81 protein-coding genes and 3 tRNA genes (1 of these 84 only partly in view) are annotated in these 83,267 nt (G+C 51.0%); 29 read left to right on the forward strand and 55 right to left on the reverse strand.

Annotated elements, in window-relative coordinates; genetic code table 11:
- A protein-coding gene (gene prsT / locus DACE_RS00965; RefSeq protein WP_005997593.1) for an XrtA/PEP-CTERM system TPR-repeat protein PrsT crosses the window boundary here: on the reverse strand, positions 1–1,677 show its 5' portion. It extends 978 nt beyond the left edge of the window; the window shows 1,677 of its 2,655 coding nt (coding positions 1–1,677); the start codon lies at positions 1,675–1,677; its stop codon lies off the left edge, out of view.
- A gap of 90 nt (positions 1,678–1,767) precedes the next feature.
- A complete protein-coding gene (locus DACE_RS16900) occupies positions 1,768–2,493 on the reverse strand; it encodes a PEP-CTERM/exosortase system-associated acyltransferase (RefSeq protein WP_005997594.1) in 726 nt (241 codons plus the stop codon).
- A 421-nt stretch (positions 2,494–2,914) separates the two neighbouring features.
- Between DACE_RS16900 and DACE_RS18580 the strand changes: the two genes are divergently transcribed.
- Positions 2,915–3,943, forward strand: coding sequence for a PEP-CTERM sorting domain-containing protein (locus DACE_RS18580; protein WP_005997595.1), 1,029 nt, complete (start codon positions 2,915–2,917; stop codon positions 3,941–3,943).
- Positions 3,944–4,438: 495 nt separating this feature from the next.
- Entirely contained in the window at positions 4,439–5,212 is a 774-nt protein-coding gene (gene pepA, locus DACE_RS00980; RefSeq protein WP_005997596.1) for a flocculation-associated PEP-CTERM protein PepA, read from the forward strand.
- Positions 5,213–5,300: 88 nt separating this feature from the next.
- Here pepA and DACE_RS00985 read toward each other — a convergent pair whose 3' ends face one another.
- From DACE_RS00985 to DACE_RS01030, 10 genes are all read right to left on the reverse strand, one after another.
- Positions 5,301–6,425, reverse strand: a complete 1,125-nt coding sequence (locus DACE_RS00985) for an SDR family oxidoreductase (RefSeq protein WP_005997597.1) — start codon at positions 6,423–6,425, stop codon at positions 5,301–5,303.
- Positions 6,422–8,191, reverse strand: coding sequence for an AMP-dependent synthetase/ligase (locus DACE_RS00990; protein WP_162013575.1), 1,770 nt, complete (start codon positions 8,189–8,191; stop codon positions 6,422–6,424). Before DACE_RS00990 ends, DACE_RS00985 begins: the two co-directional genes overlap by 4 nt.
- Before the next feature lie 14 nt (positions 8,192–8,205).
- Positions 8,206–9,273 carry an adenine nucleotide alpha hydrolase family protein gene (locus DACE_RS00995; RefSeq protein ID WP_005997600.1) on the reverse strand — a complete coding sequence of 356 codons (1,068 nt, stop codon included), beginning with the start codon at positions 9,271–9,273 and terminating at the stop codon, positions 8,206–8,208.
- A gap of 14 nt (positions 9,274–9,287) precedes the next feature.
- Positions 9,288–11,573, reverse strand: coding sequence for an efflux RND transporter permease subunit (locus tag DACE_RS01000; RefSeq protein ID WP_005997601.1), 2,286 nt, complete (start codon positions 11,571–11,573; stop codon positions 9,288–9,290).
- An 80-nt stretch (positions 11,574–11,653) separates the two neighbouring features.
- On the reverse strand, positions 11,654–13,567 hold the full coding sequence (locus tag DACE_RS01005; RefSeq protein WP_155808928.1) for a DUF1302 family protein: 1,914 nt from the start codon (positions 13,565–13,567) through the stop codon (positions 11,654–11,656).
- Positions 13,568–13,589: 22 nt separating this feature from the next.
- Positions 13,590–14,378, reverse strand: a complete 789-nt coding sequence (locus DACE_RS01010) for an outer membrane lipoprotein-sorting protein (protein ID WP_162013576.1) — start codon at positions 14,376–14,378, stop codon at positions 13,590–13,592.
- 149 nt (positions 14,379–14,527) lie between these two features.
- A complete protein-coding gene (locus DACE_RS01015) occupies positions 14,528–15,403 on the reverse strand; it encodes a patatin-like phospholipase family protein (protein ID WP_005997604.1) in 876 nt (291 codons plus the stop codon).
- 83 nt (positions 15,404–15,486) lie between these two features.
- Complete coding sequence (locus DACE_RS01020; protein ID WP_155808930.1) at positions 15,487–16,512, reverse strand: NAD-dependent epimerase/dehydratase family protein; 1,026 nt, start codon at positions 16,510–16,512, stop codon at positions 15,487–15,489.
- 53 nt (positions 16,513–16,565) lie between these two features.
- Positions 16,566–17,882 carry a nucleotide sugar dehydrogenase gene (locus DACE_RS01025; protein ID WP_005997606.1) on the reverse strand — a complete coding sequence of 439 codons (1,317 nt, stop codon included), beginning with the start codon at positions 17,880–17,882 and terminating at the stop codon, positions 16,566–16,568.
- A gap of 141 nt (positions 17,883–18,023) precedes the next feature.
- Positions 18,024–18,779, reverse strand: coding sequence for a tyrosine-protein phosphatase (locus DACE_RS01030; RefSeq protein WP_005997608.1), 756 nt, complete (start codon positions 18,777–18,779; stop codon positions 18,024–18,026).
- A 336-nt stretch (positions 18,780–19,115) separates the two neighbouring features.
- On the opposite strand from DACE_RS01030, the gene DACE_RS01035 reads away from it, so the two are divergent.
- Positions 19,116–19,316, forward strand: coding sequence for a GSU3473 family protein (locus tag DACE_RS01035; protein WP_005997610.1), 201 nt, complete (start codon positions 19,116–19,118; stop codon positions 19,314–19,316).
- Positions 19,317–19,451: 135 nt separating this feature from the next.
- Here the strand turns inward: DACE_RS01035 and DACE_RS01040 are convergent, their stop codons facing one another.
- From DACE_RS01040 to DACE_RS01070, 7 genes are all read right to left on the reverse strand, one after another.
- Positions 19,452–20,177, reverse strand: a complete 726-nt coding sequence (locus tag DACE_RS01040; RefSeq protein ID WP_005997611.1) for a CAAX prenyl protease-related protein — start codon at positions 20,175–20,177, stop codon at positions 19,452–19,454.
- A 123-nt stretch (positions 20,178–20,300) separates the two neighbouring features.
- Positions 20,301–20,377: transfer RNA gene (locus DACE_RS01045), tRNA-Arg, on the reverse strand.
- A 227-nt stretch (positions 20,378–20,604) separates the two neighbouring features.
- A tRNA-Ser gene (locus tag DACE_RS01050) sits at positions 20,605–20,694 on the reverse strand.
- Positions 20,695–20,912: 218 nt separating this feature from the next.
- Positions 20,913–20,998 (reverse strand) — tRNA-Ser (locus tag DACE_RS01055).
- A 9-nt stretch (positions 20,999–21,007) separates the two neighbouring features.
- Positions 21,008–22,282 carry a serine--tRNA ligase gene (gene serS, locus DACE_RS01060; RefSeq protein ID WP_005997613.1) on the reverse strand — a complete coding sequence of 425 codons (1,275 nt, stop codon included), beginning with the start codon at positions 22,280–22,282 and terminating at the stop codon, positions 21,008–21,010.
- Positions 22,283–22,344: 62 nt separating this feature from the next.
- Positions 22,345–22,950 carry an HD domain-containing protein gene (locus DACE_RS01065; protein ID WP_005997617.1) on the reverse strand — a complete coding sequence of 202 codons (606 nt, stop codon included), beginning with the start codon at positions 22,948–22,950 and terminating at the stop codon, positions 22,345–22,347.
- Between the two features lie 2 nt (positions 22,951–22,952).
- Complete coding sequence (locus DACE_RS01070; RefSeq protein WP_005997619.1) at positions 22,953–23,828, reverse strand: EamA family transporter; 876 nt, start codon at positions 23,826–23,828, stop codon at positions 22,953–22,955.
- A 143-nt stretch (positions 23,829–23,971) separates the two neighbouring features.
- On the opposite strand from DACE_RS01070, the gene DACE_RS01075 reads away from it, so the two are divergent.
- Positions 23,972–25,243, forward strand: a complete 1,272-nt coding sequence (locus DACE_RS01075) for an HDOD domain-containing protein (protein ID WP_005997621.1) — start codon at positions 23,972–23,974, stop codon at positions 25,241–25,243.
- 4 nt (positions 25,244–25,247) lie between these two features.
- Here DACE_RS01075 and DACE_RS01080 read toward each other — a convergent pair whose 3' ends face one another.
- The 8 genes from DACE_RS01080 to DACE_RS01115 all read right to left on the reverse strand — a co-directional run bounded on the left by DACE_RS01080 (position 25,248) and on the right by DACE_RS01115 (position 32,825).
- Complete coding sequence (locus DACE_RS01080) at positions 25,248–26,372, reverse strand: ribonuclease D (RefSeq protein WP_005997623.1); 1,125 nt, start codon at positions 26,370–26,372, stop codon at positions 25,248–25,250.
- Positions 26,373–26,385: 13 nt separating this feature from the next.
- Positions 26,386–27,462 (reverse strand): A/G-specific adenine glycosylase, encoded by a 1,077-nt coding sequence (gene mutY, locus DACE_RS01085; RefSeq protein WP_005997627.1) that lies wholly within the window; start codon positions 27,460–27,462, stop codon positions 26,386–26,388.
- Positions 27,462–28,511, reverse strand: coding sequence for a histidinol-phosphate transaminase (gene hisC, locus DACE_RS01090; protein ID WP_005997630.1), 1,050 nt, complete (start codon positions 28,509–28,511; stop codon positions 27,462–27,464). The genes mutY and hisC overlap by 1 nt, the downstream gene beginning before the upstream one ends.
- Entirely contained in the window at positions 28,508–29,599 is a 1,092-nt protein-coding gene (mqnC, locus tag DACE_RS01095; protein WP_005997631.1) for a cyclic dehypoxanthinyl futalosine synthase, read from the reverse strand. The genes hisC and mqnC overlap by 4 nt, the downstream gene beginning before the upstream one ends.
- Positions 29,583–30,689, reverse strand: coding sequence for an aminofutalosine synthase MqnE (mqnE, locus tag DACE_RS01100; protein ID WP_005997632.1), 1,107 nt, complete (start codon positions 30,687–30,689; stop codon positions 29,583–29,585). The genes mqnC and mqnE overlap by 17 nt, the downstream gene beginning before the upstream one ends.
- A complete protein-coding gene (locus DACE_RS01105) occupies positions 30,686–31,291 on the reverse strand; it encodes a UbiX family flavin prenyltransferase (RefSeq protein WP_005997633.1) in 606 nt (201 codons plus the stop codon). The genes mqnE and DACE_RS01105 overlap by 4 nt, the downstream gene beginning before the upstream one ends.
- Positions 31,288–32,163 (reverse strand): UbiA-like polyprenyltransferase, encoded by an 876-nt coding sequence (locus DACE_RS01110; protein ID WP_005997634.1) that lies wholly within the window; start codon positions 32,161–32,163, stop codon positions 31,288–31,290. The genes DACE_RS01105 and DACE_RS01110 overlap by 4 nt, the downstream gene beginning before the upstream one ends.
- Before the next feature lie 113 nt (positions 32,164–32,276).
- Positions 32,277–32,825 carry a DUF2726 domain-containing protein gene (locus DACE_RS01115; RefSeq protein ID WP_005997635.1) on the reverse strand — a complete coding sequence of 183 codons (549 nt, stop codon included), beginning with the start codon at positions 32,823–32,825 and terminating at the stop codon, positions 32,277–32,279.
- A gap of 202 nt (positions 32,826–33,027) precedes the next feature.
- On the opposite strand from DACE_RS01115, the gene DACE_RS01120 reads away from it, so the two are divergent.
- From DACE_RS01120 to DACE_RS01165, 10 genes are read left to right on the forward strand one after another with little or no spacing between them, the layout of a single operon-like run.
- On the forward strand, positions 33,028–33,501 hold the full coding sequence (locus DACE_RS01120) for a Na+/H+ antiporter subunit E (protein WP_005997636.1): 474 nt from the start codon (positions 33,028–33,030) through the stop codon (positions 33,499–33,501).
- 2 nt (positions 33,502–33,503) lie between these two features.
- On the forward strand, positions 33,504–33,788 hold the full coding sequence (locus DACE_RS01125) for an MrpF/PhaF family protein (protein WP_005997637.1): 285 nt from the start codon (positions 33,504–33,506) through the stop codon (positions 33,786–33,788).
- Positions 33,785–34,102: a monovalent cation/H(+) antiporter subunit G gene (mnhG, locus tag DACE_RS01130; RefSeq protein ID WP_005997639.1), complete on the forward strand. Its 318-nt coding sequence runs from the start codon at positions 33,785–33,787 to the stop codon at positions 34,100–34,102. Before DACE_RS01125 ends, mnhG begins: the two co-directional genes overlap by 4 nt.
- The gene (locus DACE_RS01135) at positions 34,102–34,662 is read left to right on the forward strand and encodes a DUF4040 domain-containing protein (protein WP_005997640.1); all 561 of its coding nucleotides are present in this window, start codon (positions 34,102–34,104) and stop codon (positions 34,660–34,662) included. Before mnhG ends, DACE_RS01135 begins: the two co-directional genes overlap by 1 nt.
- Positions 34,655–35,080: a Na(+)/H(+) antiporter subunit B gene (locus DACE_RS01140; protein ID WP_005997641.1), complete on the forward strand. Its 426-nt coding sequence runs from the start codon at positions 34,655–34,657 to the stop codon at positions 35,078–35,080. Before DACE_RS01135 ends, DACE_RS01140 begins: the two co-directional genes overlap by 8 nt.
- Positions 35,077–35,436 carry a cation:proton antiporter subunit C gene (locus tag DACE_RS01145; RefSeq protein ID WP_005997642.1) on the forward strand — a complete coding sequence of 120 codons (360 nt, stop codon included), beginning with the start codon at positions 35,077–35,079 and terminating at the stop codon, positions 35,434–35,436. The genes DACE_RS01140 and DACE_RS01145 overlap by 4 nt, the downstream gene beginning before the upstream one ends.
- Positions 35,433–36,932 carry a monovalent cation/H+ antiporter subunit D family protein gene (locus DACE_RS01150; RefSeq protein WP_005997643.1) on the forward strand — a complete coding sequence of 500 codons (1,500 nt, stop codon included), beginning with the start codon at positions 35,433–35,435 and terminating at the stop codon, positions 36,930–36,932. Before DACE_RS01145 ends, DACE_RS01150 begins: the two co-directional genes overlap by 4 nt.
- Positions 36,929–38,398, forward strand: a complete 1,470-nt coding sequence (locus tag DACE_RS01155) for a monovalent cation/H+ antiporter subunit D family protein (RefSeq protein WP_005997644.1) — start codon at positions 36,929–36,931, stop codon at positions 38,396–38,398. Before DACE_RS01150 ends, DACE_RS01155 begins: the two co-directional genes overlap by 4 nt.
- The gene (locus DACE_RS01160; RefSeq protein ID WP_005997645.1) at positions 38,395–38,598 is read left to right on the forward strand and encodes a hypothetical protein; all 204 of its coding nucleotides are present in this window, start codon (positions 38,395–38,397) and stop codon (positions 38,596–38,598) included. The genes DACE_RS01155 and DACE_RS01160 overlap by 4 nt, the downstream gene beginning before the upstream one ends.
- On the forward strand, positions 38,591–40,324 hold the full coding sequence (locus DACE_RS01165) for a proton-conducting transporter transmembrane domain-containing protein (protein ID WP_005997646.1): 1,734 nt from the start codon (positions 38,591–38,593) through the stop codon (positions 40,322–40,324). Before DACE_RS01160 ends, DACE_RS01165 begins: the two co-directional genes overlap by 8 nt.
- A gap of 77 nt (positions 40,325–40,401) precedes the next feature.
- Here the strand turns inward: DACE_RS01165 and DACE_RS01170 are convergent, their stop codons facing one another.
- The 14 genes from DACE_RS01170 to DACE_RS01235 all read right to left on the reverse strand — a co-directional run bounded on the left by DACE_RS01170 (position 40,402) and on the right by DACE_RS01235 (position 53,921).
- Positions 40,402–41,007, reverse strand: coding sequence for a nitroreductase family protein (locus tag DACE_RS01170; protein WP_005997647.1), 606 nt, complete (start codon positions 41,005–41,007; stop codon positions 40,402–40,404).
- A gap of 647 nt (positions 41,008–41,654) precedes the next feature.
- Positions 41,655–42,368 (reverse strand): 16S rRNA (uracil(1498)-N(3))-methyltransferase, encoded by a 714-nt coding sequence (locus DACE_RS01175; protein ID WP_005997648.1) that lies wholly within the window; start codon positions 42,366–42,368, stop codon positions 41,655–41,657.
- Positions 42,368–43,705, reverse strand: coding sequence for a UbiD family decarboxylase (locus DACE_RS01180; RefSeq protein WP_005997649.1), 1,338 nt, complete (start codon positions 43,703–43,705; stop codon positions 42,368–42,370). The genes DACE_RS01175 and DACE_RS01180 overlap by 1 nt, the downstream gene beginning before the upstream one ends.
- Positions 43,706–43,747: 42 nt before the next feature.
- On the reverse strand, positions 43,748–45,208 hold the full coding sequence (locus tag DACE_RS01185) for an NADH-quinone oxidoreductase subunit N (protein ID WP_005997650.1): 1,461 nt from the start codon (positions 45,206–45,208) through the stop codon (positions 43,748–43,750).
- 55 nt (positions 45,209–45,263) lie between these two features.
- Positions 45,264–46,850 (reverse strand): NADH-quinone oxidoreductase subunit M, encoded by a 1,587-nt coding sequence (locus DACE_RS01190; protein ID WP_005997651.1) that lies wholly within the window; start codon positions 46,848–46,850, stop codon positions 45,264–45,266.
- A gap of 43 nt (positions 46,851–46,893) precedes the next feature.
- Entirely contained in the window at positions 46,894–48,873 is a 1,980-nt protein-coding gene (gene nuoL / locus DACE_RS01195) for an NADH-quinone oxidoreductase subunit L (protein ID WP_005997652.1), read from the reverse strand.
- A gap of 46 nt (positions 48,874–48,919) precedes the next feature.
- Entirely contained in the window at positions 48,920–49,222 is a 303-nt protein-coding gene (gene nuoK / locus DACE_RS01200) for an NADH-quinone oxidoreductase subunit NuoK (RefSeq protein ID WP_005997654.1), read from the reverse strand.
- An 18-nt stretch (positions 49,223–49,240) separates the two neighbouring features.
- The gene (locus tag DACE_RS01205; RefSeq protein ID WP_005997655.1) at positions 49,241–49,753 is read right to left on the reverse strand and encodes an NADH-quinone oxidoreductase subunit J; all 513 of its coding nucleotides are present in this window, start codon (positions 49,751–49,753) and stop codon (positions 49,241–49,243) included.
- A 20-nt stretch (positions 49,754–49,773) separates the two neighbouring features.
- A complete protein-coding gene (locus DACE_RS01210; protein WP_005997656.1) occupies positions 49,774–50,169 on the reverse strand; it encodes a NuoI/complex I 23 kDa subunit family protein in 396 nt (131 codons plus the stop codon).
- Positions 50,170–50,199: 30 nt separating this feature from the next.
- The gene (nuoH, locus tag DACE_RS01215) at positions 50,200–51,213 is read right to left on the reverse strand and encodes an NADH-quinone oxidoreductase subunit NuoH (protein WP_005997657.1); all 1,014 of its coding nucleotides are present in this window, start codon (positions 51,211–51,213) and stop codon (positions 50,200–50,202) included.
- A gap of 90 nt (positions 51,214–51,303) precedes the next feature.
- Positions 51,304–52,482 carry an NADH dehydrogenase (quinone) subunit D gene (gene nuoD, locus DACE_RS01220; RefSeq protein ID WP_005997658.1) on the reverse strand — a complete coding sequence of 393 codons (1,179 nt, stop codon included), beginning with the start codon at positions 52,480–52,482 and terminating at the stop codon, positions 51,304–51,306.
- Positions 52,483–52,516: 34 nt separating this feature from the next.
- Positions 52,517–52,996, reverse strand: coding sequence for an NADH-quinone oxidoreductase subunit C (locus tag DACE_RS01225; RefSeq protein ID WP_005997659.1), 480 nt, complete (start codon positions 52,994–52,996; stop codon positions 52,517–52,519).
- Positions 52,997–53,034: 38 nt separating this feature from the next.
- A complete protein-coding gene (locus tag DACE_RS01230) occupies positions 53,035–53,574 on the reverse strand; it encodes an NADH-quinone oxidoreductase subunit B (protein WP_005997661.1) in 540 nt (179 codons plus the stop codon).
- Positions 53,565–53,921 (reverse strand): NADH-quinone oxidoreductase subunit A, encoded by a 357-nt coding sequence (locus tag DACE_RS01235; RefSeq protein WP_005997662.1) that lies wholly within the window; start codon positions 53,919–53,921, stop codon positions 53,565–53,567. Before DACE_RS01235 ends, DACE_RS01230 begins: the two co-directional genes overlap by 10 nt.
- Before the next feature lie 405 nt (positions 53,922–54,326).
- On the opposite strand from DACE_RS01235, the gene DACE_RS01240 reads away from it, so the two are divergent.
- Entirely contained in the window at positions 54,327–55,220 is an 894-nt protein-coding gene (locus tag DACE_RS01240) for a complex I NDUFA9 subunit family protein (protein ID WP_005997664.1), read from the forward strand.
- Between the two features lie 37 nt (positions 55,221–55,257).
- On the opposite strand, the gene DACE_RS01245 is transcribed toward DACE_RS01240, so the two are convergent.
- Complete coding sequence (locus DACE_RS01245; protein ID WP_005997667.1) at positions 55,258–55,641, reverse strand: iron-sulfur cluster assembly scaffold protein; 384 nt, start codon at positions 55,639–55,641, stop codon at positions 55,258–55,260.
- A 242-nt stretch (positions 55,642–55,883) separates the two neighbouring features.
- Between DACE_RS01245 and DACE_RS01250 the strand changes: the two genes are divergently transcribed.
- From DACE_RS01250 to DACE_RS01310, 13 genes are all read left to right on the forward strand, one after another.
- Positions 55,884–58,436, forward strand: coding sequence for a helicase C-terminal domain-containing protein (locus DACE_RS01250; RefSeq protein ID WP_005997669.1), 2,553 nt, complete (start codon positions 55,884–55,886; stop codon positions 58,434–58,436).
- A gap of 4 nt (positions 58,437–58,440) precedes the next feature.
- Positions 58,441–58,803, forward strand: a complete 363-nt coding sequence (locus DACE_RS01255) for a diacylglycerol kinase (protein ID WP_005997671.1) — start codon at positions 58,441–58,443, stop codon at positions 58,801–58,803.
- A 313-nt stretch (positions 58,804–59,116) separates the two neighbouring features.
- Positions 59,117–61,222: a carboxy terminal-processing peptidase gene (locus tag DACE_RS01260; RefSeq protein WP_005997673.1), complete on the forward strand. Its 2,106-nt coding sequence runs from the start codon at positions 59,117–59,119 to the stop codon at positions 61,220–61,222.
- Between the two features lie 33 nt (positions 61,223–61,255).
- A complete protein-coding gene (locus DACE_RS01265) occupies positions 61,256–61,978 on the forward strand; it encodes a PilZ domain-containing protein (RefSeq protein ID WP_005997674.1) in 723 nt (240 codons plus the stop codon).
- Positions 61,979–62,463: 485 nt separating this feature from the next.
- A complete protein-coding gene (locus tag DACE_RS01270) occupies positions 62,464–63,801 on the forward strand; it encodes a Na(+)-translocating NADH-quinone reductase subunit A (protein ID WP_005997680.1) in 1,338 nt (445 codons plus the stop codon).
- Positions 63,802–63,806: 5 nt separating this feature from the next.
- Entirely contained in the window at positions 63,807–64,970 is a 1,164-nt protein-coding gene (locus DACE_RS01275) for an NADH:ubiquinone reductase (Na(+)-transporting) subunit B (RefSeq protein WP_005997682.1), read from the forward strand.
- Positions 64,963–65,733, forward strand: coding sequence for a Na(+)-translocating NADH-quinone reductase subunit C (locus DACE_RS01280; RefSeq protein ID WP_005997684.1), 771 nt, complete (start codon positions 64,963–64,965; stop codon positions 65,731–65,733). The genes DACE_RS01275 and DACE_RS01280 overlap by 8 nt, the downstream gene beginning before the upstream one ends.
- Before the next feature lie 2 nt (positions 65,734–65,735).
- Positions 65,736–66,350: an NADH:ubiquinone reductase (Na(+)-transporting) subunit D gene (locus DACE_RS01285; RefSeq protein WP_005997686.1), complete on the forward strand. Its 615-nt coding sequence runs from the start codon at positions 65,736–65,738 to the stop codon at positions 66,348–66,350.
- Between the two features lie 11 nt (positions 66,351–66,361).
- Positions 66,362–66,970 carry an NADH:ubiquinone reductase (Na(+)-transporting) subunit E gene (gene nqrE / locus DACE_RS01290; RefSeq protein ID WP_005997688.1) on the forward strand — a complete coding sequence of 203 codons (609 nt, stop codon included), beginning with the start codon at positions 66,362–66,364 and terminating at the stop codon, positions 66,968–66,970.
- Between the two features lie 36 nt (positions 66,971–67,006).
- Positions 67,007–68,239 (forward strand): NADH:ubiquinone reductase (Na(+)-transporting) subunit F, encoded by a 1,233-nt coding sequence (gene nqrF / locus DACE_RS01295; RefSeq protein ID WP_005997690.1) that lies wholly within the window; start codon positions 67,007–67,009, stop codon positions 68,237–68,239.
- Positions 68,240–68,326: 87 nt separating this feature from the next.
- A complete protein-coding gene (locus DACE_RS01300) occupies positions 68,327–68,782 on the forward strand; it encodes a ferritin family protein (RefSeq protein ID WP_005997696.1) in 456 nt (151 codons plus the stop codon).
- A 77-nt stretch (positions 68,783–68,859) separates the two neighbouring features.
- The gene (locus DACE_RS01305) at positions 68,860–69,894 is read left to right on the forward strand and encodes an FAD:protein FMN transferase (protein ID WP_005997698.1); all 1,035 of its coding nucleotides are present in this window, start codon (positions 68,860–68,862) and stop codon (positions 69,892–69,894) included.
- A 13-nt stretch (positions 69,895–69,907) separates the two neighbouring features.
- Entirely contained in the window at positions 69,908–70,177 is a 270-nt protein-coding gene (locus DACE_RS01310) for a hypothetical protein (protein ID WP_005997699.1), read from the forward strand.
- 551 nt (positions 70,178–70,728) lie between these two features.
- Here the strand turns inward: DACE_RS01310 and DACE_RS01315 are convergent.
- The 13 genes from DACE_RS01315 to DACE_RS01375 all read right to left on the reverse strand — a co-directional run bounded on the left by DACE_RS01315 (position 70,729) and on the right by DACE_RS01375 (position 82,261).
- Complete coding sequence (locus DACE_RS01315; protein WP_005997700.1) at positions 70,729–72,147, reverse strand: NADH-quinone oxidoreductase subunit N; 1,419 nt, start codon at positions 72,145–72,147, stop codon at positions 70,729–70,731.
- A gap of 19 nt (positions 72,148–72,166) precedes the next feature.
- Positions 72,167–73,759 carry a complex I subunit 4 family protein gene (locus DACE_RS01320; protein WP_005997701.1) on the reverse strand — a complete coding sequence of 531 codons (1,593 nt, stop codon included), beginning with the start codon at positions 73,757–73,759 and terminating at the stop codon, positions 72,167–72,169.
- A gap of 51 nt (positions 73,760–73,810) precedes the next feature.
- The gene (locus tag DACE_RS01325) at positions 73,811–75,577 is read right to left on the reverse strand and encodes a Na(+)/H(+) antiporter subunit D (RefSeq protein ID WP_005997702.1); all 1,767 of its coding nucleotides are present in this window, start codon (positions 75,575–75,577) and stop codon (positions 73,811–73,813) included.
- Positions 75,567–75,773, reverse strand: a complete 207-nt coding sequence (locus DACE_RS01330; protein WP_155808934.1) for a hypothetical protein — start codon at positions 75,771–75,773, stop codon at positions 75,567–75,569. Before DACE_RS01330 ends, DACE_RS01325 begins: the two co-directional genes overlap by 11 nt.
- A gap of 38 nt (positions 75,774–75,811) precedes the next feature.
- Entirely contained in the window at positions 75,812–77,305 is a 1,494-nt protein-coding gene (locus DACE_RS01335) for a monovalent cation/H+ antiporter subunit D family protein (RefSeq protein WP_040365820.1), read from the reverse strand.
- A gap of 85 nt (positions 77,306–77,390) precedes the next feature.
- A complete protein-coding gene (gene nuoK, locus DACE_RS01340) occupies positions 77,391–77,708 on the reverse strand; it encodes an NADH-quinone oxidoreductase subunit NuoK (RefSeq protein WP_005997706.1) in 318 nt (105 codons plus the stop codon).
- On the reverse strand, positions 77,705–78,229 hold the full coding sequence (locus DACE_RS01345; protein WP_005997708.1) for an NADH-quinone oxidoreductase subunit J family protein: 525 nt from the start codon (positions 78,227–78,229) through the stop codon (positions 77,705–77,707). The genes nuoK (DACE_RS01340) and DACE_RS01345 overlap by 4 nt, the downstream gene beginning before the upstream one ends.
- On the reverse strand, positions 78,226–78,666 hold the full coding sequence (locus DACE_RS01350; RefSeq protein ID WP_005997710.1) for a NuoI/complex I 23 kDa subunit family protein: 441 nt from the start codon (positions 78,664–78,666) through the stop codon (positions 78,226–78,228). Before DACE_RS01350 ends, DACE_RS01345 begins: the two co-directional genes overlap by 4 nt.
- A complete protein-coding gene (gene nuoH / locus DACE_RS01355) occupies positions 78,663–79,652 on the reverse strand; it encodes an NADH-quinone oxidoreductase subunit NuoH (protein ID WP_005997712.1) in 990 nt (329 codons plus the stop codon). Before nuoH (DACE_RS01355) ends, DACE_RS01350 begins: the two co-directional genes overlap by 4 nt.
- A 5-nt stretch (positions 79,653–79,657) precedes the next feature.
- Positions 79,658–80,782, reverse strand: coding sequence for an NADH-quinone oxidoreductase subunit D (locus DACE_RS01360; protein ID WP_005997714.1), 1,125 nt, complete (start codon positions 80,780–80,782; stop codon positions 79,658–79,660).
- A 5-nt stretch (positions 80,783–80,787) separates the two neighbouring features.
- Complete coding sequence (locus DACE_RS01365; RefSeq protein WP_005997716.1) at positions 80,788–81,303, reverse strand: NADH-quinone oxidoreductase subunit C; 516 nt, start codon at positions 81,301–81,303, stop codon at positions 80,788–80,790.
- A gap of 2 nt (positions 81,304–81,305) precedes the next feature.
- Positions 81,306–81,788, reverse strand: coding sequence for an NADH-quinone oxidoreductase subunit B (locus DACE_RS01370; protein WP_050769952.1), 483 nt, complete (start codon positions 81,786–81,788; stop codon positions 81,306–81,308).
- Positions 81,789–81,871: 83 nt separating this feature from the next.
- Positions 81,872–82,261 (reverse strand): NADH-quinone oxidoreductase subunit A, encoded by a 390-nt coding sequence (locus DACE_RS01375; protein ID WP_005997719.1) that lies wholly within the window; start codon positions 82,259–82,261, stop codon positions 81,872–81,874.
- A gap of 411 nt (positions 82,262–82,672) precedes the next feature.
- On the opposite strand from DACE_RS01375, the gene DACE_RS01380 reads away from it, so the two are divergent.
- The coding region (locus DACE_RS01380; protein WP_155808936.1) for an aminotransferase class I/II-fold pyridoxal phosphate-dependent enzyme at positions 82,673–83,267 on the forward strand (595 nt) is incomplete at its 3' end.

Genomic DNA, 83,267 nt, shown 5'->3' on the forward strand with positions numbered 1-83,267 from the left:
ACGCTCATAACCAGCTTCTGCAGCCGCATTGTTGCCACCAACCTCCTCTAGTGATGCCATGGAAATCAACGCTCTGAGGTTATCTGGAGCAACCTCCAAAACAGCACGATATTCCTCCAAAGCCTCTTCTCGCTGTTGATGGATCAAATAATAATTTGCCAGATTAAAATAGGGTGCCAGGTAGTTGGGCTTTATGGCTTTCGCTTTCTTCAACGCAGCAAGCCCTTCTTCATCTTGTTTCTGTGCCAGATAAGCCGCCGCCATATAGTTATACAGCAGTGCATCTTGCTCTGAGCTACCCACACTCTCTTGAAGAAGATCTATAACACCCTGATAATTCTCCTGTTTCAAGTAAAGTGAAGCCAAAAGAAATCGTGTTTTCAACGATTCTGGAGCAACTTCCAGCGCTTTCTCCAGCTCAAATTCGGCCTTTTGTGAATTCTGTTGAGAAAGATTCAGTAACCCTTTTTTCAAATGAGGATCGGCAAGCAACGGATCAAGGGCGATCGCTCGATCAAAGTGTCTTGTTGCCAGATCAAAATCGCCCTTACTCAGATAAGCTGTTCCGAGCACATTATGAACAATAGCCAAGTCATCATGCTCCTGTAAAACCTGCGTCACTTGGTAGATGCAGTCATCAATGCGCTTTTGTTGCAAAAGCGTCATGCCGAGCATAACGCGTGCCTGAACATGGTTTGGCTGAAGGTCCAGAGCCTGCTGAAACTGATTGAGTGCCAACTCATAGTGCTTCAGACGAAATTCAGTCAGACCAAGGAAGTAATAACCGGCCAAGTCGGCCATCCCTTTGAGAGACTCCCTTAAGGCCACTGCTGCTGCTTTGTAGTCCCCCTGAACATAGAGAATCATTCCATTCAAACGTTTTCCTGCTGGATGTTTGGGGAAATTCTGTTTCAACGCATCGGCATAACGTTGCGCCCCAACAATATCGCCCATATCCAAAGACAACATGCCCGCCCAATAACGAGCTATGATGTTTCCCGGATCAATGGCAATGACCTGCTGATACGCATTAAGGGTTTCGTCCATACGCCCCTGACGCGCTTTCAGGCTGGCCAACATGAAATAAAATTTTTCCTGTTGAGGGAATTTCTTCAGCGCTGACTGCAGCAACACCTCGGCATCTTTGCGGCGTTCTTGCATCAGAAGCAAACGAATCTGGGCCAGGAAGGCATCTTCGTTATGCCCATCAAGTTCTATGGCTTCAGTAAAAAGAGATTCCGCAATCGCCAGATTCCCCTGAAATTGCGCAACAAGCCCTAAATATTCCTGCGAGCGTGAGTTCTTCTCATGTGATTCCAAGAACAAGCCGACATATTTTTCAGCTTCACCTCCCTGATTTAGCACCAGATAGGCCAAGGAAAGATCCAAAAGAACGTCACCATTTTGTGGAGCCTGCAAATGGGCTTTCTGTAATTCCTTTTCAGCTTGACCAGGCTTATTCGCCTTCAAATAGGCCAACCCTAACTGATGACGCGCTTCAATATAATTGGGATCCTGGTCAAGGGCATTCTTGAAAAAAACCACCGCACCTAATGGGTTCCCTTGCTGCAGGGCTTCCTTACCGTCCTTGACCAGGCCTTCTTTGGTTTGCCCCTGACACGCGACCAGCAGACCAAGAAAAGTGACCCCAATAATTGTGTTTCGTAAAAATTTCATAGACCATCCCTAAACTTAAAATGTCCTTTAAATTTTTTTCGACGAGCTAAAGACGCTCAAAACATGCCACACTTACGCTTCAACCACAGATTATGCCTCCCAGCCGTTCGGCAACTCCAAAAGCTGCGGATTAGACAATGAGACACTCTGTTCGTTCTTTTCGATTTCCGCCAGATACGGAATCCGGCGGCCATGGTAGTCCGTTTCTTCTCCCACCTGAGTCCAGACAACACCCCACTGCCGCAATAAGGCGTACACCCCTTCGGTCATCACGGCGTACCAATGCGTCAACCCCAGTTTCAAGCTGTGGTGGTAAAGACATTGGTACAAACCGACTATGAGGTATTCCTCCAAGGAATGCTTGATCCTTTCCACCTGATCAAACCCTTTTAAGTCGATATTCTGGAGCTCCCCTAACACGCGGCTGATTTCTGTACGTCGAAAATGTTTGCTGACAGCAAGACGGGATATTTCACCAATTTTTGTTGGCGCCCCCGCATACTTTTTTTTCTCATCCAGCACGCAGTGGCGTTCGATAGGCAGGCCTATGGAAGAATCAAGAATGAGTCGTACCGTGCCAATAATCTTTTCGCTTTTTGTCGAAACAACACAAAAATGATTCGAGTATCTGTCATAGATATCCATCTCCAAACCGCCCGGATGGTCTTCCAGACACTCAAAACCACGTTCTACACAATAGACCTGATATCTCAGGCGATAAATTTCCTCCATGAGGAAATGATCAACATCGACATATTTAAAACGAAAATTTTCCGCGACAACATTCGGTACACTCTGGGAAAAAACACAAGTCACAGCGGGTCACCTCAAAATAACTCCATTAAGTCAGATCAAGCTTTCGCACTGACTCATCGCTAAAGACGCAGTAATTGTGACCCTTTGATCTTTCCCAGAATGTTCCACAAACTTTGCATACGCCACTCAGTTAACTCTATTTTATGAAGCAATTATTAGCACATTATTTAAGAATCGCAATAAGCAATATAGTGCGAGCCTGTTAAAAATCCCAACACCTAGAAAAAAGTCGTTCCAAACACTTACAGCATTCGAGCCGCTTTACCTGTCGCTTTTCTTTACACTTTTCCTGCCAGCAAAATACCGTTTTTATAACCTGCTGATTTTATAGGACTGTTTAATATTGGTATGATTTATGTAAATTCAATAGACAAAACCTATTCATTCCTCTTGCCCTACATAGATTTGACGGAGGCCGGTTATGAAAAATACATCGTACGTTCTCAATTTCTTTTTCGCCCTTGCTCTTTTGATGCCAATGAGCGCAAATGCGTTAGCCTATCTTCCAAACCCGACTGAGGTGTATGACGGCTACATCCCAGCAGCCATAATGTATGACGAGTTCTACTCGTACAATTTATGGTTACTGGATGAGCTGGCCAACAATGGCCCCGTAGACCTTGAGGGATCTGAATCTTTTACAGCGAACGCCGGTGTTGGTGGTCAGGACATCGTTCTTTACACCCAAGCGGGTGGAACGAGTAACCTTGGGATAGGCCCTGACGGCACGATGAACTTTGAGGATCCGGTAAATACTAATACTGGTGTTAGCGACGGTCCTAAACTGGATGGCTACTGGGGACAAAATGATCAAAACAATGACGGAACGCCAGATGATGTCAACGGCCCTGCCACGGTCGGACAAGTCCTGGATTATCTGCATGCCTATAATCCTGACAACGACACCCCAGTCTTCCTTTTTGATGTCAACCAGACCAATATTCATTGGCTGTGGGCGGCCGGACAGGTTAAGCTTCTCGACGACGTAACCGGCACATTGGTCGAATCATGGTCGTTCGATATCATTCCGGATGGGAATTACAATCCCGTGCCTACAGATCCGATGCCTTACGCCACCTATTACGACCCGAGCGGAAGCCAAGATGAAGACGGCAACGACGTTGATACCGGGTCCTATGTGTATGTCCCGGGAGAATTGGAGATTACCGGCGCCTCAGGAACCTCTTATGATGTGGACTATAACGGCTCAGGCTTTTCCGATTACGCTCTGTACTCGCCAACCATGGATCTGAGCTTATACGACCCCAACGACCTGTTTGTCGTCGAATTTCATTTCGATGGATTAAATAACGGCGGCGAAGAGTTTTTCTTGACCGGCTATACCGTTCCTGGAGACGTTCCTCCTGAGCCGATTCCAGAGCCATCAAGCCTGATTCTTTTGGGTGGTGGGCTTCTTGGCCTAGGCGCATACTTAAGGCGTCGCAAGTAGAACAAAACTATTCACAAGGTAAACCGATTCGATACAAAGAGGTGCTCTTCAGAGCACCTCTTTTTTTGATCTTGAATAAAGCAGTGTCGAAAAGATTTACACTCCTGAACATGAGGTGTTCAGGCAAAGGGTACCATCAATCCCTTGCATACATCCCTATTGAGCAGAAAGCAAACGCTCTAAAAGACTTGTATTTTAGCCATCAAACAAGACTTAGCTAAAAAAACCGCCCCATGTTAGAACCTTCAGGAAGGCACCTTGCCGGGCATTAAAGCCAGCGAATTGCACTATTGCTCACCAACAACTCCCTTGAAAACCTGCATTTAGTGTCGGACATCATTACACAACGTCCACAGAACATAATAAGTCAAATGATATCGGCAACTTATACACATGGCACCGGTATTGCATTCCATATAAGACAAATACGATTTAAAGATATTCCGTTAGCAAATGACGCGTTACCTCACTTAAAGGCAGCAAAGGAGACAGACCATGAAAAAAAGATTACTGCTAGCAGTGTTTATCACATTGTTCTCACTCTCTTCGGCCCAAGCGTATTACATCAGCTTCGACCAGACCGGTAGCGGAAACGATGCAAATTTGGTTGATATGGATATCTGGTCTCTGACAGGTTGGTCCGAGTTCAATAGTGATGCTGGTGAAGTCGGTGATATCTTCACCTATCAGGATATTTTGACGGGAGCATTTACAGAAGATTTCACACTTGAGATTGACCAAGGACAGGATAGTGCGCTCCCCAGTGCAACGGGCACTTTCGATTTCACAACCCTTTACGCAGATGTTCATCTTGAAGGTACGTACTACAATGACCAGAACATTCAATTTTCACTTGGAACCATCCAGATCTATTCTGACATTTCAGGGGTCATCGGGGACTATGATGGAGCAGATATCGACGTTGCAACCCTTTCGCTCACAAGTGCTCTGACATCATCTTTGTCTGGCTCACTTCTGGCCGAGAACGATCTGGCAATGCTGGTTGATTTAGCCTTCAAATTTGACACCGTAAATGATCTATTTTGGGGCAGCGACGAAGAGTATTTAGCTGACAAAGGGTGGCTGCTGTCAATGGTCGCCGGTCGCATTGACCAGAATAACCTGTGGGTAGTGGGTGATGACTATCTGGTTGAATGGAACTCTCCTGACTTCGAAGCCAAATTTGATGTGGTCCCGGAACCCGGCACCTATCTGCTGCTCGGCATCGGCATTGCCGGCTTGGCTCTGAGCCGTCGCCGCAAGTCGTAAAGCGCAAAAACTCAGAACAAATAAAATTCTGACACAAACAAGGGGAGGCTACTGCAGTAGCCTCCCCTTGTTTTGTGAAATGAAAGATTCAGGCCCGTTTGTTCTTTTGATAATACTCCAGAACAACAGGCAGATAATCTAGTGGCGCCGGTTTATAGATAGATTCACCCGCCAGCAAACGACTCGTTTGCTGATCTTCAAACACCTGGGGATCTCTGAGATACTCGAGAAAGTGTGGCAAGGTTTTGAGCACTTTGGCTTCACGTTGCGGCACAAACAGGCTCGCTATCTTGATCAGCACATTGAACACCGGCACAGGAAGATGAAGGTTGCGGTGGCCAAATAAACGACGCCCCTGAGAAAAATAGCGGTAATTGAAAAGATCGCGCTCCAGATCAACCACCTTCAATGCCAGCGAAGTTCCGGAGCATTCGTGGAGGATTAGTCCAGCCAGAGCCGTTTGTCCCGCAGACCAGGCGATGACTGCTGCCACATAATCGGACGGCACAATATCAAGAACGGCATCAGCCAAATCAGGCAACAGACCAAACGTTCGCTTCCCAGAAAGAAACTCGCACAGGTGGTAGAACACCTGAAAGTTGATATTTTTGCCGCTGTGTGAATCACCCACCACCATGCTGGGTCGATGGATTGTGATCGGTAGATTCAGCATTTGTGAAGCAAGATAATCCTCAGTTTCCGCTTTGGCTTGTTCATAGGTATTGTGAAAGGTGCGCTTCTCTTCGACAAAACATTCGGTCAAGGGACGATGGAGCTTACCAATGACACCTACAGTACTGATGTAATCAATCTTCTTCAATCCGCCAGCCGCGTGCATTTTTTGGCCCAGCGCGACGATCTCCTGCGCCGGGAACAGCGCCGCCTGACGCGCTTCACGGACAGAGAGATTCATCCGCACCACTCCCCCACAATGAATAATGGAGCGGCACTGCTGCGCAACCTCGCTATAACTGTTTTCAGCCATGCCGAGCCGGGCTTGCGTCATGTCCCCACGGCAGGGGATAAGCCGCTGCGCATCCTCTGGCAGTGTGATCTGCCAGTAATCAATAAGCTCGGCTAAGCGCTGCTGGAGATGAACATCGTTTTCAGCACGTAACAACAGATAGATATTGCCGTCGTAATGCTGCAACAAAATAGGCACCAGAGCAGAACCAACCACACCAGAAGCACCTGTTACAAAGAAACCGTTCATAACCGGACAATACCTCCTTGCGAGTCTTCGAGAATATAGATGTCCTCAACAGGGAGATCCTTCGCGCTAATGCGCTGATAAACATCATCAATGAGCTGGGCATATTTTTCAGAAATCACCTTGCGCCTCAGTTTCAAATTTGCGGTCAGCTCCCCCCCGGCAAGAGTGAAAGAGTGGGGCAACAGAACAGCGGCAGCAGGCCTCAAACCACTGGGGAACATCTCTTTGGCTAAGGCATTGATCTTGGCACGCACCACGTGAGATTCGACCTCGGCAAGGCCCTTTCCACTCTCCTGCGCCAGTGTCGCCAGAATGATTGGGACTTTTCTCCCCTCCCCAATGACCAGCACATGCTCAAACGCATCCAATTGCAGCAAAGCAGCCTCAAGCGCCATCGGGCTAACCCTTTTACCGGTAGAGGTTTTAAAAAAATCACTCTTGCGCCCCTGCAACGTGACAAAGCCTTCGGCATCAAGACTTCCTTCATCACCTGTTTTCAAAAAGCCATCCAGCGTTAATTTGTCCTGTGCATCACCGGTCAAATAACCCTCAAATACGCCAGGACCTTTGACAAAAATTTCACCATCCTCAGCCACGTGCACGGTGTTTTCCTGCAGAACCTTACCAACGGTTCCAAAACGGTAGCCATCTAATGAATTACAGGCGATGGGAATGATATTTTCACTGATCCCATAGGCCTCAAGAACCAGAACACCCAACGACTGATACCAGCGCAATAACCACAGCGGCATGGGAGCGGATCCACTGATAACATAAAGAAGACGAGTCCCGAAAATGCGTTGCCGAACCCGTTTCAACACCAGGAGGTCAGCAAGTTTTTGTTTCCAGCTCCCAGGACCAGAACTTGTTTCCTGAACGGCATTGGCTCTGCGCAGATAAAGGCAAACGGCAAACAACTTTCTCACCGGCCAGGGTTGCCGGTTCATCGTCTGCATCACGCCTTCGTGAACTTTCTCGTAAAAACGGGGCACACCAATCAGTACATCAGGATTAATTTCCGGGAGCTGTTGAACAATCTCCATCGGATTGGCAACATAAAACAGTTTCGCCCCCACGGAAATCCCGGCAAAATTCAACATGCGCTGAAACAGGTTGGACAAGGGCAACCAACAGGGCAAATGAGCATCGGATGCCACATCGTGATAACGGGACAAAATGGCGCGACAGGCTTGGATTACCTGAGTATGGCTATAAACAATCCCCTTTGAGGTTCCGGTTGTACCGGAGGTAAAAATAATCGTGGCGGGGCTATCTTTCGCAACCTTTGCCAGTGGGATATCTCCTTGCGCGCTCCTCTCCTGACCAGAAATACGCAACCCGTCAGCGTAACAATATTCACCCTGCAAAATGAAGAACAGAGCGCCATCATGGGCTGCCATTTTTTCCTCCAGCGCATCACTGTCCACGAAAACACCACGGATTTTGGCCTGGCCAATGATGTGTACCACATTCTCGGCAGTATCATGAGGATCGAGACCGACAACAACACCGCCGAGCTTGAGAATCGCATAGTGGCACAGATCCCAGAGCAAGCTGGTCTTGGCCATTATGCCAATCCGGTCACCGGGACGGCACCCGGCCTGATGCAAATAAGCCATCATTTTATCAAGCAAATCGTTGAACTCGTCCCAAGTCAATCCCCGCCATTGCCGCTCCTCTTTAAAAAACAGGCAGCGCTCAGCTCCAGAGCACTCCACACGCCTGGAGAGAAGGCCACATACGGTCTCAACCTGATCAATCAACATGTTGCAGTCCGTGGTTACCATTCGGGATCATACGCTCCTTTAGGCAAAGTGATTTTCAAATCCTCTTCCGTCAGATCCAGCCATTTCATACAGCGGCTCACCTCACGCCCCAACAAAATTTTCTTGTCGATCATGGTATTAACGATCGGTCGCATGATCTGCCAATACACACGGCTGGCTTTGCCTTCACGAATCAAGGCTGAAAACTCGGGCTGATAGGGGTTATAGCCAAAGTGTTTGAGGTCAGAATACATACACAGCCAATTGATCGGATAGTTGGTCAAAATCGGGTTGGTATGACGTGTGCTGGGCACCAGTTTTAAACGCACTACTTCAGACATGATTTTATCCTGACTGTACGGCCAGGCGTGAAAGGGAGCCAGGTAGCGCGGGAACTGCGTCCCTTGCGGGTAATCGTGCGGATTGAAAAAATAGCGCAATTCGTCCTGACTAAAGACTCCTGAAGACTTCAACGCCGGTGGCGTCCAGTCGGTTTCTTGGATCAACTTCGGCGCAAACTCGTACAACATCCGTTCCGGTTCGGGCTGTCCCGGAGAGTAGCCGGCAAGCACCAGGGGAATATTTTTCTCTTTGGCCAAACGGATCGCATCACCTTCAAACAGGGGGGCATAAACATAGGAGATGGTATAGACGGCACCACGCTGTTCCTGGTGCTGAAACAGATAGTTAAAAAGCTTTTTATACAGAGCCGGAGACGGGCTGTAGGAGATGTGATCAACATCGAGTTTTTTCAGCGTCGTGCGAATATTTTTCCACGCCAGATCGGGTATATTGGCGTTGGTCGTATAGGCCAGCACATTGAGCTTGTACTCGACCTTCAGCTTATAGAGCAGATAGACGCTGTCCTTGCCGCCGCTAAAGGGAACCAGACAATCATATTCACCGACACCACGACACTCCTGCAAGGCTTTTTCCAGGTCTTCTTCAAACTTCTGGCGCTCCTGCTCTTTGCTCTCAACCACTTTCTTGTCGTAGTCTTTGCAAAAATTACACACGCCATCACTGGCGATAGTGGTGCCTTCAACACTCTCTGGCAATAAACAGTTTTTACAGGATTTCATCACGCGCCCCCTCATTATAATGTTGATTCAAATTTTAAGAAAATCGCCGGCAAAACAATCAGGTCAGCCACCACGGCAAAAAGCATGATCAAGGAGCAGAGAAAGCCGAATTGAATGGTTGGAACGAAACTGGCAAACAGCAGAATGGCAAAAGCCCCGGCCATGATCAACGAGGTGATAATAATGGGATGCCCTTTATCAACAAGAGTCTGTTCAACCGCTGCGGCAACCGTTCCTCCACTCTGCCTGAGATGTTGATAATTGCAGATAAAATGGATGGTATCATCAACGGCGATGCCGATTGCGACTGCAGCAATAATTGCCGTGGCACTGTTCAAAGGAATGCCCAAAACTCCCATCACCGCGAAGTTGAGTAAAATCGGAATCAGATTAGGAATCAGAGCAATCACCCCCAGCCTGATCGAGCGAAAGATAAATACTGTCGTCAGCAGAATCAGCACCAAGGCCAAAGCCAGACTTTGCACCTGGCTGTTAACGATCAAATGGATCAATTTGTTGACCATCAGGGTTTTTCCAGTGATTCGGACGGTCAACCCCTCCGGTTCAGCGACCTGTTGCAGGTAGACATTGAGGTGGTGCAAATACTCGGCGACAACACTGGAACGATGTTCGGTAATCCGTGCGGAGACCCTTGTCCAACGACGCTCGCCATCCATGAACCTTTCCAGCTCATCCCCGTCATACAACAACAGGTATTGGGCAGCCATCGCCCGACTCTGCGGCAAAGAAAAAAAGCGCGGATCATCATTATGGAACGCCTTGTTCATTTCACGGAAGAAATCATTCGCTGACGAGACCTGACTGACAATCGGCTGCCGCTCGAGATACTGCTCAATACCCTCAACAATGGCAAGAGTCTGTGGTTCCAGCAATTGGTCCGCATCCGGTGTCATGAGGGAAATTTCTATCGTCTCGACACCACCAAGTTGCTGATCCACAAACCGCGACGCCTGAGATACGGCACTGTTGGCTTTAAAATAGCTCAACAGATTCGTTTCCACCTCAATCGACAAAGCGGCCCAGATCGACAACACAATCAGCACGACGCTACTCCAGACAACCACACTGTGATGCGCAACCAACTGACTGGAAAGTCGTTTCAGCGAACGGCGTAACACAACTTTTTTCTCTTTTGCAGGACCTTTCAACCCGGTTTTATGGCGCAAAAAACAGATCCCCACTGGAATCAGCGTCATCGTCAACAGAAACTCGGCCATCATTCCACCAGCTGCGGCCAAACCGAAGTGTCGAATCGGCGGAACCTGACTAACCGCGAGGGAGGCAAACCCAATGGCGGTGGTAAAACTGGTGAGAAAACAGGGAACCGCCAAATGCACCAGAGTGCGACGTATGGTATCGGTGACTGCTGCGTCATGGCGATTCTGTTTCAAAAATACGGTAAAAACATGAATGCTGTCGGACACGGCCAGAGCCATAATCAGAGGCGGAAGAATCGAGGTGATCGGACTCATGGCCCCGCCGATCAAATTCAAAAACGCCAGAGCCCAAACAAGACACACCCCGACATTGGCAATGGACAAGACAATCGCCCAGACATTGCGCAGAGCAAACGCAACCAGAATCACCAGCAAGGCAAATGTCATCGGCATGAACACCAACATGTCGCGATTCATAAAGCGACTCATATTGACATCGGTATTGATCCAACCGGCAACATGCCAGGCAAATCCCTGGTATGGCGACGCACTTGAAGCAAAGAGTGCTTCGACTTTGTCGACCAGCCGTTCATCAAAACGCGGATCATCGCTCCGGATGGGGCGAATCAACAACAGGGTGGCTGTTGAGGTTGAATTGACCAGGCGACCGCCAATCAGGCTGCTGTCCAGAGCCTGCTCCCGCACCTGATTCTCTTGGCTCGGGTTTGCAGGTAAAACATTATAGAGCGGCTCAACCATAAAATCGTAGTCGGAACCGACAAACCTCTCAACATTGCTCAGACTGACAACATCATCAACTTCCGGCAGAGACTCCAGGCGCACGGTCTGTTCATCAAGGTAAGACAGAATGGAGGAATCAAAAATATCGTCAGTCGAAAATGCCACGACCAGAAACTGGTCTTCACCGAACTGCTCTTTGTACTGCTCATAGAAACGCAGATCAGGATCATCTTCAACAATCAGCGACTCGACGGAAGTTTCAGAAGGCAAAGTCGCATAATAATAACCAAAAATTCCGGTCAGGAAGATAAGGACAAGCAGATAGAGCCCGGGCGATTTGAAAATGGCCTGACAATTTTTATCGACAAAATTACGGATCATTATCGCCACCATTTAAGGGTGTAGGCTGTGAAATCGAAAAGCCAACGGGCCATTTACATTGAGGATTGTGCTAACTCCCTCTAAAACACAATGTTGAGTTTGGCATAAACCTGATCCGCCTGATCATAGGAGCCCAACCACGTCTCTCCATCGCCGCTGAAAATATTCACGCCGAGTTCACACTCGGTATTGGGAAAATATTTCAAAGTCAGATTGGGCTGCACATAACTGCTGCCATCGCTGAGTGTATAGTTGAACCGAGTCGCGATATCAAGATTGCCGCGCCACAACGATTTGCGCAATTCTCCCAGCAGGGCAACCGTATCCTCGTCAAAATAAAGCAGCTCTTTATCGTAGTGGAAAATGTGCAGCCAAGAAGTCTGCACATTGAAATACCACTCCGTTTCTGATGTATAATCAATACCAGTCACCAGTTGCCCTACCTCATGACGACTTGAAATCAATTCAGAGGTGAGAAACGCCACCTTGTCAATGTAGGCAACTTCACCACGGAAGCCGATCAGGTCAAAAGTTGTCTCCCACTCCGCGCCAACGACCTTCTGCCGCCTGAAACGTGCTTCAACCGCTTCATCTGTCAAAACGGCGCTACCCAGCAATGTGATCGGATCCGTTTCCGGATCACCGTCATAACGGATATTCTTGACAGGAAAGCTGACAATAGTCGGCAAAGTCTCCCAACCATAGCGATAACTCAGAGCATAATCCGCTTGATCAGTCTGCCAGCTCATGCGAAAGGCACCGGACATATTCTCAAGAGAATCCGAGGGTTTTTCTTCATGGACACGCAAATCTCCAGCATAGGCCCTAGCCGCAGAAGAGAGTGCGGGATGAGTCAGAATCGATTGCCGCAGATTGCGGTAAAGAGCCCAGTTGGAATCAAAATAATCAATCTCAGATTCTTCAAACCAGGGGCTGACAATCGCTTCAAAAGAAACAACCTTGCCATAGGTCCGTAGGCGAACCAGCCACGATGGCTCTTTGCGGTCTTCGAGATCAATGGTGACAAACTGACGCAAATCTTCGGGATTGATGCAATCCAACGGTGAGAGCTGGTCACTCTTCCCCCAGCGAACCCGTTGTTTGCCCACAGAAAGATCCCACTGCGGTCGATTCAAAGAGAGATACGCTTCGTAGAGCGTAACATCGGTATCCTCATCAGCGGCTTCAGCATCGTAGTAGAGTCGGTCCACTTCTACCGTCACACGACCGTGTAGAGGCTGTTGTGAAAACGCCTTCTCCAGATCTGCGCCAAAACGCGCCTGGAAACGGTAAAAATCATCATCTTCAGCACCTTGGCTGTCCACATCATACGCTGTATAGCCCTGCAATTCTCCCCAGGTGGAAACCGCCAAAAAAGGCCCTTGTGACGCGGCAACATCCTCAATCGGTTCAACAGAAAAAAACGGGTCCGAAACACTCGGTTGTTGCACAACGCTCGCGGCGGACTCCTTATCCGTTGAAGCGGGTAACGCATCAAGAACAACAGAGGCATCAGGCACCTCTGGAACAAGCCCGTCCGAGCTCTGATGGGAAAACTGCAGAACAATCATCGGGCTGTTTGGCGTCGAGAGCACTTGGCAACTCAATGGTTGTTGCAGATCGAAAACAATGCGCAATGTTTTGCCATGAACGCCAAGACGAATGTTTTCCAGACGTTCATCCCCAACATGTCGTTGCCATGGCAGCATTTTATCCGGCTGCGTTGACTGAAGGTCAAGATAGCACCGCGGCGACAGGTGGTCTGTCGCCGGCAGATCATGACGGACGAAATGGACCGGTGCGTCAAGCTCGAGCGTGACTACAGTGGCGTGTGCAGAGGAGTCGTAATGGATGGTTTTCAATTGGGCGGCATGTAACGGAGCAACATCAATAACGAAAAACAACGCCACCGCTGCGAACAGTTGCAACAAACGACCGACAAAAAACGTCGAGCCCGTCGTCTCACTCAACCGCTGTCGTGTCAAATATCTCACATCCATCCCCCAAGCCCACCACTTAACGTTCCATAGCGCGTGTCGTGAACTGATGATCCGGCAAACCGCAGTTATAACGAACGGTTTGTGTTTTCAGCCGCGTTTTATGCTCATCGTCATGGTCTTCCATCAGCACGTCCATTTCCGTCGCTATTCCGTCGACGATCTTGAATGTCTGTACTGTATATGTTTTGAACGGTTGTGACTTTTTGTTCCAAAAAATGGTTTTCAACGGCAAGAAAGTCTCCCTGTCGATCCAAGAGGCAATCTTGCGGTATTGCGTTTCCGTGTCGGGCTTCGGGGTACTGATCAGTTGATAACAATTGCGTCCGGCAATCATTTGCTCCGCGTCCAGCCGATAGGTCCACTCATCCAAAGGATGACGCTGCATGTCTTCGTAGGTGAAATCCGAGTTCACGAAACTGCGTCCTTGCTGAGCCGCAACAATCCGACGAGTTCGTTTGAGCGCCGGCAAATAAAGATGCTGACGCGTGGAATGATCCTGCACATCTTCAATCACCAGAAAAGCGGTCCCTTTGATATCGGCTGGAGAGAGAAAGCGAATCATCACCTTACGCTCATCAGGTGTGTCTTTTCGCCGCGTTGTCATCTGGCGGGTGCGCACATGGCCGCTTTTACTGATCAGCTCCATGGTGCCAACCATCTCCATATCCTCACCAACATCGCGATGATAAACCCGCTCCGCCACCTGTTTTGCTGTCAGAGAAGTCGCATTATCCGTAGCGCCACAATCCGTGGCAAGCACGCCGAAAAGACCCAGACAAATCGCAACAGATTTCACACGGGTCATTTGTTTTCCGAACAACGTGATGTTCATCAAAAGTTTATCTCCCTGACACGTCCAAAAACGCCATCCAAAACCATTAGAAAAAACTTGTTTAATGATCTTAAAACCATAGCGAGAAAAGGTTCAAAGTAAAGCTCTAAGGGGCAAAATTCTTACGGCAGCACCGTTGATTCAGACGCGTGAGAATCCTGACTTTGCTGTTTTAACCGCCCCAGTTTGAGAGGAAGATAGTCCAGCGTTGTCTGATAGCCTAATTGGTAGAGTCGGTCCTTCGCCGGGCGAGAAAGTGAGAATTCCAGGGGGGAAAATTCCTCAGTTTTGATCAACAGGGTTTTTGACCAATACAGATCCGCCACATATTCGCGCGACAATGAGGTCAAAAACGTCCGAATCAGCATCAGGATATATTCCGGCAGAGGGAAAAAACGGTTGCGGAAGGTTTCGCGGTGGCTGCGCGAGGAACGCAGACGAAAAAACACCAGAGGCTTGCCATGGCCACCCCAATCCTGGCGCAGCGCATCTTCAGCCAGAATGCTGCCATCGACCAGGAGTTTTTCACCAAAGGGCTTGTAGGTGAAAAAGAGCGGAATGCCTATCGAACAACGCACAGCGGCAGCAACTTTGAAATCTGGAGTGGTTTCACGATCAAAAACCACCGGCTGCTGTGAAAAAACATCTGTAGCCACAACATGCAGATCAATCGGCAAGTCACGGAACGTCGCCCCCTGCAGTTGTTCATCCATCCACTGCTCAAAACGCTCACCGGATGACAATCCGCCCCTGCGAATCAGACTGGGCAATGAAAAACCACGGAACTGGGCAAAATCAACCTCAAGAGCCAACTGTTGCAAACGATCGACGGGCAGACCGGCGCAGTACAGAGCCGCCACCACACTCCCTCCTGACGTTGCGACCATGCGACTGATACGAATCGGTAACTGCTCCAGAGCGCGCAGTACTCCAACATAGGCAGGCAGCCGCGTGCCACCTCCGGCAAAGACGGGAATAATTTCGTCCGGGGTAAACATCAGTCGTACTCCCTGGCCAGGGTAAAGACCAAATGCGCCCTCATGCCCATTCAGGTAAGTCGGTCGTTAGAGGTCAAGAACCATTAAAGTCCAAATTTTTCCACATACCATGCAACAGTTTCTTCGATCCCGGCAGCCACCCGATATTGAGGAGCGTAATTCAAAAGCCGTTGTGCCTTGGCCACATCTGCCTGGGAGTGGCGAATATCTCCGGCGCGAAAATCACGATAAACCGGCTCATGCGCATAAGCGACACCATGATGCTGCATTGCCACCTGCATCGCACGAAACAGCTCATTGAGGGTAATGCGATCTCCCAGAGCAACATTATAGACCTGATCTTTTGCCTCCGGCACGGCGTGCGCGGCCAGCAGATTGGCCTGAATGACATTGTCAATAAAACAAAAATCCCGACTTGTTTCACCATCGCCATTGATGTAAACAGGCTCATTTGCCAGCATCGCTGCAGCCCATTTCGGGATGACGGCAGCGTAAGCCCCTGTCGGATCCTGACGCGGACCAAATACATTGAAGTATCTCAATCCCACACAGTTGAAGTCATAGGTCTTGGCAAACACTCCGGCATAGACCTCGTTAACATACTTTGTCACGGCATAGGGCGATAGCGGCGTTCCGATCACTTCTTCCACCTTTGGTAGCGCACTGTGATCGCCATACACTGCACTGGAAGACGCATAGGTGAAACTTGCAACATCTGCCTGACGTGCGGCCAGAATCATGTTGAGAAAGCCATCGATGTTACTTTGGTTGGTAGCAAGCGGATCATTAATGGATCGCGGAACAGACCCCAGAGCCGCCTGATGAAGTACGTAATCAACCCCCGAACACAACCGTTGACAAACCTCAGGCTCGCGAATATCCCCTTCCACAAAGGTAAAACATTGCCATTGTTCACGAGAAACACGCTGTTGCACTTCGTCCAGATTATGTGGGTAGCCGGTAGAAAAATTATCAAGACCAACCACACTCTGGTCCAACGTCAACAGCGTCTCAACCAGATTGGACCCGATAAAACCGGCACAGCCCGTCACAAACCACACCTTCGGAGTCTGTTTAAGTTCAGCTTTTAATGCATCATAATCCATCACAACAAGTCACCTTTACAGCCCAAAGAGCTCACGCCAAATATTCGCCATTGTGATTATAATGCCCAGTAGATAAAACCTTCAGCTTCAGCCTGCTGGGGAGAAATACACCCCTTAACATCAATCAACACCGCTTGGCTGTTGCCGTTGCTGCACATTCTTTTCATCTCATCAAAGGAGATCGACTTATAAATTTCATGGGCAACTGCCCACACAATCGCATCGACCGGACCGACCTTTTCCAGCGAGGTCAGCTCAATGCCGTATTCGTGCAACGTCTCCTGCGGATCAGCCACGGGATCATTGACAATAACATCGATGTCGTAGTCTTCAAGTTCGCGGACAACATCAATTACCCGGGTATTGCGAATATCAGGGACATTTTCCTTAAACGTTAATCCCAACACCAGAACCCGGGCTCCTTTGATGGTTTTACCGGCACGAATCATTTTTTTCACAGTGTTTTCAGCCACATATTTCCCCATACCGTCATTGATCCGCCGACCGGCGAGAATCACCTGGGGGTTATAACCAATCTCTTCGGCTTTATGGGTCAGATAGTAGGGATCGACACCAATGCAATGACCACCAACCAGCCCCGGAGTGAACGGCAGGAAGTTCCATTTCGTCCCTGCGGCCGCAAGAACATCACGCGTTGGAATATTTAATTTTCCAAAAATAATCGACAATTCATTCATCAACGCAATGTTGAGATCACGCTGGGTATTTTCAATAACCTTGGCTGCTTCCGCGACCTGGATCGAGCTGGCGCGATGGACACCAACAGTAATAACCATTTCATACACACCTGCGACGGTATCGAGAGTCGCTTCATCCTGTCCGGAAACAACCTTGATAATTTTGTCGACGGTGTGAACTTTATCGCCCGGATTGATCCGCTCCGGTGAATAGCCCACGGTGAAATCCCGGCCACACTGCAAACCGGAATAATCCTCCAGCAACGGCACACAGATCTCTTCCGTCACCCCGGGATAGACCGTCGATTCATAAACAACAATGGAGCCCGACTGTAGATATCTCCCCGCAGTGATCGATGCTGAACGCACCGGCGTCAGATCCGGATTATTATTCGCATCAATAGGGGTCGGCACCGTAACAATAATAAACGCAGCCTCACTCAATTGAGCAGCATCGGCGGTATAGGTAATTTTTGTCGCTGCCAGATCTTTAGAACTCACCTCCCCGGTAGCATCATACCCCTGTTTAAGGTCTTCAATTTTCTTTTGATCAATATCAAAGCCGATCACGTCACAGCAAGTGCCAAAAGCAACGGCCAGAGGCAACCCTACATATCCCAGCCCGACAACAGCAACCTTGCTTTTCCCGCTACGAATATCCTCAATTGTTACCATCTGTTTCATCCTTTTCTACGACATAAAGTAAGCACATGTAATGCCAAAGAGGCTCATTTCTGTTGAAATCGTTCTCCATCCCAACTGGATCAAAAACCGATCCAGCAACCACCGTGCAAGCATTCTCAACCAAACATGCGATTAAACAATCCCTTTCAATCCTACATCAGCTCCACACGAGAATTTCCGATCTCGCTGACACCCCAGTTCAACCAGCCAGTAATTATCCCGGAGAATTCTTTCTGCCTGACGTGGATTATGTCCATCACTACCGATACAGGCATACATCCCATGTTGCTGCAACAGCATTGCCAGTCGTCTGGCATTGGCGCCATAAACACCGTTAAAGCTACCGAGATCCGCCTGCAGTAAACAGCCCTGATCCACCACATCACGCAAAGCAACAGGCAACAGATCCGCAGGATGACGAGTCAACCAACGTTGAACAAAGTCAACCACAGTCAGCTGAAGTTTGCCGGCAAAAAACCGTTCAGGATGCGCCAGAACCGGCTTCAGACCTCTTTTTTTTATCTCGCACACAGCTTGCGGCAGCATGCGGACATCCCCTGATGAAGGCAGTTCAAATAACAACAGATTTGTTTTGCCCAGTGGCATTGGATGCTCAAGACGACCAAGAAAAAAATCATCCAGATAATATTCCATACCTGTTTCCAGCTGCAGAGCAATCCCCTCACGATCAAGCTGCTGCTGCAACGCCGCAACTGCAGCACTAACCTGTTCACCGGAAAAATCATACAAGCCAGTAATACAATGCGGAGTGCAAAAGACCCGCGAAAAACCTGCTGTCACCAGTTGTCGTGCCATCGCTATGGACTCTTTTTCAGTGCGACAACCATCATCAAGCCCCGGAAGAATATGACAATGACAATCGATCATAGGCACTCATTTTTTGTAAAGACGCACATCAAATATTTTTACAACCCATTGATTTGTTTTGAGTGAAGGAAGGGCAAAAGAATTAGCACTCCGTACGTTAAAAATTCCGACAAAAACTGTCGAAATTCTTAACAACAATAAAAGTCTCCCTATGAATGAAGGGCTCCCGGTAGACAACCCTCATAAATACTGCGACTTAGCAAGAGTAGTCCAAACTGGGCGGCCCAGCAATGCCCGGCACAACTTTTGCTTATATTATTTATTACATTCTAATTTTACGCACCTATTATCTATAACGCAAATTTTAGCATTTGTTAATGCCTAAAGGAGATTCACATGATGATCTATGTTCAGTACTTCGGAGGGCAATATGATTACGTCAAGCCGGACATGCTTGACAACAAACTGATGTCAGGAGAGATTCGGAAGTTCTTGCGTGCTAACGGCTGGGCTGTTGTTGGCCAGGACCCGATCCGAAAGCCCGATTCCGACGAACACCACTACTTTGGCAAAGAGCGCCGCAGGAGCTTTCATTGATCTACAGAACCAAAAGTTAAATACACTGAAAGAAACGTGCTCAAAAACCATCGAGGACTCCAGATCCCCCGACAAAAGCCGGGGGATTATTTTTAGAGTAATCGGTGGTCGCTACAGCCTATGAAACATCATACGTTACCAGAACTGCCACTGCTCTGTTCTTAACACATAAAGCCCCAAAGCCAGATTTGCAACGAAATGACTGAGGATACACTGAGCAATGCTGCGAGTTCGATACAGAAGAAAATTAAACAACGCGCCTGCGGCCATACCTGCAAGAAACAGGTGATGCTCCAACCCGAATAAAACGGTCGTTACCAGAAAGGAAAAGACACTGAACCGACCAATAGCCACCTGCATAAAATTTCCATCAATGGCATAGCGGATCAAAAATGAGCGCCAGAAAATCTCCTCCATCACCGGCACCACCAAAACAGCACCAAAAAGACGCGCAATCACCATCATCTCACGCATGCCCTCTTCCGCAAAAAAATTAGGGTTAAATCCCTGCGACTCCCCCAATGTTGCGAAGTCCCAGGTCATATGGATCCACAACCAGAAAATCCCTCCACCAATAGCGATACTCAACACGGTATGCCGCCATTGAAGGAGGTCGGAAAACCGCACCTCGCGATAGTGGCGCCAACAAACCACCAACACAGCAGCGACCAACCCCACTTTAACCGGATAAAGGTAGAGAAAACTCGCTTCTGAAAAATCGCCAGACTGGCCGACGAGGTAACGCAGCCCATCTTCAATTCCGATAAACGCCATATACAAAGCAAAAGGTAAAACACGAGTCCATAAATTTTTCTGCAAAATCCCCCCCAAGCCATCGTTGAAATTAATAAAAGACAACATAACGAAAGAAGGCTCTTCAAACCAGCAATTTAATTTGGCAAAAACCCAACAAGGGTTTCTGTGAAAAATTGAAAAAAAAAGACCCAGCTCACATTGATGTGAACTGGGTCTCTATTTTTTAAATGGCGCGCCAGGGAAGATTCGAACTCCCGACCTTCTGATCCGTAGTCAGACGCTCTATCCAGCTGAGCTACTGGCGCAACGGGTGATGGTTATCTCGCATTTGAGCGAGGTTGTCAACACTCTTTTTTGCTTTGCTGAAAATAAATGGCGAAGAGGGAGGAATTCGCCCACTTCGTCGCCAACATCACGTTGACTCCTGCGTCGGCTCACCTACACTCGCTGCCGCGGACATCCTGTCCGCTCTTCCGACATTAAGTCGGCGCTCACTCCGCTTCGAATCCCAACGAAGTTTGCTTTTAATAAATGGCGGAGAGGGAGGGATTCGAACCCTCGATACAGTTGCCCGTATAACACCTTAGCAGGGTGCCGCCTTCAGCCTCTCGGCCACCTCTCCGTTGTGCTTATGCGCTGTACTCCCTGCTGAATTATGATCAGCAGAAGCTTTAACTAAATGGCGGAGGAGGTAGGATTTGCCCACTTCGTCGCCAACATTATGTTGGCTCCTGCGTCAGCTCCCCTGCGCTCTCTGCCGCGGACATCCTGTCCGCTCTTCCGACATTAAGTCGGCGTTCGCTCCGCTTCAAATCCTATCCAGCGGATGCTTTAACTAAATGGCGGAGGAGGTAGGATTTGAACCCACGGTACTTTCGTACAACGGTTTTCAAGACCGCCGCCTTAAGCCACTCGGCCACTCCTCCGTACTTAACTTATTTTCCCGTGATCCGCTCCAGGCCACCCATGTAGGGGCGTAATACTTCCGGAACGATCACGCTGCCGTCCTGTTGCTGGTAGTTCTCAAGAATCGCCAGCAGGGTGCGACCAACGGCCAGTCCTGAACCGTTGAGGGTATGTACGAACTCCGGCTTGGCACCTTCTTCACGGCGATAACGGATCGCGGCGCGACGGGCCTGAAAATCCCGAAAGTTCGAACACGATGAAATCTCGCGGTACACGGATTGTCCCGGCAACCACACTTCAATATCAAAGGTGCGTGCTGCAGAGAAGCCGATGTCTCCGGTACACAGATCAACAACGCGATAAGGCAACTCAAGAAGCTGGAGAACCTTTTCGGCGTTAGCCAGCAATTTGTCCAGTTCAGCATCCGAGTTCTCGGGAGCAACGAACTTGACCAGCTCAACCTTGTTGAACTGATGCTGGCGGATCAACCCACGGGTATCACGACCATGTGATCCGGCTTCCTTGCGGAAGCAAGGAGTGTACGCGGTATAACACAATGGCAGCTGTTCTGCACCTAAAATTTCATCTCGATGAATATTGGTTACAGGAACTTCCGCAGTGGGGATCAGAAAGTAATCCGGTCCTTCAACGTGGAACAGGTCTTCCTCAAACTTGGGCAGTTGGCCCGTCCCCGTCATGGAGTCTCTGTTTACCATAAAGGGCGGAAGCATTTCAACATATTTGTGCTGCTCGGTATGCAGGTCGAGCATGAAGTTAATCAGAGCGCGTTCAAGACGGGCACCCGCGCCTTTATACAAGGCAAATCGGGCACCTGTGAGCTTTCCCGCCCGTTCGAAATCGAGGATATCCAGATCTTCACCGATGTCCCAATGGGCCTTGGCTTCAAAAGCAAATTCACGCGGCGTTCCCCAACGACGGATCTCGATATTATCGTCTTCACTGGTGCCGACAGGAATGCTCTCATCGGGCAGATTGGGAATGGTCATCAAGATGGCCGACAGCTTATCGGAGATCTCGCGTAATTCCTCATCCATCCGCTTGATCTGGGCCGACACCTCTTTCATGCGAGCGATTTCACCCTGGACCTGGCTCTTATCCTTGGTCTGGCCAATCACTGCCGAGACCCGGTTCTTTTCAGCCTTGAGGCTTTCCACTTCGCCAAGCAGCTCACGCCGCTGTGTGTCGAGTTGACGAAACTCATCTAGGCGGATTTCCGAACCACGGGTGGCCAGACGTTGTTCAACCTGTTCGAGATTTTCACGGATAAACTTAATATCCAGCATGACCTGCTCTCCTTATCGCTTGCCCGGCAGGACAGCGCTTGTCGTCAAAAAACCCACATTTCCTAACACTTCTGTCCGCTATCGTCAACTCCCTTTGCATTTTTTCCATGCACCCACCAGTCACTGTTGTCATCAAACCACCAACGGCTGGAATCCGTCGTCCAGATGGCTTCCGCCAATTCACGGGCTACATCGGTCTGCAAACGACGTACGGCAAAGGGATACCACTCGTCCGCATAACGGTTACCGAGGTCCTTGTATTCTTTGAGCGCCAGAATCATTTCCAGCTGATCGGCATCATGAGCCAAACAGGCTTCCGGGGTTTCCTTGTCGACAAATTCACCGAGGGTCTGCTTATACTGTTCACCAAACGGCAGCGTGGCAGCCAGATCGTCAATGGCTTTTTGTTCATCGGCCTGGACATACTTCTTATTGACGTAGTTCAAGTCGCCAATGCGCGCTTCCGGAACATCGTGAAACAGACACAGCATCACCACCCGCCCACAGTCGACCCCTTCGGACAATTGCGCCAGGGTATAACCGATCATCGCCGTACGAAAGGAATGCTCAGCGACCGATTGCGCCCCGGAACCGAGAAATTGAAAGCCACTGCGAGGTGTGCGCTTGAGCATCCCCACTTCAAACAGAAAATTGGCCAGATTTTTCATCCTTACCCTCCAAGATGAATCGTGAGAACACCAAGTAAAATCAGACAGGCTGCGGTCACACGCATACGACCATACGATTCGCGCAGAAACAGCAATCCGATCAACACACCAAACAGCACATTCACCTGACGCACGGGCACTGCATAGCTGACCGGAGCCAGGCTCAAACCGTAGCGAAAAGTGAGAAACGACCCTAGCATAATCGGCCCTGAAGATAAAATGAGCCGTTTATGCTGACGCCACTCCGGTAAAATGCGGCCACGGTAACGGTTCCGGCACAGGTTCAGTGACATGATCACCACCATCATCATCACCAGGATATAGGTGAAAAAGAAAGGGGAGTAATCCATGACACCGCTTTTGTCGGCAATCGAGCCGATCGAGTAGATAAATCCGGCCGCCAACGCCGCACGCACGGACGGGTTGGACAGATTACGCAGCGGGCGCAGAATTGAGTGCAGCGAGAAATCCGGCAACTGAACACAGTAGGCGCCGGCAACCACACACAACACTCCAATGACACCACCCACCGTGAGCTGCTCATGCAGAAAGAAGACCCCCCACAGCGGCACATAGATCATGGAGGTTTGTGCCAACGGGTAGGTGAGAGACAGATCACCCTGACGATAGGCAATACCGTTAAACAGATGATACAGAACAAAGCATGTGGCGCCGATAATCGCCCACAACCACGTCAGTGCATGAGGAACCGGAAACGGCTCTGGAAGGAACACCATCACCACATTCATCAAAAAACCGGAAGCGACAAACATCCACCAGATAAAGACGGTCTTGTCACCACTCTGCTTGACCTGGAGATTCCATAACGCATGCATTAAAGCTGAAAAAACGATAAAAAATAGCGCGATGGTTTCCATATGCTAACCTTATTGCATCCACCTAACGGAAAACAGGTTTTAATAGCTGACAAGTGACAACGGCAAGTGTTAAAAAACGTAACCGCTAACAAATAAGCCAAATGTAATATAAGTATGCGAATAGATAAAAAGGAGACGCCATCATGAGTGCGCTCAACGGTAGCCTCAGCACGACCTCGCTGCCTGAAATCCTCCGCCAGTGCTCCGTGCAGCAGAAAACCGGCACGCTGAACCTGACTCAGGCGGGAGTCGATAAAAAATTGTATTTCAACAAGGGCCAGCTGATTTATATCACGTCCAACAAACCGGGAGAACGGGTTGGCGAATACCTGATTCAACGCGGCGACCTGACCCGCTCCTGGGCCGGATTCCTGCTCAAAGACAGTAAACGCAACGGAGTGGCATTCACCCGCAGCCTGCTGCAAAAAAACATCTTCGACAAAGATAAACTGCAAAAAGCCCTGTCCGACCTGGCCAACCTGGCTCTGGCCGATGTCATGAACTGGACGGTCGGCAATTATGAATTCACCAACCTTCTTCCCAAGCAAGCCCTTGAAGGCCCTATTCAGATCAGTGAAGCCGATGCCCTGACTCAAATTCTGCAAAGTGGCAGACAGGAGGGGGGGACTGCCAGCACAGATGACATCCTGCGCGACCTGGCCCGGACCATTGTTGCTGATGATTTCACCCTGCCCTTACTGGCAACAACGGCCTCAAAATTGGAAAAATGCTGGGAAGACGATGAAAAAAGCAGCGATGAGATCCTCGACCTGGTTCATAAAGATCAGGTCCTCAGTATCAATCTGTTGAGAGTAGTCAATGCCTCAGTGGCCCATCCACCCAAACAGTGCGTCACGGTAAAACAGGCCATGGAACTCTACCCCCATGAACGTCTGATAGGCATTGTCCTGGCCCAAGCCGCCAATGCCCACTCGCCCAAACAACCGGACACCGTTTCATTGCTGTTGCAGCACGCCTTGAGCTGTGCCTGCCTGGCGGAACAGATCGCCGCCCAACTGGGAGAGGATATCGAAGAAGCCTACACCTGCGGCTTGCTCCATAACATCGGGAAAATCCTGTTACTACAGATCCTTCCCGAAAACAACATCCCAGAATCACAACTGCCGAAACTGGTGCAGGATTTTCACCAGAATTCAGGAGCTCTGCTGTCACGGCGCTGGAACCTGTCGCCCAAACTCCACGACTGTATTAAAAACTACTCGGCTCCGGAAAAAGCCAAGGAGTCACAGATCCACGTTGAAATCGTCTGCCTGAGTCACAATCTGCTGCAGAATGAAGGCGACCTGGACAGTTACCAGAAGCAGTGCCCAACCATCGATTTCGATAGACTCGACATGGACAGTTTACATGACAGCCTGGAACTGATTGACGAACTGGCGACTTCGACCTATTAAGCAATTACACGTGCAAGCTGGCAATCAACTCCGGTCCGAGCACTTTGCGTTGCCACTCTTTCATGCCATCAATCGCCATCAGGTCCTGAGCGTTGCGAGGCTGGCTACGCGCCACCGCCTCGAGCAATGCATTATTGATCACAATTCCCGGATCCATCTCCAACTGTTTGGCTTTGTCGCTCCGCCAGCTTTTCAGACGGTTAAAACGCTCTTCAGCGGCAACATCACGCACTCGACGTTCGCGACGCGGGAAGTGGGGCAACTGGTCTTTGTCCACCGCCTGTCCCGTTTCGATCTGTTTGAGGACCGCTCGGCCATAACGATCAGCCAGACGCGCCGGAAATTCTTCGAGATCTTTCAACGCCTCCATGGTGGTCGGCATGTGGCGCGCGGCACTGAGCAACGGCTTGTTACCCACGACTTTATACGCGGGGCAATCGCGCCGCTGCGCCTCTTTCTCACGCCACTCCAGCAGGCATTCGAGAATTGCCAGGGCTCGCGGTGGCATGGTCCCAGCGCCCTTGATGCGCAGAAAAGCCGGGCCATCATGCACTCTGAATTTCGCCTGCTCCAACAGGCGAAATTCCTCTTCCACCCACCAGAGACGATCTTTTTCCTTTAGTGCCGGTTCAAGTATCGCCACAAGTTTTTCCAGATGACGGGTATCTTCAGCTGCGTAGTGGCACATCTCCGGGGACAAGGGTCGCTTCGACCAATCAGCCCGTTGAAAACGCTTGTCGAGAGTCACATCAAAGTACTTGCCGAGCACATCCGCCAGACCAACCTTTTCCTCGCCAAGAAACTGGCTGGCAATCATGGTGTCAAACAGGCCTCTGATTTCAATATCAAAATCGCGCGCCAGACAACGGATATCGTAATCTGCGGCATGAAATATCTTGCGGATGGAAGAGTCAGCCAGCACCGGCTTGAGCGGCGCAAGATCACCTGCTGCGAGAGGATCGAGCAAGACCGTGGTGTCGTGATAAGTAAACTGCAGCAGACACACTTTTTCCTGATAGGAATGCATCGAATCCGCTTCCAGATCAACGGCAAAGACCGCGCAGGTTTCAAGGTCTTTTGCCAAAGCGACAACAGCATCATCCGTGGTCAGGATCGGTGGTAACGTCATTCAGTTAAACTCCTTATTTCTCACGCTGTTTCAGCAGCGTTTCGACAATTTTTTTGTGGCTGCCATGCAGCGGCCAGTCTGTCAGCTCGGCTTCTGTCAGCCAGCGACAGGAAGAAAAAGACTCCGCCAGCGGAACATCCGCTTGCAGATAAAACGTGGTCACATCGACACGAAAGTGGCTGTAGACATGACGAACAACCCCCAGCGTCTGCAACGGTTGATCTTCGTTTCCAATCAAGATTCGGGCCTGATTCACCAGTTGCTGCGCAGATTGCGGCTGTTTAAAACTCTGTGACGGAAACTCCCACAAACCGGCCAGCATACCGGTCAGAGGCCGTTGTCTGACGGCAAAACGACCGTTGTGCTCCACCAGGACAGCCACTTCCTGACGCAACGGCACTGTTTTACGTTGCCGTTTACGCGGCAACTGGTCTTGAATCCCCTGTTGATAGCCCTGACACAAAGAGATCATGGGACACGCCACACAATTCGGCTGGCGCGGTGTGCACAATGTGGCGCCAAAATCCATGATCGCCTGCGCATAATCGTGACAGTGCTGTTGTGGTGTCAACTGAGCGGCCCACTGCCACAACTGCTTTTCCGCAGCGCTACTACGTGGATCATCTTGCCAGGCAAACAAGCGACACAACCCCCGCCGGACATTGCCGTCAAGGATCACACCGTACCGATCAAAGGCGATAGCACGAATCGCCCCCGCAGTTGAACGTCCCACACCCGGCAGAGTCATCAGCGCATCAACGCTGTGCGGAAACTGACCCTGAAACGCTTCACACACCTTTTGTGCTGCCGCATGAAGATTGCGCGCCCGTGAATAATAACCGAGACCGGCCCACAGTTCGATCACCGCATCAAGCGGTGCGCTGGCCAGACTTTCGACATCGGGAAATTGGTCAACGAAACGTTCAAAATAGGGGATGACCGCCTGCACCCCGGTCTGCTGAAGCATCACTTCAGACAGCCAGATCCGATACGGATCACGGCTCAGGCGCCATGGCAACTCTCGGCCGCAACGGTCGTACCACGCCAGCAATCGCTGCTGAAACACTGCCGCATTGACGGGATCAGTCATCAGCCCTGCTGCAAAACCTTGAGTGTGGCTTCCATTTCTTCACGAGTGCCGATGGAGATGCGCAGACCATGCTTGAGCAATGGATCACTGAAATGACGCACCAGAATCTTGTGGCTCTTGAGCAGTTCATAGACTCGCTCGCCATCACCATCGCCCGGGCTGGCAAAGACAAAATTACCCTGTGAGGGGATGATGCTAAAACCAATCTTTTCCAATTCTGCCGCAAACCAGTCACGGGTTTCACAAATCTGGGCCACCCTTTTTTTCAGATAGTCCTGATCCAGCAATGCGGCTTCGGCAGCCACCAGAGCCAGACGGTCCAGGTGGTAGTGATCGCGGATCTTATCCAACGCTGCCACCACCTCGGGTCGCGCCACGGCCAAACCAAGACGCATACCGGCCAGGGCATAGCTCTTGGACAGGGTACGTGTCACCACCACGTTATCGTACTTTTTCACCAGCGGCATGGCCGTCTGATCGGAAAAATCGGTGTAGGCTTCATCCACCACCAGCATACCGTCACACCGTTGCGCCAGATCTTCGATCTCTTCCAGGCTGAAGGTGAAACCCAGCGGTGCGTTAGGGCAGGTGAGAAAAAAGATTTTGCCGCTATATCGCGCCGGGAAGTCCACCAGTTTGTGATGGGCATCAAGAGCAAACGTTTTTACTTTGGCGCCCTGGATATCGATCAGGGTGCCGTAATACGAATAGGACGGATGGACAAACGCCACCTCGTCACCCTCGTCGGCAAAGGCGCGTATCAGGTTGTTGAGCAGTTCGTCGGAACCATTGGCCATGATCAGCCAGTCGGCGTCGAAACCGTACAGATCCGCAGCAATCTGCCGCGCTCGACGACTGCCGGCATCGGGATATTGACGCAGACTGGCACCATCTTCGCCCAACTCGGCGCGAATCGCTTCAGCCACCTTCGGCGAAGGTGGGTAGGGATTTTCGTTGGTGTTCAACTTGATCCACTGGTCGGCATCCGCCGGTTGAAACCCCGGCACATAACCGGCCATATCGGCAATCGCTTTTCGTAACACAATCATGCCTCATCCTTTTTCAAAGGGCCTTCGTACACTTCCAGCACATCGTAGCCGGTGGTCCGGCGCACCGGAGTGAACCCGGCCTGACGGGCCAGTTCAACCAGCTCCTGTTGCGTCATGCGAAACGACACACCCGCAGCAGCAACGACATTCTCTTCGAGCATGGTGCCCCCGAGATCGTTGGCACCAAAGCGCAGTGCGACCTGAGCCATGTGTGCGCCTTGAGTCACCCAGCTGGCCTGAATATTATCGATGTTATCGAGCACCAAACGCGACAGTGCCAAGATCTTCAGATAGTCCTGACCGGTGGCGGTTTCACCGCCCAACTCGGTGTTGGTGGGTTGAAACGACCAACTGATAAATGCGCTGAAGCCACCATGTTTTTCCTGAATCTCGCGCACCCGAAACAGATGCTCAACCCGCTGCTCTTCCGTATCGCAGGAACCGAACATCATGGTTGCCGTGGTCTTCATCCCCAGCTCATGGGCGACTTCCATCACCTCGGCCCACTGCCGCCAGCCAATCTTGTTGGGCGAAATCGCTTTGCGTACCTCATCGACCAAGACCTCGGCGCCGCCGCCGGGGATCGATTTCAATCCAGCCTGCTGCAAACGCTGCAGACACTCGCGCAAGGTCAAGCCCGACAAATGGGCGATCTGGGTGATCTCCGCCGGAGACAGCGAATGGATCTGCACCATGGGAAAACGTTCGGTGAGCTGACGGAACAACTCCTCAAACCAGTCGATGGTCAGGCTGGGATGGACACCGCCCTGCATGAGCAACTGAGTGCCGCCATGATCAACCAACTCTTGAACCTTAGCGAAAATCTCATCGTAACTAAGCAGATACGCCTGATCATCGTCTTCATCGCAATAAAACGCGCAAAAGCGGCATTTACAACAACACACATTGCTGTAATTGACATTACGATCGACCACGAAACTGACCTGGCCGTCGGGATGGCGTCGTTTGCGCACCTCGTCGGCCAACCGGCCGAGGGTAAGTAGATCGACCTCACGCAGCAGAAACAGCGCCTCGTCACGCGTCAGGGCCTGGCCCTGGTCGATTCTTTGTTCAATCGTCGGCAACATCGTCATACACCCGCACCTGCTGATAGAGGGTATCGCGCTCCACGGGCAATTTGCCGGCGCCACGGATCTGACGCAGCAGTTCGGCTTTGCTCAGTTCCTGGGGAGAATCTGCGCCAGCATCGTGTCCGATCTTCTCCTCAATCACGGTACCGTCGAGATCGTTAACGCCAAAAGCCAACGCCACCTGGGCGATCTTCAGACCGAGCATGACCCAGTAGGCTTTGATATGTTGAAAGTTATCCAGATAGATGCGGCTAATGGCCAGGGTTTTCAGGCAATCAATCCCGTCCGGCCCCTTGGCATTGGGAATACGCGTGTTGTCCGGCTGGAATGCCAGCGGAATAAACGACTGGAAACCACCGGTTCGATCCTGAAGTTCACGCAATTTTGCCATGTGGTCGACGCGATCAGCATACCCTTCGACATGGCCAAACAGCATGGTGGCGTTGCTTTTCAAGCCACCTTCATGAATCTTTTGCGTCACTTCCAGCCAACGCTCCCCGGAGATTTTTTCCGGACAGATTTGTTGACGCACCTCGGCACCGAGAATTTCGGCACCACCGCCCGGAGTAGAATCAAGCCCGAGACGTTTCATCTCGGAAATAACGGTTTCCACCGGCAACTTGGAGATCTTGGAAAAATAATCGACCTCGACAGCCGTAAACGCCTTGATCTTCAGATTGGGGTTATTGGCCTTGATCGTGGTGATCATGCGCAGATAAAATTCAAATGGCAGTTCTGGATGCAGCCCGCCCACCATATGTAATTCGGTAGCACCGGCAGCACTGGCTTCAGCAGCTTTTTCAAGAATTTCACTGAGATGATAGGCATAGCCGCCCGGCTGGCCCGGCTCATGACAAAACGCACAAAAGCGGCACTGATTTACACAAAAGTTGGTGTAGTTCAGATGGCGATTGACATTGAAAAACACCCGGTTGCCGTTCTTCTTTTCGTTAATTTCAGCGGCAAGCTGGCCAATACCGAACAGATCGTCACTGTTGAACAGATCTAGGGCATCCTGATCACTGATCCGTTCGCCGCGCGCCACTTTGTCGCACACTCGAACGACACATTCACTTGATTCCATCATGAGTCTTCTCCCCAGCGGGTAAACAGGGCATGGGAGATTCCAAGACTGTCGAGCACTTTGCCGACAACGAAATCCACCAGATCGTCCATGCTCTGCGGCTGGCTGTAAAAGGCCGGCATGGCAGGCAGAATCACTGCCCCGGCTTGAGATAAGGTTAACAGGTTCTGCAGGTGCAGGGTATTTAACGGAGTTTCGCGCGGCACCATAATCAAAGGACGACGCTCTTTGAGCACCACATCAGCCACCCGTTCAATCAGGTTGCTGCTCAGCGCACAGGCAATACGCCCGACACTGCCCATGGATGCCGGAATCACCACCATGGCATCCGCTGCAGCCGACCCACTGGCCACCGGTGCGGTAAAATCCTGCTCCGCGTAACAATGCAGTAACGCGGGATCGGCATGGAAATAGCGGCGGGCCTGCTGTTCCAGTTCAGCCCCATCGTCAGACCAGTCCAACTGTTGTTCCAAGGCCAGCACCTGTCTGCCAGCACCGGACACCAGCAGCGACACCCGGCAGCGCTGTTTAAGCAGCTCATCCACCAGACGCAGTCCATACACAGCCCCCGAGGCCCCGGTAATGGCGACAGCAACGTGTTTCATAAAATCACCACATCAAGCAGTACGAAGACAAACAGCGTGACACTAATGTAGCCGTTCATGGTAAAAAAGGCCGCGTCCATCTTACTCAGATCCCCCGGTTTGACTAGAGTGTGCTCATAGAGCAACATAGCCGCCACCACGGCGACACCGAGCAGGTAGATCCATCCCAGACCACTGCCGGGAAACGCTAGCAACAGAAGCACAATCATGCCGATGTGAAATCCACGCACCAGTTTGAACGAGCCCTCTTCGCCAAGTTTTACCGGAATGGAATGTAAGCCCTGCTCGCGATCAAACTCCACATCCTGCAGAGCGTAGAACACATCGAATCCGGCCACCCACAGCAGAACAGCCAGTCCTATCATAACAATCGACCAACTGATATCACCGCGCAGGGCAATCCAGGCTCCAACCGGCGCCGCCCCCAGGCACAAACCAAGAATGACATGCGCATAGGCGGTAAACCGTTTGGCAAAAGAATAGAGCACCAGAAAAAACAGGGCGACAAATGACAGGTAAAAGCACAGCGGGTTGAGCATCCAAGCCGACAGGACCAGCAGGCCATAGGCGGCAAGGACCAACAGCCAGGCTTCCCAGCGCGATACCTTACCCGCCGGGATGTGACGATCGGCTGTGCGCGGATTGAGTCCATCAATGTGAGCATCGAGCAAACGGTTGAGGCCCATGGCTCCGGAACGCGCTCCGATCATAGCCATACAGATCCAGAACACCTGACCGATCCCCGGCAACGCGCCATTGGCCTGTGCAGCCATCACCACACCGATCAGGGCAAATGGGAAGGCAAAAATCGTGTGGGAAAATTTGATCATCTCCAGTAAGGAGCGGACTTTTTGCGAGACGACCGACGCCATGATCGTTCTCCTTTCCGTTGTTACAGTGCAAAACCGTGACACTGTACACCCGAAAACAAGGGTGGATCAAGGGCTTTAGCTCGCGGGCAGGGGAAGGGTGTGGGTACGCCGTGTCAGAATGAGGAAAATACCGAGCGCTGTGCGCCCTGAGATGGGGTATTAAGTGGAGAACTCAGACGCAACTCCAAGTCGGGAAATCGGGAGAGTAACAAGGGACGCAACTGGCCGTGATCACAATCGGCTTCGGTCACCACCACCACTGGAATCTTCACCCCTGGAATCAGATCATCTACGGCAATTGCCGGAGTTTCGTGAGCCGGGCAATAATCAATCACGGCCAGCAACGAGAAGGTTTCCCGATCACAAATCACACAGGTAAATTCGCGATCATTCAATTGCGCTTGTTTTTCCGGCTCCCCCCAATCACTACTGCAACCAATGCGCAACAGATCCTTCAAGCTGACATGCCAGAACAGCCGACAGCTCGAATCAAGCATCTGCTCCAATTGAAGCAACAGGGTCTGGTCCGCCATTGGCACGAGAATTTTTTTCACCTGCGGTATCGTTTCACCACTCACCTCGGCCCGTAAAACCCGCCGCAGATACATGGTCAACAGGGCCGCAAGAAGCAATAACACCGATGGGATAAGCAGAACGTCCAAGGAACCCTCGAAAAGCACTAGCACATAAATAATCTATCAATAGCAAAAACTAATGTTACGCTAGCATGATCATACTCGATAATCAATATTTATAATCTTTGCTCATTTAATCAGGTTTGTGAAGGTTAGAAAAACGACCCTTCCCTTTAAAAAAAACAGTGTTATATTATTTAGATGGCACCATACAGGGGGGAGCACCATCATGATTAAACATCTCATTTACTTGGCGTCGACTCTGGGGCTGTTCTGGCTGATGCTTTCCGGCCACTATACCGGCTTCATGTTCGGCTGCGCAGCAGCATCTCTGGCATTGACGCTGTTTGTCGCCTGGCGCATGGATGTGGTGGACGATGAAGCGGAACCGATCCACCTGACGGGCCAAATTTTTCTCTATTGGTTGTGGCTGGCTTGGGAAGTGGCAAAAGCCAACCTGGACGTATGTCGGCGCATCTGGTCGCCACGCCTTGATATTAGTCCAACCATGGTCTGTCTGACAGCCAACCAGAAAACACCGCTCGGGGTCATGCTGTACGCCAACTCCATCACAGTCACACCCGGCACAGTGTGTGTCAATGTGGAGGGGGATAAGCTCGAAGTTCATGCCTTGACCTGGAGCGCTGCCGAGGATTTGCTCGAAGGCGAAATGGACCGCCGCGTCTGCCAACTGGAGATTTAAGCATGTATGCCGCCACCTGCGTTGCTATCCTGATCGTCATGGGACTGGCCCTGATCCGTGCCATAGTCGGACCAACCGCGTTTGATCGCCTGCTGGCTGTCAACATGTTCGGCACCAAGACGGTATTATTTATCGCTGCTTTCGGTTTTCTCACCGAGCGCCCCGATTTTCTCGACATTGCCCTGGTCTATGCCCTGGTCAACTTCCTCGGCACCATTGCCGTATTGCGTTTCTTTGAACGCAAACAGCGCGACGCCGCCCAGACAAACGCACAGGAGCCCTCATGACGGTTTTTCTTGATAGTCTCTCCATAATCTGTCTGGCTCTGGGTTGCTTTCTCGGCATCACCGGCGGCATCGGCATCTACCGTTTACCCGATTTTTTCACCCGTTTGCATGCCAGTAGTGTCACGGATTCAGCATGTGCTTTTCTTATTCTGTTCGGGCTGGCATTGCAGGCCGGCTGGTCACTGATCACCGTCAAACTGGGTTTGGTGTTCTTTTTTCTGGTGTTGAGCAGTCCGACAGCCAGCCATGCTCTGGCAAAAACCGCACTGAACAACAACCAGCAGCCGCTGCTGGGTCGGAAGGATAAACGCTGATGGATATTTTTATCGATATTATCCTGCTGACGTTTCTCTCCATTGCCGCCTTGGCCATTGCCCGGATCCGCAAACTGTTTTGCGCCATTATGCTGTTCGGCATCTTCAGCCTGGTCAGCGCCTGTCTGTTTGTCACCATGGATGCAGTAGATGTAGCCTTTACTGAGGCAGCGGTCGGCACCGGCATCTCGACCATCCTGATGCTGGCCACCATGGCGTTAACCAGTACTGAAGAGAAACGCCCCCCCTACCAACCCCTCATCGCGTTACTCGTCGTAGTGGTCACCGGCTCGGTACTGGTGTACGGCACGATGGACTTGCCCGACTACGGTGATCCCATGGCACCAATCCACCAACACGTGGCGCCACGTTACATTCAGCAGTCCCCTGCAGAAGTGGGACCGCCCAATATGGTCACCTCAGTGCTGGCCAGCTATCGTGGTTTTGACACCCTGGGTGAAACTGCGGTTATTTTTACCGCAGGCATCAGCATCTACGCCCTGCTCGGCATGCGCCGCCGTGAAGACACTGATTACCATCAGGAGGATGACAATGTCTGACCATCTGATTTTGCGCATCATTGCCAAGATGTTCATTCCATTCATTCTGCTGTTTGCACTTTATGTCCAATTCCATGGTGACTACGGTCCGGGCGGCGGCTTTCAGGCTGGGGTGATTTTCGCCAGTGCCCTGATCCTTTACACGTTGATTTTCGGCTTGAAAACGGCCATGCGTGTGGTCAGCCCTACCGCTTTACGTATCCTCGCGGCCAGCGGTGTCTTACTCTATGGCGGCACCGGCGTGGCGTGTATGGTGCGCGGCGGCAATTTCCTTAATTACTCGATGCTGTCCGACACACCTCTGGCCGGACAGCACCTGGGCATCTTCCTGATTGAGCTGGGAGTCGGAACCACGGTGTTTGCCGTGATGGTGATGTTATTTTATGCCTTCAGCGGCAGAAAGGGGCCGGAAGTATGAACCTGATCGGCCATTACAACTACCTGGTGTCGATCTTTCTGATGATGGTCGGCTTTTTTGTCGTCATCTGTCGCGGCAACCTGATCAAAAAGCTCATCGGTCTCAACATCTTCTCCACCTCGGTGTTCATCCTCTACATCACTATGGGCAAGGTGGCCGGCGGCAGCGCCCCCATCGTTATCGATGGCCCCGGTCCGCACATCTACTCCAATCCGCTGCCCCATGTGCTGATCCTGACTGCCATCGTCGTCGGTGTGGCTACCACGGCTGTGGGCCTAGCGCTGACCGTGCGCATCAAGGAACGCTACGGTACCATTGAGGAGGATGAAATCCGCCTGAAGGATGAATCCCTATGAGTATGTCATGGACCCATCACCTTCCCGTTCTTCAGGTGATCCTGCCACTGCTGGGTGCGCCGCTGTGCATGCTGACCCGTTCCAGCCGTCTCAACTGGCTGATTACCGTGGTCATTTCGTGGTCGGCACTTATCATCAGCATACTATTGGCGCGCCAGGTGTGGGTGCACGGCCCCATCACCTACAACATGGGTGGCTGGTGTGCACCCTGGGGTATCACCTACCACATCGATGCGCTTAATGCCTTTGTACTGCTGATTGTCACATCCATCGCGGCTCTGGTCGCTCCCTATGCGCGTAAAAGCGTGCAAAAGGAGGTCGAAGCACATCGTCAGGCGGTGTTTTATGCCTTGCTGCTGCTGTGCCAGGCCGGGCTGCTCGGCATTGTCATCACCGGCGACGCCTTTAATATGTATGTATTTCTCGAGCTGTCATCGCTCTCATCCTATGCTCTAATCGGCATCGGCAGGAGGCGGCGCGGACTGACCGCCGCATTTCAATACCTGATCATGGGCACCATCGGGGCAACTTTTATCCTGATCGGCATCGGCCTCTTGTACAATCTGACCGGCACTTTGAACATTCTCGACCTGGCTGAACAGCTCAATCGACACAACCTGATCACCACCGGCAATCGCACTCTGATCACGGCTTTCGCCTTTCTCACCGTCGGTTTGAGTCTCAAGCTGGCCCTGTTCCCGCTGCACCTGTGGCTGCCGAACGCTTACAGCTATGCACCGTCGGTGGTCACGATTTTCCTGGCGGCCACGGCCACCAAAGTGGCGGTGTACATGCTGCTGCGTTTCTGCTTCACCATCCTCGGTCACGGTGCACTGTTCCAAATGACATTGGGTAAGATCGTCCTGCTGCCGTCGTTGTGCGCTATTTTCATCGGCTCCATCGTCGCCATCTTCCAGTACGATATTAAGCGAATGCTGGCCTACTCAAGTATTGCCCAGATCGGCTACATGACCCTCGGTATCACCATGGCGACACCATTGGGCCTCACAGCCGGTATTGTCCACCTGTTCAACCACGCCCTGATGAAAGGGCTGCTATTCATGACCATGGGCGCGGTGATCTATCGGGTTGATTCTGTCTACCTGAGCGACTTTCGCGGACTGGGAAAACGAATGCCGTGGACCATGGCTGCGTTTGTCGTCGGCGGACTCAGCCTGATGGGGGTTCCGCTGACTGCCGGTTTTATCAGCAAATGGTACCTGGTGCAATCCGCGCTGGAGTGCGGCTGGTGGCCGGTAGCAGGACTGATTCTCATCGGCTCGCTACTGGCCGTGATCTACGTGTGGCGGGTCGTGGAAACCGCCTACTTCAATCCCGACCACGAGCTGGAGCAGCGCAGCCATGAAGCGCCGTTATCACTACTGATTCCCATGTGGATTTTGGTACTGGCTAATATCTACTTCGGCATCAACAGTGACCTGCCGCTGAGCATGGCGAGCCGGGCCGCCCATCTTCTCCTGGGGGTAGCGGTATGACAATAGCCACCCTGATGCAGTTATGCCTGATCATTCCAGCCGCTGGTGCGCTATTTATTGTCCTCAGCCACCGCCTGCGCGACCTACGCGAAGGGGTAACTCTGTTCAGTGCCGCGGCCCTGTTCGCTGTGGTTTTTCAGCTGTTCCGTCGTCCTGATGCTCTGGATGCCTCACCCGTCATTCTGGCCACACCGTTGCCGGGTCTGGAACTGGCTCTGGACCTCGAGCCATTGGGTTTGCTGTTTGCCGGTATCGCCAGCCTGTTGTGGATGATCACATCGCTGTACACCATCGGCTACATGCGTGGCAACCGCGAACAGCAGCAAACCATTCTTTATGCCTGCTTCGCTCTGGCTCTGGCCAGTACCATGGGCATTGCCCTGGCTGGCAACCTGCTGACGCTATTTGTGTTTTACGAAATGCTTACCCTTTCGACCTACCCACTGGTCACCCACAAACGTGATCACGATGCCTTGACCGGCGGCCGTTTTTATCTCGGGATTCTGGTCGGCAGCTCCATTGGCCTGCTGCTCCCCGCCATTATCTGGACCTGGCACCTGACCGGGACGACCGCATTTCAATTTGGCGGCATTCTGCCAACAGACACCTCGAAAACCGTGGTCACAGCCCTGCTGCTGCTTTACGCCTTCGGCATCGGCAAGGCGGCGCTGATGCCCCTGCATCGCTGGCTACCCGAAGCCATGGTCGCGCCGACACCGGTCAGCGCCCTGCTGCATGCCGTGGCCGTGGTCAAAGCCGGGGTGTTCTGTATTGTCAAGGTAGTGCTTTACGTGTTTGGCACCGAAATACTCATCGGCAGCGACGGCCTGTTTATCCTCCAGGTGATTGCGGCGTTTACGTTGCTGTGCGCTTCGCTCATTGCCTTGCAGCAGGACAACTTGAAACGACGCCTGGCTTATTCCACCATCAGCCAGCTGTCCTACATCACGCTGGCTACGGCGATCCTGGCACCACTGTCCATCACCGGAGCGGTGGTCCACATTGCCGCCCATGCCGTCGGGAAGATCACCCTGTTTTTTGCTGCCGGTGCCATCTATACAGCGGCCCATAAAACCCGGGTCAGTGAACTGAATGGCATCGGTAAACGCATGCCATGGACCATGGGCGCGTTTGCCGTCGCCACATTATCAATGATCGGACTGCCACCGGCCGCAGGATTTCTCTCCAAGTGGTTTATGTTGCAAGGGGCGTTTCAATCCGGCCAGCTCTGGGTTATTGCCGTGTTGCTCCTCAGCACCTTGCTTAACGCTGGATATTTTATCCCCATTGTCTATGCCGCTTTTTTCAAACCGGAAGACCATGTCCCTGATCATGCCCACGGTGAAGCCCCGCTGAGCATGGTTGTTGCTTTGTCGGCAACCGCAGGCCTGACTCTGGTGCTGTTTTTCTGGCCGGATCTGATTGTTACCATCGCCTCACGTCTGGGGCAGGGAGGTGTATTATGAAACGGATCATGACGCCTTTGCTGCTCACCGCTCTCGCCATTGTTGTGGTGATCGACCCGTGGCTCCATCATCATACGCCGTTGTCAACTCAGCCTGTCGGCCTGTTTGTCCTGATCAGCCTTGGTGGCTGTCTGCTGTGTGTTGCCATTGCTTTGGTTCTGGCTCCACTGCTTTCACGTCGGGAGGATTATTATGACTGATCTGCTCCTGCCCCCCGGCGTGTTGCTGCTGTGTGTTGTTCCGGCGCTGGCCTTGTTACCACGAATCCTGTGCCGCTGGATTCTCGCATTAAGTCCACCGCTGGTACTGCTTTATCTGTGGATGTTGCCCGAAAACGCTGCGTTGTCCGTCCATCTGGCCGGATTTGACCTGCACCTGGTGCAGCTCAGCGCTATGGGCCGCCTGTTTGCCAGTGCGTTTCTGCTCGCGACCTGGGCTGGGAGTCTGTTTGCATTTCCGGCCCAGCGCCGCGAGTGGTGTGCCGCCTATCTCTACGCCGGCAGTGCGGTGGCCATCAGCCACTGCGGTGATTGGATCAGTCTGTTTTTGTTCTGGGAAGTGATGGCCGTTGCTTCAACGGTTCTGGTGTGGACGGGTGGGTTCAAACAGAGCGCGGCTTCCGGTATGCGCTATCTGCTGGTTCATTTGACCGGAGGCGTTCTGCTGATGAGCGGAATTGCAGCCCACCTGCTGGCACAGGACTCTACCCTGATAACACCTCTGACCGATGGCACCGTTGGATCGGTGCTGATACTCGCCGGTTTCCTCGTCAATGCCGGAGCCCCGCCACTGTCGTTCTGGGTGGCTGATGCCTATCCGCAGTCGAGTCCCAGCGCCATGGTGTTTTTGTCGGCACTGACGACCAAGACAGCGGTCTTTGTGCTGGCCAGTTGCTTCGCCGGGTGGTCGATATTAATCCCCATTGGTGGCTACATGGCTATTTACGGCATCATCTATGCCTTACGTGAAAACGATGTCCGACGTATCCTTGCCTACAGCATCGTCAACCAGGTTGGTTTTATGGTGGTGGCCATTGGCATTGGCGGCGAAACTGCCATCAACGGTGTCACTCTCCATGCTCTGGCCCACATTTTTTACAAAACAGTTCTGGTTATTGCGGCGGGTGTCATATTACGGGAGACCGGTGCACGCCATGCCACTCAACTGGGTGGACTGGCGCGCCGCTATCCGCTGGTGACGGCTTGTACCCTGATCGGCGCTGCCGCAAGCATGGGCGTGCCGCTCACCTCCAGCTTCATCAGCAAGGGGGTGATTCTCCAGGCCGCCGTGGAACACCACGTACTGTGGATATGGGTGCTATTGCTCGCTTGTTCAGCTGCAGTGGCCTTTAATGCCGGTATCCGTTTCCCCTGGCTGGTTTTTTTCCGTACACAACAGAAGCCTTTGCCGGAAAAACCGCTACAGCTTTGCCCTTCCTCTTTATCGGCGATTCTGCTGCCAACGCTGCTGTGTCTGGCGATCGGCATGTTCCCCCAAAAGCTTTTCGCCTTGCTGCCGTTTTCAGCGGTCTATCACCCCTATACCGTTCTCCACATGGCCGAGCAATTTCAGATTCTGGTGCCGGCCATCGCTCTGTTCTGGTGGTTACGACCGTTAATGGTTCCACGACCGTTGACCCAGCTCGATCTCGACTGGCTTTTGCGACGCTTGTTGTTTTTTGCCTGGGAGGAGGGCGTTCTGCGGTTGCTCTATCTCAGTGTTAATGTACGAGATGTGTTGCTGACATCGTCGGTGCGTGGTTTCAAGTTTCTGTTCCGCCACTACGGCCCTCGCGGCATCCTGGCTCGCTCCTGGCCGACCGGCAGCATCGCCCTGTGGGTTGCGCTGATTCTCGCCAGCTATGTGGTTCTGTACAGCCTGCAAAGTCGCTCATTGTGGCAATTCATCCACTCAAGCTTCAGTTGATTTTTTATCCGCGCGCATAAAAAAGGGCAGGCTGCTTAAAGCAACCTGCCCTTGAATGTTGTCGCAATCGCCAACGATCAGTATTTGAGAATAATACTGTCCAGGCTCCGCTTAGGCAGATGGTAATTGCCCTGGTCATCGTGCCAGCCATAGGCATCGGCCCCAGGCTCCTGATGTTCGAGAACAATCTCCTCGCCCGGCTTACCGATGGCAATAACCAGCAGAATCTCATAACGGGTCGGCAAATCGAGCGCTTCACGCAACTTACGCCGCTGGACCTTGGCAGCAATGCACCCGCCCAACCCTTTATTCGTGTCGCCAAGCAAGATCGACTGAGCGGCAATGCCCTGATCGGCAACATAACTGCTGCACACGGTTTTATCACCAAGTACGATGATATAGCCAGTCGGCTTGACCCCTTTGATCGGGCCGCCCCAACCACGCAGGTACCCCTGCCAGGACAACGTTTCGAAAATCTTTTCATTGCGCTCTTCTTCACAGGCGATCAGATAGCGCAACGGCTGAAGATTCAAGTTGCTGGTTGATGGTGCCAGACGGGCGTAATCCACCAGCTCGCGCAACATCTCTTCGGTGACTTTCTCTGACTCGACAAAATAGTGATAGTTTCGTGTCTTTTCGATCAACCCTCTGAAATCACAGTTGTTCAAAGTGCAATCGCTCATAATGTGTTCCTTTTCTGCCAGCGTGAACCGTCTCCTTCCCCCACATGGATGGAAAACGATTCGACCCATACCAAACCACGATACGAGATATTTTTTCTTTGGTGATTCTTTCGCTGGCAACCTGAATCCAGCCCAAATAAAACACCTCGTTCTAATTACCCACGTAAATAAAATACCGTTTGTTTTTTATTGTTGCAAGTCTTTTTTCCACATTTCGCATTGCTTTACCGTTAATCTCATAGCCGTCCCTCATCATCATCCATTGCATATTCTGAAAATATGAGCCCAATTAACCCTTTAAATACAGCATACTACCTACAGAAAGACAACTGGATACCGTATACGTTTTCAGGATGCTAGTACGTGTCTTTCTTAATAGATTAAAGCGGACTTTTTGAATGTCAATGGCGGGAGGCAATTTACTGAGAAAGGAACATTTGTCTTTCAGAGCCTTTATAACAGTGTTTACAGCTCTTGTTTAGACATCACACTAACAGGCAGTTGAAAAACAGCCTGCGGAGCCCATGGACGGGCGACCAACATCAAGGACTCTTTTTCAGGTCCTTGATGTTGGTCGAAAGATGGAAATCGCATTTTCGGCATGCGCCGTTAAAAAGCCCCCCGAATAGGACTTTTTCTACACCCAGCTAAAACGGACTTAGCCGAGCCACAGCACTGGTCATAGCAGCTTCAACTTTAAGGATACGCGAGCCCAACACAAGTGGGACCATCCCCTGATCCAGCAGCAGGTTAACTTCATAGGGAATAAAGCCACCTTCAGGACCAATCGCCAGCACATACCTGTCTGAGACAGGCGCTGTGTGCGGCGCTTCGACATGAGGATGGGCGACAACACCTTGCTTTCCCACCAGTTGCCCAGGCAGGACATCTTCAGCATAGGGTTTAAACAATGGATAACAATCCACCTGCGGAAGTACCGTATCACAGCACTGCTCCAGCCCTTCAACCAGAAACTCGCGAATTCTCTCCGACACAAGCAACGGAGTCTGCCAAAAGCTCTTTTCTACCCGCCAGGAGTTAATCAGTGTAATTCGCTTAATCCCTAATGTGGTCGCCGTGATCAGCGTTCGTTTCAAGACTTTTGGCCGTGGCAGCGCCAAGACCAGCTCGACACAACTGGGCGAAGGAGCGGGCTGGTCACAGCACACCTTCATCACCAGCTTTTGGTCGGTTAATTCAGTAATGGTGCCGGTACCAAGCTGCCCGTTCAATTGCCCGACCCGCAACCGGTCACCAACAGATGCCCGGTGAACCTGATCAACATGACAACGACGGCGCCCTGTCAGGCAAACCATATCGGGCTTGAAATAATCATCTTCAAACAACAGAATCAGGTTCATTACAGTCCTCTATGCATATCGAGATTCCATCGCTTCAAACGCTGCTCAACCCGACGCCGAACCTGGCTGTCCGATTCGAGCCTCTGCCGACTGCCGATCTGTGTTGCATCAACAACGAGCGTCTCTTTATGATAATAAACCACTTCTCTCCAAGGCACGTTGAAGCACTGCCATACAATCTGCTCAGGACAGCTCAAATCGGCGCTCTGATCCACCAGAACTACCATGGATGCACCCTTCATCAATTGATGGCCAAATAGGACGTCTCGGCCATTCTCGTTGCAATAATCTTTTATCTGAACAATCAGCGCATTGTGATATTCCGCTGTCTCAATCCATTTCACATCCGTCACCCATTCAAAGTCACGGGTCATCCGCCACTTGACATAGGGAAGCCGCGCACGTGCCAGGCAATAACTCTCAGCCGGAGGAGGACCAACCACGGTCACCGGACAGATCGCATCTTCACGCCCCCATATCTGGTCAACCGTCATAACCGGACACAAGACTGGCGTGGTGTAGGTCCCGCGGAAATTTCCATGAGGCCCATCCATTTTTGGATCATCGCGACCAACAACCCCCTCCAGCACCACCTCACAGTGGCTGGGCATCGGCAATCCATGCTCAGGACTGGCACAACAGGAGATCGCTTCGCCCTGCATCCAACCAGCAAAACCGATGGGATCGACATCTGTGTCAAGAGGCAACAACGCACTCAACAGCACTGCGGGGTCAATACCCATAACCACGACCATCGGCATCTCCTGTCCCGCCTGTTGATAGTCCCGATAAATCTGTTGAGTTCGCGACCCTGGAAGACAATGCACAGTTAATTGCCGTGGCCCCTGAAACTGTAGACGATACACTCCGCAGTGAATTGTCCCTTCCAATGCGCGAACAATGGCAACCGACAACGAAAGGTACGGACCTGCATCACCCGGCCAATAGCGCAACAAGGGCAGATCGTAGAGTGTCTCAACCTTTTTGAGATCAGAACACAACTGATCCTGCAGCAGGTACGCATAGTCGGATTGTGTGTTGAGCCATGCCGCCAGAGACAACGTGCCGGGAACAGCATCGGGGATAGCCGCCAACGCGTCGCAAAAACCATCCCGTGCCCCAGAAAAAACATCGTCTGATCCGCATGGAAAGAACAGGTTGGCGACAACAGAAAACCTTGAGCTGTCCAATTTCTGCAAGTGAATGGCAAAGGGGAAGGATTGGTGACTGAGCTGTCGGACAATTTCCGCAGCTTCAAGGTGACAATCTACCTGTTGATCAATGGTGTGCAGTTGATGGCGGCTTTTAAGCCAGGCAAGGTGTTGTCGAAAGTTCATAAAAAAAACCCCGGTTAAAGAACCGGGGCTTTTTGTTCATCATTACAGGATCGCCTGTCGCGCCAACGACATGATACCGCTGGGTACGATTCCCATGTAGAGAACCGCAATGACCGACAAGACAATGCAGATGGTCGCCCCGGGCTTAAGCTGAATCCAGGCGAAATCTTCCTCCGGATCCTTGAAGTACATGAATACCATAACCCGCAGGTAGTAGTATAGGGATACTGCCGAGTTAAGAACACCCAGTACCGCGAGCCAGACATACCCAGCATTCAAAGCACCGGCAAAGATATAGAACTTGCCACTGAAACCGGCAGACGGCGGAATCCCCATCAAGGAGAACAGACAGATGGATAACAGAACCGCCAGCAACGGACGCTTATAACCAAATCCTGCGACCCCCTGTAGCGTCAGGTTGTCTTCACCCTGCTTGCCAATCAGAACCAGAACAGCAAAAGCACCGATGTTCATAAACGTATAGGCCAGCATGTAGTAGAGAACACCGGAAATTCCGATTTCGTTGGCCGCAACCAGACCAACAAGAGCGTAACCAGCATGCGCAATGGACGAATAGGCCAGCATCCGCTTAAGATTTGTCTGATTGAGGGCAATGAAGTTACCGAAAATCATAGTCAGAACAGCCAGAACCCACAGCAGCGAAGTCCAGGTGCCCTGCATACCCACCAGACTGACCATGAAGATGCGCATAAATGCAGCAAAGGCAGCGGCTTTGGGTCCGGCACTCATAAATGCGGTAATCGGTGTCGGTGCGCCCTGGTAGACATCAGGTGTCCACATGTGGAACGGAGCAATAGCAATCTTAAACAGGAATCCGGTTGCCATCAGCAGCATGCCGGCAACCGCAACAGGATTGCCCAACGCGGCTGGAAAGGCCTGAAAAAAAGAACCGATATCAACCAGATTAGTTGTACCGGCCACGCCATAAATCAGCGCCATACCATAGAGCAGAAAGCCTGTGGAGAACGCGCCAAGAAGGAAATATTTCAGACCTGCTTCGTTGGATTGACGTTGATTACGGAAGAATCCGGCCAAAACATACAGTGAGACCGACAGAACCTCAAGACCGAGGAAGATGGTCATTAAGTCGGTTCCGGAAGCCATCAGCATGGCACCAACAGTACTGAACAGAATCAGAGAATAGTATTCTCCAACAGGATAGCCTTCCCGTTTCAAGTAATTGTCCGACATCAGGATTGTCAGAGCTGCCGAGATCAGAAAGACGATTGTGAAGAAGATCGAAAAGTTATCCAGAACAACGTGTCCGGCAAAACCGGCCTGGGCATTGTTCCAGCTACCAACAGCGACAATCCCGGTCGCCAAAAGAGCCACAAGGCTCATTCCGGCAACATGTGCCGTGGCGCCGCGCTTGGAGAATGCATTCACAAGCAACATCACCATCGCAAAGCATGCCAGAACAATGGATGGCATGAGTGCGGCAAAGTTGATGTTTTGCATGGCTGTTTGCACCAGATTTTCCATGAAGATGCTCCTTTAGAAGCGGTTTAACGCAAGTTACTTAAATTCAGCTCAACGCTTAATGACCGTGTCCATGATGCGCGGCAGGAGCCTCAACGGGCTCGTGAACCGCAGCTGGTACAGCCGACGGCATCGGGATCGGTTGTTTCCCGGACACTTGTTCGATCATTTGATCAATCGCCGGAGTCATTTTTTCCAGGAACGTGTTGGGATACACACCGATCCAGAAGACAAACACCAGCAGTGGCAGGATCACACACAGCTCACGCAGGTTGAGATCTTTGAGAACCTGATTTTTGGGGTTATCCAGCTTGCCGAACATGACACGCTGGAACATCCACAGCATGTAAACCGCTGCGAGAATAACACCGGAAGTCGCCACAACCGCAAACCAGCGCAGTTCACTCTGAAAAGCACCGAGCAGGATCATAAACTCACCGACAAAACCGTTGGTCGCCGGCAAACCGATAGAGGACAGTGTCACGATCATAAAGATGACAGCAAATACCGGCATCTGCTTAGAGAGGCCACCAAATTCACTGATCAAACGGGTATGACGACGCTCATAGATAAAGCCGACAATAAGGAACAACGCACCGGTTGAAATACCATGGTTAATCATCTGCAGTACGGCACCACTGACACCAACGGTATTCAGGGCAAAGATACCCAGCATGACAAAACCAAGGTGAGACACCGAGGAGTAGGCAACCAGTTTTTTGACGTCCTTCTGCATCATGGCGACCAAGGCACCGTAAACGATACCAATCACCGCCAAAGCTGTCATATAAGGCAGAAAGGTTTGTGTTGCTTCCGGAAACAGCGGCATGGCGAAGCGGACATAACCATAAGTACCCATCTTCAACATGACGGCAGCAAGAATAACTGAGCCGGCCGTCGGTGCTTCGGTATGCGCATCAGGCAACCAGGTGTGTACCGGAAACATGGGAACTTTGATGGCGAAACTGAATGCAAATGCCAGAAACAGCCATTTCTGCAGTGCCGGGTCCAGAGACAGGTTGTAAAAGTCAGCAATGCTGAAACCGGAGATATCCATACCGGAGTTCACAGCAGCATAGTAGATGAAGAGAATCGCTACCAGCATCAACAGTGAACCAACGGCAGTGTAAATAAAGAATTTCACCGCTGCATAGATCCGGTTTGCCCCACCCCAGATGCCGATCATGAAATACATCGGAATCAGCATCAGCTCCCAGAAAATATAGAACAGGAACAGATCAAGAGCGATAAACGCACCGAGCATGGCTGTTTCGAGCAGCAACATCAAAGCCATATACCCTTTGACGTTTTTGGTTACAGCCTGCCAGGTTGACAGGACGGCAATCGGCATGATGAATGTCGTCAACATGACCAGCCACAGACTGATTCCATCAATCCCGACACTGTAATTCATCTGAAAATAGTTTGTGACACTGATCCATTCAGCGAACTCAGTATAGTGCATGCCACCCGACGTTTTAAAGACAGGGTCAAGGGCCAGAGGCAAGCTGATCACAAACGTGATCAAAGTAAAGACCAGTGTCGCACCTTTAAGCAATCCACCATTATTCTTGGGCAGCATCAGGACGATGAACATACCCAGAAGGGGGAAGAATGTCATCAGGCTGAGAAGATGTTCTGACATTAGAAGTTGCTCCTTGTATATGAGATTCCAGTCACAGCCGTCATTAGTTGAAAACGTAGATGGCGAGGATAACCACAACACCCAACACCATGGACATGGCATAATTGTGGGTAAATCCTGTTTGCGTATGTCGTAAAACGCGACCGGTGCCGCGCACCACCAGGGCAACGCCATTCACCAGGCCATCTACCAGGCGGACATCGAAAACCTGCCACAACAGAGTGCCGAGACGCTTGGTCGGGTTGACAATCAGGGCATCGTAAAACTCATCGATATACCATTTGTTGAAGATCGTCTTATGCAGTTTCGGCACTTTGGCAACAATCTGTGCCGGCATCTGCGGATTCTTGCAGTACATAAACCAGGCCAGACCGATCCCAAAGACGGCAATACCGACCGAAATACCCATAAAGGTAAACTCGGTTGCAGCGGTCCCGTGTGCCTCAATATGGTGCATATGCTGTGTGTGTTCAAAAATAGGTGCTAAGAAATGCTCGATCTTATTCGGGAAATGGCCGAACAGATTGCCGAGTACATGCGGAACACCAAGGAAGCCGCCGAAAGTCGCCAAGGCAGCAAGAATCATCAGCGGCAGGGTAATCACCAACGGAGATTCAGGGATATGATCCTTGGCACGGGCATCGGTTTTCTGCTCGCCAAAGAACGTCATGAACACCAGGCGGAACATGTAGAAAGCCGTCAATGCGGCAGCAAGTGCACCCACCAGCCACAGAACCCAATGGCCACGCGTGGAGGCCAGAGCCCACCAGAGAATCTCATCCTTGGAGAAGAAGCCTGAGAAAAATGGAATCCCCGAGATCGCCAGCGTGGACAGCAGAAACGTCCAGAACGTGATCGGCATTTTCTTACGCAGACCACCCATATTGCGCATATCCTGCGGATCATCATGTAAATGAGCATGGTGATAGGCATGATGCATGCCGTGAATAACCGAGCCGGAACCGAGGAACAGGCAGGCCTTGAAGAATGCATGCGTCAGCAAATGGAAGATACCTGCAGTGAATGCGCCAACGCCCATGGCCAAGAACATGTAACCTAATTGCGAAACAGTTGAATAGGCCAGTACGCGTTTTATATCATTTTGTGCCAGACCGATTGTGGCGGCAAACAGGGCCGTCGCACCACCGACAATGGCGATCACCATCATGGTATCCGGTGCCATGGCGAACAGGCCGTTCATCCGGCCGATCATGTAGACACCGGCGGTGACCATGGTGGCAGCATGGATCAATGCGGAAACAGGAGTCGGACCCTCCATGGCATCAGGCAGCCAAGTGTACAATGGAATCTGAGCTGACTTACCCGTCGCACCGAGGAAGAAACACAGGGTGACTATGGTCACAATGATCCCGCCGTTTTCCAGCAGATGAGCATTTGCAGAAATTTCCGTAAAGCGGATCGTCCAAACCCCTTCCTGTCCAAGAGACCAGAACAGTGTGAACAGACCGAGCAGAAAGCCAAAGTCACCGACACGGTTAACAACAAAGGCCTTCTTACCGGCATCACTGGCACTTTTCTTTTCAAAGTAGTAGCCGATCAGCAGGTAGGAACACAGACCAACACCTTCCCAACCGACAAACATAACCAGAGCGTTGTTGCCCATAACCAGCATCAACATGGCAAAGGTAAACAGGTTGAGATAGGCGAAGAACCGATAGTAGCCCTCTTCACCGTGCATGTAGCCGATGGAATACAAGTGGATCAGGGTCGACAAACCAGTAACGTTCATCATCATCAGCCCGGAAAGTGGATCCAGGAGGAAACCCCAGTCGACCTGAAGAGGAGCAACTGTCATCCAGCTCGCAACAATCACTTCGTGCGTCTTCTGACTGTCACCAAGTAATTGCAGGAAATATTTGCAGGACACGATAAAGGACGAGAAGATCGCCAGGGTGGCAATGGCCCCGATCACCTTTTCATTTTTAATCTTTTTGCCCAGCAGACCGTTGATCAGGAACCCAAGAAAGGGCAGCAACGGAATAAGCCATAATTTGTCGTACATCTATATCTCCTCTAGGCGGACTGAACCAGAGACAGCCCTGAAGAAGTTACCATTTCAACAGGCTGAAATCCTCAACGTCAATGGACTCTCTGTTACGGAAAAAGGCGATCATCAGTGCCAGACCGACAGCGGCTTCCGCTGCGGCAACTGTCATAATGAAAAACACGAAGATCTGACCATCCATATTACCGAGATGACTTGACAGGGCGATGAACGTTAAGTTGACCGCATTCAGCATCAACTCGACGCACATAAAAACTACGATGGCATTTTTACGGGTCAGGACACCAATCGTTCCCATCGAGAACAAAATAGCGCTCAAAACCATATAATGAGTAATTGTAATCATATTGATTCTCCCGTCCCTTTATACTTCCCGTTTGGCCAAAACAACAGCACCGACGATGGCCACCAGCAACAGAATGGATGCAATCTCGAACGGCAGCAGGAAGTCCGTGAACATCGCCTTACCGATCAATTCGACATGACCGACACTTTGCACGACGTCACCATTAATCGGACCAACAGGACCACTCACGCCACCATCTTTAAGGATGACGACAATCTGCACCAACATAACGATGGCGAAAATAAACGCTCCGGTCACAGCATGGCGATAACGGGCGATCACTTCCGAGCCCTGATTGAGCAACATCATGACGAAAATAATCAGCACCATGATGGCGCCGGCATAGACCATGATCTGCACTGCGGCCATAAAAGGTGCATGAAGCATGACATAGAAGATCGCCAGGCAAAAAAATGTCATAACGAGAGAGATGGCACTATTGATCGGGTTTTTGCATGAGATCACGCAAAACCCGGAAACAACGGCGACAAACGCGACAAGATAAAAGAAGAACAACTGCAGTAATTCCATGAGGGTGGCTCCTATACCGATTATTTGAGCAAACGCTCCTTGGTGAAGCAGAAGTCTTCACGCTTATAATTGGCCAATTCGTATTCGCCGGTCATCTCGATGGCTTCAACAGGACACGCCTCGACGCAGTATCCACAGAAGATACAGCGCAGCATATCAATCTGATAGACCGTGGGATACTTGACGCCGTTCTCATCCTCTGCTGCCTCCACCGTGATGCATTTTGCCGGGCAGACGGTCGGACACAGATAGCAAGCCACACATTTTTCCCGATTATGATCAGGAACCAGACGGTGCAGGCCACGAAAACGATCAGACGGTTCAAGCTTGACTTTCGGATAGTCAACCGTTGTTGAATTACCCGGAAGAAGATGCTTTGCCGTTATACTTAAGCCCTGGATAAACTCTTTAATCATGGGTCAATCCTCTATACATTGGGTACTGCGTTAAAAAACAACAACGGCACCGGTAATCACAATATTCAGCAATGCCAACGGCAGGAACACTTTCCAGCCCATAAACATCAACTGGTCGTAACGAACACGCGGGAAGGTGGCACGAATCCAGATAAACAGGAACATGAAACAGAACACCTTCAGCAGCAGGTTGATGGGTCCGGGGAAAGGCCCTGCAGGGCCACCGAGAAACAGCGTGGCCGTAATCGCGGAAACCACGATCATGTTGGCATATTCCGCCATGAAGAACAGTGCATATTTCATGGAGGAGTACTCGGTACAGAAACCGGAGACCAGCTCTGTTTCTGCCTCGGGAAGGTCAAACGGTGTCCGGTTGATTTCAGCCAGTGATGTCACAACAAACAGGCAGAAGGCCAACGGCTGCGAAAAGATATACCAATCGAAAACCGAACCGGCCTGAGCCTCGACAATGCCGCTCAGACTCAACGTCTCAGAAAGCATAAACACGGAGATGATTGCCAGACCAGCGGCCAGTTCATAGGAAACCATCTGTGCAGCACTCCGAACACCACCAAGCAGCGAGTACTTGTTGTTGGAGGCCCAGCCCGCCAGAACGATGCCATAGACACCGAGCCCGGCCATGGCCAGCACATACAAGATGCCGATATTCAAATCGGTAATCTGCAATGGCACCAGATAGCCACCAACGGTGATGGTGCCACCAAAGGGCACAACAGCGACGGTAATAAAGGCCGGAACCAGGATCATCATCGGCGCCAGAACAAAAGCCAGCTTGCTCGACTGTGCCGGAATGATGTCTTCTTTGAAAAACAGCTTTAAACCGTCAGCGATCGGCTGCAACAATCCGAGGGGGCCGGTCATGGTCGGTCCAAGACGGGTCTGCATGCGACCGATAATCTTACGTTCGGCATAGGTCGCATAAGCAACAATCAGAACCACCACGATAAACACGGCCAGAATTTTGGCAATCATCACGCCGATAAACAGCAGTGGATCGTTCGAGAGGCTAAGCAGTTCAGACATGATTTTCCTCTTTCCTTCCTCTAAAGACCCGTCGTAACAACCGACAGGCCACTTAACGATGGAGCAAAGTCCATCCGCAGGTGACTCAAATTAACGGTCAATCTCTCCCAGAACGATATCCAGGGTACCAATGGCAGCGATAACGTCAGCCAGTAATGCACCTTCAATCATCTGTGGCAGAGCCTGGAGATTGACAAAAGACGGTGGCCGGATTTTCATACGAAACGGGTTGGCGCTACCATCGGAAACCATGTAGTAGCCCAGTTCCCCTTTCGGCGCCTCAATCCCCTGGTAGACTTCACCAGGCTCGGGCTTGAAACCTTCGGTAATGATTTTGAACTGATGGATCAAACCTTCGATGCTGTTAACCACCTTTTTCTTCTCGGGCAAGCACACTGAAGGCACGTCCGCCAGAATCGGTCCGGGCTGCAGCTTTTCAAGTGCCTGCCGGATGATTTTGCACGACTCACGCATCTCATCGAGACGGATTTTGTAGCGATCAAAGGTGTCGCAGCCGTCACGGGTGATCACTTTGAAATCATAGTCCTCATAGCCCGTATAGGGGTTATCACGACGCAGGTCCCAGTCCACACCACTACCGCGCAGAGCCGGACCAGTCAGTCCGATATCGATGGCATCTTCGGCACTGATCTTCGCGACACCGATGGTCCGTTTCTGCCAGATTTTGTTGCCGGTCAGCAGACCTTCATAGGTATCGATATGGCCGGGCATGGCATCGATGAAATCACGCACATCGTTTTCAAACCCTTCAGGCAGATCAAGTGACAAACCACCGACGCGGAAATAGTTTGATGTCATCCGGGCACCGGATAGTTTCTCATACATGTCCATAATCGCTTCTCGCTCACGGAAGCAGTACAGGAACACGGTCATGGCGCCAATATCAAGGGCGTGGGTTGCCAGCCAGACCAGGTGACTTTTGATCCGGGTCAGCTCAGCCATCATCACGCGGACGACCTTTGCCCGTTCCGGAATCTGATCGGTAATACCCAACAGTTTTTCAACGGCCAGAACATAGCCGAGGTTGTTACTCATCGGCGCCAGATAGTCCAGACGGTCAGTCAGGGGCAGAGCGCGGTGGTAACTGCGATTTTCCGACAGCTTCTCAACACCACGGTGCAAAAATCCGATATGGGGCACCGCTTTAACAACGGTCTCACCATCCAGCTCAAGAACCAGCTGCAACACGCCGTGGGTCGACGGATGCTGCGGTCCCATATTGATTGTCATCGTCTCTGTAGTTGCCATGTGTTATGCCTCGTCTTAATCGGTTGCGCTGAAATTACGAAAGTCGTCCCTGATACGGATCGCGACCAGGGCCCTGCAACGGATAGTCCTTGCGCAGGGGATGGCCTTCCCAATCAGCAGGCATAAGAATCCGGCGCAGATCCGGATGTCCTGCGAACGAGATCCCCATCAAATCCCAGCACTCACGCTCAGGCCAGTTGGCCGTCGACCAGATTCCGCTGACCGTATCGACACAGCAGTCCTGCTCTTCAACCGGCACTTTGACCCGCAGGCGCTCTTTGGTCGTGATGTTGTACAGGTTGTACACCACCATGAAACGAGGGGTTTGACCGAGATAATCAACTCCACACAGATCACACAAAAAGTTATAGCCGGCTTCCTCTTTGAGATAGCGGCAGATATCAACGATATCTTCCTTTTTCACCGTGACCGTAACTTCACCGCGATGCTCTTTGACTTCCAGCACAGATGCGGCGAAGGTTCCTTTCAGCTTTGCTACGACAGCTTGGCTCATTTTTTAATCCCTATTTGATCGGTTTAAACCGGAAAGAACTAGCCGGGAATAACTTTGCCGGCACCAATAGCGGCACCGAAGCTATTACGCTCACGCATGATCTTCTCCTGCAACTTCATCAGACCATACAACAAACCCTCCGGACGGGGAGGACAGCCCGGAATATAGACATCCACCGGAAGCGCCTGATCAATCCCTTGCAGAACACTATAGGTATCAAACACGCCACCCGAAGAAGCACAGGCTCCCATGGCGATGACATATTTAGGTTCAGGCATCTGCTCATAAACCGTTTCAATTACGGGCAACATTTTATGGGTAACCGTACCCGCGATGATAATGACATCCGCCTGACGGGGTGACGCACGGAACAAAACCCCCATACGGTCAAGGTCAAAACGCGCGGCACCGGTTGCCATCATCTCAATCGCGCAGCAGGCCAGACCAAAGGTCATGGGCCACAGCGAACGGGAACGTGACCAGTTGACAACCTTATCCAGCGAAGCCGTCATGATATTATTGCCCAGAACGTGATAGTAATCCGCTCCGGAAGCCTGTTCTGGTTTGTTTACTCCCATTCCAATGCTCCTTTTTTCCAGACATAAACATAGCCAACCAGCAGGATTACGATGAAGACGCCCATCTCAATAAAGCCGAACATCCCCAGACGCTTGAACACAACCGCCCATGGATAGAGGAAAACAGCCTCAATATCGAACAGAATGAACAGCATGGCGACAATGTAAAACTTGACCGAGAAACGCTCACGAGCTGTACCGATCAGCGGCATCCCGCATTCATAGGGGGCAAGCTTGACAGCACTGGGCTTTTTGGGGCCGAAAAGAAACGAGAAAGTCACCGAACCTAATGCAAACAAAAGTGCAACGGTTATGAGGACGAGTATCGGCAGATAACTCTCAAGCATGGGAACAGCTCCTCCTGACAGGGGTTACTTAATATTTTTTAAACAAAGCATAATTCACTAATTTTAGCGTCGTGCAAGTTAAGTCAAAACGCCCCCTTTGTCAAGGGAAAAATAGAGTATACTGTATGCAATTTACAAGCGATTTAATCCTAATTTTACAAGCACTTACGAGGTATACATCCTTAAAAAACCCGTGATTTAGAGCTCCATTTTCCAGCGCAAAAAAGGCTAAAAAATACCGTATACTCAACCACTTCCCAAACAAATAAAACACCTTTTCACAAAAATATCCCACAGCGTGGTTCTGCTCAAATACACAGCCGCCAATTGTGCAATTTCTTGCTGTTGACACAAATTTGTTATACTCAAGAAAAACCCCTTTATCTCTCACGACAGGAGAAAAGTATGCGTATTTTTCTTACCGGTGCCACCGGTTTTGTCGGCCACCATGTCATCCAGGCCCTCCTGCTGAACGGTCACACGGTTCGCTGCCTGGTGCGCAAACCAACCCCATCTCTGACCAGCCTTGTACAAGTAGAAACGGTTCAGGGCGACATCACCAACCCTGCAGAACTGAAACAGGCCATGTCCGACTGCGATGCCATCATCCATCTGGTCGGCATCATTCGCGCCTTCCCACAGCGGGGAATCACCTTTGAAAAACTTCACGTTGAGGCGACTCGCAACATCATAACGGCGGCAGCAGAAGCCGGTATTGACCGCTACCTACATATGAGTGCCAACGGTGCCAGTCCAGACTGCCCCGAAGCCTATGGCGCAACCAAGTGGCGTGCCGAGGAGCTAGTGCGACAGTCCCGGCTCACGTGGACGATTTTCCGCCCGTCGCTCATCTTTGGCCCTGACGGCGAGTTCACGCGCATGCTCATCCAGCAGCTTCGCTTCCTGCCGATGATTCCGATCATCGGTGATGGCCATTATCAGCTTAGCCCCGTCAACGTGGACGATGTCGCGCTCGGCTTCGCCAACGCCTTATCCTCTCCTCAGGCCATCGGCAAAATCTACCACTGTTGCGGTCCGGACACCTGCAGCTACAATGACCTGATCGACCTCATTGGCCATGCCCTGGGCCGCAAACGCGTCTTCAAACTGCATCACCCCCTGATCCTGATGCAACCGATAACGCGGTTTATGGAACGATTTGCCTTTTTTCCCGTCACCAGCGACCAGATCTCCATGCTGATTCGCGGTAATGTCTGCAACCTCGAACCTTGGGCCAGCGAACTGAACCTCACACCAACTCCTCTCGCCGACATCATTAAAAAAGCCCTGGCCGGTTAATCCGGCCAGGGCTTCAAAGGGGCTTCTTAGTATTAAGTTACGACGCGGCGCCCTCTTCAGGAGGCGTCAGATAGCGGGTTACGGCGGCTCGAATCGCTGTGGCCGCAAGATTGGAACAGTGCATCTTACTGTCCGGCAGGCCCCCTAACGCTTCAGCAACTTTTTCATCGGTCACCTCCAGAGCCTCTTCAAGGGTCTTACCCTCAACCATGGTACTGGCCATCGACGTTGTCGCAATGGCGGCCCCACATCCATACACCTTGTACTTCACATCGGTAATGACATTGTCGTCGATCTTTAAAAAAATCAGAACCGCATCACCACAGCCGGGATCCCCCACCTTAACAACGACATTGGGGTTCTCGATCTGCCCTACATTTCTCGGATTAGAGAAATGATCCATTACTTTATCCGTGTACATAGCCCTTACCGCTCCCATCCAAAACATTCTTGAGCAAAACGCTCTGATTTATTTTTCTATCGTAAAACAGCTTTACCGCATGAGTCAAGAACAAGTAGTATAGACAGTTCGTCACGATTGCACAGAACTTCTATCGTAGTCAGCCGCGCCCGATCAGACAATAGTATTTTTTATGTGCAGCAGCAACCATCACCGCAGATTTATCGTGCGATACTCTCAAAGCAGCGAAAGCATTTAACACCGTGGCCCCACAAACCGAAAACATTACCACCAGCTACGCTGACCACTGCCTGGAAACCATGCGTCAAGCCATCCAGGACTCCGGTGGCAACGAACTGTTCTTCCTCGGCCACACCGATGACAACCTGTCCATTACCGACATCACCATCCTGGCCCGAGGGCATCGCTCAGCCGTTCCAGCCATCACCAGCCGCTGCCGTTGCGGCGACACGGTTATCCACAACCACCCGTCGGGAAATTTAACCCCGTCCAATGCCGACCTCGGCATTGCTGCGCGACTGGGCGAAACTGGCATCGGTTTTCACATTGTGGATAACCTTGTTGAAAACGTGTATAAAGTCGTCGACGCCTGCCCGGAGCCACAATCAACAACCATTCGCCATGACGCCGTCGCCCACGTGCTAGCCGCCCACGGCCCCCTGGCCAGTCATCTGGGCAGCTACGAGGAGCGCCCGGAGCAACTGCGCATGGCACTGGCGGTTGCCGAGGCGTTTAACCAAAACGGATTGGCCACCATTGAGGCCGGGACCGGCACAGGAAAAAGCTTGGCTTATCTGATTCCGGCAATCATGTGGGCCCTTGACAACGAACAGCCAGTGGCCATCTCCACCAACACCATCAACCTTCAGGAGCAACTGATCAGCAAAGACCTACCATTGCTTAAGGAGGTCATGGACCGAGAATTTCATTCCGTTCTGGTCAAAGGGCGCAACAACTATCTGTGCCTGAGAAGACTGGACAGCGCCCACCGCGAACCGGACCTGTTCCAAAACGAACAATCCGGCGAACTCGCCCAATTACACGAATGGGCTGCAGCCACCAATGTCGGCAGCCGCGACGAACTGACGTTCATCCCTTCATCCGCCGTATGGATGGAAGTGTGCTGCGAAATGGATCAATGCCCACGAACACGCTGCCCCCATTACAGCCGTTGTTTTTTTCATAAAGCCCGGCGGCGAGCTGCTCATGCCGACCTGCTGGTGGTTAACCACGCCCTGCTGCTCTCCGATCTGTCTCTGCGCGCCGAGACGGAAAACTACAGCGCAGCCGCGGTCCTGCCGCCCTACAGTCGCATTGTTTTTGATGAGGCCCACCACCTTGAAGATGCGGCGACCCGCAATTTTTCCATCCGGTTAAGCCATCTGAGCTTTGCCTACAGCCTCAACCGTCTGGTCCATCCACGCAAACCGGAAAAGGGCCTACTACCCCGACTGTTGTCGACACTGGCCCGCGAACTGCCGGACACGTTGAGCGCGCTTTATGACAGCCTCTATCGCCGCATCGAAACCGCCGCCCTAGACTGTCGGCAACTGCGCGACGACCTCGGAGAAACGTTTACCGGCCAACGCGACAAACTGCTGCAAACCGACGAGTCGGCATCTGCCAACGGATTCTGCTGGCGCATCACCCCCCAATGTACAGAAACCGAACGCTGGCTGGTGCTGCAAAAAGGGTTCGCCCCACTGATCAAGCAGTGCGAGTCACTGTCGAACCACCTCGACCAATTGATCAAAGCCTGCGAACAACTCCCGGAAAAATTGTTCGAGCAGGTGAGCGGACAACTGACCGATATCCGTGCCATGTCCGGCCGCATCCAATGCATGGGCAGTGAGCTGGCCATTGTCCTGAGTGCCGGCGACAGCGCCTGCACCTGGATTGAGATTAACGAGTCACGCGGCCGCAAGAGAGATAAAATACTCTGGCTGAACAGCGCACCGATCAGTGTCGCCGCTACCCTTAAGCAAGCGGTCTACGATCGCTTCCGCAGTATCGTTTTCACCAGTGCCACACTGACTGTCAATCGTCAATTTCACTATTTCCATCAACGCACCGGTCTCAACCTGTGCCCGGAGAAAAGGCGCCAGCAACTCTGCCTTGACTCGCCGTTTGACTTTGCCTCTCAAGCCAGGGTCGTCATCCCAACGGACATCGTGCCGCCCACCCACCAAAACTATGCCGCCATGTTGGCCGAACAGGTTGAACAGGCGGTGATTGCTTCTGAAGGGCGCAGTTTCGTGCTGTTTACCGCCTACTCCCTGCTGAAAAAACTCTACAATGAGCTGGAGCCACCGCTCCATGCCCGCGGTTTCAACTGCCTTTATCAGGGGCAGAGCGCCCGCCATTTGTTGCTGAAAAAATTCCGCCTCGACCAAAAGCACATCCTGTTCGGCACCGATTCGTTCTGGGAGGGGGTCGATGTTCCCGGCCAGGCATTGCAGCAGGTGATCATCACCCGCCTACCGTTTCGGGTACCCACCGAACCAATTCAGATCGCCCGCAGCGAACACCTCGAACAGATGGGCGTTGATCCGTTTATGCACTATACGGTTCCCCAAGCGGTGCTGCGACTTAAACAGGGCTTCGGCCGTCTGATCCGCCACCGCCAGGACCGGGGCGTCGTCTTGATTCTCGACCAGCGCGTGATCAGCAAAGGCTACGGCCGGATCTTTCTCAACTCCCTGCCTCCGGCACAACGACTGACCGGACCGGCACAAACCATCCAACAGCAACTCCGGCAATTCTTTTGCTCTGCCGACCCGACCTCGGAGGAATGACGCCATGGCTAAACCCGGAAAAACCGGTTTGACCCGCATTTTTAATGCCACCGGCTATTCGCTTGCCGGCCTTAAGGCCGCTTGGCACAACGAAGCAGCCTTTCGCCAGGAAGTCATCCTGGCCCTCATATTCACCCCGCTGGCATTCTGGATATCTTCCAGCCTGACACAAACGGCCCTACTCCTAACCAGCCTGTACCTGATCCTGCTGATGGAACTGGCCAATTCCGCGTTGGAAGCCGTTGTCGACCGCATCAGTGACGAGCATCACCCGCTATCGGGACGGGCAAAGGATATCGGCTCCGCCATGGTGTTTGTCTCTCTGGCAGGAGCTGCTGCGGTGTGGCTTTTGGTGTTGTTAGACTAGCCTTCAAAGACTCTGTGCAAATACACAGGAGCTAAACAATAAATCGTCCTCAAAAGAATACGAGTTACCACGTAGCGAAGAAACGGTCTGTTAGCTATAGTCTAACCATCAACAGCAGGAAACGGTTTTTCCACAGAAAACCTCCTACTTTTTGGCCGGCAGCCTCCCCTCGCCGGCCTTTTTTTTGCTCTAATCCGACTCAGGTCTGTGTTAGTCTGACGGCTCAAACAACAGACACAAAGGAAAACACCATAAATCAGCACGGCCTTCCGGCAACGTTCCACCGCGAACGGAAGGTTAAGGATCAAAAATAATGACATCTTCGACACCGTTGCTCCGCCGCGTCCTGACACTCTGCACCCTGGCATGCCTATTATGGACATTGCCAGCCTCAGCCAGCCCCCTGCCCAACCAGAACTTTGATCCACAGCGCGCCAAGCTGCTCGGCTACATCGTCAGCCAACACCTCACCCGCCATCACTATTCGCACAAGAGTCTTGACGACGATCTGTCTGTGGCCGCATTTGATCTGTACCTCAAGCAACTCGACGCTCAAAAGCGCTTTCTGCTGACCACGGACGTCAAGATGCTCGGGGCCTACGAAAGCTATATCGACAACGAAATCCGCCGTGGTGAAATCCACCTGCCGATTTACAGTGCTCAGATCATGGCGGAGCGAATCCCCGTTGTTGAAAACATGATTGAAGAACTGCTGGCAAAACCGTTTAATTTCACCCTTGATGAGCAACTGGAAACCGACAATAAAAAGCTTGAGTTCTGCCGGACAGACCAGGAACTCAAAGAGCGCTGGCGAAAAATCCTCAAGTTCCAGGTGGCCAATCGCTACCTCGACCTCAAAGAGGAGCAGGAGCAACCGGCCGCGGAAAGCGACTCTGCAGAAAAGGCATCTACGGACACGCCCGCCAAGAAACTGAGCGACGACGAGCTGCGCCAACAGGCACGGGAAAAAGTGGCCAAACGTTACCAGCACCTGATGGCACGCATGCTCAAAGAGAAAGAAGACGAGCATTTCGACCGCTACCTCAACGCCATCTCCCGTGCTTACGACCCTCACAGCAACTACCTGCCTCCGGCACAAAAGGAGGATTTTGATATCCACATGCGCGGTTCCCTGGAGGGGATCGGTGCGCTACTGCGCGAGGAGGACGGCTACATCAAGGTCGTCAGCCTGATCCCTGGTGGCGCGGCAGAACAAGAAGGACAACTGGAGAGTGAAGACACCATTCTCAAAGTCGCTGAAGGCGATCAGGAACCGGTTGACATTACCGACACCCGTATCCGTGATGCCGTTTCCCTGATTCGAGGCCCCAAAGGCACCGAGGTCCGACTCCACGTCAAAAAAGCGGACGGCTCGAGACGCATCATCTCCATTGTCCGTGAGGTGGTTCAGATCAAGGAAACATTTGTCAAATCCACGGTCATCACCCCACCAGACAGCACAGAATCCTTTGGCTACCTGAAAATCCCCAGTTTCTACCGGGATTTCAAGAACGGCGACAAAAACGCCCGCAACGTCACCCGCGATACGCGCCTGGAATTGGAAAAACTGCGTAAAAGCAACATCAACGGTCTGATCATTGACCTGCGCAACAATGGCGGCGGCTCTCTTTCCGATGCCGTGGACACAACAGGGCTGTTCATCAAAAAAGGCCCGGTGGTTCAGGTGAAGGACAGTACCGGAGACATTCAGGTTCTTGCCGATGAAGACCCGAAACAGTATTACGACGGCCCCATCATTGTACTGGTCAACAAATTCAGCGCCTCCGCCTCTGAAATCCTTGCTGGAGCGCTACAGGACTACCACCGCGCCATCATTGTCGGCAGCAAACACACTCACGGGAAAGGCACGGTTCAGGCCGTTCTCGACCTCGACGACAACCTGCCGTTTCGCAACATGGAGCAGTTCAAGCCGTTAGGCGCACTGAAAATTACCGTGCAAAAATTCTATCGCGTCAGCGGTGGGTCTACTCAGTACCGTGGCATTGTTCCCGACATCATCCTGCCGGATCGGTTTGAAGCCGTAAAAAGCGGTGAACAATATATTGACTATTCGTTGCCGTGGGATACTATACAAAGTAGTGATTACAAGCCATTGGCAATGCAAACACCCCTGCTTCACCTTCAGAAGAGCAGCTCCGAACGTGTGGCTGACGATCCGGATATGCAACGCATTGCCAAGCAGGCAGAAGAAGCGCGCGAACGAATCGAGAATACGCGCCATGATTTAACCCTGGCCGCCATTCGTGCTGAGCGCCACGCCTTTGAAGCCGAAAAAGAGGGCATGCCGGGCTCTGACAACGCCTCGGATCAGGACGACGACTGGCAGCAACAGGTCAACGAAGACCCCTATGTCCATGAAGGCATGGCGATCATTCACGACCTATTGACCTTGAGTTGACTAGCGATAGCGGATCGCACGGAAAGGACCTCCATGGCTCAGCACAGCATACTCATATCCGCTGACGTTCAGGCGCTTCTTAATCTGGATGACGATTTCTCCAAGAAGGAAGGCTTTTCCATTCTGGTGGCGTCATCGGCTAAGGATCTCCTCAAGCAGGCACGCGAGCACCATCCGAACATCATCTTCCTCATTCCATCTATGGAAGTGGATCAGCGCAATTGCTGTCGCCTGCTCAAGGAAGATTCCCGCGTCAGTGACATTCCGGTTGTTGCCGTCGTCAACAGCACGACTGCCGACGATCTTGACCACTGTCACCATGCACGCCCAGACGACATCCTGTTCACTCCGATCAACAACCATCTGTTTCTGACCTCGGCCCGCCGCATTCTCGGCCTGGCCCACCGATCCTTTTCCCGACTCCAGACCAGTCTTGTCGTCGACTACGGAACGGACAAAGACCAAAAAAGGGTCGCCTGCGCTTACAATCTCAGCACCGGCGGCATTTTCATCTCAACGGAGATTCCCCCCAAGGTAAACCAACAGGTTTTTATCAGCCTGGCTTTGCCTCCCAACAAAGAAACCCTCCATTGCGAAGGCATTGTCACCTGGATCAACCACACCAAGAATCCGGCCTATCCCGACATCCCCCCCGGCTTCGGCGTACAGTTTATGTCTCTGAACATCTCAGACCTGTTTGCTATCCGCAATTTTATCGACAATCAGGAAAAAAAGCGTTTGACTGCCGAGGACTGAAGAATACGCTAACCCCTTTTAGTGTATACATTTTTTATACGATTTCTCCGGTCATTCAGCAAATCCATCCCCTGAGCAGATAAAAGACTGCAAAAGCATCACGAAAATCAGCGAAAGCCCCCTTTTTCATCATCCACCTATTGACACACACGCGCATTACATCGTAATAGTAGCTGTTACAATATGCACTATACTGTATACAATTTTGGAGAGTAATTGCGTGGGTGGACGGGGGTTTACTCACATTCTGATGTTGTGCCGCGCCAACCGAGCTAATTCTGATGCTTCGCGGCCTTTTGGATTTAATTGAAAGGGGAGGTAATAATTATGCAGTGGGTTACAGCTGTTCGTGCAGGTCCTCATCCATCGTCTGTTCACCAACCAATCAACCACGTCCATTTTGCCCCGAAAAGAATTCGCACAGTTCGGAAGATGCAAAGTTGAACTGAGATTGATTCATAACCCTATTTAGAAAGTGCATTGAAATGATCAAAATTAACAAGGGCTTGGATCTGCCGATCACCGGCAGCCCCGAACAGAGCATCTCTGACGGCCCGGCGGTGAAAACCGTCGCCGTACTCGGCCCAGACTATGTCGGCATGAAGCCGAGTATGAGTGTAAAGGTGGGAGACCAGGTAAAACTTGGTCAAGAGCTGTTTGCAGACAAAAAGACCGAAGGCGTCATCTACACAGCGCCGGGCTGTGGCAAGGTCGTTGCCGTCAATCGCGGCTACCGTCGTGTCCTGCAATCAGTTGTTATTGAACTTAACGGTGATGATGCGGAAACATTCGCTTCCTACAAGGAAGAGGAACTTGCCGGTCTTGATCGCGAGAAAGTTGTCACCAACCTGGTAAAGTCAGGTCTATGGACGGCTCTGCGCACACGTCCTTACAGCAAGGTTCCTGCAATCGACAGCACCCCGGCTTCGATTTTTGTTGCCGCCATGGATACCAATCCTCTCTGTGCTAAAGCCGAATTGATTATCAAGGAAGAGGAACAAGCCTTCGCCAACGGCTTGAAAGTCCTGACGCGCCTGACTGACGGCTCTGTGTACGTTTGCCAGAAACCGAACGCGGTTCTGCCCAAGGTTGATGGAACGCGTACTGAGGAATTCGACGGTCCCCACCCTGCAGGACTCGCCGGAACTCACATCCACTTCCTTGATCCTGTCAACGAACATAAAATGGTCTGGACCATCAACTACCAGGATGTCATTGCATTCGGTAAGTTTTTTGTCACCGGCCAGTTGCCCCTTGACCGGGTTATTGCTCTGGGTGGTCCTGGCGTTAAAAGTCCCCGCCTGATTCGTACCCGCATGGGTGCCAGCCTTGACGAGCTGCTGGCAGGAGAACTGAATGCCGGCAACCAACGCGTTGTCTCCGGCTCGGTCCTGCACGGTACAACGGCTGAAGGCCCCCTGGCCTTTCTGGGGCGCTACCATCTGCAAGTTTCCGTACTTCCGGAAAAACGTGAGCGTGAGTTCCTCGCGTCACTGACTGCCGGTGGTGACCGCTTCTCACTGAAGCGCGTCTTCCTGTCCGCCTTTACCGGTGGCCCCTCTGCTCCGATGAATACCAGCCAGTACGGTCGCAAAGGTAATATCCTTTCGATTGGTTCTTTCGAAAAAGTGATGCCTTTGGAGATTCTGCCCAACTTCCTGCTGCGCAGCTTAGCTGCCGGAGACACCGACCAGGCACAGCTGCTGGGCTGCCTGGAACTGGATGAAGAAGATCTGGCCCTGTGTACATACGCCTGTTCCGGCAAAAACGACTACGGCGTTATGCTGCGTGAGGCACTTACCACCATCGAGAAAGAGGGATAATAGCCGTGAAATTACTCGACGAATTGAAACCTCACTTTGAGAAGGGTGGCAAGTGGGAAAAGTATGCCGCCGTTCACGAAGCCATTGATACAACTCTGTACTCCCCCGCCGATGTAACGACGGGTTATACCCATGTTCGTGATAGCATCAACCACAAACGCGTCATGAGCGTTATCATGCTCGCCCTGCTGCCGTGTATCTTCATGGCCATGTGGAACAGCGGTTATCAAGAGAACCTGACCCTGAACCAAATGCTCGCAGCCGGCCAGATTGATGCACTGCCCGGTTTCAGTGACAGCTCCTCGGTTCTGGCTAATGTGCTTACCGGCGCAGGCATGCTGCTTCCGGTCTTTCTCGTCGCCATTATCACCCAGGCTGTCTGGGTTGTTGTTTTCGCAGCAATGCGCAAAAAAACCATCGACGCCGGCTTTCTCGTAACCGCCGCGTTGATTGCACTGCTGATGCCGCCGACAGTTCCCTTGTGGCAGGTTGCCATTGCAACCTCCTTCGGTGTTGTTATCGGCCGCGAAGTATTTGGCGGTATTGGCATGAACTTTCTCAACCCGGCCCTGGTTGCCTGGGTTTTCTTGTCACTGGCCCATCCGACATCCATGTCCGGCGATGCCGTGTGGACAGCCGTTGATGGCTACACCGGCGCAACCCCACTGGCCATGGCATTAAGTGACGGAACAGCCAGCCTCGCGGCTCAAGGGATCACCTGGAAATCGGCGTTCCTCGGCACAATTCCCGGCAGCATGGGTGAAACATCCGCCCTGGCCTGCTTGTTCGGTGCTGCAATTCTGCTGATTTCCGGCATCGCATCCTGGCGCATTATGGCTTCTGTTGTTCTTGGCGTTATTGCACTGTCTTCACTGCTGTGCATGTTCGACTCTAATGCGATGAACCCGGCCTGGCACTTGGTACTTGGTGGCCTGGCTTTCGGTACGGTCTTTTTAGCTACTGACCATTCTTCTGCGGCTATGACAACAAAAGGCCAGTGGATTTATGGCATTCTGATCGGTGTTCTCGTCGTTGCTGTTCGAGTTTACAACCCGATGATGCCTGAGAGTGTCGGCATGATCATCCTGTTCGGCAACGTTGCAGCACCGCTGATTGACCGGCTGATCGTGAACGCACACATCAAGAAAAGGAAGTTGCGCCATGTCTAATGATTCTATCTTTAAAACATTTCTGGTCGCTTTCCTGCTGTGCATCGTTTGCTCGGTACTGGTCTGCCTGGCTGCGATCGTGCGTATCGACCGGGAAGCGTATAATAAACAACTTGAGATTCGTAAAACCGTCCTCGCCGCAGCTGGTTTTCAGCAGCAAATTGACGACGGAGGCAACATTGACGAATTGTTCACTACCAACATGCAACCGAAAATCCTTGATATCGCAACCGGTGAATACACTGATGCGGTTGACGTAGCAACCTACAACCAAAAGGAAGCCATGGAGAATCCTGAGCTGACCGTCAAAATTCCTGCAGACAAGGATTTGGCCGGCATGGGTTCACGTGCAAAATACGCGACTGTCTATCTGGCGGAAAACGGCGATGTCATTCTGCCGATTCGCGGTGCAGGTATGTGGGGCCCTATGTATGGCTATATTGCCGTGGCCAATGACGGTAATACCGTCAAGGGCATGACCTTCTATCAACACGCTGAAACACCTGGCCTTGGTGCTGAGGTTGACAACCCAAAATGGAAAGCACAATGGCCCGGCAAAGAGATTTATGCTGGGGACAACGTTGCTTTGAAAGTCGTTAAAAACGGCGCCTATGACCCCAAAGCATCAGATGCAGCCAATACTATTGACGGCTTAGCCGGTGCAACGGTAACGGGTACTAAAGTTCAGGGGATCATCCGCTACTGGTTCAGCGATCATGGCTTTGGCCCCTTCCTGGCCAAACTGAAAGCAAAGAGAGGTTAATCATGGCAAAAGCAAAAGATGCTCTGCTGGATCCATTATTTAATAACAACCCCATCGCATTACAGATCCTTGGTATCTGTTCTGCCCTGGCGGTTACCAACAAGCTGTCGACAGCTTTTACCATGACTATCGCGGTAACGATTGTTACCGGATGCTCTAACGCTGCCGTCAGTGCGATTCGCAATCACATTCCTAACAGTATCCGGATCATCGTTCAGATGACCATTATCGCAACACTGGTTATCATTGTTGACCAGATGCTTAAGGCGTACGCTTACGAGATGAGTAAAGCGCTTTCTGTCTACGTTGGTCTGATCATTACCAACTGCATCGTCATGGGTCGCGCCGAAGCCTATGCCATGAAAAATCCTGTTGTTGAAAGTTTCATGGACGGTATCGGTAATGGCCTGGGTTACGGCCTGGTTCTCATGCTGGTCGGTTTTGTTCGCGAACTGTTTGGTTCAGGCAAATTGTTTGGACTGACCGTTCTGAGTCCCGTTAATGACGGTGGTTGGTATGTCACCAATGGCCTGATGCTGTTGGCACCCAGCGCCTTCTTCCTGATTGGCTTCATTATCTGGGGTTTACGGACCTGGAAGCCTGAACTCCAAGAATAGGAATAGACGCCATGTCACATTATTTCACGATTTTTTTTAATTCTGTATTTATTGACAACATTGCACTGACCTTCTTCCTCGGCATGTGTACGTTTATTGCCGTTTCCAAAAAGGTTGACACGGCAATGATGCTGGGACTCGCGGTTATCGCCGTTGAACTCATCACAGTCCCTGTTAACAATTTGCTCTACACGCTGCTGCTTAAAAAGGGCGCACTGGCCTGGGCCGGATACCCGGAACTGGACCTGAGCTTTCTCGGCCTGATCTGTTATATTGCCGTTATCGCAGCGATTGTTCAGATCCTTGAGATGGCTCTGGACAAGTACCTGCCCTCCCTTTACAACGCTTTGGGTATTTTCCTGCCGCTGATCACAGTTAACTGCGCCATCCTCGGTGCGTCACTGTTTATGGTAGAGCGTGACTACAATGTCATGGAAAGTACCGTTTACGGTGTCGGTGTCGGTGCTGGTTTCGCTTTGGCGATCATGCTTTTGGCAGGTATTCGTGAGAAACTGACCTACAGCGATGTCCCTAAAGGACTGCAAGGCGTCGGTATCACATTCATCATTGTCGGTCTGATGGCTATGTCATTTAAAGCCTTCTCCGGCCTGACTTTTTAAGCACAGAACACTGTACTTATAGGATTGGATGAAATTATGGATTTAACACTCGTAGTAGCCGGTTGCACAATGTTCACCGGTGTGATCCTGGCTCTTGTTGCTATCATTTTGGTGGCACGCAAGGGTCTGGTTCCCAGCGGCGACATTAATTTTTATATTAACGATGATCCCAGCAAGACGATTACCACCAAGCCCGGTGGTAAACTGCTGGGAGCCCTTGCCGACCAAGGTATCTTTATTCCCTCTGCATGTGGTGGTGGCGGTACCTGTGGTCAGTGCCATGTCAAAGTCTTCGAAGGTGGTGGCGACATCCTGCCGACAGAGACCGGCCATATTAACAAGCGTGAAGCCCGTGAAGGTTTGCGTTTGGCCTGTCAGGTAAACGTTAAGCAAGACATGAAACTGGGTATTCCCCGCGAAATTTTTGACATCAAGAAATGGGAATGCACCGTACGTTCCAACGAAGGTCGCGCAACCTTTATTAAAGAATTTGTTGTTGAACTGCCCGAAGGCGAGGATTGCGATTTCCGCGCTGGTGGTTACATCCAGATTGAAGCACCTCCCCATGAGCTGTCTTATTCCGATTTCGATATTGAAGAAGAATACCGTGCGGACTGGGATCAATTTGATCTGTGGCGTTATAAATCGGTCGTTAAAGAGCCGATCATGCGTGCTTACTCCATGGCCAACTACCCTCTGGAGAAAGGCATCATCATGCTCAATGTCCGGGTTTGCCCGCCACCGCCAAGTGCTCCCGACGCACCTCCGGGACAGATGTCCTCTTATATTTTCAATCTTAAGCCCGGTGACAAGGTCACTATCTCCGGTCCTTACGGTGAGTTCTTCGCCCGTGAAACGGACAACGAGATGGTCTTCATCGGTGGTGGTGCCGGTATGGCTCCGATGCGTTCTCACATCCTTGACCAACTGCTGCGTCTCAACACAGACCGTAAGATGACCTACTTCTACGGTGCACGTAGCTTGAAAGAGATGTTCTACGTCGAAGAGCTTAATGGCCTGCAAGAGAAGTACCCCAACTTCTCATGGCATTGCGCATTATCTGATCCGATGCCGGAAGACAACTGGGAAGGGCCGGTCGGATTTATCCACAATGTCATGTACGACCTGTACATCAAAGACCACGAGGCCCCGGAAGACTGCGAATACTACATGTGCGGTCCTCCGATGATGGCCAACGCCGTCACCAACATGCTCATGGAGCAAGGTGTCGAGCGTGAAAACATCATGTTTGACGACTTCGGTGGTTAAACTGATTAAGTTGTGATATCGCCCCCTTATGTTATTCTTTTGACAGGATCAACATAAGGGGGCGTCTTTTATTCTGGAGGGAATGTCATGCCATACGGACAAGCAAAAGAGATCTTAGAATATGCTCGTGAATTTCATCGCAAGGCAGGTGCTTATTATCAAAAGCTTTCCTGTCAGACCCAGAGTGCTCGTGTCAAACTGCTTCTCGACTACCTGGTGCGCCATGAAAAGCATCTCGAGAAAACCTTGAGTGATTATGAGCAAAGTATCGCAACAAAAGCGCTGAACAGCTGGTATCAGTTTTCTCAAGACCAAAGAACTTTCCAACCACTGGACTCTCTTAGTTATTCCGAAGAGATGACGGTCGATGAGATCATCAAATCAGGCACGACCATTGACAACTGCCTGATCGCATCGTACAAAGGGATGGCAGACACGGCGACATCCGCAGAGATTCGAGAGATCTTCGAAAACCTGCTCGCCATGGAAGAACAGGAAAAACATGTCAAAGCCCGCATTGCATTGGGGATTAATGACATGTAAGAGAAGCTCAACTCTCTTGATATTTTCGGGCCACGTCTGCATAGACGTGGCCTTTCTTATTTTCTGGAGTCCTTTTCATGCTTCGACGCATTATTATCCTCGTAACACTGGTTCTTATCGGTACCGTCGTGTATCTTAACCACGCGCCAAAAGGCCAAATCGGCCCCCTGTTGCTTAGTGGTTCAACTATGGGAACAACGTATCACTTAAAGGTTTTTGTTCCACCAGAGTCTAAATTAAACACTGACGAGATCTCTAAACAGGTCAGCGCATCTCTTGATAAGATCGATCGGCTGATGTCAACATACAAAGAGGATTCTGAGGTCTCCCGATTTAACGCGCTGCCGAGTAATCAGTGGTTACCCATCTCCGAACCCACCTATCACGTCATTAATGCGGCAGTGCGCTACAGCGCTATGAGTGATGGTGCATTTGATATTACAGTTGGAAAACTTGTCAATTTATGGGGCTTTGGACCAACCATTAATGTCAATGCAATCCCGGATGCAAAAAACATCGACCGACTTCGCAACAAAATCGGCTACACCAAATTACAGATGCGTCCTGATCCGATGGAAATTTTGAAAGAATCTGACGCAATCTATATTGATCTTTCCGCAATTGCCAAAGGCTATGCAGTTGATGCGGTGGCTGCCGTTCTTGAACAAAATGCCCTGCATAACTACATGGTCGAAATCGGCGGGGAGATCAGAACATCAGGACACAAACAAACAGGACAGCCATGGTCTATAGGTATTGAAAGCCCGGTCACCGATCAGCGCTCTGTACAAAAAGTGCTCCATTTGCAACAATCTGCCATGGCAACTTCCGGCGACTATCGCAACTATTTTGAACACAATGGACAGCGTTTCTCCCATACCATTGATCCACGCACCGGTTATCCGATCACACATAAACTGGCCTCAGTCACCGTTCTTGCGGAAACCTGCATGGACGCTGATGCTTTAGCCACATTGTTGACCGTTTTAGGTCCTGAGTCGGGTATGGAATTTGCTGAGAAAAACAACTTAGCTGTTTTTATGATTATTAAAACCAACGATGGATTTACAGAAAAATCCAGTACGTCCTTCACCCCATTCCTCAAACAGTAAACGGGTAAACTTTATGAAAATATTCATCCCTGCAATTCTCATTTTTTTATTGGCTTTTATCGGATTATCCATTGGCATCATTTTCGGTCGCAAAGGAATCAGCGGTTCCTGCAGCAGCAATGAAGGCAAACTTGCGGATTTAACGTGTACATGCGGTCGTGATGAAAATGATGGAACGAGTTGCGAAAACATCGCAGTCGAAGTCATTGATCCGGTGAAAAATCCTGAAGCATATCAAGAACTTTTAGCTGATATAAAAAAGCGAGACGTTACTGCCCAGTAATTTTGTTCATAAATATTCGCCGTACACTGTTTATGATCGTACTTTTATTTCACTATATCTTTCCGTTTTGACACTACAGTTTGCCTAGCAGGGGTGCTAGAGGGCGTTGTTATCAATCTGATGATTGATAACAACGCCCTTCCCTTTTCATTATGGCCAATTTGGTGACCACCCATGAGCTGTAGATCATACCTGCCCCTTTAATCGCTTTAATGGCGTTCTTGCACAGCTAAAACATTGCAATGGACACAATCGCAACAGACTTTTCACGCTCTTACAATAGCCTCAGGGTGAGCATATACGTCCGGTGATTTCATCATCACCCACACCAGTCGAGTTATTGACAATTTCCATTCAACATCACGGCCACAAGATCATTCTTTAATTCCACACACACCCAAATTCTGGCCATCGACTTCATATATATCCCTGTATGTTTTATCGTTTTTGATCGCTCAGATGTAAAGATATCTATAAATGAAACGCCAGACACAAAAAAGCCCTTCGGGAAAATCCGAAGGGCTTTTTATTCAGCGTGATCTGACGACGTATTACATCAATGTTTCAACGGCATGCTTTGCTGTCGCCAAAAGGCTCTGAGGCATGGCACCGATGATAATAATGGCCAGAATAAAGAATGTTCCGAGCAATTTAGCCGTGAACGGCAATGCAATCACCTCCTGATCGGAGTCAGGAGCACAATAGGCTGCTCGGGCCATCTTGAGATAGTAAAATGCAGCCACAGCCGCATTGATAACGGCAAGAATAACCAGTGCATAAAAACCCTTATGAATTGCCCCGGTAAACAGCATAAACTTACCAATAAAACCGATTGTCGGCGGAATACCGGCCATACCAAAGGCAGAGACCAACAAAGTCAACGCCAACAAGGGTGAACGGCGAGACAGTCCTTTCAAGTCATCAAAAGAGACGTTCTCACCATCCGGAGCTACGTTGTAAATGACGTAGAAACAACCCAGATTCATCAGCAGGTAGCCAATGACATAGAACACGGCCGCAGACATACCCATCTCATCAGCGGTCAGGATACCAATCATGACATAACCGGCGTGGGCAATACTGGAATACGCCAGCAGACGCTTAAGATCCGTCTGTACCAAGGCAGTCAAGTTACCAAGGGTCATAGACAGAACCGCGATAACAGCAAGAACCCAGGTTAACTGGCTGACATCATAACCAGCGACAGCAACAAAACGGATCAGCAACAGAACGGCACCAACTTTCGGCAGCGTTGCAACAAAGCTGGTTGTTTCGTTGGATGCACCCTGATAAACATCAGGAGTCCAGAAATGCATCGGAAACAGTGCCAGTTTGTAGAAAAACGCCGTCATGACAAGAATCATGGCGATAACAGCCAAAGGTTGAGTTGCAACCAGTGACGGCATCAACTGAGCCAGTTCATTGAGGTAGGTGGTATGGGCCAGGCCGAAAATATAGCTCATGCCATACAGGGTCAGTCCAGTTGAAGCAGCACCAAACAGAACATACTTGATACCGGCTTCCACGTGGATACGCCCCTGGCCATTGCGAAACGGAATCACCACATACAGTGCGTAAGATGAAATCTCGAGGCTAAGCAGAATCGTCAATAACTCCACTGAACTGCTCAGGAACATCAGCCCCAGAGCACTGATAGCCAGAAACATGTTGTATTCACAGTGGAGCTTACCTTCGATCCCGGTTAAACCACGACCAAGCAAGAACACCAGAAACAGGCCCCCGACAATCACCATCTTAAACAACTGAGAAAGCGAATCGACCAGATAAGCATCAAAGAAAAGACTGTCTTGTGCGTTCATGGACATAAACGTGGCCACAAGCGTCACGGCAGTCAATAACAGGCTGGCACCTTGAATGGTACCAGTGCGAAACTTGCCCAAGGTCATGAAGAACAAGACCAGGACCGTTAACATCAGTGCCAACTCGGGCAGAAAAGCTGTGTTTAACATAATTGATCCGATTCTTGAGTTAGAAGAGGTTCTTGACCCAGGCACCTGCTTGATTAAGCAGGGCGTGGTGTTCACCATGGTGAACAGCTTCCTGTACCGCGCTACCGGCATCAACCTGATGGATCAGGTGAGCCACACTGGTATCCATCATGTCAAGCAACGGCGTCGGATGTAAACCGATCCAGAATACGAATACGGTCAAGAATGCCAGTTGAATAAATTCTCTAAAGTTACAATCGGTCAGATGGTGTTCATCGCCATGATCATCACCGTGGTGGCCATGACCATCTGAATCGTCCCAAACCATTTTTTGCAACAGACGCAGCATATAGGCTGCTGCGAGAATCGCACCAGGAATTGCCAAAGCGCCAACCAGAGGATATTTATCAAACGCTCCGAACAGAACCAGGAATTCGCCGACAAAACTATTGGTACCTGGGAAGGCCAGCGAAGACAGGGAGAAGATGCCGAGGAAAGTGACATAAATCGGCATGAACATCCCCAGCTTACTGTTATCGGAAATCTCACGGCTATGTGTACGCTCATAGATCAGACCGATCAGGATAAACAGAGCACCTGTCGTGACACCGTGGTTGATCATCTGCAGCATGGCACCTTTGATACCGGCATCATTCAGCAGGAAAATACCCAGTGTGACAAAACCCATGTGGCCAACAGAGGAGTAAGCAATCAACTTCTTAATATCCGATTGACCAAGAGCCAGATAGCCACCAACGATGATACTGACCAACGACATGATGATCAGGTACGGCATGCAGTAGACCGTTGCGGCAGGTGCCATGGGCAGGCAGAAACGCAGGAAACCGTAACCACCCATTTTCAGCAGGATACTGGCCAGAATAACTGAACCGGCGACCGGGGCCTGAACGTGAGCAGCAGGCAGCCAGGTATGGAACGGGAACATCGGCATTTTGATGGCGAAGCCGAGAGCACACGCCAGGAAGATCCACATCTGATAGGAGAACGCAAAGTTATGATCCATCAACTCAGGGATAAAGAAGGTCCCTGTGGTGATGTACATCGCAACAATGGAAACCAGCAGGAAGATACTACCGGCAAAGGTGTAAAGGAAGAACTTGATCGAAGCATAATCCTTCCTGTCACCACCCCAGATTGCGATGATGAGATACATCGGCACCAGCATCCCTTCCCAGAAGATATAGAAGAGAACCGTGTTCAGGCTGACAAAAACGCCGAGCATCGCTGTTTCCATCAACAAGGTCACAATGATGAATTCCTTCATCCGTGTCTTGATATAGGTCCAAGAGCACAGGATACACAGCGGCATGACCAGCGTCGTCAACAGAACCAGCAGGACACTGATTCCATCCACACCAACCACATAATCGAGGTTGAGTGCCGGGAACCAATGGCGCAGTTCGACGAACTGATATTTCGCCGTGGTCTGATCAAATCGAGACCACAACGGCAATGAGATAACAGCAGTCACCAGAGTCACTGCCAGACCCCAGAATTTCAATAGTGTGTCACCACGCAAAAACATGGCCACAACAGCCCCGACTACCGGTATCAGCAGCAGCATCGATAAGATCGGGAAATTTAATGTATTCAGGATTAGATACTTTTCCATGACTTCCTACTGTCTATGAGTAATTGCCTATCCACTTACACGCAGGCTGTGTCAGATCAGAACCACGACAATCAGTACCAGGAAGAGCAGTACAACAGCCCCGCCAATGTATTGTTGCAATTTACCGGTCTGGAACTGACGAACCTGCTCGCCTCCCTTGACGACTCCGCGCGCACTGCCATCCAGTGCCCAGTCAATGCCTTCCCAATCAAACCAGGAAAGAGCGCGAGCCATCGCCATGGTAAAACGCAATCCGACAGTCTGGTAAACATTACTAACCCACTCATTGGTTGCACTGATGGGCTTGCGGGCGACCCACATGAACCAACCGGCACCGCGACGGTAAAACCAGTCGAGATCGAGGTTGGACACATCGTGGGGTTTGAGGTACTTCACCATGAGATAGAAACCCAAGCCGGTGAAACCGAGCAGATGAAACGTCTCTGTCAGGTGATAGCTGTTGTACGGATGGTAATTAACCGCGTACGGCAGCATGTCGTACAGGTAATCCGGGTAAACACCAAGGAAGATGCACATAAAGGCTGCCATAAACATACCGACTTGCATATTCCAGTAAGCTTCTTTCGGTTTGAGGCCGCAATCGTTAGGTCCAAACCAGATGAAGTAAGGCAGCTTGATGCCGACCGAAAGGAACGTACCAACGGCCGCCAGAGAAAGCATCAGCATCAGGATCAACTGATGGTTGGCACCTGCCGCAGCAATGATCATCGACTTACTGATAAATCCACTAGTGAGCGGGAAGCCAGAGATGGCGATACCGCCTATGACCGTAAAAATCATCGACAAGGGCATGTATTTGTAAAGGCCACCAAGCTCACTAAGCTTAGAACGACCCGTCATCTCCAGGACACTACCAACACCCATGAACAACAGGGCTTTATAGAGGATGTGAGCATAGGCATGAGCACAGGCACCGTTAATTGCCATCTCGGTGCCGATCCCAACACCACATACCATGTAACCGACCTGACTGACAATGTGATAGGCCAGAATCCGGCGGGCGTCATTTTCGATAACCGCGTAGCCAACCCCATACAGGGTCATGATGGCACCCATGATCGCCAGTGTTTCAAAACCGGCAAACCCACGTGCCAGAACATAAACGGCTGTTTTGGTGGTAAACGCACACATGAAAACCGCGCCCGTTACCGTTGCTTCCGGATAAGCATCCGGCAGCCAGGCATGGATGGGCGGTACAGCGGCGTTAAGCATGAAACCGATCATGATCAGATAATCTGCCAGGGTTGCGGTATCCGGTGAAATCGGAACAAAAGTCAGATCACCGAGGTTCTGGTAGCGCAAGAATATCCCGCCGAGCAAAACCAGGCCGCCGAAGGTGTGCACAAGCAGATAGCGATAACCGGCTTCAATGGACCGCTTACGTTTGCGGTACCACACCAGGAAAACGGAGGCAAAGGCCATCAGTTCCCAGAAGATGAAGACCACCAGATAATCACCTGCCAGGGTGGTACCCAATGAACCGGCAACATAAAGCCATGCTGCAGCGTGTTGGCCACTCTCCTTGACATGCAGACCGAAGATGCTGCCAATCAGCGCCATCAACGTGAAAACATGCAAAAAAACCATGGTCAACTCATCAACACGACCAAACTGCAGCTTAAAACCAAGCCATTCAACGCAACCAAAGGATGCCGGCAGATACTTAATCTGAATAAAGGCCAGCAGCGGTACAACGACCAGCCAGATCTTCTGGGCGTTGAATTTTTTGAATAAGGGAAGCAGCAGCGCACCGACAATAAACATGGTGGCTGGGTGCATAAAAATACTACTTGTCATAATGATCCGTGCCCCTCTCCAGCCATACGTGTGACAGCCCTTTACAGAATACAATCAATGCCAAACACCCGATCAGGCCGAACACAGCCCAGAAACCGACGATGTGGTCACCCCAGAAGTGCGCGTGGTGACGATCAGCAAAGAAATCGAATACGAGAGCGAACGCCAAAAACGACATAAACAGCCATTTCAACATGCTCGGTCTCTCACGCAGATAAGTAAGAAATTTCACAATCATGACTTCACCATCAGGTTAATGAGGTCGAGAAACAGATCAGGATAAATACCGATCAAAACAGAGATCGTTCCGGTGATCACCAGGGGAACCACCATGAACAGAATCAGAGGTTTCTTTTCAAGGCTACCGGTCAGCCCTTCATCAGCGGGCAACGGCTTGCCGAAGAACGCCTGAAGAAAGACCGGAACAAAATAACCGGCATTGAGCAAACTACTGGCAAGAAGGACACACAACAGAATCCAGTTGTGAATATCCATCGTACCCAGAGCCAGGTACCATTTCGTGACAAAACCACCAACCGGAGGCGCACCGATCATACCCAGAGAAGCGACACCAAACGCCATCATGGTAAATGGCATCCGCTTGCCCAGACCGCCCATCTCGGTAATATCTTTTTTACCGCTGGCAACAAAGATACAACCTGCCGCGAAGAACAGTGTGATCTTAGCAAAGGCGTGGTTGGCGATATGGATCAAACCACCAGTGATCGAGTTCGGCGTCAGCATGGCGACACCGAGAATGATGTACGACAACTGACTGACCGTTGAGTACGCCAAACGCGCTTTGAGGTTGGTCTTAGTAAGTGCGATGACCGAGGCGGTCAAGATGGTAAATGAAACAAAGTAGGCGGTAAAAATACCCAGCCCTGTTTCATGAAGGATGTTGGTACCGAAAATCGACAGCATGACACGACAGGTCGAGAACACACCAACCTTAACAACAACAACCGCATGAAGCAATGCACTAACCGGTGTCGGTGCCACCATTGCGTCAGGCAACCAGTTGTGCAGCGGCATGATACCGGACTTGGCAAAACCAAACAGACACAGCAGGTAAGCGATTCCAACCACAAAGCGATCTGCCTCCGCCGGGAAAATACCCTGTGCAACATTGGCGGTATTAAAGTCAAGCGTTCCACACAGAACGTAGATAATGACCATGGCCGGGAGTAAAAAGGCCTTGGAAGTGAACATCAAGTAGACGATGTACTTCTTGGCACCGGCATAGCCCTCTTCATCCTGATGGTGCATAACCAGCGGGTAGGTGAAGATGGAGACGATCTCGTAAAACAGATATAAGGTAAACAGGTTGCCGGCGAATGCCGCACCCATGGCTGCACCAACCGAAACGGCATAGCAGACATAGAATCGGGTCTGAGCATGCTCATCCAGCCCGCGCATATAACCGACACAGTAAAGACTGGCCAGAATCCACAGGAATGAGGCGACCAAAGCAAAGACAACACCCAGCGCATCCAGATTCAATTTAACAGAGATGCCAGGATACAACTCAAACAGCGTATATTGGAGTTGTTGTCCGTCCAGAATGATCGGCAGAAAGTTCAGGACCGAAACGAAAGTGATAATGGCGCCGAGCGTCGACCAACTGTCGCGCAGATTCGGCTTTTTGCCCGAAAACATGACGAGCAATCCCGTAATCATCGGGATCAGCGTTGTCAGAATAATCTTGCTGGTGATAATCGTGTTCATTGCAAGTGCTTTCTCAAGTGGTGTGTCGCGCTAGCAGAGCTGCGTGACTGCCGTTACAGATTCCATAACCGTCAGCAAAGCGATATCACATCTTAAGATCCTGAACCTGCTCAGGATCTTCACTTCGATATTTGCGGTACACTGCGATAATGATACTGACCACAATTGCTGCTTCAGCGGCTGCGATACCCATGATGAACAGGGTGTAAATCTGTCCGACAGCGGGGTTGGGTGCAACAAACCGGTTAAAGGCCATAAAGTTGAGCGCTGCACCATTCAGAATGAATTCACTTGAAATCAGCATGCCGATGAGAGAGCGGTGACGCAGCATGCCGTACAGACCGATGACCAGCAGAATGGCTGCAATAATCAGATAGGTATTTAAGTTATCGCTGATGATCATTTTGCCACTTCCTCCCGACCGCCTCGCGCCAGAATGATGGCACCGATAATTGCCGTCAACAAAATGACCGAAATCAATTCGAAGGCCAGGCAGTATTTGAACAGCAGATTCTCACCGATAAAGCGGATCGACATGTCGCCGATTTTTTCAGCCGCCGGTGCAAACTTAGTCTGCTGAATCGCGATAAACAAGGTCACAAAACCTGTGGAACACGCCCCTAAAGCAAGCAGCATATTCCGTCGACTGAGTTTGTCGGAAGACAATTGATCAGGTGTATTTCCGAGCATGACCCCGAGAACAATCATGATACAAACCGCACCCACATAGATGAGAATCTGCATCATGGCCAGAAAAGGACTACCAAGGTGGAAGTACAGGCCTGCAACACCAAACAGTGAAACAGCCAGGCCCAGTACCGCATGCATCAGCATCCGCGACCGAACGGCCATAAACCCGCCCATGAAAGTTAAAATCATGAACGCATAAAAGAGGGCTTCGGCGATGTATTCAAAAGCTATCATTCCCGTTCCTCCAACCTCTTCAGAATGTCATAGTGAAAATCTTCACGTTTGAATCCAGCCAGCTCGTATTCGTTGCTGTAATCAAGCGCATCTGTCGGACACACTTCAACACAGGCACCACACAGGCTGCACTTGGTAAAATCGAGAGTGAATTTAGTCAGGACCTTTCCTTTGACCCCTTCACGTTTTTCACCATCGACAACAATACAATCGGAAGGACACTCACGCATACAGCTTCCACAGGTAATGCATTTGTGGCTGCCGCTTTCGCTGTCTTTCACCAGATCAATGTGACCACGATAGTTCGGTGTCACCTCGATCTTCTGACGAGGATAATGTGTCGTTACCGTCGGTGAAAACAACGCCTTGAGAGTGACCTTCAGACCAACAATGAGGCTCCATCCGCCCGTAAATAATTCTGAGAAATAGGCTTTCATATCAGCTTCACAATCACAACAGTAAGAAGAAGATTAACCAGTGAGAACGGAATGAGATATTTCCAGCAGAAGTTCATCAACTGATCGAAACGGGTACGAGGATAGGTCCAACGGATCCACACCAGGAAGAACATGAGGAAGTAGACCTTGGCCAGGAACCAGATGATTCCAGTGTATTCAAAATAGGGCAGAGGAATACCAGACGTGCCGCCGAGGAAAAACACTGTGGCGATACTACAAGCGATGAACATGTTGGTATATTCAGCCATCATAAACAGACTGAAACTCATGCCGCTGTATTCGGTATGGAAACCAGCCGTCAGCTCACTCTCGGCCTCAGGGAGGTCGAAAGGTGCGCGGTTTGTTTCAGCAACCATACAGATGATATAAATCAGGAATGCCAGAGGTTGAAAGAACAGGAACCAACTACCTCCAGACTGTGCGGCAACAATCCCTTTAAGACTGAACGTATTGGTCACAAAGACAACCGACAGCAGGGCAATCAGCATCGGGATTTCATAGGCGACGTTCTGAGCAACGGAACGAAAAGCACCAAACAGGGAGTATTTATTGTTTGAGCCCCAACCGCCGACAAGAACGGCCAGTACGTTGATGGAGGCAACTGCCAGAATAAACAGCAGACCGACATCCAGATCAAACGCCTGAATTTTGTCGCTGAAGGGGATAACCAGCAGCGGCAGAAAAACAGGAACAAAAGACAGCATCGGTGCCAGGATAAACAGTTTTTTATCAGCCTGCGCCGGAACCACCAGCTGTTTGCCCATCAATTTGAAACCATCGACAAGCAGTTGAAGAATACCATGGAAACCAACTTCCATCGGGCCAGGCCGACGCTGGAAATGTCCAGCCAGTTTCCGCTCCATATATCCCATCACCAGCGCGTTGCCAAACACAACGACAATCGCACCGATCAGGAATGCAACCAACCGGACTAACACCGGTACCATATTCGCTACAGTTTCCATACGATCTACCTGTCAATCTCGGGGATTACGAGGTCCAGCGCACCCATTGCCGAAACAACGTCGGCAATCATCATCCCTTTGCACATTTCAGGAACAACACTCAGGTTGGAATAAGATGGGGTACGCACTTTCAGACGATAAGGAACATCACTGCCGTCGGCCACCAGGTAATAGGACAGTTCACCACGTGGTGCTTCGACAGAACTGTTGTAATCACCTGCAGGAATTTTAAGTTTCTTGGGCACCTTGGCCGCCATAACCGGACCTTCAGGCAATTTGTCCAGCGCCTGCTCAATAATGCGCAGACTTTGTTCCATTTCGCGGAAACGCACATTGAATGACGCCCAGGCATCGCCGCCGGGATCCGTGGGAATTTCGAAGTCAAATTCCGGATAGACGGAATAAGGCTCAGCGCGACGCAGGTCATAGGAAATACCAGCACCACGCAGCAGCGGGCCGGTTACACCGTAGCGGGCGCACAGTTCAGGCGTGTATTCGCCGATCCCCTTCAAACGTTTCTGCAGAATGATATTACCGTTGACCAGCTCCTCATACATGGGGAACCGACCGCGCAGACGATCGATAAAATTGCGGGTCGAGGCGACAAACTTGTCGTCAATATCCTTGCAGACTCCACCGACCCGGAAGTAGCAGTAGGTCAAGCGGGAACCGGTCACATCCTCAAGGATGTCGAGAATTTCTTCACGATCATCAAAGGCATACATGATCGGGGTGAAGGCACCGAGGTCGAGCAGGTAAGCACCAAACCACAACAGGTGACTTTGAATGCGGTTCAATTCCGACGTGATAACACGAATGTAATCAGCACGACGAGGAACCTCAATGCCTGTTGCTTTCTCAAGCAGCAGGGCATAACCGTGATTGTAAATCAACGCGCCGAGATAATCCATGCGAGCCGTATTGGGCATAAACGACTTGGCCGGTTTGAATTCAGCGATCTTCTCATGACACCGATGGCCGTACCCGAGAACAGGTTGGGGCTCAATAACATACTCCCCTTCCATCTCCAGCAACACACGAAGTACCCCGTGGGTACTGGGATGCTGAGGTCCCATATTCAGTACGAAGCGATGATGTCTTTCATCTTGCAATACTTCTGTATTCATCATGGCGATCAGCTTTGCTCCGGTTTCTTGGCGGCTTCAGGTTTCGCTGCTTCGTCAGAAGGCTCAGCCCGGCGTACGGCCGCAGCATCCTTCAACGCCTTTTCACTCTTAAGCAACGGCTTCAAATCCACATCCTCTTCCGCCAGAATCAGCGGCTCGAGGTTGGGATGGCCAACAAAGACAACTCCGTGGAAATCGCGCGTCTCACGCTCATGCCAGTTTGCACCGTGATAGATATCGGCGATGGTCGGCAATTCGCTTTTTTCGTTAACAAATGCACGCGCCATGACTCGGCAACGGGTTTCAACATGAGCAAACTGATAAACCACTTCAACAGCCGGATTAACATGCACGGCCATCAGGTCGACCAGATAAAAACCGTCTTTGAGCATCTGCATGGCAAAATCGCGCAGCTTGTCACCGGTCACGCTCAGGTCGTAGTCATAACCCGTTGTGGCGTAATCGACGGCTTCAACCTTTTCCGTAACAGCTTTCCACTGTTTAACAACGGTAGTCACATCCATGATCAGCGACCCTCCGGCATTTTATTTTGCGGGAATGGGAAGCGCTTGCCGGTAATCTTTTCCTGCAATTGAAGGATACCTTCAATCAGCGCTTCAGGGCGAGGCGGGCAACCCGGCACATACACATCGACCGGAATCAGCTGGTCAACACCGAGCACTACGTCGTAATTTGCTTCAACAGCAAATGGACCACCGGAGATCGCGCAGTTACCCAAAGCGATAACGTAACGCGGAGCCGGCATCTGCTCGTAAAGGGTTACAACAGCGGGAGCCATCTTCTTATTGACGGTGCCGGCAACGATCATCAGATCCGACTGGCGCGGTGACGGACGAAACACTTCAGCACCGTAACGTGAGATATCGAACCGGGCCATACCGGAACACATCATCTCGATCGCGCAGCAGGCCAGACCAAAGGTCATCGGCCACAGCGAGTTGGCACGACACAGATTGAGAATCTTGTCAGCCAGCTCCAGCTGCACCATTGCCCCCGGATCACTGAGCTGTGTTCTTTCAGGAAGAGCACCTTCGTAGCGCTCTTCGCACTCCTTGGTGTAGGAGTGGACTCTTAGCAGACTTTTCTTTTCGGCCACGTGAATACTCCTTTGACCCAGGCATAAACAACTGCCAGCGACAAAATACCTACAAAAATAACCAGTTCAGTAATCCCCCGAACCGCCGAGACCTTATCAAAGGCCGTGGCCACCGGGAACAGGTACAGAACATCAACATCGAATGCCAGAAAGATCAGCGCATACAGATAGTAGGCAATATCAAAACGGATATTCCAGGCCGACCCATAGGGATCCATCCCACATTCATACGGCTCCAGCGTCTTGCGAAACAACACACGAGGCGCAAGCAACCTGGAGATCACCAATGGTCCCAGACCGCAGGCAATACCTGCAATCAGGAACACCAACACATAGACATAATCGACCAAATACTGTTCGGCCATACCTCTTGCCTCCCTGAAGGGAAATTTCGTGCCCAGACGACAACGCTATCTGTGCACAGGTTCCAGTCGCAAACGTGCAAATACACGTAATTCATTCAGTATAAAAAACCTCGTATTTTCTATCGGAATGCCTAGTGCTTGTCAAGATTTTATTAAATCCGCAATAACCCACAAACCCAGGCATTTCCTAAACATCTGTTTTAACAGCTTTCTTCTTTTGCGTGCTCAAGCTAAAAGAAAAGCCATTCTGAATACTGTATACAAATAGACTTCCTGCCACATCAGGTATTTACTCCCTGATCAGGCGGCTTTTTAATCCACTCAGCAAATTCGTTTGACTTCCCAAAGACCCTATGCTAACCAATTTTTTTGCTTATTACTTAACTTCCCAGCTACGAAAGAAGCGCTACCATGAGAAACAACATTGTCCACATCGGTGCCGGAGAACTGACGTATGAGATCCGGGCAATTGTCGAAATCGCCGAAACCCTCGGCAAACTTGGCATCAAGACCAATATGGAAAACATTGGCGACCCGATTGCCAAAGGTGAAAAAATCCCCGACTGGATGAAACAGATCGTTGCCGACCTGGCAATGAAAGACTGTTCTTATGGCTATTGCGCGACAAAGGGGATTCTCGATACGCGCGAATTTCTCGCCGAAATGACCAACAAGCGCGGCAAGGCCCAGATCTCTTCGGAAGATATCATTTTCTTCAATGGCCTCGGTGATGCCATTCAGAAGGTTTACGGCTTCCTTAAACGTGAAGCCCGGGTCATCGGTCCCTCTCCGACCTATTCAAACCACTCCTCCGGCGAGGCAGCTCATGCTGGACAGGACCCAGTCTCCTATCGACTCGATCCGGATAACAACTTGGATCCGGATCTGGATGATTTGCGCCAGTCCGTCAAATACAATCGGAGATCTGCGGCCTGTGATTATCATCCGGAAAACCGAATGTGCAGCAATACGAGCGAATCCGTAAAATTATCAAGTGCCAGATTTA

Origin of the sequence: Desulfuromonas acetoxidans DSM 684 (assembly GCF_000167355.1) — a bacterium.
In the GTDB taxonomy this organism is placed as follows: domain Bacteria; phylum Desulfobacterota; class Desulfuromonadia; order Desulfuromonadales; family Desulfuromonadaceae; genus Desulfuromonas; species Desulfuromonas acetoxidans.

Bases quoted from the DNA above. Each gene is read 5' to 3' on its own strand.
- DACE_RS18580 (WP_005997595.1), top strand. From the start codon at position 2,915: ATGAAAAATACATCGTACGTTCTCAATTTCTTTTTCGCCCTTGCTCTT.
- pepA (WP_005997596.1), top strand. From the start codon at position 4,439: ATGAAAAAAAGATTACTGCTAGCAGTGTTTATCACATTGTTCTCACTC.
- DACE_RS00985 (WP_005997597.1), bottom strand. From the start codon at position 6,425: ATGAACGGTTTCTTTGTAACAGGTGCTTCTGGTGTGGTTGGTTCTGCT.
- DACE_RS00990 (WP_162013575.1), bottom strand. From the start codon at position 8,191: ATGTTGATTGATCAGGTTGAGACCGTATGTGGCCTTCTCTCCAGGCGT.
- DACE_RS00995 (WP_005997600.1), bottom strand. From the start codon at position 9,273: ATGAAATCCTGTAAAAACTGTTTATTGCCAGAGAGTGTTGAAGGCACC.
- DACE_RS01000 (WP_005997601.1), bottom strand. From the start codon at position 11,573: ATGATCCGTAATTTTGTCGATAAAAATTGTCAGGCCATTTTCAAATCG.
- DACE_RS01010 (WP_162013576.1), bottom strand. From the start codon at position 14,378: ATGACCCGTGTGAAATCTGTTGCGATTTGTCTGGGTCTTTTCGGCGTG.
- DACE_RS01015 (WP_005997604.1), bottom strand. From the start codon at position 15,403: ATGTTTACCCCGGACGAAATTATTCCCGTCTTTGCCGGAGGTGGCACG.
- DACE_RS01025 (WP_005997606.1), bottom strand. From the start codon at position 17,882: ATGGTAACAATTGAGGATATTCGTAGCGGGAAAAGCAAGGTTGCTGTT.
- DACE_RS01030 (WP_005997608.1), bottom strand. From the start codon at position 18,779: ATGATCGATTGTCATTGTCATATTCTTCCGGGGCTTGATGATGGTTGT.
- DACE_RS01035 (WP_005997610.1), top strand. From the start codon at position 19,116: ATGATGATCTATGTTCAGTACTTCGGAGGGCAATATGATTACGTCAAG.
- DACE_RS01040 (WP_005997611.1), bottom strand. From the start codon at position 20,177: ATGTTGTCTTTTATTAATTTCAACGATGGCTTGGGGGGGATTTTGCAG.
- serS (WP_005997613.1), bottom strand. From the start codon at position 22,282: ATGCTGGATATTAAGTTTATCCGTGAAAATCTCGAACAGGTTGAACAA.
- DACE_RS01065 (WP_005997617.1), bottom strand. From the start codon at position 22,950: ATGAAAAATCTGGCCAATTTTCTGTTTGAAGTGGGGATGCTCAAGCGC.
- DACE_RS01070 (WP_005997619.1), bottom strand. From the start codon at position 23,828: ATGGAAACCATCGCGCTATTTTTTATCGTTTTTTCAGCTTTAATGCAT.
- DACE_RS01075 (WP_005997621.1), top strand. From the start codon at position 23,972: ATGAGTGCGCTCAACGGTAGCCTCAGCACGACCTCGCTGCCTGAAATC.
- DACE_RS01080 (WP_005997623.1), bottom strand. From the start codon at position 26,372: ATGACGTTACCACCGATCCTGACCACGGATGATGCTGTTGTCGCTTTG.
- mutY (WP_005997627.1), bottom strand. From the start codon at position 27,462: ATGACTGATCCCGTCAATGCGGCAGTGTTTCAGCAGCGATTGCTGGCG.
- hisC (WP_005997630.1), bottom strand. From the start codon at position 28,511: ATGATTGTGTTACGAAAAGCGATTGCCGATATGGCCGGTTATGTGCCG.
- mqnC (WP_005997631.1), bottom strand. From the start codon at position 29,599: ATGTTGCCGACGATTGAACAAAGAATCGACCAGGGCCAGGCCCTGACG.
- mqnE (WP_005997632.1), bottom strand. From the start codon at position 30,689: ATGATGGAATCAAGTGAATGTGTCGTTCGAGTGTGCGACAAAGTGGCG.
- DACE_RS01105 (WP_005997633.1), bottom strand. From the start codon at position 31,291: ATGAAACACGTTGCTGTCGCCATTACCGGGGCCTCGGGGGCTGTGTAT.
- DACE_RS01110 (WP_005997634.1), bottom strand. From the start codon at position 32,163: ATGGCGTCGGTCGTCTCGCAAAAAGTCCGCTCCTTACTGGAGATGATC.
- DACE_RS01120 (WP_005997636.1), top strand. From the start codon at position 33,028: ATGATTAAACATCTCATTTACTTGGCGTCGACTCTGGGGCTGTTCTGG.
- DACE_RS01125 (WP_005997637.1), top strand. From the start codon at position 33,504: ATGTATGCCGCCACCTGCGTTGCTATCCTGATCGTCATGGGACTGGCC.
- mnhG (WP_005997639.1), top strand. From the start codon at position 33,785: ATGACGGTTTTTCTTGATAGTCTCTCCATAATCTGTCTGGCTCTGGGT.
- DACE_RS01135 (WP_005997640.1), top strand. From the start codon at position 34,102: ATGGATATTTTTATCGATATTATCCTGCTGACGTTTCTCTCCATTGCC.
- DACE_RS01140 (WP_005997641.1), top strand. From the start codon at position 34,655: ATGTCTGACCATCTGATTTTGCGCATCATTGCCAAGATGTTCATTCCA.
- DACE_RS01145 (WP_005997642.1), top strand. From the start codon at position 35,077: ATGAACCTGATCGGCCATTACAACTACCTGGTGTCGATCTTTCTGATG.
- DACE_RS01150 (WP_005997643.1), top strand. From the start codon at position 35,433: ATGAGTATGTCATGGACCCATCACCTTCCCGTTCTTCAGGTGATCCTG.
- DACE_RS01155 (WP_005997644.1), top strand. From the start codon at position 36,929: ATGACAATAGCCACCCTGATGCAGTTATGCCTGATCATTCCAGCCGCT.
- DACE_RS01160 (WP_005997645.1), top strand. From the start codon at position 38,395: ATGAAACGGATCATGACGCCTTTGCTGCTCACCGCTCTCGCCATTGTT.
- DACE_RS01165 (WP_005997646.1), top strand. From the start codon at position 38,591: ATGACTGATCTGCTCCTGCCCCCCGGCGTGTTGCTGCTGTGTGTTGTT.
- DACE_RS01170 (WP_005997647.1), bottom strand. From the start codon at position 41,007: ATGAGCGATTGCACTTTGAACAACTGTGATTTCAGAGGGTTGATCGAA.
- DACE_RS01175 (WP_005997648.1), bottom strand. From the start codon at position 42,368: ATGAACCTGATTCTGTTGTTTGAAGATGATTATTTCAAGCCCGATATG.
- DACE_RS01180 (WP_005997649.1), bottom strand. From the start codon at position 43,705: ATGAACTTTCGACAACACCTTGCCTGGCTTAAAAGCCGCCATCAACTG.
- DACE_RS01185 (WP_005997650.1), bottom strand. From the start codon at position 45,208: ATGGAAAATCTGGTGCAAACAGCCATGCAAAACATCAACTTTGCCGCA.
- DACE_RS01190 (WP_005997651.1), bottom strand. From the start codon at position 46,850: ATGTCAGAACATCTTCTCAGCCTGATGACATTCTTCCCCCTTCTGGGT.
- nuoL (WP_005997652.1), bottom strand. From the start codon at position 48,873: ATGTACGACAAATTATGGCTTATTCCGTTGCTGCCCTTTCTTGGGTTC.
- nuoK (WP_005997654.1), bottom strand. From the start codon at position 49,222: ATGATTACAATTACTCATTATATGGTTTTGAGCGCTATTTTGTTCTCG.
- DACE_RS01205 (WP_005997655.1), bottom strand. From the start codon at position 49,753: ATGGAATTACTGCAGTTGTTCTTCTTTTATCTTGTCGCGTTTGTCGCC.
- DACE_RS01210 (WP_005997656.1), bottom strand. From the start codon at position 50,169: ATGATTAAAGAGTTTATCCAGGGCTTAAGTATAACGGCAAAGCATCTT.
- nuoH (WP_005997657.1), bottom strand. From the start codon at position 51,213: ATGTCTGAACTGCTTAGCCTCTCGAACGATCCACTGCTGTTTATCGGC.
- nuoD (WP_005997658.1), bottom strand. From the start codon at position 52,482: ATGGCAACTACAGAGACGATGACAATCAATATGGGACCGCAGCATCCG.
- DACE_RS01225 (WP_005997659.1), bottom strand. From the start codon at position 52,996: ATGAGCCAAGCTGTCGTAGCAAAGCTGAAAGGAACCTTCGCCGCATCT.
- DACE_RS01230 (WP_005997661.1), bottom strand. From the start codon at position 53,574: ATGGGAGTAAACAAACCAGAACAGGCTTCCGGAGCGGATTACTATCAC.
- DACE_RS01235 (WP_005997662.1), bottom strand. From the start codon at position 53,921: ATGCTTGAGAGTTATCTGCCGATACTCGTCCTCATAACCGTTGCACTT.
- DACE_RS01240 (WP_005997664.1), top strand. From the start codon at position 54,327: ATGCGTATTTTTCTTACCGGTGCCACCGGTTTTGTCGGCCACCATGTC.
- DACE_RS01245 (WP_005997667.1), bottom strand. From the start codon at position 55,641: ATGTACACGGATAAAGTAATGGATCATTTCTCTAATCCGAGAAATGTA.
- DACE_RS01255 (WP_005997671.1), top strand. From the start codon at position 58,441: ATGGCTAAACCCGGAAAAACCGGTTTGACCCGCATTTTTAATGCCACC.
- DACE_RS01260 (WP_005997673.1), top strand. From the start codon at position 59,117: ATGACATCTTCGACACCGTTGCTCCGCCGCGTCCTGACACTCTGCACC.
- DACE_RS01265 (WP_005997674.1), top strand. From the start codon at position 61,256: ATGGCTCAGCACAGCATACTCATATCCGCTGACGTTCAGGCGCTTCTT.
- DACE_RS01270 (WP_005997680.1), top strand. From the start codon at position 62,464: ATGATCAAAATTAACAAGGGCTTGGATCTGCCGATCACCGGCAGCCCC.
- DACE_RS01280 (WP_005997684.1), top strand. From the start codon at position 64,963: ATGTCTAATGATTCTATCTTTAAAACATTTCTGGTCGCTTTCCTGCTG.
- DACE_RS01285 (WP_005997686.1), top strand. From the start codon at position 65,736: ATGGCAAAAGCAAAAGATGCTCTGCTGGATCCATTATTTAATAACAAC.
- nqrE (WP_005997688.1), top strand. From the start codon at position 66,362: ATGTCACATTATTTCACGATTTTTTTTAATTCTGTATTTATTGACAAC.
- nqrF (WP_005997690.1), top strand. From the start codon at position 67,007: ATGGATTTAACACTCGTAGTAGCCGGTTGCACAATGTTCACCGGTGTG.
- DACE_RS01300 (WP_005997696.1), top strand. From the start codon at position 68,327: ATGCCATACGGACAAGCAAAAGAGATCTTAGAATATGCTCGTGAATTT.
- DACE_RS01305 (WP_005997698.1), top strand. From the start codon at position 68,860: ATGCTTCGACGCATTATTATCCTCGTAACACTGGTTCTTATCGGTACC.
- DACE_RS01310 (WP_005997699.1), top strand. From the start codon at position 69,908: ATGAAAATATTCATCCCTGCAATTCTCATTTTTTTATTGGCTTTTATC.
- DACE_RS01315 (WP_005997700.1), bottom strand. From the start codon at position 72,147: ATGTTAAACACAGCTTTTCTGCCCGAGTTGGCACTGATGTTAACGGTC.
- DACE_RS01320 (WP_005997701.1), bottom strand. From the start codon at position 73,759: ATGGAAAAGTATCTAATCCTGAATACATTAAATTTCCCGATCTTATCG.
- DACE_RS01325 (WP_005997702.1), bottom strand. From the start codon at position 75,577: ATGACAAGTAGTATTTTTATGCACCCAGCCACCATGTTTATTGTCGGT.
- DACE_RS01330 (WP_155808934.1), bottom strand. From the start codon at position 75,773: ATGTTGAAATGGCTGTTTATGTCGTTTTTGGCGTTCGCTCTCGTATTC.
- DACE_RS01335 (WP_040365820.1), bottom strand. From the start codon at position 77,305: ATGAACACGATTATCACCAGCAAGATTATTCTGACAACGCTGATCCCG.
- nuoK (WP_005997706.1), bottom strand. From the start codon at position 77,708: ATGATCATCAGCGATAACTTAAATACCTATCTGATTATTGCAGCCATT.
- DACE_RS01345 (WP_005997708.1), bottom strand. From the start codon at position 78,229: ATGATAGCTTTTGAATACATCGCCGAAGCCCTCTTTTATGCGTTCATG.
- DACE_RS01350 (WP_005997710.1), bottom strand. From the start codon at position 78,666: ATGAAAGCCTATTTCTCAGAATTATTTACGGGCGGATGGAGCCTCATT.
- nuoH (WP_005997712.1), bottom strand. From the start codon at position 79,652: ATGGAAACTGTAGCGAATATGGTACCGGTGTTAGTCCGGTTGGTTGCA.
- DACE_RS01360 (WP_005997714.1), bottom strand. From the start codon at position 80,782: ATGATGAATACAGAAGTATTGCAAGATGAAAGACATCATCGCTTCGTA.
- DACE_RS01365 (WP_005997716.1), bottom strand. From the start codon at position 81,303: ATGGATGTGACTACCGTTGTTAAACAGTGGAAAGCTGTTACGGAAAAG.
- DACE_RS01370 (WP_050769952.1), bottom strand. From the start codon at position 81,788: ATGGTGCAGCTGGAGCTGGCTGACAAGATTCTCAATCTGTGTCGTGCC.
- DACE_RS01375 (WP_005997719.1), bottom strand. From the start codon at position 82,261: ATGGCCGAACAGTATTTGGTCGATTATGTCTATGTGTTGGTGTTCCTG.